We start from the raw sequence: 112,121 nt of genomic DNA, 5'->3' as shown, positions 1-112,121 counted from the left end.
GAAAAAGTCGGCACTGATGCGCTGATCAACTGCGCCAGTCAGGAATATTTCGGCGCAGCGGACCGCGCGGCGCTGAAACTGCGGGTGATCACGCCGGTCTTTATGGAAGTCAAAGACGACAAACCACGGATCGTCAGCTTTTTCGCCAAACGCGCGCGGGGTGCGATGGCGCGGTTCGTGGTTGAAAACCGCGTGACCGAGGCCGAGGGTCTGAAAGACTTTGGCAGCGGCGGCTATGCCTATGATCCTGACCTGTCTGAAGGCGATAAATGGGTGTTCCTGCGCGATTATCCCACCTGATGCTGCGCACCGTTGCCATCATCGGGCATGGCGCCATTGCACGTTACGTGCGCGCGCAACTGCCAGCGCTAAACATCACCGAGATCGCCGCAATCGTGCGCTCCGGCAAAGAGATCGGGGATGCCACGCCACCTTGTATCGCGGAACTGAATGATCTGCCATCGCGCCCTGATCTGGTGATCGACTGCGGCGGGCATCAGGCGCTTGCTGCACATGGTCCTGTCGCCCTGGGGCTGGGCATTGACGTGATGACCGTCTCGTTGGGCGCTTTGGCCGATCTGCAGATTGAACGATCCTTGCGCGATGCGGGCATCGCAGGCGGCGCGCGTCTGCATCTGTTGAGTGGCGCCATCGGCGGGCTGGATGCGCTGCGCAGCGCGGCGGTCGGCACGATTTCTCAGGTCAGCTACACCGGCCGCAAGCCGCCAAAAGGTTGGCGCGGATCACCCGCCGAAGCTGCGATTGATCTGGATGCGATCACCGCGCCAACACCCCATTTCAACGGCACCGCCCGCGAGGCCGCACTTGCCTATCCCAAGAACGCCAATGTCGCCGCCGCTGTCGCCCTTGCGGGGATCGGATTTGATAAGACGCTGGTGGAATTGATCGCCGACCCCACCGTGACCGAGAATATCCACGAAATTGCGGTGCAGGGGGCCTTCGGCACGTTCCATTTCCAGATCGCGGGCATGGGGCTGCCCGACAACCCGCGCAGTTCCGCGTTGGCGGCGATGAGCATCGTTGCCGCCCTTGCTGAAATGCAAAAGCCGATTGGTTTCTGAGCGCCCGTTAGATCCGTTCGATCGCCAGTGCAATCCCCTGACCGCCGCCGATACACATCGTGATCAGCGCACGTTTGCCGCCGATGCGTTCGAGTTCATACATCGCCTTGACGGTTATAATTGCACCTGTCGCCCCGACGGGATGGCCCAGCGCAATCGCGCCGCCATTGGGGTTCACGCGGGCCGGATCAAAGCCAAGCTCCTTGGATACCGCCAAAGCCTGCGACGCGAAGGCCTCGTTCGATTCAATCACATCGAAATCGTCGACCGTCAGCTTGGTTTTCGCCAAGAGGTTCTTCACCGCAGGCACGGGTCCGATGCCCATGACGTCCGGCCGTACACCGGCATGCGCATAACCCAGAATACGGAATTTCGGCGTCAGCCCCGCCTTTTCCGCAGCCTCGGCTGTCGCGAGCACAATCGCCGCCGCCCCGTCGTTCAGGCCCGAGGCATTGCCAGCCGTGACCGATCCGTCTTTCTGGAACACAGGGCGCAGTCCGGACAGCGCCTCCAATGTCGTGGCCTTGGGGTGTTCGTCCGTCATGAAATCCACGATCTCACGGCGCTGTTTGACGGGAACGGGGGCAATCTGGCTGTCAAAGTATCCTGCCGCAATTGCGGCGGCGGCACGTTCCTGACTGAGCAGGGCAAAGGCATCCTGCTCTGCGCGGGTGACATGATGTTCGCCCGCGACATTCTCTGCCGTGACACCCATGTGACCTGTGCCAAAGGGACAGTTCAGCGCGCCCAGCATCATATCCCGCGTGCGGATATCGCCCATCTTGGCGCCCCAGCGCTGATCCGAGATGATAAAGGGTGATCGGCTCATGTTCTCGGACCCGCCAGCAAGGCCAAAATCGGCATCCCCCAGCATCAGCGACTGCATGACCGACACAATGGCCTGCACGCCCGATCCGCAGAGGCGGTTCACGTTCATCGCCGGTGTTGTCTCGGGGATCCCTGCATTCATGGCAGCGACACGGCTGAGATACATGTCCTTCGGTTCGGTATTGATCACATGTCCGAACGCCACATGCCCCACCTGGCCTGCGTCCACACCGGAACGCTCGAGTGCGGCTTTGGCTGCAATCGTGCCCAGTTCAATCGGCGGCGTTCCTGCGAGAGACCCACCAAAGGCCCCGATTGCCGTCCGCGCCCCACCCAATATTACGATCTCAGTCATGTCAGCCCCTTTCGCTTTCAATCGGAATGATCGTATCTTGGCAGAGAAAAAGAAACAGCAGAACGTCGCGGCAAATCTGGTGCATCATTCCGAAAGCCCCGCTTCTGTGTGGGCGTACAGATTTCGCGCAGGCATCATGAGGGAGGTAAAATGATCGTCGCACTTGATCACATCCAGTTGGCGCTGCCTGCAGGCGCTGAAAATGCCATGCGTGCTTTTTATTGCGACCTGCTTGGTATGACAGAGGTCGCGAAACCCGCCGCCTTGCAAGGGCGTGGCGGGTTCTGGGCGCGGACAGGCGCTTTGGAGTGTCACTTTGGCGTTGATCCTGATTTCCACCCCGCCACAAAGGCACACCCTGCCTTTGTTGTTGACGATATCGCAGCCTTGGCCGGTCGGATGGAAACTGCGGGCCTTGCCGTGAAGTGGGACACGGCACTGCCGGATGTCACACGGTTTTTCGTGTCTGACCCTGTGGGCAATCGCGTCGAACTGATCGCACAGGCGCCGCAGCAGACCTAATTGACGCAATAAGCGTTTCCTTCTGCGGCAGGTGCGTTACCTCTAGCCCAGAGGCGCGAAAAACATGTTACTGACCGTTCAAGATATTCATAAAACCTACCACACCGCTGATGGTCCTTTTGACGTGCTGCGCGGTATCGACCTGACGCTGGCATCAGGCGAGACACTGGCGCTGACAGGCGAATCCGGGAGCGGCAAAAGCACGTTGCTGCACCTGATCGGCGGTCTTGATACACCCGACAGCGGCAAAATCCTGCATGAAGGGCGTGATATGGCCGCCCTCGATGATGCCGGTCGCGCCGCCCTGAGGCGGGGCACCGTCGGCGTGGTCTTCCAGCAGTTCAACCTGATCCCCAGCCTGCGTGTGTCCGATAACATCGCCTTTCAGGCACGTCTGGCTGGCCGTCATGACCCTGATTGGGACGCTGCATTGGCCGCACGTATGGGGCTGACACCCCACCTTGCCAAATACCCCGAACAGCTTTCGGGTGGCCAGCAGCAGCGCGTGGCAATTGCCCGCACATTGGCCCCGAAACCCCGTGTCGTGCTGGCCGATGAACCCACCGGCAACCTCGATGAGGCCACTGCCAGCACCGTTCTTGACCTGATGCTCGAACTTGTCGCCGAGACAGGCGCAGGCCTTTTGATGGTCACCCATTCCGAAGGCCTTGCCGCGCGCATGTCGCGGCGCCTGCATCTGCGGGCGGGCCGCGTGGCATGACCACAACGACCCTTCACGCGCTTCTGTCACATTGGTGGCGCAATCCGTTGCAGCTTTTTACGTTGCTGGCGGGGCTGGCGCTGGCCACAGCACTCTGGTCCGGCGTGCAAGCTGTCAACGCCGAGGCGCGTGCCAGCTATGACGCCGCCGCTGCGACTTTGGGTGAGGGGCAATACGACAGGCTTGTGCGCCGAGACGGGCAATCGATGACCCAGGAGACCTATGTCGCCCTGCGACGTGCAGGTTGGCTGGTCAGCCCCGTGGTGCAGGGGCGGCTTGATGGCGTGCGGATCATCGGGGTTGAGCCACTGACAGCGCCGGGCGGGGTGGGGCCGGTATCGTTGCAGGAAGGAACAGACCTTACGTCTTTCCTCACAGGCGAGGGCCAGCTTTTCGCCAATGCCGAAGTCGCGGAACAACTTGCAGGCCTCAACATCGTCGTCACACCGGATGCCGCCCCCAACACTGCTGTCACAGATATCGGCGTGGCACAGCGCCTGCTGTCCAAACCAGACCAGATTGACAGTCTGATCGTCCTGCGCGGTCAACCTATCGGGCGTCCCCCACTTGATGCCATTGCCCCCGACCTGACTCTGCAACCCGCCCAAGGCGGGAGCGATATCGCACGGCTGACCGATAGCTTTCACCTGAACCTGACGGCCTTTGGTCTGCTCTCTTTTGCTGTCGGCATCTTTATCGTCAACGGCGCGATTGGCCTCGCCTTCGAACAACGCCGCCCTGTGGTGCGCACCCTGCGTGCCTTGGGGCTGCCGCTGCGCCGCCTGATCCTGCTTTTAGGCGCGGAACTCATGCTCTTTGCCCTGATTGCAGGCGTCATCGGCGTGGCGCTTGGCTATGTGATCGCAGCCCTGCTGCTGCCCGATGTTGCGGCCACTTTGCGCGGGCTTTACGGGGCAGATGTTTCCGGCACGCTGCAACTGCGCCCGTCATGGTGGCTTTCCGGTATGGCGATTGCACTGGGCGGCACGGCGCTGGCTGCAGGTGGTGCGCTTTATCAGATGGCGCAAATGCCCTTGCTTGCAGCGGCCCAGCCGCGCGCGTTGGCGATGGCCGCAGGGCGGCGCGCGGTCTTGCAGGGCATCGCGGCCGCGGTTTTGCTGATGCTCTCTGGCGTGTTGATGTTCACCGCAAGCGGCATGATCGGCGGCTTTCTCTTGCTGGGTGCGCTTTTGATCGGGGCGGCGCTGGCCTTGCCTATCATTCTTGACCGGCTCCTTGCCTTCGCGAGCAACCTCGCAAAATCCGTCACCGCGCAGTGGTTCTGGGCTGATACACGCCAGCAATTGCCGGGCCTGTCGCTTGCGCTGATGGCGCTGCTGCTCGCGATGGCTGCCAATGTCGGTGTTTCGACCATGGTGTCGAGCTTCCGCCTGACCTTCACTGATTTCCTCGACCAGCGATTGGCGTCCGAACTTTACGTCCGCACCGAAAGCGAAGCGCAAACCGCGGCCCTGATCGCTTTCGCCACGCCCCGCACCGACATCATCCTGCCGATCCAAAGCGCCGACACCGAAGTGGCCGGTCAACCGACCGAGGTTTACGGTGCGCGCGACCATGCCACCTACCGTGACAATTGGGTGTTCCTGCAGCAAGCGAGCGATCCTTGGGACAGCACCTTCTCAGGGCAAACCGTGTTAATAAACGAACAACTCTCGCGCCGTGCGAACCTGATGGTGGGTGATGAAATCATGCTGCAAGACACCGCGTTTGCCATTGCAGGTGTCTACGGCGACTACGGCAACCCGATCGGGCAGGCGGTGATTGGCGAAGAGGTTTTCGCGACCCTCTACCCCAATATCAGACCGCAGAACTTTGGCCTGCGCATGGACCCTGAAACAGTGCCGGATTTTGTTGATGCGCTGGAAGCCGCAACAGGCATTGCCGCGACCCAAACGGTCAACCAGGCGGGCATCAAGGCAATCTCGCTGGCGATTTTCGAACGCACCTTTACCGTCACAACCGCCCTGAACATCCTCACCCTCGCGGTTGCCGGTTTCGCCATTCTGATGAGCCTGCTGACCCTTGCCAGCATGCGCGTCCCGCAACTGGCCCCGGCGTGGGCCATGGGCATGACACGTCGGCAGCTCGGGCGGCTTGAACTTGTCCATGCGGTCATGCTCGCCCTGCTCACGGCTGTCGTTGCCTTGCCACTGGGCCTTGCGCTTGCGTGGGCTTTGCTCGCGGTGGTGAATGTGGCGGCCTTCGGGTGGAAGCTGCCGATGTATCTGTTCCCGCTGGACTATGCCCGCATGGGGGTTTTCGCGTTGCTGGCGGCAGGGCTTGCCGCTCTCTGGCCTGCCCGCAGGCTGGCGCGGACACCCCCTGCGGATTTGCTCAAGGTATTTTCCAATGAACGTTAAAGCGCTTTTCCTTGCTTTCTGCCTGCCCATGCCGGCGCTGGCACAAGGCTTTGCAGGTCTGGGCACAGAGGCCGAAGGCTTCTCTGTTCCGCAACCTGACCCGCAATTCAACTTCCCGGCCGATCACGGCGCACATAGCGATTACCGAATCGAATGGTGGTATCTGACCGCCAATCTTGAAGCGGCGGACGGCACGCCTTACGGGCTGCAATGGACCCTGTTCCGCTCTGCCCTCGCGCCCGAGGCGGGCGATGGCTGGACCGCACCGCAATTGTGGATGGGACACGCGGCGGTCACGACACCCGATAATCACTATGTGGCCGAACGGCTAGCCCGCGGCGGGATCGGGCAGGCGGGGGTGACGGCGGACCCTTTTGCAGCATGGATCGACGACTGGGCACTGACTGGCGACTGGACCACCCTGCGCATGACTGCAAGCGCAGCCGATTTTGCCTATGACATGGCGCTGACGGCCCAAGGCCCGCTGATTTTTCACGGCGAAGACGGCTATTCGGTGAAATCCGCCGTAGGGCAGGCGTCCTACTATTACTCGCAGCCCTTCTTTGCCATCGAAGGCACCCTGCAACTGCCCGAGGGCGACGTTGCTGTGACAGGGAACGCGTGGCTTGACCGTGAATGGTCATCACAGCCCTTGGCGGAAAACCAGACGGGCTGGGACTGGTTCTCGCTGTCATTTGACGATGGCGACAAAATGATGGGGTTCCGCCTGCAGCAGACCGATGGCCAGGATTTTACCTCTGCCACTTGGATCACGCCTGACGGGCAGACAACGCCCTACACCGACGGCGCATTGGTCGCGACACCCCTCGCGACGAATGACATGGGCGTGCCCGTGCGCTGGCGTGTGGAATTGCCTGCCCAAGGTGTTGATGTGACCGTTGCCGCGATCAATGAGAATGCGTGGATGGCAACAAGCGTGCCTTATTGGGAAGGCCCTGTCACAGTCACGGGCAGCCATGAGGGTATCGGATACTTGGAGATGACGGGCTATGAGTGACTGGTTCGAAACCACAGACGGCATCTGGGACAAACTCTGGGGCACGTTGGGGCGCGGTGTTGCTGATGCCAAGCATCCTGCACGCCGCCCGACCTTTGCAACTGTGTCGCCCGAGGGGTGGCCGGAGGCGCGCACAGTGGTGCTGCGGTCTGCTGATCGCACGGCGGGGGCCGTCACTGTCCATACGGATCTCTATTCCGACAAGATCAAGAGCCTGCGGGCCTTGCCCCGTGCAGCACTGCATATCTGGGATGCCAAACAGAACCTGCAAATCAGGCTACAGACCGAAGTGACGATCCTCTCGGGCGCGCAGACCCGAGCACTTTGGGACAAAATCCCCGACCATGCCCAGCAATCCTACGGTGTCACACCGCCCCCCGGTCAGCCGATCATGACAGCGCTCGACTATGTCAAATCGCCCGATCCGGAGACCTTCGCCGTACTGCAATGCCATGTCACGACCATCGACGCTGTCCACCTCGGGACTGACCATCGCCGTGCCGGTTTCTCACGTGATCGTCATTGGCAGGGACAGTGGCTTTCCCCCTGACAGCGACCCCGCTACAACAAGGTATGAACAGTATTCCCCTGACCCGCGACCTCGTGCTGATTGGCGGCGGTCATACCCATGCGCTTGTGCTGCGCAAATGGGGCATGAATCCTTTGCCGGGTGTGCGGGTAACGGTTATTAATCCCGGACCAACTGCGCCCTATTCCGGAATGCTGCCGGGGTTCGTTGCAGGGCATTACACCCGAGATGAGCTTGATATTGATCTGGTGAAACTGGCCCGCTTTGCTGGTGCGCGGATCATCGACGGCTACGCCAATGGCATCGACAAGGATGCGCAAACCGTTGCGGTTTCAGGCCGTCCGCCCATCGCCTATGATGTGGTCTCGGTCGATATCGGTATTACCTCTGCCATGCCCGATCTGCCGGGCTTTACGGCGCATGCGATCCCCGCCAAGCCGCTGGGCACCTTCGCATCACGCTGGGACAGCTTCCGTGCCTCTGCCAATGCCCCGCATATCGCAATCATCGGAGGCGGCGTTGCAGGTGCCGAACTGGCCATGGCCATGTCGCATGCCCTGCGCGATAAATCCCCGACGGTCCGCTTGCTTGACCGCAGCCGCGTCCTGACCGCGCTGGGCTATAAGGCGCGCCAGAAAATGATTGCGGCGCTGACCGCTAACAATATCGAAATCACCGAAGATGCCGAGGTGACCGAGATCTTTGCAGAAGGTCTCGTGCTGCGTGATGGCCGCACGATCCGCAGTGATTTCACGACAGGGGCAGCAGGGGCAAAGCCGCACGACTGGATCGTGCAAACGGGCCTTGATCTGCATGAGGGTTTCATCACGGTGGATGCCAATCTGCAATCCAGCGATCCAGCAATTTTCGCGGTCGGGGACTGCGCGCATCTGCGTGACAACCCCCGCCCCAAAGCAGGCGTCTATGCGGTGCGTCAGGCGCCGATCCTGTTTGCGAACCTGCGCGCCGCCCTGTCCGGTGACACCCTGCGCCCCTACAGGCCGCAACGCGATTACCTCAAACTGATCTCGCTGGGTGCAAAATCGGCGCTGGCCGAAAAGTTCGGCACTGCGCGCGAAGGCCCGCTGTTGTGGAAGCTCAAGGACCATATCGACCGCAAGTTCATGGACCAGTTTGAAACACTGGCACCGATGGCGGCCCCTGATCTGCCGCGCAAGACGGCGCTGGGTGTGAAAGAGGCGCTGGGTGACAAGCCCATGTGCGGCGGTTGCGGGGCCAAGGTGGCGCGCGCGGCGCTGCAGAATGCCCTGACAGATCATTTTGGTGATGATGCCGCCGAAGTGCAGGCCGGACAGGTGATGAGCACCGATCACCTGCGTGCGCTGACCCATGATCCGGTGGTGATGACCCGCATCGCGGCGGTCCACGCGCTGGGCGATATCTGGGCGATGGGGGCAAAACCGCAGGCCGCCACCGCCAGCCTGATCCTGCCGCGCATGTCGGCCACCTTGCAGGAACGGACGATGTCAGAGATCATGTCGACCGCGACTGAGGTCTTCGCCAAAGCCGGCGCCAAGATTATCGGGGGGCATTCGTCACTCGGTGATGAACTGACCATCGGGTTCACGATTACCGGTCTGACGAAAGCACCGGTTACGCTGGCAGGAGCACAGGTGGGTGACAAACTGATCCTGACCAAACCCATTGGCAGCGGCACGGTGATGGCCGCTGACATGCAGGGCAAGGCGAAAGGTGCCGACGTGATGGCCTGTCTTGATCTCATGACACAGGATCAGGCCGCAGCCTCGGTGATCTTGGGCAAAGCCCACGCGATGACTGATATCACCGGCTTTGGCCTTGCGGGGCACTTGCGCGGTATATGTGATGCTTCGGGCGTAGGTGTGCTGCTTGACCTTGATGCGATTCCGTTCATGCAAGGCGCCTTGGCGCTGTCAGCATCAGGTGTGCGATCATCGCTGTTCGCGGATAATCGCATCGGTGCTGGCCCGATTGAGGGGCCTGTCATCGAATTGCTGTTTGATCCACAGACCGCAGGTGGATTGCTCGCCGCGGTCGCGCCCGCGTCGGCCGATGCGGCGCTCAAGAAGCTCCAGAAAGCGGGCTATACCGCCAGCATCATCGGCGAAATCACCGCAGATCAGGTCTTCAGAACGCGGTAACCGCGGCTGCAATGGCATCTGCGGCACGTTCCTGTCCGGCGTCATCCAGCGTTTCCGCTGTCACTTCGGCCAGAACCTCGCGTTCATCAATGCGGCGCGACTTGGCATATGACGGATCATAGTGATCGACCATCAGCGCATGTGACAGATCGACCAAAGCCCCCGCTTGTGACAGCGCAATCCAGCGGTCAACCGTCGCATGACCACGCAAACGGCGCAGCGGCAAAAGTTTCTCGGCCACCACATCAGGATCTTCAATCACCTCACGGTAGGCCTTTGCCAGATAACCCGCACGCGCGCCCATCGGGGCTTTGATCACAATCCGTGGTCCTGCCAGCATCGCGGACCAAACAGAAGCAGGCAGCACGATCCGCCCGATCTTGCTGCTTTCGGCCTCGATCACCACGGGGCGGGCAGGGTCCAGCGCGTTCAGTGCCGTGGCCAGCCGTGTCTCGAACGCCTTTTGTGGTGGCTGCCCCCCGGGCATGCCCCCCAAAAGCGAACCCCGATGCCCTGCCAACCCCTCCAGATCAATGACCTGCACGCCACGTGCGGCCAAGCGCGGCAAAATCTCGGTTTTGGCGGTGCCGGTATAGCCATCCAGCAGGATAAACCGATGCGCCAAAGGAACGTCATAAAGACCCGCCTTTACCAAGCGCCGGAACGCCGTGTAGCCACCTTTGACGGTTTGCGACCGCCAGCCGATCTCGGACAGAAGGGACGAGAACACCCCTGACCTCTGCCCGCCGCGCCAGCAATAGACCAGAGGGCGCCAAGACCCGTCTTTGTCCATCAGCGGCCCGTCGATGTGATCTGCGACATTGCGGATCACCATGCCCGCCCCGATCTTGCGGCCATCAAATGCACTGATCTGCTTGTAAATTGTACCAACCTGCGCACGCTGTTCATTTGACAGGGCAGGCAGATTGATTGCGCCCGGAATATGGTCTTCGGCAAACTCGGCGGGTGAACGCACGTCGATCACGGTGTCAAACCCGTGGTTCAGGATCGCGTCAAGGCTGGTAAACTCAATGGGCATGACGATGGTCTACGGCAGTTGGGGCGGCGGCAAAAGGGCGAATAGGCAGAGTGGCGCCGGGCCAATGCGCATGTTCGGTCAGGGTGTGAGCGCAACACGGCCGTGGCCGGTCAAGATCCAGCAGTCACGCCCCTCAAACACGGCGGGAAACAGCGGGCGATGATAGCCCGCACCACCATCCAGATCGACACGGTTGCCAAAATGTTGCGGATAGTCGAGCGCGGTGTGCCCATGCACGACCAGCTTGCCAAAGTCCTCGGTGCTTTCCAGAAACGGTGATCTGATCCACAAAAGGTCCTCGGGGTCTTGTGCAGCAATGGGCAAACCGGGGCGGATACCTGCATGGACGAAAAGCAGCTCCTCGGTCTCGTACCAAAGCGGCAGGCCGTCCAGAAAATCCAGATGCGCCGTGGGCACCGCGTGCTGCGCCAGCTTTTGCAATCCGGCGATATCCGTTTTGCCGTCCGGGCCCTCGCAGGACTTGAGAAACTCAAGCCCGCTTTTGCGATCAATTGTGAACCGCATCTCGGCCTGTATACCATATGACGCAAGCGTCGTGGTGCCACCCAGACGGGTGTTCAGCCAGCTGATACCGGAAGCAACGCGCGGATCATGCTGAAGCCCTTGCCGGACAAACCGTGTAAAGAAACGGTCATGGTTGCCTTTGAGAAAGACCCAGTTGCGCCCGGCATCGCGGCCGGCAATCAGGGTCTCGATCACGGCCCGACTATCCGGGCCGCGATCTGTATAATCCCCCAAGAACACGATCTGTGCATCGTCACCGCCATCCGCTGCAATCAGCGCGAGCGCATGATCAAGCATCGCCTTCTGGCCGTGAATATCACCAATCGCATAGATGGGGTTCATAGTATGGCCAATCAGACGTTGAACGTGAGCGGTTTGACCTGCCGGAACTTGCCTGTGGCCTTGAGGGCCTCAAGCGCTGTCTGTGGTACGGCCTCGTCCACGTAGAGCAAAGCGATCGCTTCGCCCTTCGCCTGGTGGCGGCCCAATGTAAAGTTGGCGATGTTGACGCCTTGTTCGCCCAAGGTCGTCCCCAATGTGCCGATAATGCCGGGGACATCTTCGTTGGTGGTGTAAAGCATGTGTTCCCCAACCTCGGCGTCAACGTTGATACCCTTGATCTGGATAAAGCGTGGCTTGCCGTCACTGAAGACTGTCCCAGCAACCGAACGCTCACGCTTATCAGTGACAACGGTCACTTTGACATAGCCTTCGAATGCGCCGGACTGGTCCTGTTTGGTGGTCGACACCTTGATCCCGCGCTCTTTCGCGATCACAGGTGCGCTGACCATATTGGTGTCAGGGTTGGCCTTGTTCATGATGCCCGCAATGGTCGCCGCTGTCAGCGCTTTGAGGTTCATCTCAGATGCTTCACCGTCAAACAGGATGTTGATTGCCTTGATCGGTTCATCCGTCATCTGGCCGATGAAGTTGCCCAGATGCTCGGTCAGCTTGATCCACGGACCCATGATCTTGGCTTCTTCGGCGGTCACCGACGGCATGTTCAGCGCGTTCTGCACAGCGCCCGTCAACAGGTAATCGGACATCTGCTCGGCCACTTGCAGCGCCACGTTTTCCTGCGCTTCAGTGGTCGCGGCACCAAGGTGCGGTGTGACGACAACGTTGGGCAGATTGAACAGTGGGCTGTCGGTCGCCGGTTCCACCGCGAAGACGTCAAAGGCGGCACCAGCGACGTGACCGGCTTTCAACGCCTCGGCCAGCGCCTCTTCGTCCACCAGACCACCGCGGGCACAGTTGACGATCCGCACACCTTTTTTCAGCTTGGCGATGTTCTCTTTCGACAGGATATTCTTGGTCTGGTCGGTCAGCGGCACGTGCATCGTGATGAAATCGGAACGTCCCAGCAGATCATCAAGTTCGACCTTCTCGACACCGATTTCTGTAGCGCGTTCTTCGGACAGGAAGGGATCATAGGCGATAACCTTCATGCGCAGGCCCAGCGCGCGGTCGATCACGATAGAACCGATGTTGCCCGCGCCGATCACACCCAGCGTTTTGCTGGTCAGCTCGACACCCATAAAGCGCGACTTTTCCCATTTGCCTGCGTGGGTTGATGTATTGGCTTCCGGGATCTGGCGCGCAACGGCCATCATCATGGAAATCGCATGCTCGGCCGTGGTGATCGAGTTGCCGAAGGGTGTGTTCATCACGATGATACCCTTCTTGGAAGCCGCCGGAATATCGACGTTATCCACACCGATACCCGCGCGGCCAATCACCTTGAGGTTGGTCGCGGCGGCGATGATCTTTTCGGTCGCCTTGGTGGCCGAACGGATCGCCAGACCATCATATTGGCCGATGACCTCCAGCAGCTTGTCCTTGTCTTTGCCAAGGTCAGGCTGGAAATCCACGTCGATGCCGCGATCCTTGAAGATCTGGACGGCTGCATCAGAGAGTTTGTCAGAGATAAGTACTTTGGGGGCCATGGTGCCGCTCCTTGATATGTTTTGAAACGCAGTCCCGGACCTGATCCGGGACCTCTTGCGATATGGGGGAGGCCCCGGATCACATCCGGGGCGCGTCAGTTATTGATTGGCGATTTCGGTCTCGAAGGCCCATTCCAGCCACGGCAGCATCGCCTCGATGTCCGAGGTTTCGACCGTCGCACCGCACCAGATCCGCAGACCGGCAGGGGCATCGCGGTAGGCACCGATATCAAGCGCGATGTTTTCCGCCTCAAGCCGTTTGGCCACGGCTTTGGCGAATGCCGCGCCATCCTTGATCCGGTCATCAGTGAACTTCAGACAGACGGATGTGTTTGACCGTGTCGCAGGATCAACCGCGAGGTTCGCGATCCACGGCTTGTCCGCGCAGAAATTCCAGATTGCCCGCGCGTTCGCATTGGCGCGGTGCATCAGCGCATCCAGACCACCGATCGAGCGGCCCCATTTCAGCGCAACCAGATAATCCTCAACCGCCAGCATGGAGGGCGTGTTGATGGTCTCGCCACGGAAAATGCCTTCGATCAGTTTGCCGCCCTTGGTCATGCGGAAAATCTTGGGCAGGGGCCATGCGGGGGTGTAGTTTTCCAAACGTTCAACGGCGCGGGGGCTCAGGATCAGCATCCCGTGGGCCGCTTCGCCACCCATCACCTTCTGCCAGGAGAATGTCGTTACATCGAGCTTGTTCCAAGGCAGATCCTGGGCAAAGGCGGCCGAGGTCGCATCACAAAGCGTCAGACCCGCACGATCTGCAGGGATCACATCGCCAGAGGTGACACGCACACCAGAGGTCGTACCGTTCCATGTAAAGCAAACGTCATTGTCATAGTTCAGCGCCGCCATGTCGACGATCTCGCCGTATTCGGCGGTATGAACAGTTGCTTCGATTTTCAGCTGCTTGACCACATCGGTCACCCAGCCTGCACCAAAGCTTTCCCATGCCACCATTTCGGCAGGGCGTTCGCCCAAGAGCGACCACATCGCCATCTCATAGGCGCCGGTGTCAGAGGCGGGCACAATGCCGATGCGGTAATCCGCAGGCACGCCCAGAATTTCGCGCGTCAGGTCAATCGCCTCGGCAAGCTTGGCTTTGCCGACGCCAGCACGGTGTGAACGGCCCAAAGGCGCGTCACGCAATGCATCTAGTTTCCAGACGGGGGGTTTGGCACAGGGGCCGGAAGAAAAACGCGGATTAGCCGGCCGCGTTGCCGGTTTGGTCATAACCATTGCTGGTATCCTCACAGATATGCGCCCTTCGTTGGGGAAGGGTGTCCCACCGCCGCAGATAGATTGGGTCACGCGCTGCGGCAAGAGCGAAATGAACCGAATTCGGCGGATGAGACGATTTTTGCGACACTGCTGTCGCCCATCGGAAACCTGCGCGGCCTTCCGCCGCACCAGTTGCATGGCCGCAAGCGGCACATATCTACCTTGCAGCAATGTAGAAAGGATCGCCCTATGAAATGTCCCATTGACGGCGCAACGCTCGTTATCTCTGACCGCAGCGGTGTCGAGATTGATTACTGCCCCGAATGCCGTGGTGTTTGGCTTGATCGCGGCGAGCTGGACAAAATCATTGAACGCTCCGCTGTTGCCGCGACACCACCGCCCGCACCGCGTGATGAGCGTGGCGGCCATGACGATTACCGCCCCAGAAAAAAGCGCGAAAGCTTCCTCAGCGAACTTTTCGACTTTTAGGGGTGCACCCTGCCTGCTGTGGCGCTAGACCTTGGGCAATATTGCCATGAGGTCCGCCATGCAGGTTGTCACACTGATTACAACACCCACAGAACGCAATCTGGATGCGGCGCTGGTAGATAGCCTGCGCAACGCATGGGGCGGCGGGGATGTGCATTGGCTGGCCATAGACGAGGCCGCTGAGTTTGCGATCCCGACCGTGCCGGACAACCAGTGGGAGGTCTGGGCCGACCTGCAAGCCGCCTGCGTCGATCTGGTGATCCAGCCCCATGAGGGGCGGCGCAAAAAGATGCTGCTGGCCGATATGGACAGCACGATGATCCGGCAGGAATGTATCGACGAACTCGCCGCCGAGGCGGGGGTCGGCGCGCGTGTGGCAGATATCACCGCCCGCGCCATGAATGGCGAACTTGATTTCGAAGAGGCACTGATCGAGCGGGTCGGCCTGCTTAAGGACCTGCCTGTCGAGATCATCGAGCAGGTTCTGGATGAGCGTATCACGCATATGCCCGGTGGTTATGAACTGGTGCAGACCATGAAAGCGCACGGGGCCTATGCGGCACTGGTCTCGGGTGGTTTCACGGCTTTCACGGCGCGTGTTGCGGCAACACTCGGGTTTGACGAGAATCGCGCCAATACCTTGTTGTCCGAGAACGGCAAGCTGACAGGCGATGTCGGGCGGCCGATTCTGGGCAAAGCGGCCAAGGTGACCGCCTTGCAGGAAATCACCTCGCGCCTTGGGCTGACGGCCGCAGATGTGCTGGCGGTTGGCGACGGGGCCAATGACCTTGGGATGCTGAAACTGGCGGGCACCGGTGTCGCCTTGCATGCCAAACCGGCCGTGCAGGCCGAATGCAATATCCGCATCAATCACGGTGATCTGACAGCGCTGCTCTTCCTGCAGGGCTATGCCCGCGACGCGTTTGTCACCTAGGGTTCTGATCCCGAGCAACACGCGGGAGCAATTGCGTAATATCAATTCCGATCCGGAACACATGGCTAGAAAGGTCGCAAGGCAAAAAGGAGCAAAGCCATGAAACAGATTTTTGCGATGACCCTTGCTGGTGTGACCTTTCTGACGGTGCCCGCCTGCGAGAACCTGACAACAGAGCAACGGACGATTGTCGGCATGACCGGCGGCGCCGCTGCTGGGTTGATCACTGCTGATATGTTTGATGCCAACCGCGACTGGCGGTTGATTGCCGCGCTGGCGGGTGCTGCTGCGGGGACAATCGTTGCGCAAAACGACGCGACACAGCAATGCGCCTATGCGCGCGGTGATGGCACTTACATTGTCGCGCCTTGCCCATAGCGCAATGAGCCGCAGACAGCTGACAAGCACCCCTTGCATTCGCCTGTCGCTCTGCGCCACATAGCGAAATGGATAGTACAAAAAAGCCCGCCACAATCGCAGCGCATGCCGCCGGAGCCATTGATCTTCAATCTGGCGGTGTTGTGCCTGCGCTGCAGCCGTCCACAACCTACCTGCGTGGCGCTGACTATGCGCTGGTCCGTCCCGACAATATCTATTCGCGGGCGGATTCGGACAATCTACGTCAGGCTGAAGAGGTCTTGCGCAGACTGGAAGGGGCGGAAGAGACGCTCCTGTTCCCGTCAGGTATGGCCGCAATTGCGGCGGTGTTCCGTACACTGCCCAATGGCGGGACGGCGATTGTCCAATCAGGGATCTATTGGGGCACGACGGCGTGGATCAGGGATTTTTGCACGCGGCGCGATATCACCCTGATCGAAGTGGAGGCCGAGGCGCTGGTGAGCACCTGTCATTCGCAAGCTGCCGATCTGGTTTTTGTTGAAACCCCCTCGAACCCTTGGCTGGAAACCGTGGATATTCGTGCGGTCGCTGACGCCAGCGATGCGACACTGGTCGTCGATGCCACAGCCGCCACGCCCATCCTGACACGCGCGCTCGATTTCGGGGCTGATATCGTCATGCATTCCGCCACCAAGGGCATCAACGGCCATTCCGACGTTCTGGCAGGTGTCCTTTCGACCCGCGCCAAAGACGCGCCGATCTGGGGCATGATCCGTGCCGATCGCAAAATGGCGGGTGCGATCCTTGGGCCGTTCGAGGCGTGGCTACTGACGCGGGCCATGCGCACGCTGCCTTTGCGGGTTGAGCGTATGTCGCAAAATGCCCAGATGCTGGCGGAACACCTGCTGGCCCATACCGCCGTTGAAGGCGTTTTCTACCCCGGTCTGCCCTCGCACACAGGCCACGACATTGCCTGCCAACAGATGACGGGCGGCTTTGGCAGCCTCATGTCGGTGCTTGTCAAAGGGGGGCGGGAGGACGCTTTGCGCGTTGTCGGGAAACTGGAACTCTTCTTGCGCGCGACATCTCTGGGGGGCGTCGAGAGTCTGGTGGAACACCGGCACACGATTGAACCGCACACCGGTATTCCTGAGAACCTGATCCGCGTATCCGTCGGGATCGAGGATATCGGCGACCTCATCGCCGATTGGGATCAGGCGCTGGCTTAGTCTTCGGTCGGGCCGCCAGCCTCTTTCCAGTCGCCGATACCGCCGACGTTGATCACGTTTTTGTACCCCATGTCCTTCAGCGTCTTGCCAGCCAATGCGGCCTGTCCGCCTGCGCCACAGACAAGACAAAGCTCGGCGTCTTTGTCAAAAATCGGGTTGTGGAACTGCATCTCCGGATCAGCTGCAAACTCAATGAACCCGCGTGGCACGCGGTGCGCACCAGCAATCGTGCCTGATTTTGCGATATCAGCGCTATCGCGCACGTCGATGAAGGTGGCTTTGCCCTCGGCATGTTTTGCAATCGCCTGTTCGGCGGTGATGCGCACAACATGCGCGTTGGCTTCTTCTAGAAAATGCTTGGCGGATTTCATGTTTCGTCTCCTGTTGTTCACAACAAAAGGTAAGGCGCGCGTTGAAAATTGCCACCGCCAAAAAAAACGCCCGGGCACGAAGCCCGGGCAAGTCCAACAGGGAGGTGGAGATATAACCCGATCTCCGGCGGGAACTTGGGACCCGGTGATAATGGGAGGGAAAGGACCGAAATCACCGGGTCGGAGTACTACGCAACCAATCTATAGCCCCCGGATTCGGTCACAAGAAGGCGCGCATTTGACGGATCTGGTTCTATTTTTTGGCGAAGACGGTAAATATGTGTCTCTAATGTGTGCGTGGTCACGCCCGCATTATAGCCCCAAACCTCATGCAAAAGCACGTCACGGGCGACAACACCGTCTGTCGCACGGTACAGGTATTTCAGGATATTTGTCTCTTTTTCAGTCAGGCGAACCTTCTTGTCATCCTCTGTCACAAGCAGCTTTTGGGCGGGTTTGAACGTATATGGCCCAAGCTGGAAAACAGCATCTTCGGACTGTTCATGGGTGCGCAGCTGGCTGCGGATACGAGCCAGAAGTACGGGGAATTTGAATGGCTTACTGACATAATCATTCGCGCCCGCATCAAGGCCCAGAATGGTGTCGGCATCGCTGTCCTGCGCGGTCAGCATGATGATCGGGCATTTGACGCCCTGCTTGCGCATCAGGCGGCAAAGTTCGCGCCCGTCGGTATCCGGTAGACCCACATCGAGGATCATCAAGTCATAAAGGCCCTCTTTGGCCTTGATCATCGCGTTGGCACCATCGTCTGCCTCAAAGACGTCAAAATCTTCGGTCATCAACAGTTGTTCGCCCAGCGCTTCGCGCAGGTCATCGTCATCATCGACCAATAGAATCTTTTTGAGCTGTCCCATGACATCCTCCTTGGTTACGCCATTAGATTTGTGTTCTTGATACGTCCGGGACAACCAATCCCTTCACCCTTTCACACGGACGTGTGATTTTTCGTGCAAATGTTTCACTTTCCGGCGCAAACGGCTATTTGTTGAAACAAATCACAGGCGGACGCAGATGGCATTTGGCCCCGACATTACTGAACGACTGGCGCGGGCCCGCGCTGACCTGCGCATGGGCGTGCCCGTTGTGCTCGAAGGCAGCGCGCTGGTGCTGGCTGCCGAAACTCTGGATGCGGCCCGTCTGGCCGATCTGCGCGCCTTGGGTGGACCGGCGGTACTGGCCGTAACAGGGCGACGGGCCGAGACCCTCAAGGCGCACGCCTATGACGGCGATATCGCGCGGATCCTTCTGCCACCCGACGCGACAATCAACTGGGTTCGTGCTATTGCAGACCCCGCTGACGATCTGCGCGCGCCCATGAAAGGCCCGCTGAAAACCCTGCGCGACGGTCCGGCCGAGTTGCACCGCGCCGCCATTGCGCTGGTCAAAGCTGCGCGCCTCCTCCCCGCCGCTGTCGTCTTGCCATTGGAAAATGCAGCGGCTTTTGCCAGCCAGAACAATCTGACGCTGATCCCTGGTGATGCGGCCCTCGACACAGGTCTCAGCCCCCTGCATCCGATCATCTCGGCTAGGCTTCCGCTTGAGGTCTCCGAGGCAGGACGCCTGCACATCTTCCGCCCCGATGACGGGGCCGAAGAACATTACGCCGTCGAAATCGGCACACCTGACCGCAGCAAACCTGTGCTCTCGCGCCTGCATTCGGCCTGTTTCACCGGTGATCTGCTTGGGTCACTGAAATGCGACTGCGGCCCGCAACTGCGCGGTGCGCTGGCGCAGATGGGCGCGGAGGGGGCAGGGGTGCTGCTTTACCTGAACCAAGAGGGGCGCGGCATCGGCCTTGCCAACAAAATGCGCGCCTATTCCTTGCAGGACCAGGGGTTTGATACGGTCGAGGCAAACCACCGTCTGGGCTTTGAGGACGATGAACGTGATTTTCGGATCGGCGCGGAAATTCTCAAACGGATGGGGTTCAAGGCTGTGCGCCTGCTGACCAACAACCCCGCCAAGGTTGCGCGGATGGAACATTGCGGTATCGAAGTCACGGAACGGGTGCCGCTCAAGGTGGGCGGGAACGCGCATAACCACGCCTATCTTGCCACAAAAGCTGCCAAATCCGGGCATTTGTTGTAACGTTCCGATGTCGTTCAGACAGGCCAAAGCCCGCGTTTGCCACTTTGTCATTCAGTTAATCGATAAGGTGCTCCAGCGGATCAATTTTTCAGCCGGGCAGCCCGTCAATCCTTTCGATGGAGGCAAGATCATCGTCCCAGTCTGCGCGATCGGCAAAGGATATATGCGCGTTGGGTCGTATGCCGGTCGGGCTATCAAGTGACCCTGCCGGCACGACAAGCACGCCATCATTCGCCTGAGAAAATGGCAGGGCAGAGCCACAATTCGTGCAAAAACATTTCCTGTGTTGCGTTCCGCCAAGTCTAAATTCCTTAACGTTTTCCTCGCCTGACAACCACGTTATCTTTGCCGTGGACGAAAACAGGTTGGCTGCATGGGCTGACCCCGTATCCTTGCGGCAACGCCCGCAATGACACAGAAAAAAGCTTTCGAATTCTCCTGATATGCGGAATTTCACAGCACCACACAGGCACTGTCCGGTCGTCAGATTATCCATTTACAGTCTCTTGAGATATGACAGCCAAGCCGTCAGTCGCATGTCGCCTGTTCGGTTCCTAGCTTTGCGCAAGGCCAGCGTCAAACAGGGTTCCGCAGGCAAAGAGGTTTTCGTCTGCTGACACGTCTTCGTTCCTTCGCTATCTCTCGGGCATGAAACAAACCGACCTAGTCCTGACCCCCACGCACCTGCGGTTTCTGAACCGCCGATTTCCCTGCACCATCGGGCGCGGCGGGCTGACGGCCCGCAAGAAAGAGGGCGATGGCGCGACGCCGCGTGGCACGCATCGCCTTGTGGGGATGCTCTACCGCCCTGACCGCATGGCGCGGCCTGCGGATTGGGCGCTGCCGATTGGCCCCTCTGATCTGTGGTCGGATGATCCCAAACATGAGGACTATAACCTCATGGTCCGCGCGCCTTATCAGCACAGCCATGAACGCCTGCGCCGTGCTGATCCGATGTATGATCTGGTGATCCTGACCGACTGGAACTGGCCCTATGCGGTCAAGGGGCGCGGTTCGGCGATTTTCCTGCACGCCTGGCGCGGTCCCGGGCGGCCCACGGCAGGGTGCGTGGCGTTCCGCCCTGAGCATCTACGCTGGATCGCCGCCCGTATCCGTCACGAAACACGGCTTGTTATCGCATAACCGCTGGCATTGCTTCTATTCTTGGGCCAAACCAAAAAGGCACGCCCCATGAAACACCAAGGCCCGTTTATGACCCCTGAAGAGATTGCAGACCTGCCCTATCGTCCTTGCGTCGGCATCATGCTGGCCAATCCGCGCGGACATGTTTTTGTTGCCCAGCGCAAAGACCGTGATACCGACGCATGGCAAATGCCCCAAGGTGGCGTGGACAAAGGCGAAAACTGTCGTGACGCGGCCCTGCGCGAGCTGGAGGAAGAAACCAGCATCGCGCCAAAACTCGTCACGATCGAGGCCGAGAGTGCGGGCCTGATCCGCTATGACCTGCCCCTTGATCTGGTGCCACACATCTGGAAGGGCCGCTATCGCGGGCAAGAGCAGAAATGGTACCTGATGCGGTTTCACGGAACGGATCACCAGATCAATCTGGACACCGCAACCCCCGAATTCACCGCGTGGCAATGGATGGCCCCTGATCAACTGGTGGAAAGCATCGTGCCTTTCAAACGCGCGGTCTACGAGCAGGTCCTTGCGGAATTCGGCCCGAAACTCTGAAGCTGCCAAAGGTTTTCTCAAGGATCTGAAAGTACAATTCGTCAAAGCCTGAAGCCAAACAGAGGATCACCCAGATGAAACCCCTATTTCTTGCCGCGGCCCTTGCCTCTTTGGGCGCTCAGGCTCACGCGCTCAGTTGTATGCGCCCCGATCCTGTGATGACGTTCCAGCAGCTCGCGGATGCACCCGAAACCTATTTCGTGCTTTACGGGCAATTGTCATTCAACGAAGCACATTTGCCGCCTGCGGTGATGGAAAAACAGATGCATACGCCAGAGCCGATCCCCGCACGTTTCATTGGGCACGGCCTGTCGCCTGACGGCTTTACGATCGATTATGTCACGGATCTGATGCTCCAAATCGGCTGTGCCGGTCCATGGTGCGGGACGGCCCAAAGCGGCGTTGATGCCGTCTATTTCGTCGAAGCAACTGATCCGCCGCTGACCATTGAGGCCGGCCCCTGCGGCGGGCGCATCTTTGAAGAGCCGTCACAGGCCGTTCTAGATGCGCTAACCAGATGCATGCAGGGCGGTGAGTGTTCAGCGCAGCCTTTGCAATAGGGCGAAGGATGGATGCCCGTCAGCGGGCAGGCCAGCGGCGCGTTGATAGGCGCGGATCGCAGCACGGCTATTCGGGCCGATCTGCCCGTCAACACCGCCTGTTGAGAATCCCGCATCCGTGAGCCGCTGCTGCAACTCACGCCGTTCGGCACGACGCAAGCGGCGCTCATCGGCTGGAAAGGCCGCCTGAAACGGCCCCGCGCCACGGATCCGATCCGAGAGATGACCGACACCGATGATATAGGCCTCGGCATTGTTGTAGCGGCTGATCACATCATAGTTGCGGAACAGCATGAAGGCAGGACCACCCGCGCCGGTTGGCGTGCTCAGGGTCGCATCGCCGTAGTTCGGCACCGCCCGCCCATCGACACCCACGACACCACCGCGCGCCCAATCAGCAGGGCTGCGCGTCACGGCCCGCCCCGTTTGTTCATAGTCAAACCCCTGCGGCAGGCGTACCTCGACCCCCCAAGGCTGGCCTTTGCGCCAGTTAAAGCGCCGGAAATAGGCCGCTGTCGAGGCAAGCGCATCGGTCGGATCATCCGCCCAGATGTCGCGCCGCCCGTCGCCAGTGAAATCCACGGCATAAGCCTCGTAAGACGTGGGAATAAACTGCGTATGTCCCATCGCACCGGCCCAGGACCCTGTCATATTGGCTGGTGCCACATCACCGTTCTGCAAAATCTTCAAAGCCGCGATAAGCTGGCTTTCAAAGAATGCTCCGCGCCGCCCGTCATAGGCCAGTGTCGCAAGGGTCGAGATCAAGGGCGTGTCGCCGCGCCGCGACCCATAGTTGCTTTCCATACCCCAAACGGCAGTGACGACCGAGGGCTCCACATCAAACCGTGCCTCGATCTGGGCCAGCACATTGGCATAGCGCCGCACCATTTCGCGCCCTGTCGTGACGCGGGTCTCGGACACAGCTGAGGCCATATAATCAGCCAGAGGGCGCACGAATTCGGCCTGATTCCGGTCGCGTTCGATACTGTCGGGCAGATAGCTCACATTGGCAAAGGCCGCGTCAAAGGTGCGATCAGAAATCCCTGCATTGCGCGCGCGACTGCGAAAGCCCGCGATCCAGTTCGGAAAACCTGCGGCGTTTGCGCTGGCCATCTGTGGCAAAACCAAAGCGGACAAACCTGTTGCGATAAAGTGCCTGCGGTGCATTTTTGCTCTCCTCGTTTTTCAACAGTGATAAAGCAAATACCGGCGGACCCAAATCAACTCTTGTTCACGGCGCGGCTTTTTGCCGGTAAGGTTTTGATGAGCGGGCCATGAAGGGGATAGAGCTATGAAATACCCATTCTCCGACGACAAGGTGGCGCGCGTCTTTGCGGCATTTCCTACGATCGAACGGGATATGGCCCTATCGTTACGCGATCTGATCTTTGAGGTCGCTGACGCCACGCCAGAGGTGGGGCAGGTGGAAGAGTGCCTGAAGTGGGGGCAACCGTCCTATCTGACGCCTGAGACAAAATCGGGCTCAACCCTCCGGGTCGGGTTGGCAAAAGGCGGTGGTGTGGCCATCTTCGCGCATTGCGGCACGGATATCATCAGCACCTATGCCGCGACGTTCGGGGGTTTGGAGCAGATCGAAGGCAATCGCGCTGTGGTGTTTCGGTCCGCCGATGATATCGCACCCGCGCGCCTGCGGCTTTTGGTGTACCACGGCCTGACCTATCATCTGCGCAAGGCTACTTCCGCGTCCGCTTGACCTTGCGCGCTGTTTTGGCCGCTTTCTTGCGGGCCGATCCCATCTTGCGCCGCGGCGGTTTGCCCCGCCCCTTGGACGGGCCCCGCGGCACGTTGCGGTCATCGAGCGTCAGCAATTCGACAATCAGCCCGCCGGTCACAGGGGCCGCTTCTGCCAGCTTGACCGTCACACGCTGGCCCAGTCCGATCACCATGCCGGTATCCGCGCCCATCAGCGTCTGGGTGTCTGCGTCATAATGGAAATACTCGCGTCCCAAGGTCCGGATCGGGATCATGGCGTCTGCACCGGTTTCATCCAGCTTCACAAAGACACCGAATTTGGCAATTCCGCTGATCCGTCCGCCCAGTTCCGCGCCGATACGGTCCGACAGAAACGCCGCCAGATACCGGTCTGTCGTATCACGTTCCGCCGTCATGGAGCGGCGCTCGGTATCGCTAATGATCTGGGCGGTCTCTGAAAGATGCTCGATATCCCAGGGGCTTAACCCGTCTTCGCCCCAGCCGTGGGCCTTGATCAGCGCACGGTGCACAATCAGATCCGAATAGCGGCGAATTGGCGATGTAAAATGCGCATAGGACCGCAGCGCAAGGCCGAAGTGCCCGAAGTTATCGGGCGAATAATAGGCCTGCGTCATCGACCGCAGCGTCGCCATATTGATCAGCTCGTCATTTTCGGTGCCCTCAGCGCCTGCCAAAAGCTTGTTCAAGTGCGAGGTCTTCAACACCTGCCCCTTGGCCAGCACAAGGCCCGAGGCCGTCGCGACCTCGCGCAGGGCATCAAGCTTTTCGGGGCTTGGTTCTTCGTGGACCCGGAAGAGCAGTGGCGATTTCTTGGCGATCAGCGTCTCGGCAGCGGCGACATTGGCCAGCACCATGAATTCCTCGATCAGCCGGTGCGCATCAAGACGCTCTTTGAACTGCACTGAACTGACTTTGCCCGCATCATCCAGAATGATCTGGCGTTCGGGCAGGTCGAGATCCAGCGGCTGCCGTTGCGCGCGTGCCTTCATCAGGGCTGCAAAGGCGCCATAAAGCGGCTTGATGATCGGCTCGAGGATCGGGGCGACCTTGTCGTTCGGCTGCCCATCAACGCCGGCCTGCACCTCTTCGTAGTTCAGCGAAGCCCGCGAGTTCATCAGGCCGCGATGAAAGTCGTGGTCAATCTTGTTGCCCGCCGAATCAATCCGCATCGCCACAGCCAGACAGGCCCGCTCCACCCCTTCATGCAGCGAGCAGAGATCCCCCGAGAGCCGGTCGGGCAGCATCGGCACCACACGGTCGGGGAAATAGGTGGAATTGCCCCGCTTGCGCGCTTCACGATCCAGTTCTGAACCGGGGGTGACGTAATGGGCAACATCCGCAATCGCGACCCAGATGATGAAACCCCCCTCGTTTTTCGGGTCAGGGTCTGCCTCGACATAGCAGGCGTCATCGCGGTCACGCGCGTCCCACGGATCAATGGTGATGAGTGGCAGATCGCGCAGATCCTTGCGCCCGTCCAACCCCGCAGGTGTTGCCGCATCAGCCTCGGCCACGGCCTCATCGGGGAAATGATCCGGAATGCCGTGCTGGTGGATCGCAATCAAAGACACGGCACGGGGCGCGGTCGGATCACCCAGCCGTGCTATGATGCGCGCCTTGGGCAGGCCCAGGCGGCCTTTGGGTCCAGCTTGCTCGGCTTCGACCAATTCGCCGTCCTTGGCGCCACCCGTTGCACCAGCGGCGACGGTCCACTGTTTGTCTGCCCCCTTATCAATAGGCAGCACACGCCCGCCTTCCGAGGCCTGACGAAACACCCCCAAGATGCGCAAAGGGTTGGTGCCAATCCGGCGGATCATGCGGGCGGTGTGGCTGTGGTCTTCGGTTTTATCGACGGTCAGGCGGCCAAGAATACGGTCACCCGGCCCAAGGGCCGGATCACTCGAACGCAGCATCATCAAAATGCGCGGCTCGGCCCCTTCGCCTTTCCACTCCAAGGGCCGCGCGAAAAGATCGCCGTCGGCATCCGCCTCGATCACTTCAAGCACAGCGACAGGGGCCAGTTCTTCGGCATCGCGGTATGAGCTGCGCCGTTTGGTCAGCTTGCCCTCATCCTCCAGCTCGCGCAGCACGCGCTTCAGGTCAATGCGGGCCGCACCCTTGATACCAAAGGCCTTCGCGATATCGCGTTTGGCGGCTCTGGTGGGGTGCTCGGAGATCCATGCAAGGATTTCGGATTTGGAAGGAATGCGTGTCATGATCACCGCCTAGCATGACAAAAGGAAAACAGCCAATTCCTTCGCAGGAATTGGTCAAATCTCTTACAAGAGATTTGGGTCAGCGCCAGTCACGCCGAAGGTTTACGCAAAATAGTCAGTCAGGATACGGGTATAAATCGCCTTGAGCTGCCCAATCTGCGCCACCTCGACCCGTTCATCCACCTGATGCATCGTTTTCCCCACCAGTCCGAACTCCACAACTGGGCAGTGATCCTTCACAAACCGTGCATCCGATGTGCCGCCCGAGGTGGAGAGTTCCGGCTTACGCCCTGTTTCAGCCTCGACCGCGCCCGCAATCAAGTCAGACAGTTCACCGGGTGGCGTCACAAAGCTTTCCCCCGAAACCTTCACCCGCATGGCTATCTTCACGCCAAAGTCAGCGGCGACCTGATCGGCCTCTTCCTGCATCCAGGCCGTCAGCGCAGCACTCGTATGTGTGTCATTAAAGCGGATGTTGACCGTGGCCTTGCTCTGGGCGGGGATGACATTGGTCGCGGGGTTGCCGGTGTCGATCGTCAATACTTGCAGTGAAGACGGATCAAAATGCGCGGTCCCCTCATCCAGCACGCGGCTGGAAAGCACATCCATCAGGCGCGCCATCGCGGGCATCGGGTTCTTGGCGCGGTGCGGATAGGCCGCATGACCCTGCACGCCCGTGACCGTGAAGAAAGCGGCCATAGACCCGCGCCGCCCGATTTTCATCGCCTCGCCCATCACATCGGGGCAGGTGGGTTCGCCCACCAGACAGACCGACATCGTCTCGTTGTTGGCCGCCATCCAGTCCAGCAATGCGGTCGTGCCATCAAGGGCATCACCCTCTTCATCGCCGGTGATGGCCAGCACGATCGCCCCGTCCGGTGGCGTGTCAGCGACGAAATCAAGCGCTGCAGCAGCAAAGGCGGCCACGCCCGATTTCATATCCGTCGCACCGCGCCCATAGAGAAAACCGTCTTTGATCTCGGCGCCAAAGGGCGGCATTGTCCATGCCGCCTCATCCCCCAAAGGCACAACATCGGTGTGGCCGTTAAAGCCGAAGGTGCGGTTTGCCCCCTGCCGTCCCCAACGCGCATAAAGATTGCAGACCCCGCCACGGTCCACCCGCGTGCAGGTAAACCCACCTTGCGTCAGCACCTTTTCCAGCAACACCAGCGCGCCGCCTTCCTCAGGCGTGACCGATGGGCAGCGGACAAGATCGGCAGTCAGGGCAACGGGATCGACGGGCATAATGGGGGACTCCTCTTTGTCGTATGGCTAGCGGGAAGCGCTGCGGGATGCAAATTGCAATTGGTTGGTGAAGGATCACTTGGAACCTGCCCCCAGCCTTGTTAAAAACGGTCATGGAGGAGCTTCAGCTACATTTGGCCAAGGCCCGTAAGACGGGCTTTCGCGTGACAGCTTACGTGACTGCGCGCATCCTGCAGCGCGACCTGCACGACGAGGTTGCGCGTATGGAAACCCAACCGCGCGGCAAGAGTTACAGGGAAATGGCGGTGCTTCTTGGCGTGCTTTTTGCCTTGGCGGTTTTTGCCGCCAGCTTTGGCTGGATCGGCCTCGCGCTCTATTTCGCGGCGGCCCTGCTTCTCTTTTACTGACCCTGCGACAAGATGACATGACCACCCCAAACGCTTGAACTTGCGATGATTTTCGCGGGTATGCGTATGTATACTATTGAAAACAATAGATTTTTCAGATCCGCGCATCAATTGGCATCGTAGTTAAAGCAATACCAAACGACACACCAATTCATGGAGATGAACAATGGGTTCACTAATGGCTATGCTCGCTTTCGGTAAGTTAGGTTTTGTCGCTGTACTGGCATTTCTTGCCTCACGGTCCGCGATGCGGATGAAGGACGACCCGTCGCACAAGCGCTCGACACTTTGCGCAAACAGCGAACACTGGGCGGCAACACGCAAATGATTACGGCGCGGGGCTCTGCTTTGGCAGCCCCGCAAGACCTATCGGGCGTTGCGAACCACATAGGTATGGATCGTGAAGACAACCGCCTGCGTGCGCGGCAGCCGCAAGATGCATTGCCGCTCTGACCGCGTAAAGGGCATCACATCGTCGGTCTCGCGTTTGTAGGGCTGATGCAGATCCGGGTCGACATAACGCAATTTGTTGAAACGCCAGAGCGGACGTCCCACCTGTACACCGTCGAACAGGCGTTGCACGCGGGCCGCGATATTGTCGTCATACTCAGGCACAGGCACGTGAATGCCCGTCAGCGGACGGTTGATTTTTTCGGCCAACCGCCAGTTTGCAGGAAAGCACAGAACAGCGCTTGTCATGACATGCTCGTCACCCTGTTTTTCCAGGATGCAGATATCTTCCTGCACCAGATGCCCGAGCGTCTGCAGCGGGGCACGACGGTCCAGTGATACATGCCGACCATCGGGGCAAATCACCTGATCATCCCTCACCCGAAACCCTAGATCAGGCAGGATATCCAACGCCTCGGACAGAACCTCTTTCCCGGTTTCGCTGGTCCGGTCGTTCTCGTAAAGAACAGCCTCCGGTCGTGTCGCAAGAAGCTGGGCGCGATAGGCCATTTGCGCACTATAGGATGCATCGACGCGCAGCCAGTCGTTCGCCGCACAGGGCATCGTTCCCGGCAACCGCGGGTCGCCTTCGTGGGCATCGGGCAAGGTCTGTTGCAAAATCGTTTTCATGTTAGCCTAAGATAGATCGGAGCATGCGTCCCATCTATCTAGTCCGCGTCGGCCAAAACCACAAAGCGGTTCCGGAGGCAGGGTGTCTGCTTGACAGTTTTTGATCTCAAACAGGCCCTTATTTGATGATTTACATAGCAGTTGCCCCCGTCCCGCTTTGGCTCTTTCTTTTGTTGGGGCTTGTGGCTTGGCATACATTGGCGTTTTTGCACCGCTCAAACCTTCCGATGGCGGCGCCACTTTTTCTGCTTGGTCTTGGGCAAGCGGGCGTCGCTGGCGCAGGCCTCTACTTCACTGCGGAACGCAGCATTTCGGCAGAAGCGTGTCTGACCGGTATTATCGGCTTTCAGGCCGGGATGATCATCGGGCTGGCGATGCTGGGCACGTTCTTTGCGCTTCTGATCGGCGTGCGTGAACGGCTTTTGGCTGTTCTGGCTGCAAATAAAGGCTTCTTCGCCGCCCAGATGTTGCTGCAAGTCGTTGTTATTCTGATCCTGCGGCGCTCTGCGCTGCTGTGTACTGTCTAGACCTTGTCGAAGAACGGGGTCATTTGGGCGACAATCACGCTATTCTCTTCCAGCGCGCGGGCCATTAAGGCCCTTTCATCATCAGAAATATCATGGCCTTCGGCCAACCGTTCGTCCAACGTTCCATAGCCCGAGACATCCAGCGGGGCGAGGTCGGCCTGCTTGAGGATCGCCACTGTTTCGCGCACGGCTTCTGCTTCATCCACGCCGCTGGCATAGCACATCAGTGCCGCGCCGGTGGCGCCATCAGGAAGACCGTCACCCGCATTGCGGCCGACCTCGACGAGCAATGTATAGACCTGCTGGCGGCTTTCTTTCTTGCTCATTTGTCGTCTTTCTCTTCATAGCGCGACCGGACTGCCCATACGGTCGAGAAGATGACCACGATCTGCAACGGCATGTAGATCACGACGAACAGCACGACCATACGCCAGACAAGCGACAACTCCATCACCAGTGTTGCAGAGACGACGGGCAGAAAGATCAGCGAAAGCACCAGACCAATGGCTGCTGTATCGGCGAGCACGGGTAACCACGCCTGCCGGAACGACGGACGAATGCCCGCCGCCACGCGCTTGCGCGCCAGATACCGGCTGATAATCATCTAGTCGCGCAGCAGTTCATTGATGCCGGTCTTGGAACGTGTCCGCTCATCTACCCGCTTGACGATCACGGCGCAGTAAAGGCTGACGTTGTTCTTGGACGGCATCGAGCCTGCGACAACGACCGAGTAGGGGGGCACTTCGCCATACATGACCTCACCGGATTCGCGGTCCACAATCTTGGTGGACTGGCCGATGAACACACCCATGCCAAGAACCGATCCTTCGCGCACGATGCAGCCCTCAACGACTTCAGAGCGTGCCCCGATGAAGCAGTTATCCTCGATGATCGTCGGACCGGCCTGCATGGGTTCCAACACGCCGCCAATGCCCACGCCACCGGACAGGTGTACGTTCTTGCCGATCTGCGCACATGAGCCGACAGTTGCCCAGGTATCGACCATTGTCCCTTCGTCGACATAGGCGCCGAGGTTTACGAAGGATGGCATCAGCACAACACCGGGCGCGATAAAGGCGGACTTGCGCACGACACAATTCGGGACTGCACGGAAACCGGCAGTCTTCCAGTCGTCGGCACCCCAGCCTTTGAATTTGCTGTCGACCTTATCCCACCAGCCGCCGCCTTGGGGGCCACCGGACTGTGGCTCCATATCCTTGATGCGGAAGCCCAGCAGCACGGCTTTCTTGGCCCATTGGTTGACATGCCAGCTGCCATCATCCTGACGCTCGGCGACACGCAGTTTGCCGCTGTCCAGCGCATTCAGCGTCTCCTCGATTGCCTCACGGGTTTCACCGGTTGTGGCAGAGGTGATCGTATCGCGGGCATCCCACGCGGCTTCGATTGCAGTCTCAAGGGCAGCATTGGACATGGGTTTCTCCGTAAATTGATTTCACAGGCTTCTAGCGGGGGTTGCGGGATCAATCAACGCTCAAGGCGACCTTGCAAACCGGGCTCAGTCAGGCAAGTTTGTGCAAAACGCAGGCAGGACAAAGCAAATGATGAAAGACCACCGGCAGCACCCGTTCCGCGACAGCCAGCAGGACCGCGACGCCGCAAGCCATATTCCCGACACGCCGCAAACCCGTGCGCCGTCATATGCGCTGGCCTTTGCGGACGACGATTTTATGCTGCGTGAGGAATTACGCCCTGTCCGCCTGCAGCTTGAACTGCTCAAACCTGAATTACTGATGACCGAGGCCAAGGTCGATTCGACCATTGTTTTGTTTGGTGGTGCGCGCATTCCCGAACCGGCCAAGAAAGGCACGGCGCGTACGCAAACCCTCGCGGATTTGTCGAAATACTACGAAGAGGCACGCCGGTTTGCGCAGATGATGACAGAAAAATCGCTGAAATCAGGCGGTACCGAAAATGTGATCGTCACAGGCGGCGGTCCGGGTGTGATGGAGGCAGGCAATCGCGGCGCGCAAGACGCGGGCGGGCGGTCGATCGGCCTGAACATTGTGCTGCCCCATGAACAAGCGCCAAATGCCTATGTGACGCCTGAACTCTGTTTCAACTTCCACTATTTCGGGATTCGCAAAATGCATTTCCTGATGCGCGCGTCAGCAGTTTGCGTGTTTCCAGGGGGATTTGGCACGCTGGACGAAATGTTCGAGGCGCTCACATTGATCCAGACAGGGCGCATGGCGCAGGTGCCGTTTTTGCTCTTTGGGCAAAGCTTTTGGGAAAAGATTATCAACTGGGATGCCCTCGCCGAGGCGGGCACGATTTCGGCGGATGATTTGAAACTGTTCCGTTTTGTGGAGACGGCTGAAGATGCCGTGGCCGCTTTGGAGAATTGGGAAGGCAACGGCCAAAAGCGCGGTGTGATTCCCGGCCGTTAACGCATTTTTGCGTGCAGATACCTGTGGCGATGTCCCGGAAACGGGGCATCGAAACGCCGGATCAGGCGGCCATAACTATACCCCAGATCAGACCCTTTGCAGACCCGCGCACCTGCGGCATCATGCAGAGCCAATCCGCCGCCCGCTTCACACAGCTGATAGCCCTTGCGCGACAGACGCGCCTGTAAATCATCCCAACCTTTCGCATAAGCCAGATCATCCGCGAGAAGCGCCCGCAAGGGCGCGACGAGCTGCTCATCCGCTCTGCGAGCCGTCTTCGCGCGGGTCCGGCGGTACAAATCACGCTTGATGGCATCGCGCACGATGTGGCCGACCGAGAGATCCTCGGCTTCCCCGATCCGGCGCAGAGCCGCGACCATCGTCGGGCCCAGATATATGGTGACAGTCTCCATGCCATCACCATGCCGTCACATGGTGAAGAGATGGTTAAAGTCCGGTCTCTTGCGCGATCTGCGCCTTGGACTTGCGCGCGCGTTCGGTCGCAGACTTCAACTGGCCACAGGCGGCCATGATATCCTCGCCCCGCGGTGTGCGGATGGGTGAGGCATAGCCTGCCTTATAGATAATATCCGCAAACTTGCGGATCCGGTTGTTCGACGACCGCTTGTAGGGCGCGCCGGGCCATTCATTGAACGGGATCAGGTTGATCTTGGCAGGGATGCCCTTGATCAGCTTGATCAGGCGTTGCGCATCTTCGTCACTGTCATTCACGCCATCAAGCATCACATATTCAAAGGTGATGCGCTCGGAGTTCGAAACCTTGGGATAGTCCCGCAATGCATCGAGCAAATCGGCAATCGGCCAGCGCTTGTTGATCGGGACAAGACGGTCCCGCACCTCGTCGGTTGTCGCATGGAATGAAATCGCAAGCTGGCATCCGATTTCCTGCGCGGTGCGCGCAATTTCGGGCACCACACCGGATGTCGAGAGCGTAATCCGGCGCCGCGACAGTGAAATCCCCTCGGGGTCCATCGCGATCTTCATCGCGTCGCGCACATTTTCAAAGTTATAAAGCGGCTCGCCCATCCCCATCAGCACGATGTTCGACAGAAGTCGCGTTTCATCCTTTGGCGCGCCCTGTTCCGGCCATTCGCCCAGATCATCACGAGCGACCATGATTTGCCCGACAATCTCGGCTGCGGTCAGGTTGCGCACGAGTTTCTGTGTGCCCGTGTGACAGAACGAACAGGTCAGTGTGCAGCCAACCTGACTGGAAATACACAAAGTCCCGCGGTCGGTTTCAGGGATATAAACCACCTCAACCTCATGTCCGCCTGCGATCCGCACCAGATATTTGCGGGTGCCGTCATCCGACACCTGCCGCGTCACGACCTCGGGCAATTCAATCACAAAGGTATCGGCCAACATCGCGCGGTAGTCTTTCGCCAGATTGGTCATCTGCGCAAAATCACGCACACCCCAATAGTAAACCCACTGCCAGATCTGGCCGACCCGCATCTTGGCCTGCTTTTCCGGCGTGCCGGCCGCAATCAGTGCGTCCCGCATCTGGTCACGCGACAAACCGATCAGGTTGCGCGGTCCGTCTGGCAGCTTGCGCGGAATTGTCAGCACGTCCTGCGTAATGGGGGCCTTGGCGTCCATGGGTTCACTCTCAATCAGGGATTTAGGGGCATATAAGAGAAAAAGGCGGCCTCCACAAGGAAACCGCCTTTGCGCAAAATAATGTGAAACGCCTAGCCCGCGCAGCGGCTCGCGGCTTCTTCCACCGCAGCAGTAAAGCCCAAAAGGCTAAATGTATCTTGCGTTTGTGTGCCGCGACCCGACCGCGCCGTGATCACCGCATTCGCCCCGCGCTTCATCGCCTCGACGAAACGTGCGTCATCGGCAGGGGTTGCCGGCCATGCGGTTTCGCCCTGGGTGAACATCTGGAATGTCGTGTCACCGATCTGCACGCTCGCGGTTGATTCGTCGGCAAACGGATAGCCACCGGTAAACATGACCTGCCCGTTCACATTCTCGGATGGGCGGTAGAAGACAATCAACCGGATGTCGCCGCGGCGCACGTCGACGGCATTACCATCACGTGTATTCAGCGTTTCCTTGGGGGCCGAGACGGCCCAGCATTCGTTCGGATCGCTTTCCACAAATACGCTCCAGTCGGTATTCGCTGAAACGCGGTTATCGCTTTCTTCCTGTGCGACGGCGGCACCCGCCGTCATCAAAGCCAGTGCTACGCCAATTGCGCGTGAAATATTCAAAATCATTCTGCAGCCTCCACGCTGTCCTTGCCTCTGAATGCCCCACCCGTGCCTGCGGCGCATCTGACGGCACCTTTTCGACTGGCGAGACCTTGTTCAACTCGATACCACTACGCCTAGCAAAAAATTGCCTGCGGGGGAAAGCCCCGATACAGGTGCGCTCTGCGCGATAAAAACGAAATATACAATTCAAAAGGGCAAGAAAATGGCAAATCCTGTTGATCTGGTCGAAGTCTGGCGGGGAGATCTGCTTGAATGCGTCCATCAGGGTCACGCAGTTGTGTGTGATGATACCGGCCAGATTGTCGAAAGCTGGGGTGATCCAACGGCGATAATCTATCCGCGTTCGTCCTGCAAAATGATTCAGGCCCTGCCTTTGGTGGAAAGCGGGGCTGCGGCAAATCTGACGGGGCAGCAATTGGCGATTGCCTCGGCATCGCATAACGCGGCCGCGATCCATACGGATCTGGTTGGCAAATGGCTCAAGGATTTGGACCTGACGGATGATGACTTTCGTTGCGGTCCGGCTTTGCCAATGGACGAGGTGGCCCGCAATGAATTGATCTGCTCGGGCACAGCGCCTTGCCAAATCCACAACGAATGTTCCGGCAAACACGCAGGGTTCCTTACGCTGACAAAATACCTCAAAGCCGGTCCGGATTACGAACTGATTGACCACCCCGTGCAACAAGCCGTCAAAGCCGCCTTCGAGGATGTGACGGGCGAAACCAGCCCGATGTACGGGATTGACGGGTGTTCCGCACCGAACCACGCCTGCACCGTCCATGGTCTTGCCCGCGCAATGGCGTTTTTTGCCAGCGCGCAGGACCGGTCGGATGTGCGCAGCACCGCTGCGGCGCGGCTGACACAGGCAATGGCGACGTTCCCTGAATTTGTTGCGGGTGAAACACGCACCTGTACAGATCTGATGCGGGCGATGGACCATAAGGTCGCGATCAAGACCGGTGCCGAGGGTGTGTTCATTGCGATCATCCCGGAAAAGAGACTGGGCGTAGCCGTCAAGATCATGGATGGTTCGCAGCGCGGGCGGGACTGCGCGATCGCGGCGCTCCTTGTGCGCCTTGGCGTGCTTGACCCCAACCATCCCGCAGCCGTTGCGCGCCGCACACCGGCCATTCTCAATCGTAGGGGGCTGACGACGGGCTTTATCCGCCCGGCCCCTTTGCTCGCGTAAGCCCGACGCGCTCACCAGAAACACCGAACGGAAAGCCTGCCTTATGCCCTTTACCCTTGCCACCTGGAACATCAACTCTGTGCGTCTGCGCGAAGACATTGTCGCCCGCCTGATGCGCGATGAGGCACCTGATGTGCTTTGCCTGCAGGAATGCAAAAGCCCTGTGGACAAGATCCCTTTGGAACAGTTTCAGGCGCTCGGATACACCCATTTGGTCGCGCGCGGCCAAAAGGGTTATAACGGCGTGGCGATCTTTTCCAAGATCCCCATGGTCGAGGCAGGGGCCGAGGATTACGCCGGTCTTGGTCATGCGCGCCATATCGCGGCCAAGCTGGAAAACGGCGTGACGATCCATAACCATTATGTGCCCGCAGGCGGTGATGTGGCGGACCGCACGGTGAACGAAAAATTCGGCCAGAAGCTCGATTACCTGACAGACATGCGGGATACCTATCATGCGCAGAAACCGGTAAAATCCATTCTTGTCGGTGACCTGAACATCGCGCCGCGCGAAGATGATGTGTGGGATCACAAGAAATTGCTCAAGGTCGTGAGCCACACACCGATCGAAGTGGAACATTTCGCCGATGTGATGGACGCGGGCGCGTGGTCGGACGTGACACGCAACGATATCCCCGAAGGCCTGCTCTATAGTTGGTGGTCCTATCGCGCCAAAGACTGGGACGAGGCCGACAAAGGCCGCAGGCTCGATCACATCTGGGCCACGCCGGACATCAAGAACGCCGCCCACAGCAGCCGCGTGTTGCGTGATGCACGCGGCTGGGAAAAGCCCAGCGACCACGCGCCTGTTTTTGCCACTTTTGATCTGTAAGAGGCTGCCATGACCCTTCCGACTTCGATGAAAGCCCTTGTGCAGTTGCATGATGGCTATGCAGGAACACAGACGGGGCCCAATATCAGCGACCTGTCCCCTTTTCTGGTCTATCAGGACGTGCCCCTGCCGCAGCCCGCTGACGGGCAGGCCCTGATCAAGGTGCATCTGGCGGCGGTGAACCCCTCTGACATCCATTTTATCAAAGGCGAATACGGCCAACCCCGTGTCAAAGGAAGCCCTGCCGGATTTGAAGCTGTGGGTGAGGTTGTGGCTGGCAACACGCCTCTGATTGGCAAGCGCGTCAGCTTCTTTGCCGGTGGCTCCGGCACGTGGGCGCAGTATGCGCTGGCTGATGTCACCAGCCTTGTGCCTTGCCGCCCCGATCTGGCCGAAGTTGATGCCGCCTGTCAGCTGGTTAACCCGCTGACCGCGATTGCGATGTTTGATCTAGTCAAGGAAAGCCGCGCGGAGAGTTTTGTGCTGAACGCTGCCGGATCGCAGCTTGGCAAATACCTGATCGCGCTGGCGAGGGATAATGGCGTTGCGCCAATCGCAGTCGTCCGCCGCGCTGAGCAGGCGGCTGAACTACGCGACCTTGGCGCACATTCCGTAATTGTGTCTACCCAGCCGGACGCGCTTGATCAGGCCAAAACGGCCTTCCGCGCGCTGCCGCCCGCGATCTTGCTTGATGCGGTGGGCGACCAGTTCACGGCTGATCTGTTCTTTGCGATGCCCAAACACAGCACATGGGTGAACTATGGCAAACTGTCGGGCGAGGCCCCGTGCCTGACCGAACTGGGCCAGCTGATCTTTATGAACAAGAAAATCGAGGGCTTCTGGCTGACCCGCTGGATCAAGCAGGTGGGGGCGGACCGTGTGCGTGCGGGCTTTGTGGAAATCCAGGAGCGCTTTGTCAGTGGCGTATGGAAAACGGATGTAGCTGGTATCGTGCCGTTGTCGGAGGCCATGCTGCGCCTGCCTCAGGTGCTGGCAATGCCCGATGGCAAGGCGTTTATTGATCCGCGCGGCTGATCTTGCTTGCATCTGCGCTGTAAATCCGCGACACGCGCGCTTTCGGTTCAGAAATGTTGAAAAACCGCCGAACCGTTGCTAGTTTTAGGTCATGCCCTGCGTCGGGGCCATGACGACGTGCTTTAAGGAGGACAATGATCTGTCTCTTTCTACAGCGGCTGATACATCAGCCAAATCCGGAGTCGCAGCAATGACGACCCCACAAAATGTGACCAGCGAAACGCTCTTGGCGGCTGTTCTCAAATCCCTGGATGATGATAAAGGCGAAGACATCGTGCAGATCAATCTGCGCGGCAAGTCCGAGATCGGCGACTATATGGTCATCGCATCGGGCCGTTCGACGCGCCAAGTGACTGCGATGGCTGAAAAGCTTGCGGATCGTCTGAAGCAGGAATTCGGGATCATCTCTAAGACCGAAGGCAAAGACACCGGCGATTGGGTGCTCATCGACACAGGTGATATCATCGTGCATATCTTCCGTCCGGAAGTGCGCGAATTCTATCAGCTTGAAAAGATGTGGCAGCCGGGGACGGCCACCGCCGTCTGATGCGGGTCCAGATTTGCGCTGTGGGCCGTTTGCGCAAAGGGCCCGAGCGCGACCTTTATGATGACTACCTCACCCGGTTCGACCGGACGGGGCGGGCGCTCGCCCTTGGGCCTGCGCAACTGATCGAAGTCGAAGACAAAAAGGGCGGCGGCATGGCCGGCGAGGCCGCCCTGCTGGACCGTGCGGTGCCCGATGGTGCCTTGATCTGTACTCTGGATGAACGGGGCAAGCTCATGGGCTCGCCGGACTTTGCAGCCCTACTCGCTACCTGGCGCGACCAGGGGCGGCAAGACGTCAGTTTCGTGATTGGTGGCGCGGACGGGATTGATCCCGCTTTGCGTGACCGCGCCGATACGTCTTTGAGTTTTGGCAAAATGGTCTGGCCGCATATGTTGGTGCGTGTGATGTTGGCCGAACAGCTTTACCGTGCTGCCTCCATTCTGGCGGGCGGTCCTTATCATCGGGCTTAGGAGCCTCCGGCGGGAGTATTTCGGGCAAGATGATGCGGTGCGGTGGTTCCCCTGATTGCATTGCTGCGATAGACAGCAATCAACCAATATAGGAGCGTTGCTATGCCCACCCCCAAACCCGTTGTTCTGTGCATTCTTGATGGCTGGGGCCTGCGTGACGCGGTTGAAGGCAACGCGCCCAAGCAGGCGCATACCCCAAATTTTGACGCGATCATGCGAGGGCCCCATGCCCAGCTTCTGACCCATGGCCGTGATGCGGGCCTACCCGGCGGGCAGATGGGCAATTCCGAAGTGGGCCATACCAATATCGGCGCGGGCCGCGTGGTTGCGATGGATCTGGGCCAGATTGAGCTGTCGATCGAGGATCGATCGTTTTTCACGGCGGATGCGTTGGTGGCGTTCATTGAGAAGCTCAAAGCCAGCGGAGGTGCCGCGCATCTGATGGGGGTCGTGTCCGACGGCGGCGTTCATGGGCATCTGGATCATATCATTGCTGCCGCCAAGGCGATCACCGATGCCGGTGTGCCGGTCATCATCCACGCGATCACAGACGGGCGTGATGTGGCGCCATCTTCGGCCAAAGCGTTTATGGCGACGCTGACTGAAAACCTGCCTGACAACGCGAAGATTGCCACGGTCATTGGCCGCTATTTCGCGATGGACCGAGATAATCGCTGGGAGCGGGTCGAGACCGCCTATGACGCGATGATCAAAGGTGAGGGTGGGGCGGCCGCGACGCCACTGGCGGCGATCGAGGCGGCCTATGCGGCGGGCAAGACAGATGAATTCATCCCCGCCACCGTGATTGGCGACTACGCGGGGATCGGAAAGGATGACGGGCTTTTCTGTCTCAACTTCCGTTCTGACCGCGCGCGTGAAATTCTGGCAGCGATTGCCGATCCCGACTTTGACGGATTTGAGCGTAAGCAGCCGCCTTTGGCAGCATTGCTGGGGATGGTCACCTATTCGGACCGTCATGACGCGTGGTTCGATACGGTTTTTCCCAAACGCGATATCCAGAATACCCTTGGTGCATGGGTTGCCAAACACGGGCTGCGCCAGTTCCGTCTGGCCGAGACCGAGAAGTACCCGCATGTGACCTTTTTCCTCAACGGCGGGATCGAGGTGCCGGAGAAGGGTGAGGACCGCTATATGGCGCCCTCGCCAAAGGTCGCGACCTACGATTTGCAGCCGGAGATGTCGGCCGCCGAGGTGACGGAGCATTTCGTCAAGGCCATCGAGGACGGCTATGACCTGATTGTCACCAATTATGCCAACCCCGATATGGTGGGGCATACCGGTGATCTGGGTGCAGCGATCAAGGCTTGTGAGGCGGTTGATGAGGGTCTGGGACAGGTCCTGACCGCGCTTAAGGCCGCAGGCGGTGCCATGATCGTCACCGCAGACCACGGGAATTGCGAGACGATGATTGATCCCGAAACAGGCGGGCCACATACCGCGCATACGCTGAACCCTGTGCCGGTGGCCTTGGTCGGTGGGCCAGAGGGTGCGTCACTGCGTGACGGCAGGCTGGCCGATCTTGCGCCCACGGTGCTTGATCTGATGGGGTTGGAATTGCCCCCCGAAATGACAGGGCGGAGCTTGATCGTAACATGATCCGCCTGATTGCTGCACTACTCTGTTTCGCCTCGGGGGCCGTTGCGCAACAAAACGCGGTCGAGGCTGCCGCCCAATTGCAGGCAGCCCAAGCGCAATTGCAGGCTGCCGACAGTGCACGCGACCGGATCGCTGCGCTAACCGAAACCGTACAGGCCTATGAGGCGGGGTTGGCAGCCATGCGGCAGGAACAACGCGACATTGCCCTGAAAGAAGCTATCCTGACCGAAGAACTCGATCTGCGCCGCGCCGAATTTGCCCAGCTTCTGGGGGTGCTGTCCGCCATCAGCAACACGCCGCAACCTGTCTTGCGCGCACATCCGGACGGGCCGCTGAACACCGTGCGCGCTGGCATGCTCGTGGCCGATGTGACACCGGGGTTGCGCGCCGAGGTCGTGCGGCTCAATACACTTCTGGCGCAGACCCAAGAGGCACGGCAGGCCCAGGATGCCGCCGCGCAGACCTTGACCGAAGGATTGCAGGGCGCACAGGCCGCCCGTGCGGCGCTCGGACAGGCGGTGTCAGAACGCACCGATCTGCCTAGCCGTTTCGAGGACGATCCGGTGCAAACCGCGCTCTTGGTGGCCAGCACCCAGACCTTGGGGGAATTCGCCGCAGGACTGGCCGAAGCGCGTCCGGATGGCACCGAGATACTGACCGCCCAAGGAAACCTGCCTTTGCCGGTTGCCGGCATCATCCTGCCCGACGACGGCACGGGACGGCCCGGTTTGCGTATCGGTACCGAACCACGTGCCTTGGTGACCGCCCCCGCACCGTCCACGATTTTGTTCCAGGGCCCGCTTCTGGACTATGGAACGGTGGTGATTCTGGAACCAGCCGCCGAGATCATGTTCGTCATGGCAGGATTTGCCGAAGTCTTCGGCGTGGCGGGTCAGGTGCTTCCGGCGGGTGCGCCGATCGGGCTTTTGGCGGCAAATGACAGGAAATTGACTGAAAATATTGGGATTGCGACTGGGCAGCCGGGCTCTGCCCTTTATCTTGAGGTAAGAGAGGGGCAAACTCCGGTTAACCCCGCCGCATGGTTTGCGGTCGAGTAGGTAAGGAATGAAGATGAAAAAGCTGATGTTAGCTGCCGCTGGTGGCGCTGTCTTGGGACTGGTTGTGACAACGCAGGTTGCGGGGCCACTTGTGGCGCAAGAAGCGGATCAGAACTCCAGCGTTTATGAACAGCTTGATCTCTTTGGCGACATTTTCGAGCGGATACGCGCGAACTACGTGGAAGAAGTTGACGACCGTGAACTGATCGAGGCGGCGATCAACGGGATGCTGACATCGCTTGATCCGCACTCCAGCTATCTGTCCCCCGAAGCGGCGCAACGGATGCGCGTGAACACCTCGGGCGAATTCGGCGGTCTGGGGATTGAAGTCACCCAGGAAGAGGGTTGGGTGAAAGTGGTTTCCCCGATGGATGGCACCCCGGCCGAGGCCGCAGGGATCGAAGCGGGTGATTTCATCACTGCCGTTGACGGGGAAAGCGTGCTGGGCCTGACCTTGGACGAAGCGGTGCAAATGATGCGCGGCCCTGTTGGTGCCGAGATTATCGTCACCATCGTGCGCGAAGGCGAGGCCGAGCCTTTTGACGTCTCGATTATCCGTGACACGATCAAACTGACCGCCGTACGCAGCCGCACTGAGGGCAATGCCGTTGTCTTGCGGGTCACGACGTTCAACGAACAGACCTTCCCGAACCTGGCGGAAGGGATCGAAGAGCAGGTGGCCGAGGCTGGCGGCATCGACAATATTGACGGCTTTGTCGTCGATCTGCGCAACAACCCCGGTGGTCTGCTCAGCCAGGCGGTCTATGTCTCTGACGCTTTCCTTGATGCCGGTGAAATCGTCTCCACACGCGGGCGTCAGGCGTCTGACGGGGACCGGTTCAATGCCACACCCGGTGATCTGGCCGAAGGCAAACCGATTGTTGTCCTGATCAATGGCGGGTCTGCCTCTGCGTCGGAAATCGTGGCAGGTGCACTGCAAGACCACCGCCGCGCCATCATCGTTGGCACCAATTCCTTTGGCAAAGGGTCTGTCCAGACGGTTGTTCCCCTCAGCCAGGACGGGGCGATGCGCCTGACAACTGCGCGTTATTACACACCGTCGGGCCGTTCCATCCAGTCGCTCGGAATTTCTCCGGACATCATTGTGGAACAGCCTCGTCCACGCCCCGTGGATGAAGAAGAGGCAGAAGCAGGTACACCACGGACCGAAGCAGGTTTGCGCGGTTCTTTGGAGAATGACAGCCTGACAGAGGACGAAATCCGCCAGATCGAAGAAGATCGCGCGCGCGCCGAGGCTGCGGCAGCTCTGCGCGAGGATGATTATCAACTGGCTTATGCTATTGATATCCTGAAGGGTTTGAACGCACTGGGCCCACTATCGGGTAGCGAGTGAGTAAATCGCTCTCCTGATCACGCTGACGTGAGTGACAAAGGGAAATAGCGTCCTATTTCCTTTTGCATCACCTGACCAAGCGTCACCAATAGGAGAGACACGATGACTAAGCTGACACGCCGCAACCTGCTTGCCGCCGGCACGGCCTTGCCTTTCGCAGGCCTTGCCGCCGGAGCTGCCCGCGCCGAAGCCCCGATGATGGGTGCAAGTTTCGCCACACACCGCCGCTTTATGATCGGCAATTTCGAGGTGACAACAATCCTTGGCGGCACCACGCCCCGCGAAGCGCCTCAGGGCATCTTCGGCATGAACGTGTCGGAAGAAGAATTCGCCGCCGTCAGCCGCGACAACTTCCTGTCGACCGAGGCATCACAGTTCTTTTTCACACCCACACTGGTGAACACAGGCAGCGAAGTCGTGCTTTTCGATACCGGCCTGAACGCCGCCGCCACCGTCGCAGCCCTTGAGGGCGCAGGCTACACCGCCGACCAGGTCGATGTTGTCGTCCTGACCCACATGCACGGCGACCACATCGGTGGCCTGATGAACGATGGCGCACCAACCTTCGCCAACGCACGTTACGTGACAGGCCAGATGGAGTTCGACCACTGGGCTGGCGCCGAAAACGAAGGCTTCGAGGCGAACGTCCGCCCGCTGGCCGAAAACATGACCTTCCTTGGTGATGGCGGCGATGTCGTCAGCGGTATCACAGGCATGGCCGCGTTCGGTCACACGCCAGGCCATATGGTGTACCGCCTTGATAGCGCAGGCGCTGGCCTCGTGATTTTCGCCGACCTTGCCAACCACCCGGTCTGGTCGCTGGCGCGCCCTGATTGGGAAGTGCGCTTTGATGCCGACAAAGAGGCCGCCGCCGCATCACGCCGCAATGTGCTTGGCATGATCAACGCCGACCGCATTCCCGCCATCGGCTATCACATGCCGTTCCCGGCTGTCGGTTATGTCGACACAGGCTCCAACGGTGCCGAGTTCCGCTGGGTGCCCGAAGCGGGCCAGTTGATGGGCTAATTGCTTTGTGAAAGTCTGGCCACCTTGGTGGTCAGGCTTTCACTCTCTCGGATGCGGGATCATAAAACGGCTTCAATTGCGCCTCCGCCTGCACCCGTACCCCCATCACGTCAATCTCGTAGGTGCTGGCCAGTACATCGGCCACGCTCTCGCCCACGCATGGCACATATCCCATCCCAAGTGCGGCCCCCACATGGTGGCCATAGCCGCCAGAGCTCAGATGCCCCACAACCTTGCCATCCCGCAAAATAGGTTCGTTGTGATACAAGAGCGGCTCGGGATCGCTTAGTCTGAACTGGATTAGTCGCCGCTCCAACCCTGCGTCACGTTTGCGCATCACGGCGTCGCGGCCGATGAAGTCAGCTTTGTCGGTTTTCACGGCAAAACCTAACCCGGCCTCAAGCACGTGATCCTCAGCCGTAATATCGTGACCGAAATGGCGAAATCCTTTTTCCATGCGCGCCGCATCCATCATATGCATCCCGCAAAGTTTCAGCCCCATGTCCTGTCCCGCCGCTTGTAGTGTCTCGAACACATGGCCGGCCATGTCGGTCGAGACATAGATCTCCCAACCCAGCTCGCCCACATAGGTGACGCGATGGGCGCGGGCCAGACCCATGCCGATCTCGATCTCTTGCGCGGTTCCAAAGGGGTTCACGCCATTGCCAAAGTCATTTGGTGACACCGCCTCAAGCAGTTTCCGGCTGTTCGGCCCCATGACGGCCAGCACGCCTTCGCCTGCTGTGACATCGGTGATGACCACGTTGAAATCACCCATATGGCGCTGCATCCACGTCTGATCCGCCAGACGCGTCGCGGCGGGGGTGACCACCAGATAGGCGGTTTCGGACAGACGGGTTACCGTTACATCGGCCTCGATCCCTGCACGGGAATTCAGAAACTGCGTATAAACAATCTTGCCCACCGGCACGTCATATTGACCGCCGCCGATATGGTTCAGGAACGCCGTTGCATCGCGCCCCTCAACACGGATTTTTCCGAATGAGGACATGTCGTACATCCCCACGTTGGTCCGGATCGCATCCAGCTCAGCGGCGACATTGCCGAAGAAATTCTGCCGCTTCCAAGAGTATTCGTAGGCCGGGGCCTGCCCCGGCGCGGCGAACCAGTTCGCCCGCTCCCAGCCTGCAAGCTCACCCATGACAGCACCCTGATCCAGCAGATGCTGGTGGAACGGTGTCCGCCGCACACCGCGCGCGGTGGCCTTCTGGCGGAACGGGAAATGATCGGCATAAAGCAACCCCAGCGTTTCCTTGGAACGTTCAAACAGATAGGTCTTGTTGCTCTGAAACGGCTGCATCCGGCCAATATCCACGTCGCCCAGATCGAAGGGCTTTTCGCCTGCATCCATCCACTGCGCCAGCGCCATACCGGCACCACCTGCCGATTGGATACCGATCGAATTAAAGCCCGCAGCAACCCAGACGTTGTCCATCTCGGGCGCCAGCCCCAGATGATAGGCGTCGTCCGGAGTGAAACTCTCCGGCCCATTGAAAAACGTATGTATCCCCGCCTCTGCCAGCATTGGCATCCGTACAACCGCGGCCTCCAGAATCGGCTCGAAATGATCAAAGTCCTCGGGCAGTTGGTCAAACTCGAAATCTGCAGGGATACCATCCATCGCCCAAGGCTTCGCATTCGGCTCGAACGCGCCCAACAGGATTTTGCCTGCGTCTTCCTTATAGTAGGCACATTCATCGGGGACGCGCAGCACGGGCATCTGGGTCAGGCCCGCAATCGCCTCGGTCACGATATAGAAATGCTCGCAGGCATGCAGCGGCACGTTCACGCCCGCCATGCGGCCAACCTCATGGCCCCACATGCCCGCGCAGTTGACGATCATATCGCAGGTCATCGTGCCAGTCTCGTCGCCTGCCTCCCACTCAACGGATTGCACGCGGCGGCCGGCCTTATTGATCTTGGTCACCTTGGTACGTTCGGCCACCACAGCGCCCTTCATCCGCGCGCCCTTGGCCAGCGCCAGCGCGATATTGGCAGGGTCGCCTTGGCCATCTTTGGGCAGATAGACACCCCCCGTCACACCGTCAATATTCAGATGCGCATAGCGGTCCTTGATCTCACTGGGCGAGATTTCCTCGATCTCGACCCCGAACGCCCGTGCCATCCCCGCAGAGCGGGACAGCTCTTCGCGCCGCTCTTCTGTCAGCGCCACGGTGATCGACCCCACGCGCTTGAAGCCGGTCGCGACACCGGTTTCATCTTCCAGATTGCCATAAAGCTCCTGGCTGTATTTCGCGAGCTTGGTCATATTCGCTGTCGCGCGCAGCTGCGCGATCAATCCCGCGGCATGCCATGTGGTGCCAGAGGTCAGCTGTTTGCGTTCCAGCAACACCACATCCTTCCACCCCAATTGGGTCAGATGATAGGCGACAGAACAGCCAATGACGCCCCCCCCGATAATGACCACACGGGCATGATTTGGAAGGTTTGTCATGGCATTTTATCCTATTTGCCGCTCAAACGGCTGTTATGGTGTGGTAATTTGATGTCCGGCGGCTTTGATCTTTTCTGCCAGCTTCGCGATATGCGCAGGCCCGACCTCGCAGCAGCCCCCGACAATCGTGGCGCCCTGATCAATCCAGCCCATCACGAAACCTGCGTATTCCTCAGGCCCAAGGTCCTTGCGCGCGGTCAGCGCATCCACTGTGGGTTTATCACCCAGGAACCCTTCGCTGATCTTGGTAAACCCGTTGGCATAGCCGCCCAAGGGTTTGCCGGACGTGGCCAGAATACCCATCGTGGTGCTAATCGCCTCGGGCGACGAACAATTCGCCAGAATTGCACTGGCATCTCCCGCCACGGCAAAGACATCTGCCACAGGCTCACCCGAGCGCAGCTTTGTGCCATCGTTTTCATCCACTGTCAGGGCAAGCCAGACAGGTTTGCCGGTCGCAACCGTGGCTTCAAGGATCGCACGGGCGTGGGCAACAGAGGCAACGGTTTCACAAATAAGAATGTCGACATGCGGTGCCAGCATATTGGCAACCTCGGTGTAAATCGCGACTGCCTCTTCATGCGCAGGCATCAGATCAGGACGATAAGACGCGCGCAACGGTCCGATAGACCCTGCCAGAACACCCATACCTTGGGCCTCGTCAAGTGCGGCCTTTTGCAGGTTGGCAAAGTGATCTTCCATGCCGGTCCCTTCGAGCCTGTCGCGCAGAACGGCATAGGTGTTGGTGGTATGGACCGTCGCGCCTGCGGCGCGGTAATCGGCATGCACCTGCGCCACCAGTCCGGGGTGATCAATCATCACCTGCGTGGACCAAAGCGGTGTGGGCCGGTCTCCGGCACGATGGACAAGCTCCTGTCCCATGCCGCCGTCAAGAAGGATGATATCTGTCACGAAATGTGTCTCCGAATGTTATAGGTCCGATGGGCAAGATCACGCCCTGATCCGGCTGTTTTCCGGATCCCAAAGAGGCAGATCCTCTTGAATCGTCGCTATATAACGTTCGCCATAGATATCAACGTGAACCTTAGCCCCCGGCACAGCGGCATCCGCGCGCAGCATGCCAAGCGCGATGGATTTATCCACGCGGTAACCCCAACCGCCAGAGGTGGTTTCACCCGCTACCTCATCGCCCACCCAGATTGTGGACATGTAGGGCGCATCCGCAGGGCCGGGCTCATCCAGCGTCAGCGTGACGAAACGCTTTTTCACACCCGCCTGCTTTTCCGCCAGAAGGGCCGCCTTGCCGGTGAAATCCTGCGGCTTGTCGAATTTGATAAACCGCTCCAACCCGCCTTCAAGCAGCGAATAATCTGTGCTCAGATCACCTTTCCACGCGCGATAACCCTTTTCCAGCCGCAGCGCGTTCAGCGCGAACATGCCAAAGGGTACCGCACCAGCGCCCAGCACCGCGTCATAAAGTGCGGGCATGTCGGCAATGGCCGCATGGATTTCCCAACCCAGTTCGCCCGCAAAACTGACCCGCGCCAGCGCACAATCAACACCAGCAACTTTTGCCGCCTGATGGCTCAACCACCCTGCCGACAAATCCGCCTCAGTCCCGATGCTCTCAAACAAGTCTCGCGCCTTAGGTCCTGTCACGATTAGCGTGGAATATTCGGTCGTGTGATCCGTCAGAGACAGCCCCGCATCCAGCGCATCCTTCAGCACATCAAAATCATGCCATTGCGCCGTGGCCGCCGTAATCAGCGTGAACTGGTCCTCGCCATGCCGCATGACCGACATCTCGGTCAGGATCCGCCCGCGATCATCAGCGAAATAGGCAAGGTTCATGCGCCCGACCTTCGGCAATCCCCCCGCAATCCGACCGCGCAGCCATTCGGCGGCCCCGTCACCTGAGAGATTAAACCGCGAAAAACCCGGCAGGTCCAGAACGCCGACACCGTCGCGGACCGCTTCGCATTCTTCTTTGACGCGCGGCTGCCAAGGGCCTGCGCGCTCCCATGTTTCGGTTGCCTCAAGCGAGGTGTCATCACCCTCCTTGGCGAACCAGTTGGCGCGCTCCCAGCCGTTATAGGCACCCATCTGGCCACCTAGCGCGATGACCTTGTCGTGGACCGGTGACAGTTTCTTGTCGCGCCCCGCAGGCCACATCTTGTGGGGGAAATGCATGCCGTATTCGTGGCCGTAAATCTCCATCGCCTTCTGGTGGCAGTAATCCTGATCCGTGTAATCGGTATAGCGGCGCGGATCGCAGGCCCACATATCCCATTCGGTCTGACCGTCCACGATCCATTCGGCAGCGACCTTGCCCGCGCCCCCGCCTTGGGTGATGCCGAAGGTAAAGACGCAAGCCTCGAACGCATTCTTGACGCCGGGCATCGGCCCCAGCAGCGGCAGCCCGTCGGGCGCATAGGGGATCGGCCCGTTGATCACGCGGCCCACGCCTGCGGTGCCAAGGATCGGCACGCGGGCCATTGCATCCTCAATATACCACTCCAGCCGCTCCAGATCGTCGGGGTAAAGCTGGAAGCTGAAGTCCTCGGGCTGCGGATCATCGGGTGTCACCCAATGGGCCTTGCAGTTGCGCTCATAGGGGCCAAGGTTCAGCCCGTTCTTGTCCTGCCGCAGATAGTAGGAACTATCCACATCGCGCAGCAAAGGCACCTTATGGCCCATTTTCTCGGTCCAAGCCTTCAGTTCGGGAATTTCCTCGGTCAGGAAGAACTGGTGCGACATCGTCACCATTGGCACGGTGCGGCCGCCATAGGGTTTGAACCACTCGCCGACGCGTTGGGCATAATATCCGGCGGCATTAACCACCTTTTCACAGTCGATATCACCCTTTTCGGTATGCACGGTCCATGTGCCATTGGGGTGCTGGGTCACACCTGTGGCACTGCAAAACCGCTCGATTTTTGCTCCCATCTGGCGGGCACCCTTGGCCAAGGCCTGCGTCAATTGCGCGGGATCAATATCGCCGTCGTCCGGATCATAAAGCGCGCCTTCCAGATCATGGGTTTCCAGAAACGGATACATCTCTTTCGCGTCATCCGGCGTCATCAGCCGCAGGTTCAGTCCCTGATAGTTGCCCATGCCCATCGCGCGGGCAAACTCCTGCATGCGTTCCTTGGAATGCGCCAACCGGATGGATCCGGTGACGTGGTAATTCATCGGATAATCCACCTCTTCGGCGAGCCCTTTATAAAGGCCCAGCGAATAGCGCTGCATATTCATCACGGCCCAGGATGTGCTGAAAGACGGACAGTTTCCTGCGGCATGCCAGGTAGAGCCAGCGGTCAGCTCGTTCTTTTCCAGCAGTACACAATCGGTCCAGCCCTTCTTGGCCAGATGATAGAGGGTCGAGACCCCCACAACACCACCACCAATAATCACAACACGCGCAGTTGTCGGGAAATCAGCCATATCGTTTACCTTCTCTGGTCGGGGGCATGTGGGCCATGGTCCGTGAAAGAGTCATCATCGCCGGCATCGGCGGAAAACATATGTCCAGCAGGCGCCAACCACGCAGGCCGGTCAATGCAAACTGCGGCACTCTTGTAATGATTTGCGCCAGCCGGCGGGATAGGCTGCAGGGCATAAAAGCGAAGGCACGACTATCGAAGCGTTGATGCAGCGCCATCGCGAACCCTCAGTAAACCGGCGGCGAGATCACCCAGACGATCTCGCAGGGGGTGTCATGTTTGTTCCACCACTGGAACTGCTGTCCGCGCAAACGGAAGCTATCGCCGGCCTCAAGCTGGAAGTGCTGGCCATCAAGCGCAATCTCAAACTTGCCTTTGATGATATAGCAGACCTCTTGGGTCGGTCGGCTCAGGGGTTCGGGCAAGAATGAGTGGGGGGCGAATGCGGAATGGATGACTTCAAAATCATCGGTCAGATCGGGTGACAAAAGCGCCTCGGTCAAGCCTTCGGTCCGGCTGCCGATCGGGCGGCGCGCATGCGACCGCACAATATGCCCTTCTTCTTCCGGGGGGATGGCAACCTTGAAAAAGCTTGATATCGACACATCGAGAGCTTTTGCGATGCGGGCCAAATCGGTGCGGTCCGGATAGGACAAATCGCGCTCGACCTGGCTGAGCCAGCCAACGGAACGGCCCAAAGTTGCAGCTAGATCAGCCAGCGTAATCCGCCGTGACTTGCGCAATGACCTTATGTCCGCTCCAAGCGATGAAACGGTGACATTTTCATCCCGCATGATCGCACCGTGAAAAAATGACATAATTATTCATATACCGTGGTCCTTAGCATTTGCATAATAGTTTTTGTGCTGAATGCTGCGGATACTGCCAGCGGCGCGCTATTTTGCAAAGGCGAGATTGAGGACAGCCTGCATGCCCGCGATATCCGCCTGATCAAAGGCATCGGGTTGATCGCTATCAATATCAAAAACACCCAGCAACGCACCGTTGCGGGCATGGACCGGCAGCACCAGCTCCGAGCGTGTACTGCTGGCGCAGGCAATGTGGCCGGGAAATGCATCAACATCCGGCACAAGCTGTACTTCACCCGTGCGCGCGGCGGCTCCGCAAACACCCCGCGAAAATGGGATCACCAGACAGCCGTGCCCGCCCTGATACGGCCCGATCTTGAGCATCTCGGGGCCGGTCACCCGATAAAAACCGGTCCAGTCGAAACGGTCATCGCTGTGATGCACCTCGCAGGCAACTGTCGCCATCAAGGAAATCACGTCATCCTCGCCTTCGGTCAGCGCGGCAATCGTTTTGGTCAGGTCATCATAATTCACGCGCATCGCAGTATCTTTCATGTCTTGCTAAACCCGCTCAATTGCAATCGCCGTGCCTTCGCCGCCACCGATACAGATGGCCGCAACGCCCCGTTTGAGCCCACGTGTTTCCAATGCATTCAGCAAGGTCACGATAATGCGCGTACCGGATGCCCCAATCGGATGGCCCAAGGCGCAGGCACCGCCATTCACATTCACAATGTCGCGCGGGATGTGCATCTCATGCATGAACGCCATCGGCACAACGGCAAAAGCCTCGTTGACCTCCCACAGGTCCACATCATCAACGTCCCAGCCGATCCTGGCCAAGAGCTTTTGCGCGGCAGGCACGGGCGCCGTCGTAAACCACCCCGGTGCTTGCGCATGGCTGGCATGGCCCACGATCCGCGCACGCGCGCCACTTTTGTCAGCCGACAGAACCAAGGCCGCCGCGCCATCGGAAATGCTCGATGCATTGGCGGCCGTCACCGTCCCGTCAGGGCGGAATGCAGGTTTCAGCGACGGGATCTTTTCGGGCCGTGCCTTGCCCGGTTGTTCATCTCGGGTGAAGACATCTTCACCATTGCGGCTATGCACGGTGACGGGGGCGATTTCATTGTCAAACGCGCCAGACCTTTCGGCATCCAGCGCGTTGGACAGGGACGCGATCGCATAGTGGTCCTGCGCGTCACGGGTGAACTGGTACTTCTCGGCGCAATCCTCGGCAAATGTGCCCATTAGACGGCCCTTGTCATAGGCATCCTCGAGCCCGTCGAGGAACATGCTGTCCTGCACACTCTGGTGCCCGATCCGCGCCCCGCTGCGCAGTTTCGACATCAGATATGGTGCATTGGTCATGCTTTCCATGCCGCCTGCAACCATCGTGTCGGCGCCGCCAAGGGCGATCTGGTCAAACGCCATCATCGCCGTTTTCATGCCGGAACCGCACATCTTGTTGACGGTCGTGGCCGGTACGCTGTCATCCAGCCCCGCCAGAAACCCCGCTTGCCGCGCAGGGGCCTGTCCCAGACCTGCGGGCAAGACGCAGCCCATCAAGACCTCATCAACATGTGGTTTGCCAGCGCCCGCAAGTGCGGCCTTGATCGCGGCGCCCCCCAAAGTGGGTGCATCCACATCGGAAAAAATTCCCTGAAACCCGCCCATCGGTGTGCGGGCGGCACCTTTGATGAAAACATCACGCATGATCTTACTCCCTCCAACGCAATAGACGCTACGCCTGTGTCGCCGAAAGGAAAAGCCTGAACATTTGCGTTGCGCGTCGCAGCGATCGGGCTAGGTTCACCGGCAATATCAGGAAGGACCTCCCCATGCGCAATTTTCACCACCCCGGCCGCTCGGCGGTTTATGCAACCAATGGCATGTGTGCCACGTCGCACCCGCTGGCCGCGAAAGTCGCTGTGCAAATGATGGAATCAGGTGGCAATGCCATGGACGCCGCGATTGCGGGGGCAGTGCTGCTGGGCCTGTGCGAACCGCAGATGACAGGCATCGGCGGGGATTGCTTTGTGCTGATGACACCGCCGGGCGAAGACCGCGTTGTGGCGCTGAACGGATCGGGCCGTGCGCCTGCGGGAATAGACGCCGACAAACTGCGTGCCAAAGGTGACGTGATCGCACCCTATTCCGCCGATGCGGTCAGCATACCGGGCGCGGTTGATGCCTTTTGCCGCCTGTCCAAGGACTGGGGTAAACTCGGCCTCAAGGCCGTTCTCGCACCGTCTATCCACTATGCCGAGGCCGGTATTCCGGTGGCAGAACGCGTCGCCTCCGACTGGGCGCAATCGGTGGATAACCTCTCGGGTCACGCCCGCGACCTTTATCTGCTGAACGGTGAAGCCCCCAAGGCAGGGCAGCTGTTCCGCGCACCAGAACAGGTGGAGGTGCTGCGCCGCATTGCCATGGACGGGCGCGCAGGCTTCTACGAGGGAGAGGTCGCCGAAGACATGGTCGCCTCGCTCAATGCGCTGGGCGGCACGCATACGCTGGATGATTTCGCGAATACGACCTGTGACTACACCGACCCGATCATGGGTGGCTATGGCGGGCTCGATCTTTACGAGCATCCGCCAAACGGGCAGGGGGCCACGGCAATCCTGCTGCTGAATATCCTGAAGCATTTCGACATCGCAGGCATGGACCCGTGGGGCGCCGAGCGCGTCCATATTGAGGCCGAAGCAACCAAACTCGCCTACGACACGCGCAACCGGTTCCTGTCCGATCCCGAATACATGACGCGGCTCGACTATATGACGTCACCCGACACAGCGGCGAAACTCGCAGCCCTGATTGACCCGAAGAAAGCCATGCCCGCAGGGCTGCCAGGGGCCGAGGCGGTACACAAGGACACCATCTATATCACCGTCGTGGATAAAGACCGCATGTGTGTGTCGCTGATCTATTCGGTCTTCCACTCTTTCGGGTCCGGCATCGCGTCGGATAAATTTGGTGTGCTGTTCCAGAACCGCGGGGCAGGGTTTACCCTAGAGCAAGGTCACCCCAACGAGGTCGGCGGCGGCAAACGCCCGATGCACACGATCATCCCTGCCATGCTGAAGAAAGACGGCAAGGTCCACATGCCCTTCGGTGTCATGGGTGGGCAGTACCAGTCCACCGGACACGCGCGTTTCGTCACCAACGTCACCGATTTCGGCCTGTCGCCACAGGCTGCGATGGACGCGCCGCGCAGTTTTGCGGAAGGCGCGGAATTGCGGGTCGAGGATGGCTACAGCGACGCTGTCAAAGCGGAACTTGCCGCAATGGGCCACAACGTGGTGCGCCCCGACACAGCCATCGGCGGATCACAGGCAATTCTGCTTCATGAGGATGGTGTGCTTGAGGGCGGCAGCGACCCGCGCAAAGACGGGTGCGCGCTCGGGTATTGATGAGGGCTATCAGCGCCGCCCTACACTTGGTGTAATGGATGTAGGGTGGCGTGCCTTCAGGGTCCGCGTGCACGGCCGTTCTTTTCCGGATAGGGAATGACACTGCCGCGAGACCAAAATTAATTGATCAAAATCAATGCCTTGATCGCCTCCAGATGACCTGCCTTGAGTTCACCAACAGGAAAATGTTCATCCAGATCGTCAAATTTCGCAAACATCTCCCGCGAAAGCGAAAGCGTGACAATCGGCCCTATAAACAGGTGTGACATCAGCTTCTTGTCTATCGGCTTGAAGACACCCGCCTTTGTCCCTTGGGCAAGGATCTGGGCCACCAAGGCCTCATGCGGCAGGATATATTCTTCACGAAAAGACCGCGCCACCTGCGGAAACGCGCGCGATACTTCGGCAATGAGAGGCGACATGCGCCCGACTGCCGAATTAATCACCGTGTCGTATAACGTGTCGAACGCCTGTGACAGCTTTTCCTCCGGACTGGCCTGGTCGTCCGCGACAATTGTTTCAAGAGAGCTCAGCGCGTGTTGATAACCATCGGTCACGCAGGCAATGAACAGATCTTCCTTGTTAGCGAAATGATAATAAAGACTCGCTTTGGTCATGCCCGACGCTTTCGCGATCGCGCTCATCGACGTTCCCGCGAAGCCGTTTTGCAAAAACAGGTCGGTCGCCAAATCTATAATGCGGCCCTTTGCGTCGCGATCTTTGTTTTTTTCCATTTCTAGTTGACCTGGTCTGAGTTATGCCTATCTACCGAACGGTAGGTAGATAATAGGAGCGTTCGGCGATGAAACAAGGTTGGATGAAAGCATGGGCAATTGCCATAGCGTGCTTTGTCGCCGTTTGCCAAACCGCACAGGCACAAAGTCAAGACACACCGGTATTTGTTCAGACAGAGGTGGTCGGCGCGGCATCGCAAAGCGTAACACGCCAGTTCTTCGGACAGGTCGCGGCGCTGGAGACCGTTGATCTCTCATTCGAAGTCGGCGGCTACATAGAAACCCTCGAAGCCCCAGAGGGTGCTTCCATCGAAGAGGGTACGGTGTTGGCCCGTCTCGACATTGCCCCGTTCGCGCGTGCCGTCGAACGAAGCCGGCTGGCACTTGCGCAAGCGGAACGCGACCTGATCCGCGCACAGCAACTGGCCACGCGAAACGTCACGTCCGAGGTGCAGGCCGAAAACCTGCAAACGGCGCGTGACCTTGCAGATGTTGCTTTGCGCGAAGCCGAGGCCGCTCTTGCCGATGCGGCCATCATCGCCCCATTCAAAGGGATCGTCGCAGACCGGCTGGGCACTGAATTCACCACCATCCAGCAGGGTCAGCCTATCCTGCGCCTGCACAATATGTCCGAGACGCGTGTCGAGTTTGAACTGCCGGAAAGGCTTCTGGCGCAGATCGGGGACCCCAGCGTTGTGACCTTTGAAGGTCATCTTGCCGGGTTGAGTGATCCGATCCCCTTAGCATTTCGCGAATACCGGGCCGAAACGGCGCAGATCGGCCAAAGCTATACGCTTTCTCTCGCTGCCGAACTGGCAGCGGATCAGTTGCTGCTACCGGGGCGGACGATCCGGGTGCACGCCAGCATTAACCGCCCGACAAACGGCATCATTGTTCCGCAAACTGCAATTACAACACGGGCGGACGGGCAGACTGTCGTCGTCGCGCTTGACGGAAATGGCCCCATATTCACCGCAAGGCATGTCCCGGTGTCTGTGGCCTCGACAAATGGGGCAGAGTTCATCGTCACCGGCCTTCCCGCAGATACCGAGATCGTCACCATCGGGGCGCATCTGGTTCCGGACGGAGCCGCAGTGAAACGGTTCGTCGGCCTCACCGTGGAAGGGCTCTAAGCTATGCAGATTGCGCGTCTATCTATCGAACGGCCACTCTATACCTGGATCTTGATCCTCTTTTGCTTGGTCGGCGGGGCCGCAGGATACTTTGGCGTCGGCAAGCTGGAAGATCCAGTTTTTACCCTGAAATCTGCCATTATCACCACCCCCTACCCGGGTGCGACAGCGGCCGAGGTGGCGATGGAAGTATCCGAGGTGCTGGAGTCCGAAATCCAGCAGATGAACGAGGTTGACTTCGTCACCTCCAGCAACACACCGGGACTGTCGGTGGTTGAGGTGACGATCCGTGATACCTTCGGCGGCGATGAACTGGCCCAGGTCTGGGACGATCTGCGCGACCGTGTGGCCGATGCGCAGAGCAAACTGCCTGCCGGAGCAGTGCCATCGAGCGTCAACGACAGTTTTGGCGACGTTTATGGCCTGCTCTACGCTGTCACAGCGCCGGGTTATGACGATGCAACCATTTGGGATATCGCCACCTTCCTGCGGCGGGAACTGCTCACGGTTGACGGCGTGGCCAATGCCGAACTCCGCGGTCTGCCGGAAGAGGCGATCTTTATCGAGCCATCAGGCGAAATCCTGACAGCTCTGGGTGTTTCACCTGATGTGATTGTCGGCGCTGTTTCCGCCGCTGATGAGGTGGTACCAACCGGCACCGCGTCAAACGGGCGGCAGGATTTGCGTGTCGACGCACCCGCACCCGATGATAGCGTCTCCGAGATCAGCGCGCTGACCTTCGGGGTGCAGGGCGAAATCCTGAACCTGACCGATGTCGCCGAGGTCTATCGTGCCCGCATTGATGCGCCACGCCAGATGATCCGCCACAACGGTGCCGAAGCATTTACAATTGGTGTTTCGGGGCTCAACTCCGAGAACATCGTCGCAGTCGGTCAGCGGGTGGAAGACCGGATCGACGAGATTGCGACACTCTTGCCTGTGGGTGTCACGCTCGCACCGATTTATGAACAGCACCGCGTTGTCGACACCGCAAACTCGGATTTTCTGGCCAACCTTGCCATGTCTGTAGCCGTTGTCATCGGTGTGCTGGCGCTCTTCATGGGATGGCGCGCGGCGGTTGTCGTGGGGGGCTCGCTGCTGTTGACCGTCAGCTTTACATTCTTCTTCATGTATCTCTTCGACATCAAGGTCGAGCGGATCAGTCTGGGCGCGCTCATCATCGCCATGGGCATGCTTGTGGACAATGCCATTGTTGTGGCTGAAGGAATGCAAATCCAGATGAAACGGGGCCGCAAGGCGGTTGCGGCGGCAACAGAGGTCGCCGCACGGACGCAAGTCCCGCTGCTGGGTGCAACCATCATCGGTATCATGGCGTTCGCCGGTATCGGACTTAGCCCTGACAGCTCAGGCGAGTTCCTGTTTTCGCTCTTTGCGGTCATCGGGATTTCGCTACTGCTGTCATGGTTGCTGGCGGTTACAGTCACACCGCTTCTGGGCAGCTACTTCTTTGTTACCGACACCAATCCGGAGGCCAAAGACCCTTACGACACGGTCTTTTTCCGTAGTTACGGCAAGGTTGTGCGCGGCGCGCTTCGTGCCCGCTGGTTGGTGATCATGGCATTGATCGGGGCGATGGTGGCAGGCCTAGGCGCAATGGGCATGGTCAAACAACAGTTCTTTCCGCCCGCCACGACGCCGATTTTCTATCTCAACTACAAAGCCGCACAAGGCACCGCGATTGAAACCGCACGCGACGACCTTGCACAGGTCGAGGCGTGGTTGCTGGAACAGCCGCAGGTCGAAGCTGTTACCACGACGGTTGGCGCCAGCATGACCCGTTTCCTGCTGACATATCCCACTGCGGACCCATCACCCTCATACGGTCAATTGGTCATCCGCATGACCAGTTCTGACGTCTTTCCCGAACTTGCAGCAGGTCTGACAGACTTCACGGCCCGCACGATCCCTTGGGCAGAAACGCGGGTGCAGCAGATCATCTATGGTCCCCCCGTAAGCGCAGATGTCGAATTGCGCCTGTCAGGTCCGGATCCGATGGTCCTGCGTGGACTGGCAGATGAAGCCCAGGATATTCTGAAAGAGCAGACCGACCTTCTGGTCACTGAACGTATCGACTGGCGTGAACGCGAACTGACAACGCAACCCATCTTTGCGACGGACCGCGCGCAGGCGCTGGGGATCACGCGTCAATCCGTGTCTCAGGTTATCGCACTTGCCACTGATGGACTGCAGGTTGGCACCTTCCGCGAAGCCGACCGCCAGTTGCCTATCTTGATCCGCACGCCACGCCATGAACAACTGGGCGGCGAATACCTTCTTGATCAACCGATCTATGCGCCCAGCATCAACGGCTACACAACGCTGGATCAGGTGCTTGACGGCTTCAATGTGATTGCCCGCGATACCGTGATCGCGCGTCGTGACCGCACGCCCACCATCAGTGTGCAGGCCTTTACCATTCCGGGTGTGCTGGCTCCTGAAGCATTTGCACAGGTGCGTAACGCGATCGAGGACATGCCGCTGCCGCCCGGTTACCGGATGGAGTGGGGGGGAGAGTTCGAAAGTTCCAGCACGGCGCAGGAAAGCCTCGGCAGGCAGATGCCGCTGGCTTTTGGCACGATGCTGTTGATCACAATCCTGCTCTTCGGCAAGTTGCGCCAGACCGCCGTCATCTGGACAGTCGTGCCTATGGGCGTGACCGGTGTTGGTTTTGGCCTTTTGTTTACGAACCTGCCCTTCAGCTTTACAGCGCTCTTGGGTCTTCTGAGCCTATCGGGCATGCTGATCAAGAACGCCATCGTGCTCGTGGAAGAGATCGACAACCAGAAATCTGAGGAAGGGCTTGCGCAATCGGAAGCGATTGTGACCGCCTCTGTCAGTCGTCTGCGTCCGGTTGTCCTTGCGGCGGCCACAACAATCCTTGGCATGGTGCCACTGCTGACAGATGCCTTCTTTGCCTCAATGGCGGTGGCAATCATGGCAGGCCTCGGCTTTGCGTCTGTTCTCACGCTGATCGGCGTGCCTGCGCTTTATCATACCTATATGCGTAAAGAGCGGCGCGCCGAAAAAGCCGCGACCAATTCCGCAAAGACGCCTGGCCTTCTGATGCGCTTGCTCTCCCCTGTGTCCAAAACAGGGCCGAAACAGATCGCAGCCGAATAATGCAAGAACAAAGGACAAGGATGGCAGAGTTTTTGGCGCGCGAGCTGCTTTTCTGCGGGAAGCCTCTGATGCCAACCGCGATGGGTCTGCCATCATCTTGCGAATTGCGGTTGGCCAGAAAAACTCATCAGTTGGTCTGGCCAGGTGTCCGATTTCTGCGCCTGAGGCCTACGGCACGACGCTGAATTGGACAAGGCGGGGCGTTCAGCCTGCCCGGAGCGACCGTAAAAAGAGCCCGATCCCGCCGACCAGCAGCACCAGTATCACGATCAGATCAAACGCGCTCATCTGGGCTAGTTGCAGCGTCATATTCGCGATCACACCGAAGATCAGCGCCACAAGTGCCGCGCCTGCGATCCCCCATCCCAGCCAGTTCTTGGCGTTGTAAAAGATCATCCCGACCCCGAACATGAACGGGATCAGGATCATGCCTGATGTGATCGGCACGCCGCCGATCCCGAAAACGCGGCTGCCCAGTCCGAAGTTCGGCCGCACCACAATGCCATTCAGCAACAGATAGCCACCGCCCACCATCATGATCAGCCCGATCAGAAAGCTGCCGGTCCCGCCATCAGATCCACCTGCGCCACGTGCCATCTAAGTCTCCAGTTTGTCACTCTTTGACAGAGTTTAGGGCTGTCCTGCGGCTTTTGCCAGATGCATCCGTGTATGCACAGGGTGTGTACAGGCTGTGTACGTAATCTGTACGCTAAGTCCGGGACTTGAGCTCACCCATCAGTTCGGTCAGCAGCTTGATGTAAAATTCACCCTTGATCTTGCCGTTTTCATCGAATTCCTTGCCGGAATTCGCGACGAGCACCTCTGGTCCCTGCAAGATGTCGGGCCGGAACGGCATCATCATCAGGCGAAGCGCAAACTGCGTACGCTCGCCGCCCGCGCGGCCTGCAGCGGCTGACATGATGGCAAGAGGTTTGTTGTTCCAAGGATTGCCCTCGGTCCGGCTGACCCAATCCAGCGCGTTCTTCAAGGCGCCCGAGGGTGCCTTGTTGTACTCGGGCGTGGAGATGATGACCGCATCCGCCGCAGCGATCTGATCGGAAAGGGTTTGGACCTTCGCAGGGATACCGTCTGCCGCTTCTACGTCGCCGTTGAAGAGGGGAAAATCGATGTCGGCGAGGGTGAATGTATCGGCGCCAAAAATCTCCGCTGCGTTCTGGACCAAAAGCGTGTTGGTCGATGCCTTGCGGAGCGAGCCTGAAATGCCAAGAAGAGTTGTCATTTGTAATCCTTTCAACGGTTTCAGGACAGATAGAGCGCAGGTTGGAAAGCGCAACAGTAGCCCTTGCACAGCCTATGTGCATGGCACATGCTGCCCGCAAAACCTGGGAGAACATCATGGTCCGGCATGGCGGAAAAATATTGAGCGATCAACTGGTTAAGCTCGGCGTAGAGCGAGTATTCTCGGTGCCGGGCGAAAGCTTTCTTGCGGCCCTCGATGGCCTGTACGACAGCGGCATTCCCAACATCGTCTGCCGTCAGGAAGGTGGTGCGGCAATGATGGCTGAGGCCTACGGCAAAATGACCGGTAAGCCCGGTGTCTGTTTTGTCACCCGTGGACCGGGGGCGACCAATGCCTCTGCAGGCATCCATATCGCGATGCAGGACAGCACGCCGATGGTTATGTTTGTCGGCCAGATCGACAATAGGCAGACGGATCGCGAGACTTTTCAAGAGGTTGATTATAAGTCATTTTTTGGCGGTCTGGCGAAATGGGTCGCACAGGTGAACGACACCGACCGCCTGCCGGAATATATCGGCCGCGCGTTCCGTGTGGCCATGTCCGGCCGCCCCGGTCCTGTGGTGCTGGCACTGCCGGAGAACATGCTCAGCGCCAGCGCCGATGTGCCCGATCTGCATATCCCCGAGGTGATCGCAAATCCGCTGCCAGACAGCGCAGCCCAGACGATCCTGCACGCTTTGGCACAGGCCGAACGCCCGCTGGTCGTCGTGGGCGGACCGCACTGGTCTGCACAGGCCCAAGCCGATCTGCAGGCCTTTGCCGAGCGCCAGAATATCCCGGTCGCAGCAGGCTTCCGGCGTCAGGATTATATGGATAACCACCATGCCAATTATGCCGGTGATCTGAACGTTGGGATCAATCCGAAACTTGCACATCGGGTGCGCGATGCGGATACGCTGATCCTGCTTGGAACGCGGTTCGGCGATATCGAAACGCAAGGCTATACGCTGGTTGACCCCGCCAATCCGGCCAAGCGGATTGTGCATGTACATGCCGACGCGGATGAACTGGGGCGGGTTTACACCCCTGACATCGCAATCAACGCCACCGCGCCTGCGGTGCTGCGCCAGTTGGCAAATGCCGAACATGCGGGCGATTGGTCCGGCTGGAGCAGCGCTGCGCGGGCTGATTATGACCACTGGCTGACCCCGCAGGAAAGCCCCGGCGCACTGAAGCAAGAGGCGGTGATCAAATGGTTGTCCGAACATCTGCCTGACGATGCGATCATCACAAACGGGGCAGGGAACTATGCTGCATGGCTGCACCGTTATTTCGTTTACAAGCAATACGGCACACAGCTTGCCCCGACTTCCGGGTCGATGGGATACGGGTTTCCGGCAGCGATTTCCGCGTCGTTGGCACATCCGGATCACACTGTCGTTTGCCTTGCGGGTGACGGTTGTTTCCAGATGACTTGTAACGAGATGTCGACCGCCGTTCAGCATGGCGCAAAGCCGATTGTCGTGGTGATGAACAACGGCCGCTATGGCACGATCCGCATGCATCAGGAAAAGACCTATCCGGGGCGGGTGTCGGGGACTGCACTTGCCAACCCTGATTTTGCCGCACTCGCGCGCGCCTATGGCGGGCACGGTGAGAAGGTCACGCGGTCCGAGGATTTTGCCGAAGCCTTTGCGCGCGCCCAAGCCGCAGCCACCGTGGCTATCATCGAGTGTCAGGTCGATGAGGAGGCGCTGACAACCGCCGCGACGCTCAGTGCTGTCAGAGCTGCGGCGCAGAAGGCCTAGACATCCTGCCAGATGGTTTCTGCGTTGGTTTGCCACGCGTTGCGATGCAGCAGCGGTGTGTCATCGTCAGTGGCGGCTTTGCCGAGGCAGAGATAGGCGGTCAGATCCCAGTTGTCGGGCGCATGCAGGTGATGCGCCACAGCCTGCGGATCTAGGATTGAAACCCAGCCGACGCCAAGGTTCTCGGCGCGGGCGGCAAGCCAAAGGGTGTGGATGGCGGCTACCGTAGAATAGGCGAGCATCTCTGGCATGGTCTGGCGCCCCAGACCGTGCCCTGCTTTGGGGTCTCTTTCCGTAAAAACGGCGAGATGGACCGGCGCTTCGCGGAGCCCTGCCAGTTTCAGCCGGTTATAGGCGGCGCGCTGATCGTCTTTGTAGGCTGCGGCGGCCTGTGCATTCGCGGCCTCGAAATTGTGGATCACGGCCGCGCGCAGATCGGGGGATTTCACGTGGAGTACCCGCCAAGGCCGCGCATTTCCGACCGAAGGTGCAAAATCCATCGCCTTGCGCAGCCGGTCCAGCACTTCCTGCGGGACCGGATCGGGTAGAAAGTGCCGGACATCACGCCGCCAGAGCAGGATATCCTGCAAGGCGTCCCGATGAGCCTGCGTCAGCTCCATCTAGGCTTGTACCCATTTGCCCGCTTGAGACGGCAAAAAGGCCTCGACTGCCGCTGTGGCGATCACGGCGGTGTCACCTGTTTCGGGGTTGGGTATATTCAGCCCGCCTTTGACTACGCTGACATGCGCGCGGCCACGCGGCAGGCCGGATGTCAGGGCCTCCGGGTCGATTTTGTCAGGCTCTTGCACAGCAACGGTGACCTGCACCCGCATTTCGCCGTGGGGCAGGTTGATGCTGTCGAATATCGGCAGAGTGGAATGCCGGATCGCGTCTTCGATTGCGCGGGCGGCGGCCTTTTGATAGTCCATCCCGTGCAGGTCATTGCCCATGCCCATTTCGATGATGATCCGTTGCTCCATCAGGTCCGCTCCATTTCGAATGAGACATTGATGGCGACATTGGCAATGACCGTCGGCTTGCCGTCGGGGCGGGGGATATCAAGGCCACCGTGGTGGACGGTGATCGTGGGCTGGCCGTAAGGGAAGATGTCCAGCAGACTTGTGGTGTCAACTTGCTCGGGTTGTTGCACGCCGATTTCCACGTCGATCAGCATCGCTTCTTTGGGAAAACCGAAGAGCTCGGCCATATTGATCGAGTTGTGCCACAGCGCGTCCTGCAATCCACGGCGCGCGGCTTGGGTATAGTCTTGGCGGCGCAGGCTGGTGCCCATGCCGAATTCAGTCAGGACGCGGTGTTTGGGCATTTATGACCTCTTGGATTATCTTGATTGTCTGGAGGGGCGATCGCGGTGACATCAGTCAGATGCTGCCATATGAAAACGGCGCGTTTTGCAATCCCATCTCAAGCCGGTTCGCTTTGCAACAATCTTGAAGCTATCGTTAAGCCCCAATGCGTTTGCCCAACGGCCCATCGAGCGGACGGGCAGAAAGTGGATATCGCCAAACCCATCGACTAAAACACATTCATAGCCGTTGTCACGATAGCCAAAGACGAGGTTATGGGGTTTGAGGTCTCCGGCACGGATCCCAAAGCTATGCATCTGACTGACGAAGCCATTGAACAGATCAAGCTCCACTTGCGTAAACGTGTCTTTGTTGATCATCATGCGCATCGTTTCCGCCACGCTGCCATCGGGACCCGAGACACGTTCGGTCACACAGGCCAGACCACGTGTGGTCGAGACAACGCCGTAAAGATGCGTGATCGGCAGGCGCACGTCATGGGCAGGGTTGAACAGGCGGATGCGCAGATATTCGTCATATTCCTTGCGGATTAGACGCAGGCGCGCGCTCGGGAAAAGCTTGGTGGAGATATCGCGGAATGTGAAACGCGTAGGCGCATTCTCGATGTTGCGCATGACTTTAAGCAGCTTTGCCGGATCGTCGGGGTGTTGGTAGACATCCCTTTCAGCACCGCTGGCGATGTAATGGCTGTCGTCGATTGCGATTACTTTATCGATCTTGAAACACTCCGTCCTGAGCTGGTTAGCTCAAAATTCCACTCCGATCTGCGCTTTGATCCCTGAGCGGAAAGGGTGTTTGACCAGTTCCATTTCAGTCACAAGATCAGCCAGTTCAATCAGGTCTTCGTGGGCGTTGCGGCCCGTCAGGACCACATGGGTCATTTCCGGTTTATGGTCGCGCAGGAAGGCGACAACCTCGGCGGCGCTCACGTAATCATAGCGGATCGCGATGTTGATTTCATCGAGCAGGACCATGTGATTTGTCTCGTCCAGGATCAGTTCTTTGGCTTTGGCCCAGGCGGCTTGGGCCATTTCGGTGTCGCGGGATTTGTCCTGCGTTTCCCAGGTGAAGCCTTCGCCCATGGTGTGGAACGCGCAGGTGTCGCTGAATTTGGCAAGGATCAGGTCGCGTTCACCGGTGGACATACCGCCTTTGATGAACTGGACGACCGCGCATTTCATGTCATGGGCGATGCAGCGGAAGATCATGCCGAACGCGGCAGAGGATTTGCCTTTGCCTTTGCCGGTATGGACGATAACCAGCCCTTTCTTATCGGTCTTTGTCGCCATGATCTTGTCGCGCGCGGCCTTCTTCTTGGCCATTTTCATCGCGTGGCGGTCTGTATCATCCGTCATGGTATTCACTTTCGATCTGTGGGTTTCACCCACCCTACAATAATCCTGCGATGCGCGCACGGGCGGAGTTGGATTTGGGTTGCCAGAGGTTGCGGTCAATTGCCTCTTGCAGGCGCTGCGCGATTTCCTTCAGCGCTGGTGCATTGGCATCGGCGATGAAATCCCGCGTGGCCTCGTCCTTGATAAAGGCCTCTTCGACCAGATCGAAATGGTGGTTGCGCACGGCCCCTGTCGTCGCGGCAAAGGCAAAAAGGTAGTCGACTGTTGCGGCGATTTCGAACGCGCCCTTGTAGCCGTGCCGTTTCACGCCGTCGATCCATTTGGGGTTTACCACGCGGCTGCGCACGACGCGGCCGATTTCGTCCTCCAGTGTGCGGATGACGGGCCGCTCAGGGCGCGAGTGGTCGTTGTGGTAGATCGGCCGCTCCTGCCCTTGCAGCGTGCTGATGGCGGCGGCGGCCCCGCCTTCGAACTGGTAATAATCGTCACTGTCGAGGATATCGTGTTCGCGGTTGTCCTGATTCTGCACGACTGCTTCGGCTTGTGTCAGCCGCGCCTCAAAGGCTTTTCGGTCCTTGCGGCCCTCAGCGCCTTGCCCGTAGGCGTAGCTGCCCCATTCCAGATAGGCCTCGGCGAAATCCGATTTATCCGCCCAGATGCGTTCGTCGATCAGTGCCTGCAGGCCCGCGCCATAGGCACCGGGTTTTGAGCCGAAGACGCGTGTTTGGTCTTCACCCGCTTTTGCGCGCGCGGCGGCAGGGTTCAGATCAACGGGTTCATCCATGTCTTGCACCGCACGTGCGGCGCTATCGACGAGCGCGATCAGTTGCGGGAAGGCATCGCGGAAGAAACCGGAGATACGCAAGGTCACGTCCACGCGGGGGCGGCCCAAGACGGATTGGGGCAGCACCTCGAACCCCGTGACACGACGGTTGGCACTGTCCCATGTGGGTTTGACACCCATGAGTGCCAGCGCTTGGGCGATATCGTCGCCACCTGTCCGCATATTGGCGGTGCCCCATGCGGTGACCAGCAGGCTGCGGGGCCAGTCGCCGTGGTCTTGCAGGTGTTTTTCGATCAGCAGGTTTGCTGACTTCCAGCCCAAGGCCCAAGCGGTTGGCGTTGGCACGGCGCGGCTGTCGACCGAGTAGAAGTTCCGCCCCGTCGGCAGCACATCCATGCGGCCGCGTGTCGGTGCGCCGGATGGACCGGGGGCGACGAAATGGCCATCCAGTGCGCGCAGAAGGGCCGCGCCTTCGGCAGCGCCGCAGGCCTGCACCGTGGGCAGGATATGGTTGTGGATTTCGCCCAGCACCGCCGCGCTCATCGGCCCTGGCGGGCGCTCTTCGCGGGAGACGAGGCGTTGGGAGAGGTTCTCGAGTTTTTCGACCGTATCGCCGTTTGTGCGCCATGTGGTGCTATCGGACAGCGTGACTGGTTTTTGCGGTGGTGCATCTGCCATATCGCAATCGAGCGGGTCGATGCCGAGTGCGAGATCTGCGGCCAGTGCGCGCAATAGGGACGCGTCTTTGCCTTTACCATCGCCACGCGGGACGCGGGCCAGGGCAATCGCGAGATCGCGTTCTTGTTGGCCTGTCGGGGATTGCCCGAAAATATGCAGCCCGTCGCGGATTTGTGCCTCTTTGAGTTCGCAGAGATAGGCGTCAAGTTTCCCCAGATCGCCGTCCTGGTCGCCGGTGAAGCCCGCGTCCTTGGCCAGGCCGGTCACATCAGAGAGTGAAAGGATTTCACGGCGAAGGTGGTCTATGCGGCGGGGATCGACGCCTGCCGCTTCATAGTACTCGTCAACCAGTGCTTCGAGATCGCGCAAGGGCCCATAGCTTTCCGCGCGCGTCAGCGGTGGGGTCAGGTGGTCAATGATAACGGCGGACGTGCGCCGTTTGGCTTGAGTGCCTTCGCCGGGGTCGTTCACAATAAAGGGATAGATATGTGGCGTCGGGCCAAAGACTGCCTCAGGCCAGCAGGTCTCGGAGAGGGCTACGGCTTTGCCCGGCAGCCATTCGAGGTTGCCGTGTTTGCCCATATGCACGATGGCATCCGCACCCCAGTGGTGGCGCAGCCAGAAATAGAAGGCCAGATAGTTGTGCGGCGGGACAAGATCAGGGGAGTGGTAGGTGTCGGTGGGGTCGATGTTATAGCCCCGCGCCGGTTGCAGGCCGACGACGGCGTTGCCGAAACGGTGGATGCTGAGGGCAAACCCTGTTTTCGCGGGCTCTGTCGGAGCCTCCGGCGGGAGTATTTTAGGCAAGATGATAAAGGGGTCATCTTCGGGTTTGCCCCAGCGCGCTGTGATCTGTTCTTTGATGTCCCATGGCAGGGCCTCAAAGTAAGTCAGGTAGGTGTCGAGAGGGAGGATTTCGCCCCCTTCCTTGTCCGCGCGGTCGGTTAGCCAATTGGTAGGGCCTGCCATGATTTGCGCCATGAGTGCTGCACTGTCGGTGGGCGGCGTGACGGTGTGGCCCTTGTCTTTCATCAAGTTCAGCACGTGAACTGTGGCCGCAGGCGTGTCGAGGCCAACGCCATTGGCGAGCCGGCCGTCTTTGTTGGGATAGTTGGCGAGGACCAGTGCAGTCTTCTTGGTTGCGGCAGGTGTCCGGCGCAGGCTGGCCCAGTTTTTGGCCAGTTGCGTGACAAAATCAATCCGGTCGCCGCGGGCCTGATAAGTGGCGATGGGACATTCGGTGGCGTCATCAAAGAAGGCCTCGCCTTTGAAGCTGACAGCGCGTGACAGGATGCGCCCGTCGACCTCGGGCAAGGCCACATTCATGGCGATGTCGCGGGCGGTCAGGCCGTGGAGGCCTTCGGCCCATGACGCCTCGGCGGCACCGGAGAGGATGACCTGAAAGATGGGGGCGTTATTGCTGAGGAGCGGGTTTTCGGGGCTGTCGTCACCATCATGCGGGCTGCCCACGGCGAAGGCGGTGCAGTTGAGGATCACGTCTGGCGGGGCTGCGTCGAAAATCCGGTTCAGCGTGGCGGTGCTGACGGGGTCTTTGAGGCTTGCTACGAAAATGGGCAGCGGGTTCAGCCCTGCGCGTGCCAGGCTGCGCGTCAGACGGTTGATCGGATTGAGACCGCCGCCTTGGACCAATGCGCGGTAGAAGATGATCGGCACGATAGGTCCGCCTGTTGTCCAGCCGGATTGTGCTGCAGCCAGATCAGCGATCCCGGCGCCCGGCCAATAGACGCCTGCGCGCAGAAGCGGCCGCGGCGGATTGGGTTTTTCGCCGCCATCCAGCATTGCTTTGGCATAGGCGAGAAGGTTGGTGGTGTTTTCGGGGCCGCCTTCGACGAGGTATGACCACAGCGTGTCATAGTCTTCCGGGCTGATGGTCGAGAGTTCGCGCAATTCAGGGTCGGGTTTGTCGTCACCAGGAAGGGCCGCAAAGGGGATACCCGCTTCGCGCAGACGGGCAGCGTATTGGGTGAGGCCGTAATTCCAATAGCCTGCGCCACCCAGAATACGCGCGATCACCAGTCCTGATTTTGTGGCGCAATCATCCAGATGCAAATCGACCGACATCGGGTGCGTCAGATGCATCATGTTCGCCAGTCGCAAGCCGGGAGGATTTGCCATCTCGGCGCGGGCCTCGGCCAGTGCGGCGAGTTCTGTGTCGGCTGCGGAGATGATCACCACATCGGCAGGGGTTTGTCCCAGATCGACCGGTTCGCTGCCGTCGCTGATTGCACCGGGTGTTGCTGCTAGCAGGTGCATTCGTTTTGCCCCCGTGCTAAAGCGCGCGCAAACGTGAAAGAGAGATCATGGATTACAAAGCCGCAGGAGCGCCGAAAATGGGCAAGAAAGCCCCCAAGCACGAAGAGCATAATGCACATGGATCGGGCAAAAAGCCCTTTGGTGCACGCGAAGATAAGGCCGCTTTGCTGGCGCGCATGAAAAAGGCGGCGGCAGAGAAGAAGAAAGGCTGAGGTCACAGCGCTTTCTCCATGAAGATCGAGCTTTTGGCGCTGGCGTAATCGCCGAAGACACTGCATTCAACAAAACCATGCCGCGCGTAGAGCCTGTGCGCGGCCTTTAGAACGTTGCCTGTTTCGAGTTTGAGCATGCGCAGGCCTTCGTCGCGGGCGGTATCCTCGATCTGGCGGAGCAATGCGGCGGCGATGCCTTTGCCCCGCGCGGATTCGGACACGAACATGGATTTGACCTCGCCGTAGTCCGCTTTCACCATCAGAGCGCCTGTGCCCAGAATATCATCGCCCATCCGTGCGGTGTAGAAGTGGATGTTGGGGGCTACCAGATCGTCTATATCGAGGTAAAAGTTGTCCTCGGGCGGGAACAGGCTTTGCATCAAGGTGTGGCTTTGCTTGAGCAAAGCGGTGGCCTGTGGATGGTGGGGGTCTGTTCGCGCGACGATGATCATGCTTGCAGGGCGGCGGTGATCGTGGCTCGGTCGAGGCCAGCTTCGCCGATCACGACGAGCCGCGTTTCGCGCAAGGCGGTACCAAAGGGTTGGTCGAAATAGGTGTCCACACGGGGGCCCACGGCCTGCAAGGTCAGGCGCATGGGTTTGCCTGCGACAGCGACAAAGCCCTTCAGGCGCAGAATGTTGTTGGCGCGGATCACATCGGCAACTTGTGCTGCAAAGGCGCTTGGATCGGCGATTTCGCCGCGGCTGACGATGAAGCTTTCGAATTCATCGTGGCCGTGCTCATGCGCGTGATCGTGATCGTGATCGTGATCGTCTTCTTCGTCGTCATGGTGGTGATGGTGATGGATTTCATGGCGCGCAGCCAGATCGCCCTCGGCCCCGATCCCTTGCCCCAAGAGCACATCAACGGGCAAAGCGCCCATCGAGGCTTTGATGACCTGTACGCCGTCACGCGCCTCTGATTTCAGCTGCGCGGTCAGCGCATCGGCCTCGGCTGGGTCCAGCAGGTCGATCTTGTTCACTACGATCATATCGGCGCAGGCGACCTGATCTTCAAAGAGTTCCGACAGGGGTGTTTCGTGATCAAGGTTTTCGTCCAGCGCGCGCTGGGCATCCACGGCGGCGACGTTATGGGCAAACTGGCCGTCGTGGACGGCGCGGCCATCCACAACGGTCACAACGCCATCCACGGTGACTTTCGTCGAAATGCCGGGCCAGTTGAACGCGCGCACAAGCGGCTGTGGCAGGGCAAGGCCGGAGGTTTCGATCACGATGTGATCTGGTTTGTTTTCCCGCGCGAGCAAAGCTTCCATGGTGGGAATGAAATCATCGGCCACGGTGCAGCAGATACAACCATTGGACAGCTCAACGATATCATCCTCGGAACAGATCTCTTCGCCACAGCCCTTGAGGATATCACCATCGACGCCAAGATCGCCAAACTCGTTGATGATCAGCGCGATCCGCTTGCCCTGTGCGTTTTGCAGCATGTGGCGGATCAGGGTCGTTTTGCCGGCTCCGAGGAAACCTGTGACAACTGTGGCTGGTATCTTGGCGGGCATATCGGGGTCCATTCCATAACGCGTGTGACGGACCCCTTTCTTGCGTTACCTCGCACGAGTTGCAAGAGGGCTATTCGATCACAAATGTCTCTTCGACGAACAAAGGTTCACCATCCACGACCCAGACCTTGTGATCATTGCCGCCCAGATACATGTGAACGGTCACTTCGCCCTTGGGCAGGTTCACCAAATGGCGCATCGGTGCGTATAGGCGCCCCACGTTTTCCCCGTTGATAAAGAGGTGCCCGTGGCCTGTTCCTGGCTCAACCGCCTTGTTGACATCTTCGGGTGTCATCTCAAAACCGTCGAGGGTGACAAAGAGGTTATGTCCAGAGGCAGGATCGGGCTGCAGATCAAGTGCGATAGTCGGCGCTGGCAGATCGGCGGGCCAGATATTCTTGCGATCGTCGCTGAGCGTATCATATGGCGCGGAACCCATTTGGTGCCCGCTGTGCGCACTACTCGCGATCAAGTCACTGCCATTGAGCACTGTGCCTACAAACGTGCCCGCCGCCAGACCGACGACAAGAAAAGTGATATTGCGCATTGGTTCCCTCTAGGTCACGATCTTCCGGTTTATCTGGATTTTCTTACGTGAAGGTAAGGCAATTGGATGCATTGGCAAGGACAGCATCTCATCGACCACCCGGTCGCGCGGTATCCTACGCAGGCATGGAAACGCGCAAAAACCTGTAAAAAGCCGCAATATGTTGTGGATAACATGGCGGAACATGGCACATGCGGGGTTGGGGGCGTTGACTCGTGCAGTCTCGCAAGGCGATGCTTTCGCAGGTTGAGGAATCATACGGGCAAAAATCGTTGCGCTTTAGCAAACTCAGACTGAATGGCTTTAAAAGCTTTGTGGACCCCACGGATCTGATCATCGCGGATGGTTTGACCGGTGTTGTGGGTCCCAACGGCTGTGGCAAGTCGAATTTGCTTGAGGCGCTGCGCTGGGTCATGGGCGAAAACCGCCCAACTGCGATGCGCGGTGGCGGGATGGAGGATGTGATCTTTGCCGGTGCCGCCACGCGGCCTGCGCGCAATTTCGCGGAAGTGTCCTTGGTCATTGATAATGGTGAGCGTCTGGCACCGGCTGCGTTTAACGATAATGACAACCTTGAGATCATCCGCCGGATCACCCGTGACGCGGGATCGGCCTATAAGGTGGGCGCCAAGGACGTGCGGGCGCGCGACGTGCAGATGCTGTTCGCCGACGCTTCGACCGGGGCTCATTCGCCGGCCTTGGTGCGGCAGGGGCAGATTTCGGAATTGATCAACGCCAAACCCAAGTCGCGCCGCCGTATTCTGGAAGAGGCGGCGGGGATTTCGGGCCTGTATCAGCGTCGCCATGAGGCAGAGTTAAAGCTGAAGGGTGCGGAATCAAACCTGACCCGTGTGGATGACGTCATCGACCAGCTGGCGGCTCAGTTGGGCCAGTTGGCGCGACAGGCCAAGCAGGCTGCGCGGTACCGCGAGATTGGTGACAAGCTGCGACGTGCCGAGGGGATGTTGCTGTTCCGGCGCTGGAAAGAAGCCGATGAGGCGCTCTTGGCCGCCGCCGATCAGTTGCGCGAACGCACGACAGCCGCAGCGCAAGCTGAGAAAGCCGCGCGTGAGGCGGCAAAAAGCCGAGCGCGTGCCGAGGAGGCTTTGCCGCCACTGCGTGAGGAAGAGGCGATTGCGGCTGCTGTGTTGCAGCGCTTGCAGGTGCAGCGCGATACCCTCAAGGATCAGGAACAACGCGCATTGGACATGATCGAGACGCTGCGCGGGCGCATTGATCAGCTGACCCGCGATATGGAGCGCGAAAGCGGGCTGAACAAGGATGCGGGCGAAACGATCGCGCGGCTGGAATGGGAAGCGCGCGAAATTGAAAAGGCTGGCGAAGGGCACGAGGACCGCCTGAAAGATGCGCAAGATGCAGCGCGTGAAGCAGCGGGCGTTTTGCAACAACGCGAGGCTGATCTGTCGCAACTGACCGAAGATGTGGCGCGGCTTGCGGCACGGCACCAGTCGGCACAGCGCCTGTTGGATGATAACCGCACAACCTTGCGCAAGCACGAAGACGAGGCGGCGCGCGCAAAGGCGGCGATGAAAGAGGCAGAGGCGGCATTGGCGAAGGCCGAGGCCGATTTTGCTGCGGCTGGCGAAGCAGAGAAAGCCGCCGTCGCTGCGGCGGAAGCGGCTGATGTTGCGTTGAACGATGCCGAAAGTGCGCGGGCCGCGACACAGGCGCGCGAAAGTGATGCGCGCGCGTTACGCTCCGAGGCCGAGGGCGAGGCAAATGCGCTGCGTGCCGAAGTTGCTGCCTTGGCGAAACTGGTCGAGCGTGACACCGCCGAAGGCGGGCAGGTGCTGGACCTGCTACGCGTGCAGGGCGGTTATGAAAAGGCGCTGGGCGCTGCCTTGGCCGATGATCTGCGTGCGCCCGAGGTGGCCGCAGATGCGAAATCCGGCTGGGCTTTGTTGCCCGGTTATGCTTCAGCGCAAACGCTGCCGGAAGGTGTGAAGGCGCTGACAAATTTTGTTACGGTTCCCGAGGTCTTGGCGCGGCGGATGTCGCAGGTCGGTTTGGTGGATGCCGCTGACGGGCCGCGTTTGCAGGCGGACCTGAAACCTGGCCAGCGGCTTGTGTCGGTTGAAGGCGATTTGTGGCGGTGGGACGGGTTCCGCGCGGGTGCCGAAGATGCGCCTTCGGCGGCGGCATTGCGGTTGCAACAGCTGAACCGGTTGACCGAGTTAAAACGGGATCTGGAAGAGGTGTCTGCGACGGCCCATGGGGCGGCACAGGCACATGAGAGCCTGACCGCTTTGCTGAAGCAACAGACCGAAGCGGACCATGCCGCACGGCAAGCCCGTCGCAATGCGGACCAAGCTGTCGCTGATGCCAACCGTGCGGCCAGTCGTGCCGAGGCCGAGCGCAACCTGTCACAGGGCAAGCTGGAAAGTCTCGGGTTGGCGGTGAAGCGCAACGAGGAAGAAGCGCTCACAGCGCGGCGCGCGTTGGCGGAGGCCGAGAAAGCGGCGCAGGATCTGGGTGATCTGGATGCAGCGCGGGCTGCGGTGGAAGACATCAAGATGACGGTTGAGGCTGCGCGGATCACCATGATGTCGCGCCGCTCTTCCCATGACGAGGTGCGCCGCGAAGGTGAAATGCGCCTGAAGCGCAGCCAGGAGATCACAAAGGAAATTAGCGGCTGGAAACATCGTCTGGAAACCGCGAACAAACGCACGGCAGAACTGGCGCAGCGCAAAGAGGAATCCGAGGCGTCATTGGTTGAGGCCAGCGCCGCGCCCGAGGAAATTGCCGCTAAGCGTGCCGAACTGGCGGATGCGATTGATGAGGCGGAGACACGGCGCAAGGCTGCGGCGGATAAGCTGGCCGAAGCTGATAATGCGCTGCGCGATGCGGGCCATCATGAGCGTGATGCCGAGCGTTTGGCCTCTGAGGCCCGCGAGGCGCGCGCGCGATCCGAGGCGCGGTCTGATGCGGCCCGCGAAACCGTGGCCTATGCCGCCGAGCGGATCATGGAAGCGCAGGAGGTGACACCGCAGCAACTGCTTGAGACGCTGGAGACGGATGTGGAGCAGATGCCTGCATCCGAAGTTGTTGAAGGGCAGGTCAATGCGCTGAAACGGCAGCGGGATGCCTTGGGTGCGGTGAACCTGCGCGCCGAAGAAGATGCCAAAGAGGTGCAGGTCGAGCATGATGGTCTGGTCAGCGAAAAGGCTGATCTGGAGGCCGCCATTGCGGCGCTGCGCTCGGGGATTGCGAGCCTGAACCGTGAAGGTCGTGAGCGGTTGCTGACAGCCTTCGAGCAGGTGAACGAGAACTTCGGTTTGTTGTTTACCCATTTGTTTGGCGGTGGCGAGGCGAAACTGGTTTTGGTCGAATCCGATGACCCGCTTGAGGCCGGACTTGAGATCATGTGTCAGCCGCCGGGCAAGAAGCTAAGTACATTATCCCTGTTGTCCGGGGGTGAGCAGACGCTGACAGCGCTTGCGCTGATTTTTGCGGTGTTCCTTGCGAACCCTGCGCCGATCTGTGTGCTGGACGAGGTGGACGCGCCGCTGGATGACGCCAACGTCACGCGCTTCTGTGACCTCTTGGACGAGATGACACGCCGCACCGAGACCCGTTTCCTGATCATCACCCACCATGCGGTGACGATGAGCCGGATGGACCGGCTTTTCGGGGTGACCATGGGGGAACAGGGTGTGTCGCAGCTGGTATCGGTCGACCTGAAAAAAGCGGCGGCGATGGTGGCCTGAGCCGGAGCCTCCGGCGGGGATATTTCAGGGGCCAGTAATAACAAAAGTGGCTTTATAGCCGGTTCAAGAGGTCGATTGTGGGCCAAGCATCTGCGGGCAGGCCGAGGCGAATTTGTTCGGCTTGCACGGCGGCCCGTGTCATCGCGCCCAAGATGCCGTCAATGCCGCCCACGTCATGGCCGCGCTGGGTGAGCTTTTGCTGGAGTTGCTGCATTTGCTGACCGCTGAGCGCCGGTGTCGGGTTGCCCGCGTCATAAACGGCCGCACCGCCAAGCCGTGTTGCGAAATAAGCGGCGGTGGTGACGTAGACGAAGCTTTTGTTCCAGTCGAAATAGACCTCGAAATTCGGGTAGGCGAGAAAGGCAGGGCCGTTGCGTCCCATGGGAAGCAGCACCGAGGCCTGAAGGTTGGCAGGGCCAAGCGCGCCTTCGCGGGCCCGCACGCCGCGCGCGGCCCACTCGCGGACACTGGATTTGTGGTTCAGGCCGGTTTGCGCCCAGTCGAGGTTTTCGGGGACAACAATCTCTTGCAGCCAAGGTTCATTTGGCCGCCAGCCCAAGGATGACAGCACATTTGCGCCCGTCATCAGCGCATCTGCCGATGAGCCTTTGAGATCGACAATCCCGTCTCCGTCGCCGTCGATGCCTTGGCGGATGATTTCGCGCGGCAATTTCTGGAGTTGTCCGATTTCGCCTGCCCATGCCCCTGTGGTTGACGCCGGGTTCATGCCACCGCGGCGGTAGAGTTCAATTGCAGCGATCAGTTGGGGGCGAAAAAGCTCTGGTCTGCGGCAATCATGTGCGAGTGTCAGCAGCGCGTTGCGGGTGTTGAACGACCCCTGCACCTGCCCGTAGTCGGTCTCGAAAGCCCAGAAGGCCAAGAGCACGCCGCGCGGGATCCCGAAACGTGCTTCGATCGTGTCGAAGGTACTATCCAGCCTTTGCCCATATATGCGCCCGTTGTCGATCCGGTTCTGGCTGATCAATGCCCGCGAAAAGCTGATGAAGTCCCGCTGGAACACGCCTTGCGCACGGTCGGCGTTGATCACGGCTTGATCAATTTGCGCGCCTTGGAAAAACGCATCGACGGTTTGGGCCGGGATGCCTGTTGCCCGTGCTTCAGCTTTGACACCTTCGATAAAAGGACCCACCGGCCCGCCACAGGTTTGCGCGCTGGCGGTGCTTGCGAGAATGGATAAAGCGAAAATGGCGCTGCGCATTGAAATCTCCGTGGCAAGAATATGCCTGCAGCGTATCAGTGCAATTGTGCAGCGCAAGGCGGGCCCTGTGCGCAGGTGGGAATATTGCCGATCAGGACAACGCGAGGGCAGCAATGAATGCCAGTGCGAGGGTCAGTGCCCATGTACGCCAGAGTGTCTGAACCGCGCGATCAATATCATCAGGGCCTAGTGTACGTTCCCCTTCTGCATTTACAAAGGGATAGGGCTGCATGACACCATCATAGCTGCGTGGGCCACTGAGCGCGATATCAAGACCATGCGCCATTGCCGCTTCGGGCCAGCCTGCATTGGGCGAGCGGTGCAACGGGGCTTCGCGCAAGATTGCGCCTAAGTTGGGCCGTGATGTGACAGCCCAGATCATCAGGGCGGTCAGCCTTGCAGGGATCAGGTTAAGGAGGTCATCAAGCCTGGCCGCAGCCCAGCCGAAGTCTTCATGTCGGGGTGTGCGGTAGCCGATCATGCTGTCGGCCGTATTGGTGATTTTATAGATCAGCAGGCCGGGCAGGCCCGCGACGGCAAACCAGAAAATGGGCGCGATCACCCCGTCAGAGAGGTTTTCCGCGGCACTTTCAATCGCCGAGCGGGCGACGCTGGGGGCATCCATATCCTTCGTGTCGCGCCCGACGATCATCGCAACGCTGCGGCGGGCGTCGCCAAGGGACAGGCGCAGGGCGTCTGCGACGACTTGTACGTGATCAACAAGTGAGCGTTGGGCCAGCAAAATCGCGACGATGATCACATCGAGCAGAGATCCCGGCAAACTCTCGATAATCCATCCCAGCATCGCGGCCATGGCGCAAAGCGCGAGCAGTGTGAGGATCCCGGACCGTTTTTTGTGGTCGCCTGTGTTGAAGCGCGCATCGCACCACCCGATCACGCGCCCCATCAAGACTGCGGGGTGCGGTATACGTGACCAGAGCCAGCGCGGCTCTCCCAAAAGCGCATCGAGGATCATGCCAAGGATAAGGGTCAAAGTGCGGCTTCCAGTTGTACCCAGCGGTCTGGTGCGGGTAATCCCAGGCGCAACCAGTCAGGGGCATAAGGGAATGTTCGCGACCAGACGTGGCCTCTGGCAAGTCTGGTTTGAAGGGCTGTTGCATCATCCACTTGGTAGAGCCGGAAGAGCGAGGTGCCGCCGACCAACGCCGCCCCCGTTTGTGTCATCAGCCTGTCTATCCGTGTTGTGTCATCTGCCAGTCTGATGCGGGTTTCATCCGCCCATGCCGGATCGGAGAGCGCTTCGGCCCCGATGGCGAGGGCGGGGCCGGATACCTGCCATGGTCCCAGCAGGTCGCGCAGTTTGGCAATGATGACGGGATCGCCGATGGCGAAGCCAAGGCGTAGCCCTGCAAGCCCCCAGAACTTGCCGAAGCTCTTGAGTACAACCGTGCCGGGGCGTGCTGCCAGATGGATCAGCGACTGATCGGGTATGATATCGCAGAAACTTTCGTCAATGATCGTATAGGCGGCATCCAGATCGCTGACCTGCCAGATCTGTCCGTCGGGATTGTTGGGGTGCACCGCGACCAAAGCGTGGCTTGGGTCTTGACCCAAGTGCCACCCTGCTGCGGCAAAGGCTGCGCCATGTTCATTATACGTGGGGCCGGGGATGCAGACCTCGCCTGTCGGAATGACACGGGGCAGCGCTGCAATAATGGCAGATGCACCCGCCGCACCCAGGATTGCCGCCCCTTCGGGGACGTTCCAAAAGCGCCGCGCGAGTGCGTAGAGCCGCGCAAAGGCAGCCTCGTCCGGCAGTGCTGTCCATGCGTCATGGGGGAGGGCGGGCATAGGATATGGCACCGGATTGATCCCCGTTGAAAGATCCAGCCAGCCGGCACGGTCGCCGCCGTGGGCCGCAATCGCGGCATCAATGCCGCCGCCATGATCGCGCTTCTCCATCATTCTTTTGGCAATGGCGGGTGACGGGTGACGAAATGGCCCTTCACCGCCTGCGGCCACGTCCGGTAGGGCACTTGCCCCGTTTCCGATTCCGCGTGGGCTGCGGCGTAGGCGACAATGCCTTCTGCCGCCTCGCGCGATGGAGTAAATGTGCCTAAGGTATAGTTCAACTTGCCTTCACCCTGAATTGCGACATTGCAAGCGTTCTTGCAGCCCATCAAGCATGAAACACGCCGCGTTTTGACCCTTTCTATACCGCTCGCTGCAGTCTCGATCAATTCGGCCAGCACTTCTCCGTCGGTTTGGGCCATGTCGCCCGCGTCCCAGCCCTCTTGTTTGCAGGTGTCGCAGATCGTGATCCAGGTTGTCATGCTTTTTGGCCCAATATTTTTGCGGTTCTTCAAGCGGATTTTCGCCTCGCTTTCAAGCGAATGCGCGTAAGCCTGCCTTTTAGGATAGGTGTCGTCATAGCGTTAACACTTCGTTAACACATTGGGCACAGTGCTGTCCTACCAGGGTTAAAAAACCATCAACTTAATTCCTAAAACTGTCTCGAACGGGGAGTAATTATGCGCGCACTGATTGTCCAACGAAATGAAAATATCGGAGGCGTTTGGCAGCGGCATCTTGAGCGGCTTGAGGTCGATGTCACCCTTGTTCAGAGCGCGGCAAGGGCGTTGAACCTGATCTCCCGGGAAATCTTCGACGTGATCGTACTGGATCTGATGCCTGCCGAGGGCAGCGCATTGGCGGTCGCCGATCTGGTCCGTTTTCGGCAACCGCGCGCAAATATCGTTTTTGTGACCGACACCACCTTCTTTTCAGATGGGTCAATCTTCAACTACGCCGCCAACGCGCGCGCCTTCGTCAAAACCGCAACGCCGCCGCAGGACCTTGCGGCGATCGTCCACCACTATGGCACTACTGCCCTCGATCATGCGGCGCGTCGTAATCCAGTGTAGGATTGATTGGCAGAATACGGTGCGGGTTAATCGTGTCGTGACTATAGTGATAATGCCGCACGATATGTGCCATGTTCACGGTCTCGGCGACACCCGGTATCTGGTACAGCTCGCGCATGAACCCTGACAGGTTCGAATAATCCGCGATCCGCTTGCGATTGCATTTAAAATGCAAATGATAGACCGGATCAAACCGCACCAGCGTAGTCCAGAGGCGCCAGTCCGCTTCTGTCAGGCGATCACCCATCAGGTAGCGGTTTTCGCCAAGACGGTCCTCGAGCCAGTCGAGCGTGTCAAAAAGCGGATAGACAGCCTTGTCATAGGCGGCTTGCGTTGTCGCAAAGCCTGATTTGTAGACACCATTGTTCAGGGTGTCATAGATCCGGTCATTGACCGGAGCGATGGCATCACGCAGTTCTTCCGGCCAGTAGTCATCGGTATTGCCCGTGATGTGGTCAAAGGCGGAATTCAGCATCCGGATAATCTCGGAGCTTTCGTTCGAGACAATCGTCTCGCGTTCTTTATCCCACAGAATGGGGACGGTGACGCGGCCGTTCATATCGGGCAGCGCCTTCAGATAGATGTCGCGTGCGAAGGGCACGCCATAAAGCGTGTCTCCTGTGGCGCCGTCCTCGTCGGTTTCAAAGGTCCAGCCATCAGACAGCATGTCAGGATGCACAGCAGAAATGCTGATATGGTCGGTCAGGTCCTTCAACTGCCGAAAGACCAGCGTGCGATGCGCCCAGGGGCAGGCGTATGACACATAGAGGTGATAGCGCCCGCTTTGTGCTGCAAAGCCGCCCTCGCCGGAAGGGCCCGCTGATCCGTCTGCTGTGATCCAGTTGCGAAACTGAGCTTCTTTGCGCTCGAATGCGCCACCGGATTTCTTGGTATCGTACCAGACGTCATGCCAAACGCCATCTACAAGCTGACCCATCTTATCATCCTTTCGTTGTTGAGCCTCGACCTAGCCCGCCTGCGCCATAAAACAAAGGTCCGTCAGGGCGCATGCTTGGTGCATGAGTGCACAGGAGGGTGTTGTGGCCTGCCGCCACAAGGCATGATTGCGTCGCTTAAGCGTTTGCTCCTGCGTGACGCACTGTCTATACCGATGCCGACGAAGCCGCGCTGCGGCCAGAGAGGTTGGGGATGGAACGGTTGACCCAAAACGGGAGCCGGACATCACATCGTCAAGACCCGCCTGTCGGGGCCTCTTGTGATGACAGAAACGGAGGATGCCCATGCGGGGACTGCTGATACTTTTCTTTCTTTTTGCCGGAACATCGGCTTTTGCGCATCCGGGTCACTGGGCCGAGGTCGCGGGTCATGGTCATTGGGTTGCAGGTGCGGCTATTGCGCTGGCAGGTCTGGTGGCCCTTTGGGGTGAGTTGAAAAAGAAGAAAGAAGACGCAGAGCCAGAGGACGAAGAACTGGAAGAGCTGGAAGAGGAAAGCGCATGAAAACCGGCGTCATGATCTGCGGCCACGGATCGCGCAGTCAATCCGCCGTTGACGAGTTCGCGACCCTGGCGGACAAACTGCCCGCATATCTGCCGGATGACTGGATGACCGAGTATGGCTATCTGGAATTTGCCAACCCTGTGATCCGTGACGGTCTGGACAAGCTGCGCGAGGCCGGGTGCGCGCGCATCTTGGCCGTGCCGGGCATGCTCTTTGCCGCGATGCATGCCAAGAACGATATTCCCACGGTTCTGAATACCTATGCAGCCAAACACGGGATCGCGGTGCAATACGGGCGCGAATTGGGCGTTGACCCCAAGATGATCGCGGCCGCCGCTGGGCGTATTCAGGACGCCGTTGATCAAGCCAACGCGGAACATGGCGCGCTCCCCCTGACCGAAACCTGTCTTGTTGTGATCGGGCGCGGTGCATCAGATCCTGATGCCAACGGAAATGTGGCCAAGATCGCGCGGATGCTGCAAGAGGGCATGGGCTTTGGCTGGTGCGAAGTAGGCTATTCCGGCGTGACTTTCCCACTGGTAGAACCCTGCCTGCAACATGTGGCGCGCCTGCCTTACAAGCGCGTCATTGTGTTTCCGTATTTCCTCTTCTCGGGCATCCTGATCGACCGGATTTACGGCTTCACAGATCAGGTGGCGGCCGAACACCCCGGCATCCAGTTTGTCAAAGCGGGATACCTGGGTGATCACCCCAAGGTGCTGGAGACTCTTGCTGAACGGATCATGGAACAGGTCAGTGCGACGCCGCCGCCCAACTGCGGCATCTGCGGCTATCGCAGCCAGGTGCTGGCGCTCGAAGAGGGCAAAAGCCACAAAATCAGCGCCGAGGACCGCGCGCACCCTGCCTTTGGCGCTGTGCCGCCGTCCACCTGTGTGATGTGCAAATACCGCACCGCTGTTCTGGGCTTCGAGGGCGAGGTCGGGGCCGTGCAAGAAAGTCACCACCATCATGTCGAAGGCCAAGGTGCCAGCGCGCCCGGATCGAACGTGGCCGATTGCAGCCTGTGTGACACCTTCTGCACCGGCATGTGCCGGCTTGTGGCTGCGGATCATCACCATGATCACCACCACCATCATCACGACCACGACCATGGTCACCACCACCATGATCACGATCATGATCACCACCATGCGCCTTATCCTCATGCGAAGCATCCGCATGGTCCCGAAAGCGCGCGCAAATCCAAAGCCAAGACCTAAGGTTCACGGCAAGCGAAAGACAGCAATTTGCGCCCCTACGAAAAAGACCCTTCCGCGATCTACGCGCAAAGCTTTGCAACGGTCCGCGATGAGGCGCGGCTTGAGAGGTTCGCGCCTGCGATGCAGCCGCTGATCACGCGGTTGATCCATGCCTGCGGTATGATCGAGGTCGCGGATCGGCTGGCCTTTTCGCAAGGTGCTGCGGATGCCGGGCGCGCAGCGCTTGCCGCCGGTGCGCCGGTGCTCTGCGATTGCGAAATGGTGGGTGCGGGGGTCATCCGCCGCTACCTGCCCGCACACAATGAGGTGATCGTCACGCTGAACGATCCCGCGGTGCCGGGTTTGGCGCAGCATATCGGGAATACACGCTCTGCTGCTGCGGTGGAGCTGTGGCGCGACCGCATCGCGGGTGCAGTGGTCGCTATCGGTAACGCGCCGACGGCGCTTTTCCATTTGCTTGAGCTGCTTGATGCTGGCTGGCCGAAACCTGCGGTCATCCTTGGTTTTCCGGTGGGTTTCGTCGGTGCAGCCGAAAGCAAAGCAGAGCTGGCCGCAAATCCGCGCGGTTGTGACTATGTCGCCCTGCGCGGACGCCGCGGTGGGTCCGCAATGGCTTCGGCGGCAGTGAATGCTTTGGCAGCGGGGCTACCGGAAGATGCGTAATCACGCGCTCGTCAGCCCCTGCGGGCCCTCCGCGCGAAGCCGCCGACAGGGGGCGCCAAGCGATGGCTGATCCTTGGCTGCATATCGTGGGGATTGGAGAAGACGGGATGGAGGGGCTTGTCCCTGCAACCCGCGCCGTGGTCGAGGCCGCCGAGGTGATCATTGGCGGTGACCGGCACCATACACTGACGGAAACGGTTACGGCCGAGCGTCTGGCATGGCCGCATCCCTTTGACGCGCTGATATCGACGATTGAAAACCTGCGCGGCAGGCGTGTCGTGATCCTTGCGACCGGTGATCCGCTCTGGTTTTCGGTGGGCGCGCGGATCGGACGTGCGATAAATCCGGCCGAGATCGTATACCACCCGCAGCTTTCTGCCTTTCAGTTGGCGGCGGCGCGCATGGGCTGGTCCCTGCCGGATGTTGAAACGCTCACGGTGCATGGTCGTCCGGTCGAGCAGATGATCGCCTTTATCCAGCCTGATGCGCAATTGCTGGTGCTGACGACAGGGGCCGAAACCCCCGCCCAGATCGCCCGTTTCCTAACCGAGCGCGGCTTTGGCAAATCCCGCATGACTGTGCTTGCCGCGATGGGTGGTAAGGATGAAGCGCGCTTTGACGGGCTGGCCGAAAGCTGGGATCATACGGTGCCTGCTTTCAATACGCTTGCTGTTGAATGCGTTGCTGCCCCTGATGCGGCCTTGCTGCCGCGTGTGCCGGGGCTGGCGGATGATCTGTTCCTGTCTGACGGGACAATGACCAAGCAAGAGGTGCGCGCCGCGACTGTCGCCAAGCTGATGCCGATGCGCGGGGCGCTCTTATGGGACATCGGCACAGGCTGTGGATCGGTGGCAATCGAATGGATGCGCGCGGCACGCTATGCCCGTGCGATCGGGATTGAACCGCGTGCGGATCGGCGCGCCATGGCTGCCGCCAATGCGCTGGCGCTGGGCGTGCCGAAATTGGTTTTGGTGGAAGGGTCCGTGCCCGCGGCGCTGATTGGGCTGGACGCACCGGACGCTATTTTTATAGGCGGCGGTCTGAGCCGCGAGACTTTTAATGCGGCTTGGGCGGCTTTGCGTCCTTTGGGTCGGTTGGTTGCCAATGCCGTGACGCTGGAAAGCGAGGCAGAGCTGATTGCGCTGCACAAAGATCATGGCGGTGATCTGGTGAAACTGCAGGTCCACCGCGCAGAGCCTGTGGGCCGTCTGACGGGCTGGCGTCCGTCGATGCCGGTCACCCAGTGGAGCCTTGTGAAGCGATGACAGGGATTTTGTATGGTGTGGGGGTCGGGCCGGGTGCGCCTGATTTGATGACATTGCGCGCCGCGCGGCTGATTGAGGGTGCACACGTCGTGGCCTATCCCACACTTGCAGGGGCTGCGAGTTTCGCACGGGCGATTGCTGCGGATTTGATCGCGCCTGATGCGCAAGAGATCGTCATGGATGTGCCCATGTCGGTGGAACGTGCCCCAGCACAGGCCGCCTATGACAAGGGAGCGGCAGAGATTGCGGCGGCCCTTGATGCGGGGCGTGATGTTGTGTGCCTGTGTGAAGGCGATCCGTTCTTTTACGGGTCTTTCATGTATCTCTTTGCCCGACTTGCAGAAAGGTACCGCGTTGAGATTGTGCCTGGCGTGACCTCGGTTACTGCCTGTGCCGCGCGTGCGCGAATGCCACTGGCGGCGAGGAACGAGCGTTTGACAGTGCTGCCCGGACCTTTGCCAGAGGACGAACTGCGCGCGCGGATCGAAGGTGCGGAAAGCGTTGTGATCATGAAGGTCGGGCGGCATCTGGCCAAGATCAAGGGTGTGATTGATGCCCTCGGCCTGACCGAAGGTGCGGTTTATGTGGAGCGTGCAACGCTGCCGGAAGAGGTGGTTTTGCCGCTGGCGGATGCGCCGGAAAAGGCACCGTATTTTTCAATGATTTTGCTGACAAAAGGGGCCGATCCGTGGCTGTGAAACCCGTTGTATTGGCGCTTTCGCGCTCTGGTGAGGCGACAGCCCATAAGGTCGCCGCCGTGCTTGGTGCCCAAGTCCATGGGCGCGAGGGCCGCGTTGATCAAGCGGATGCGTTTTTTGCCAATGCGCTGGATCATGCGCGTGATTTGTTCGCGGCTGGTGTGCCGATTGTGGGGGTTTGCGCCTCGGGTATTCTGATCCGTGCGGTGGCACCGCTTCTGGCTGACAAGACGATAGAACCGCCGGTGATTTCCGTGTCCGATGATGGCGCGGTTGTTGTGCCGCTTTTGGGCGGGCATCGGGGGGCCAACAAGCTCTCGGCGACAATTTCGCAGGCCTTGAACGCCGTCTCTGCCGTGACAACGGCGGGGGATGTGGCCCTCGGGATTGCCTTGGATGAACCGCCCGCAGGTTGGCGATTGGTCAACCGCATCGATGCCAAAGCAGCGATGGCCGGCTTGCTGGCGGGTGGCGGCGCGCAGGTGAACGGTGATGCGCCTTGGCTGGCCGGTCTGCCACAGGGTGAAGGTCTGCGCCTGTCTTGCACGATGGCGCGGCAGACTGATCTGGGGGCTGACCATTTGCAGTTTGCCCCTCAGCGTGTGGCCTTGGGCGTGGGGTGTGCCCGCAATTGCCCGCCTGCGGAACTGGCGGCATTGGTCAAGGATGTGCTGCAAGAGGCGGGGATCGCGCCCGAGGCGGTGCATTCGGTCAATACGATCACGCTGAAAGGTGATGAGCCTGCGATCATCGCTTTGGCGGGTGATCTTGGCGTGCCGATGCGGTTGTTTGAGGCCGAAGCGCTGGAGGCGGAAACGCCGCGTTTGGCGAACCCGTCCGACGTTGTATTTGCCGAAGTCGGCACGCACGGCGTGGCCGAAGCCGCCGCACTGGCGCAAGCCGGCGCGGAGGGCGAATTTCTGGTGACCAAGCGCAAGACGGCCAATGCGACCTGTGCGCTTGTTGTGACGCCGGAGCCTGTGGTGGAACTGGCGGGCCGTGCGCGGGGTCGCTTGTCCGTCGTCGGCATCGGACCCGGTCAGGCAGCATGGCGCACGCCCGAGGTGTCGCGACTGGTGTCCAACGCCGAAGAGCTTGTGGGCTACGGGCTGTATATTGATTTGCTGGGGCCCTTGGCCGTGGGCAAGGCGCGGTCGGATTTTCCGTTGGGTGGGGAAGAGGACCGCTGCCGCTATGCGCTGGAACAGGCAGGGCAGGGCAAGAACGTGGCGCTGGTCTGCTCTGGCGATGCGGGTATTTATGCGATGGCGGCCCTTGTGTTCGAGCTGTTGGATCGCGGTCCCGACCAGATGGGTGTGTCGGATGCGGCGCGCCGTGTCGAGGTTGTTTGCTCGCCCGGTGTGAGTGCGTTGCAGGGGGCGGCGGCCCGAGCTGGTGCGCCCTTGGGCCATGATTTCTGTGCGATATCATTGTCGGATTTGCTGACACCGCGCGAGGATATCGTGAAGCGGTTAAAGGCCGCGGCGATGGGCGATTTTGTGATCGCGTTCTACAATCCGGTGTCGATGCGCCGACGGACGCTTTTGGCGGAGGCACGCGAGATCTTGTTGCAGCACCGTCCGCCTGAAACGCCGGTGATGCTGGCCTCTTCACTGGGGCGGCCCGAGGAGTACATACGCTATCGCCGATTAGATGAGCTGGAAGTGGATGAGGTGGACATGCTGACCGTTGTGTTGGTCGGGTCATCGCATTCGCGTTTGGCGGCACTGGGGGAAGGGCCGCGGATGTATACGCCGCGCGGATATGCGCGCAAGATTGACGGGGATCTGGCGGGATGACGCTTTTTGGCTGGAGCCAAATGCGCCCCACCCGCCGTCCCGTGGCCTCCGGCGGAAGTTTGATTGGACATGGAAAGATGAGGGTCTTGCAATGACCGTATATTTTATTGGCGCAGGTCCGGGTGATCCGGAGTTGCTAACGCTGAAAGCGGCACGGATCATCGGGGAATGCCCTGTGTGTCTTTATGCAGGGTCTTTGGTGCCTGCTGAGGTTGTTGCCTGTGCGCCTGCCGATGCCTTAGTGATGGATACCGCGCCGATGACGTTGGATGACACCCACGGCGTGATCCTGGAAGCGCATGCCAAGGGCCAGAATGTCGCGCGTGTGCATTCGGGTGATCCGTCGCTTTATGGTGCGATTGCTGAGCAGATCCGTCGCCTGAAGGCGGACGGTATCGACTATCAGATTATCCCTGGCGTGCCTGCTTATGCTGCGGCCGCCGCTGCTCTGGGCACGGAATTGACCGTGCCGGAAGTGGCGCAATCCATTATCCTGACCCGCATGTCGATGAAATCGACAGGCATGCCCGCGGGTGAAACGCTTGAGAATTTTGCGCGGACCGGTGCGACGCTCGCGATCCATCTTGGCATTCGCGCCTTGCGCGAAATCGAGCGGCAATTGGTACCGTTTTACGGCAAGGATTGTCCGGTTGCGGTGATTTACCGTGTGGGTTGGCCTGATCAGATGATTATTCGCGGCACGCTGACAGATGTGCGCGAAAAGGTGCGCGCAGCCAAGATCACACGTACCGCGCTGATTCTTGTGGGGCCCGCCTTGTCCGATTCGCACGGGTTTCCAGACTCTGCGCTCTATGATGCGGCCAAGCCACATGTGTTGCGGCCGCGTGTGAAGGCCTGAAATTAAGGCCTTTCTGCACTGCGGCGGATTTTGTCATTTGAATTTTAACTTTCTGGGGTCATCTTCTGAGATGTCTGGAGGGACTTGTTATGTTTACGTTTTTGCCTGACGCGGTTCGTCAGGGTCTGGAAGAGGCGCGCAAAGCTGCATTGAAGCGCAAGGATCGTTTGTCCGTGCAGGATGGCGATGACAGCTATCGGATCCGTAGGTTCTGGGATGGTGGCTTTGCGCTAGATCTTGAAGGGTCCGAGCGGTTGCGTGGTCATGTCGATATTTATGACGGACCTAAGCACCTTTATACCTGTCTGGTCGTGTCTTCTGTCGATGAAGAGAACGAGAGGGTGTTTGAGTTCAAATGGGCCACACCCGTTGCCTCGGGCCCGGCCGCCGATTTTGTGCGCCCGGATTTTGTTCCGGCCGGTTTGATCGGGCGTTAACGCTACTGCAAGTCTGCGAAAGCGGCCTGCATCCGACGCACGGCCTCTTCGACATTGGCCGTTTGGGTGGCAAGGTTGAAACGCATGAAGCTTTCACCGCCGGTGCCGAAAGTCGGCCCTTGGGAAACGGCGATTTTTGCCGTGTCCCTGATACGCGCTGATACCTCTTCATGGCTCATGCCGGTGTCTTCGAAACTGACCCACCCCAAATAGGTGGATTGCAACGGCATCGACCAGACCCCGGGGATTGCATTGATACCTGCGTCGAAAATCTCGCGGTTTTTTTGCAAATGGTCGATCTGCGCGTCTGCCCATGCCGCACCTTCCTCAGAATATGCGGCGGTGATCATGGCCACGCCAAGTGCGGATGGGTTGTAGTCGAGCATCGCAAGGCGCTTTTGCATGGCACTACGCAATGTTGGATCAGGAATGATCATATTGCCTGTCCGCTGACCCGCAATGTTGAACGTTTTCGATGCCGCAGTCAGATAGACGGTATTGTCTGTGTCGTCCGGCGCTGCGACAGCCGTGGGCACAAAGCAATGTCCAGCGTAGACAAGATCATGATGGATCTCGTCACTGACAAGCAGCAGCCCGTTTTTGCGTGCAAAGGCAGAGACCGCGCGTAGTTCATCTGCTGTCCAAACGCGTCCCGAGGGGTTTTGTGGTGAACACCAGATCAGCATTTTTTCGCGCCCGGTTAGCCGCGCTTGGGCATCGTCCAGGTCCAGCATATAGGTATCGCCCTGACGGACCAGCGGGCATTCGGTAACGACCCTGCCGGCCTTATTCACCTTATGTGCGAATTCGTGATACACGGGGCTGAAGATGACGGCGGCGTCACCCGGTTCTGTCCAGACGTCAAGGCAGAGCGCAATCGCGTTGCCCAGCCCTTGGGTCGTTAGAATCCAGTCTTTGTCGATGGACCAGCGATGACGGGTTTGCATCCACCACTGGATCGCACTGAAGTAGGCATCATTTGCGAATGTATAGCCAAAGACGCCATGTTCAGCGGTCGCCTTCACCGCCTCTATCACACAAGGCGCTGTGGCATAGTCCGAATCTGCCGTCCACATTGCCAGCCCGTCCTTTGGAGAAACGCCATAAAGCCTTTCCATCAGGTCCCACTTGGTACTGTTGGTTCCGCGACGGTCGACGGGCGTGTTGAATGACATGGGCTGCTCCTGAATATTCAACGGCAAATTGCGGTGTTGCGAAACGGGGTGCAAGCCGAAATTCGTGCTGTGCTTGCGATGGGCGGCGCGACGCATTAGATCACCGCCATGGCACTGAAAAAAATTCTTATCCATCCCGATCCGCGCCTGAAAAAGGTCGCTACACCTGTGACTTCGGTGAACGACGAATTGCGTCGTCTCGCCGATGACATGCTGGAAACAATGTATGACGCGCCCGGTATCGGGCTTGCCGCGCCGCAGGTTGCGGTCATGGACCGGATGTTGGTCATGGATTGCGCCAAAGAGGATGATGCCACGCCAGAGCCGATGGTGTTGATCAACCCGGAAGTGGTTTGGACGTCGGACGCGCGGAATGTCTATGAGGAGGGCTGTCTGTCGATCCCTGAGCAATACGCAGAGGTCGAGCGCCCTGCCGAGGTTGAAGTGTCGTGGATGGATCTTGATGGCAAGACAAGACGCGAGCGGTTTGACGGGCTCTGGGCGACCTGCGTGCAGCATGAGATCGACCATCTGGATGGTAAATTATTCATTGATTATCTGCGTCCGCTGAAACGGCAGATGATCACGCGCAAGATGCAGAAACTGAAACGCGAAATGGCGCGGGGCTGACGCGTGGCGGTGCTTGAGCTGCGATTTGAGGGTGATCCCGTTTTGTTGGAAACGGCAGCACCCGTGCAACAGTTCGACGAAGAGCTGGCCGGACTGGTCCGCGATATGTTCGAGACGATGTATGCCGCTCCCGGTCGCGGATTGGCCGCGCCGCAGGTGGGTGTCAGCACACGGGTCTTTGTTGTCGATACAGATTGGAAAGATGCAGACCCGTCGCCAATGATTTTCATTAATCCGGAAATCGCAAATCAGTCCGAAGATAAGGCCGTCGGGACCGAGGCTTGCCTTTCGATCCCCGGTAAAAGTTTTGATGTCAGTCGTCCGCTTTGGGTGGAATTACGTTGGCAGGATCTAGATGGCGTGGCGCATCACGGACGGTTTGAGGGTGTGCAGGCGATTTGTATTTGTCATGAGCTTGACCATCTGAACGGCTTATTGGTTACAGAAACGGGCGTGCTGCAATGACACATCGTCCTTTTGTCATTTGGCCGCATCCGGCACTGCGTACCTCCGCGACACCTGTGGCGGACATCACCGACGAGGTGCGCGCGATCTGGGATGAAATGATCATTGCCATGGACAATATGCCGGGTGTGGGCTTGGCGGCGCCCCAGTTGGGCATTGATATGGCTTTGGCTGTCGTAGATGCCTCTGAAGGACGGGGTCAGGCGATCTGTATGGCCAATCCTTCTGTCTTGCACAGTAGTATCGAACCGCGCGTGCATGAAGAAGGGTCACCCAACCTGCCTGGTGTTTGGGCCAAAGTGACGCGACCTCGCGCCGTGACGGTGCGGTTTATGAACAAAGATGGTGCATGGGAAGAACAGGACTTTGTCGGTCTTTGGGCAACGTCTGTACAGCATCAGATTGACCACTTGGCGGGTAAGATGTTCTTTGACCACCTGACCCGGGTGAAACGGAATATGCTGATAAAGAAAGCAGCGAAATTGCAGCGGCGCTGATGTCGGGATGCGCGCCGCGCGGAAGTTTGACTGGACATGGAAAGACGGTGGTCATGCGTATAATTTTTATGGGTACACCCGATTTCTCGGTGCCGGTTCTGGATGCACTTGTTAATGCGGGTCACGAGATTGCGGCTGTCTACTGCCAGCCGCCGCGTCCAGCGGGGCGGGGCAAAAAGGATCGTCCCTCACCTGTGCAATTGCGCGCCGAGGCTTTGGGGCTGGAGGTGCGCCACCCTGTGTCATTGAAGGGTGCAGCCGAGCAGGCTGATTTTGCTGCACTGGATGCGGATATTGCTGTGGTCGTGGCCTATGGTTTGATCTTGCCTCAGGTGATTTTGGACGCGCCCAAAGCAGGGTGCCTGAACATCCACGCCTCGCTTTTGCCGCGCTGGCGGGGGGCTGCGCCTATTCATCGTGCGATTATGGCAGGTGATGCCAAGACGGGCGTTTGCATTATGCAAATGGAAGCAGGTCTTGATACTGGCCCCGTCTTGCTGTGCGATGAAACTGCGATTGGTGTCGAGGAAACCACCGGTGCGCTGCATGACAGGCTGTCGCAAATGGGTGCGGCGCTGATTGTTCAGGCGCTTGCACAGCTGGATCAGTTGACCCCGCAGGCCCAGCCAGAAGCGGGCGTGACCTATGCTGCGAAGATCGACAAGACAGAGGCACGGGTAGACTGGACGCAACCCGCAGCGCAAATTGACCGGCTGATCCGCGGATTATCCCCCTTTCCGGGCGCGTGGTGCGAAGTGGAAGGTGAACGCATTAAACTGCTCGGTGCGCGGCTTGCTGACGGTGAGGGTGTACCCGGGCAGGTGCTTGGCGGATTTCGGATTGCCTGCGGGAGCGGGGCGATCGAAGTGACCGAGGCCCAGAGAGCAGGCAAGAAAGCAATGGCTGCAGATGAGATATTGAAGGGTTTGGCGCTAGGGGATTTTGTCAGCTAGTGCGCTATTTCCTCAAGAACGGGGTAAGAACCGGACCGCGACCGTGTCAAATATCACGTTTTTACAAAGATGTGCGATTTATCGCCTGAGGTCGGTTTTGTCATCATGCCGGAGAGTGCTATCAGGGGATTCGGAAATTTCTGGGTAAAGTAATGACATCAGTGACGAAAATCACCCGCCGCTCATTCACGGCGATGGCAATGGCAAGCACGGCAGCAGCCTGTGCGCCGCGCGTTCCGGAAATGGAGATCGAGCCCGTGGCGCCGGTGTCATTTGTCGAGGGCTACGGCCCAATCGAGGATTCGGGTTATATCCTTCCCGGTATTCCGTCTGAATACCTACAAGGGGTGAATCGCCGGATGACCGGCTGGTACAACGGTGAGGCCGAACCCAACACGCTGGATGTCGATCCTTACGCCAAGTTCCTTTATCATGTCCGCGATGATGGCACAGCAACGCGCTATCCGGTCGGTGTGGGCCGCGCGGGGCGATCAATTCGCGGCTCGGCGACGATGCAATTCATGCGCAAGTGGCCGAGTTGGACGCCCACCCAGAACATGTTGCGGACAGAACCGGAAGTTTACGGTGATTTCGCTGCGGGTATTCCAGGCGGGCTGCGCAGCCCGCTGGGTGCGCGCGCGCTGTACCTTTTTCGCGGGTCGCGTGATACGCATTACCGTATTCATGGCACGAATGATCTGGAATCGATCGGGAATTCCGGCTCCGCCGGATGTATCCGGATGTTCAATCAGGATGTGATCCATCTTTATGACCAGATCGAGGCCCCGATGAAGGTTCTTATCCGCTCGCCCGAAGAGTCGCAGCGTGTTGACCCGGAGAATTTCGGCCGTGGCATTGAGCTGCCACCAAAGATCATTTCGGCTGAAGAACTGTTGGGTGAAGAGGCTGTTGCCAACGATCGCCCGCCAGTTTTTGACGACGCATAAGCCCTTTTCTTTATTGTCATTGACGTCCAAACTCGCTTTCGAGCCGGTGCGCTTGCGCGCGGCGTGATATTGAACGCAGGGGCCACAATACTTACGTCTCTGTTATAAAAGAATAAATGAGGGACGTTTTATGGCCAATTTCGAGACTCAGATTAAGGAATCTCAGGCACAGGTTGCCGAGGCACAAAGCAAAATTTCCGAACTGACCAGCCGGATCGAAATTGCGCGCAACAAGATGGCGGAAGGCACCGACATTTCGGTTGATATCGAAAATGCCAGTCTTGAAGACGTGCATGCCCATACCGAGCTGATGAATGCCAATATTGCCGAGCTGATCATGGGGCTTGATGACGTCACCACGGCCTTCTCCAAGGACTTTGACGAAATGCGCTCCAAGACCGGCATGGAGAGCTTTGTCGGCATCTTCAGCAAGGCGAAAGCCGATAGCATGCGTCAGGAGCGTATGCGCACGGCCTCGATTGATGACAAACTGCAGGATCTGATCAGCAAGTCCGATGTGATCATGAAGCTGCTGGAAGGGCAGTTGGCGGTGCTGAATGAGCAAAAGGTCAGTGTTGAGAAGAACCTGAGCGGGACGCTGGAAGAGCGCGAAGCTACGGTTGGTGAACTGGAAGCATTGCGTGCGGATATCCTCGCGATGGATCCCCAGATCATCACGCTGGAGAACAAAATCTCGGTCGAACAGGATGCTGCGGCGCGCACGAAACTCGAAACCGAGTTGGCGGCGTTGAACGGCAAATACAATGAAATGGTGCAGAACGAACAGGTGCAGTTGGCCAAAAGCCAGACGCTTGAGCGCTATATCGAGAAGGGCAAAACCTGGATCGACAGCCTGCAGAACCAGGCGGCCACACAGATGGTGCTGATCAACAAGCTCCAGACAGACACCAAACAGCGTGTTGTGCTTTATGATGCCTTGTCGAAGTCGTTGAAGACCGCGCAGCAGCAGGATGTGGCCCACAAGATCAACGAAATCGGTGTGAAAACGGACCAAGAGGCGCAGTCGGCAATGGCGGCGATTGGCTCTGCCACGAACGCCCGGATGGCCGATATGCTGGAAGCCCACGAAGACCACATGGTCTTTGCCCGCGAGGTGCTGGAGGCCAAGGCGAAAGCGGACGAGCGTTTCGTGCGCCGGTTCCAGGAGATCGTGAAGAAGCACGACAGCAATCAGTATGGGGCGTAGGGTGGGTGAAACCCACGCGTCCTGATATGACCGCCCCTGACCTCCAAGCCGATCACATGAAACTGGAAGATACCCGCGTTACGCGCCGGTATTTCGACAAGTTTGCCAAGATCACCAGCCATCTGACCAAGGTCGCCGCGACCATGGAAACCGAAGGGCGCTTTGATCGCAAAGAGATCGAGGTCATGGCGCGCTATCTGATCGGGCTCAACTGGACCTTCACGGCGCTGGCGCACAAGTACCATTTTGCGGGCCGCTTTGCGCATTCCGGCAAGCTGACCTTTGACCGGCATGAAAGCGGGTTTCCTGTGTATCAGGAACTGCTGGAGATGGCGAATGATGCGTTGCAAGCGGAACGTCACCTGACATCGCAGCCGGGCGTGGGTGATCTGAAAGACCAGATGGTGCGAGTGATCCTGAGCGAGCAGGAGATCCCCACGAAGCTGCAATATGCGTTGTCGCAGCGCCTCTACTACGAAGAACTGTCGCGCGGCGATCAGTTCTGGGCGCGCAATGATCCGCAATGCTTGTGGCGGGGAAACGAAGCGGACAGGCGGCGGTTTCTGGTGCATTGGGCGGTCTATGACAGTCAGGTGAACCTGCCCACGATCTACCTGATGGAATTGGAGGATACGGGACGGACCGGTCTGCCGAAGGATGAACAGCGCTGGCCCGAAGCGCAGGCGCATCTGATGGCGCAGTCCTTGGCGCATCTCAAGCTGCTGACGATTGCCAAAGGGTTTGACGAGGATTTTGACGACCTGCACCCGACCCGTTTGCGCCGGTTTCACATCGGGCCGATGTACAGTAATGCGTTTACGCGCCAATCGGGCCCGTTGCGCGACGTCTTGCTCGACGCCAACGCGCCCGCCGGTGAGGATTGGGCCTTGGTCTGGACCGAGGAAGAACTGCTGTCGGACCGCGTCGAGAATGTGAAATCGGGGTGGTTCGGCTCTGTTGAAAGGCAGATTTTTGCCTTGGATCCCTTTGAAGGTGGTGGCGCGGAAACAGGGGCAAGCCGGATGGAGCGGTCTTTGATCATGCCGGAACGTCCCTATCAGGCTTTGGCAGAGCGCAACCCCGCAGGGTTTCGCGATGTGCGCAAGTTCGTTGTCAGCGATACGGGACGGGTGTTGAGTTACAGATAGGGTGGGGCAAGACCCACCTTACGACGCGGCGCGGGAAGTGCCGAAAACGACAAAGAGGAAACGATGAGCCAATCAAGTGATCAAATGGAGCTGCGTGAAGACGATATCCGCAAGCACTATATCCCCGCTGCGGAAATGCTCATGCATCTCGATCATGCACCGCGACTGGCCAAGGCGCGCCTGTCGCTAGAGGCACCAGAAAAGTCACCCGATGTGGCGGCAACCCGCCGTCGGTTCCGCTCTACAACGCCGGGATTGCTGTCGCGCACTTCGGCGCCTTCGGGTGGTGTGCGCCTGTTGGACCGGATCGCCGAGAGTGATGACGATGACCCATTAACCTCGCCTGCACAGGCGGCGGTGGCACACGCGCTGCGCCGTGCGTTGTCGATTGCATTAACTGTAGCGGATGCCTTTTCGGATCAGACCGCACTGACCGAATTGAAGCGCATCAATCTTGAGGGCCGTTTGCCGCAGGAAAGGTCTGTTGAATTTACCGAGTACCTGACAGCGGAATCTCTGGTTGCGCTTTACACATTTGCCAATGCCTCATCGTTTCTCTTGGCCACACAAGGGAGTGAGCAAAGTGTCGATGTGGGGTCCGTGGAAGAAATTCTGACGGATAACGCGCCATTGGCGTTGCATGGAGCGATTTGGGAGCTGGATCAGAAGCTGGGCCAGTTTGCCAAGGATGAGGCGACGCTGATTGCCACCGTGCTTGCCTATGCCGAGCAGTTGATGGAAAGGGTTGCGCTGCGTGCTTCGACCGCGGGGCGTCTGGCGTCGTTCAATGCCGCCTCTTGGCGTGTGGAAGCGGATGATTTTGTGGTGCAGGGATTTACCCCTGCGCGCAAGGCCAAGGGCTCTACCCTGACCATGACCTTCAAGAAGCCGAATGAGGTCGTGGGCAATCACATCGCCAAATATCAGGCGATGAAGCTGTCCAAGATGCTGATGGCCTATGATTTTGACCGCAGACTGAACCCCTTCGCTGAGCTGGGCGGGTTCATCTTTACCTTTATGGGCGACGGCAAGCCCGGCACGGGCAAAACAACGCTGATCCAGATGATGGCGGGGTTGATGCATGAGTACTGTCAGAACGCAGGCTATCCGTTTCGCTATCAGAACCTGAGCACGGATAATATCGACAGCTATCAGGGTAAATCCGGTCAGAACGCCAAGGCGTTTATCAATAATGTGCTTGATCCCGGGGTGATCGGTTTCGGAACAATTGATGATATCGACCAACTGGCAGGCAAGCGGGGCGACCGGCAATCCTCGGCGGGGCAGTTGGAGATTACGGCCGTTTTGATGGAGAGCTTTGCGGGTGCCAATACAGTCGTGCGGGGCAACTGCACCTTCGGGATGTTCTCGAACTATCCCGAAAACGTGGATGACGCATTGCGTCAGCGTGCCGGTGCGCGGTTTCTGGTCGATGGGCCGCAAACGCGCGAAGACTATATCGATATCCTTTATCTGCTGATGGGCAAGAACCACGATATCCCCGTTGGCGCGCATGAGGTGTTCAGCGCGCAAGAGATCAAAAAGGCCGTTGCAGCCAGTTTTGACAGCCATTCCCGCCCGCATGAGGAAGGACTCCAACGGGTGTTCGAGCGGGTGCATGCGCAGGTTGGTGATCTGGATACGATTGCGAAGCTGGGGACCTATCTCAAAGGGATCCAGGAGGCGGATGAGCGGTTCACGGGTCGCGCGATCAAGAACATCACGGACGCGGTGAAAGTCCGCGCCATGGATTTCGAATTACCCGATGAATGGATGGAAGAGCCTGACCTGTTCCTGTTCAAGGATTATGACACCAAAAAGGGTATGATTTCAGAGCTACGCCAGCCGATCACGGTGGACATGGTGATACAAGAGATCAACCGCTACGCTGACAGCGAATTCCGCTATGCGGATAAATCAGACGAGGTTGCGATTGACGCGATGGTACGCGATTTCGGGCGGCAGGAGATTGCCAAGAAGCGGTATCTGGAGGGGAAGGGATCATGACGCATGACGCAGCCCCGGACTTGATCCGGGGCTTCAGCCTGAAAGACAGCAAGAAGTCCCGGATCACGTCCGGGATTGCGGTCAGGACATATGGCTGAGCTCCTGTCAGAAGGGCTTTTCCTGCCGGTGCTTGTTCTGGCAGGTGCGGCATTTGTGGTGCCGCGTTTGCTCGCACACGTGTTGCCCGAAGGCGTTGTGCCGTTGATGATGAATGCCTTGCTTTCGACGCTGGTTCTGTTTGCGTTGTCTGCGGCGTTCTTTGCGCTGCTCTATTTTTGGCAAGGGGTACCGTTGGCACAGCTTGCAGATGCGGGCCTCTTGGCGAGCATCGGGTTTTTTGGTCGCCTTGGCCTGATGGCCGCAATCATCTGGGCGCCGATCATGATTTTGTCGGTCGCAGGCCTGCCCCGCAAATGGGTCAAGGAGACGTGGTAGCATGGAGCTATTGATCGAAAAGGGATTGATGTTCGGCAACCTGATCCGCGTGGACTCACCGGTGCTGGTCGAACGCTACAATCGTGCGCTGAAACACCTCACAGGCCGTCAAACAGCACAAAACGTGTTCCATATTGATATTTCTGGCTACTCGCCAGAGATCGGCGATGAATTTGGTGACGACCTTTACCTTAACCACAAAGGTGTCAATCGCCAGTTCATTCTGCTGACAACCGAACAGGCGACAGCACCGCTTCTGAATGCGAAATTCTCGACCTCGCGTGGTATCCTGCGGCAGTTCATCGAAGAAAACCGCGCCGAGCTTTTTGCGCTGACGGCACGTGATGCGGTGGCCGGGGAGCTGGTGAATTCGGTTTATATGGCCGACACACCTGCCAAGCTTTTTGACATTCGCAAAATCACAATCGAGGCCGACACCACCAGCGGCACCGTCGCAGCCGCGGCCAAGCTGGGCGCGATGATTGACCGTTTCAAGACCGCACCTGATGGCTGGTATGATGACGTGCTGATTGCCGACATGATCGGCATGGCAAAGAAAACCGGCGATGTGGTGCGCAACCCAGTGTCGTTGCGCAGGATGTCGTTCGGACAGGAGAATTTCTGGACCGCGCATTTTGGCGGGATTTATATCTTTCGCGGTGTGGAGCATCCGGCGGCAATCGTGGCCGGCGCAAAAGATGCGGTGGGCGATCTGCCGATCCCCTATACTTTCGATCTTCGGGATCGCTCCGCCATTGCCAGGTTTCTGTCGCTTAATGATCTGGTCGAGCCGATCATCAAGGCACGCGGCATTGATGCGGCTGCCATCCTGCATCAGAAAATGGATTTCATCGTGGCCTCCGTGGCGGCCCAAATGCAAGAAGACCTGACAGGGGTCACGCGCCATGACCTGCGCCGTTTGGGACGACACTATGCCGCGCAACTGCCGCAGGAATGGCAGGGGCTTGCGGCACTCTTGCGCTGGGCCGAAGAGGACGGGCCGTGGCCCACGATTACATCGGACCATCCAGCCTATTTCTACACGCTGCGTGCCAAGTCGCATGTTGATGCGGATCTTGTGAACAGGCTCTTGGCCGAGCTGACGCCACTGGATATCCGTCAGTTGTTTATTTGCCATAAAGAAGCGTTCTATGCCGCCTATGCCCAATGGCTCGAGGAAAAGCAGGCCTATGTCGTTGATTTTCTTGACCATGAATACCAAGTCGATAAGGCGGGCGCACGCGCAGCACTGTACGGCCATGTCGATCCGGCGCCTGCGTTGCCGCGCGTTTCGCGGTCTGATTTGGTGGCGCGGGTCGGTCCATGGGGCGCGATTAGACGAGGAAGAGGGTAATGGGATTTATTAAACTGGTCGTCTTCGGTTTCATCGGGCTGACCGTGATTTATTTCTCGGTCTCGCTCTACTCACGCTCGGTTCGTAAAGAGCGGCTTGAGGATGAATTCGATGCCGAAAATCCTGACGGGGATCGTGAGGCCCGCGATGCTTTTGTCACCGAGGGGCTTAAGGCCTATGATGCGTCCATCCGGCCCAAGCTGATCGGGCTGGTCTATGTGGTTCCAACGCTCGCAATCGGGGCGATCGTTTACATGATAAACGCCAATTGAAGGACGTGTTATGCGCAAGATAAAGATCACATTCCGGGTAATCGTCTTTTTGATGATCGGTGGCCTGTTGCATTACGCGCTGCCGCAGCACGATGTTGTGCGTGTTGTGAATACCTATCAGGAACGGCAGGACCTGAACGACTGGACCCGTATTTTCTGGGCAAGGCCCGATGACCAGTCCGCAACACTGATCAACCGTGATGTGCAGTTTATCCAGACTGTCAAAATGCGGACATGGCTGCTGGGGTTTGTCCCGCGCGATACAACCGAGGTGATGGTTTATCGCAACGAGGATACCGGTTGGGGCTGGCCGTTCTATTTCAAATTTGACACAGCCAACCTGCAGACCGAGGCAGATGACCTCAGTTCGACGGCGCAAGACCCGCAATGGGCCGTGATGACCCACTACGGCTGGCGCAACGAGTATTTCTCGGCCTTTCCCAATGCCGTGGCAATCCGGCCCATCGACAACCCGAACGTGACGATCATTCCGTGGTTCAACATCTTCTTCTTTATCGCATTGATGGCCGCCCTCTTGTTCATCCGCGCCATGTGGCGACAGTTCCGCGAACGTTCGGTTGATCCGTTGCTCGATGCAGCGGAACACCAGTTCGATGAGGTGCAGGCCGAGGTTGCTCAGCGTCGCGGACGTTTCACCAAATGGCTGGATAGCTGGCGCGACAAGAACAAAAACCGCCCTGTGAAGTAGACGTTGTAGGGGGCTTTGCCCCCGCCGCGTACCGCGTCTCCCCCAGGATATTTTCGGGCCTATAATGGCCGAAGGTCTTTATTCCCCGTAGGGGATCCAGATGTTCTTCACCTCTGTGCTGGCGGCAAGATAGTCGCGGGCCGATGGCGTTAGCGCCTTGCCGTAGTTCACCCATGTGCGTTTGAGGTTGCCTGCGCTGCCCTGCTCGATCACAGCGCTCAGGTCGCTGCTTGAGAATGACCAGACCGCGTCAATGTCCAGATGTTTGGCCAGTGTCGGGGCAAGCTCGGCGTGGCTTCCGGTGAGGATATTGACCACGCCGGCAGGAACATCAGAGGTTTCGAGCACCTGATAGAAGTCAGTTGCTGCCAGCGGGAAAGGTTCGCTTGCTGCGAGGATCACGCGGTTGCCCATCGCGATCGCAGGCGCCATCGCGCTGATCAACCCGCCAAGCGGTGCTGCGTCGTCGCAGAGGACCCCGATGTTGCCAACCGGTTCTTTCATCGCCAGAGCGACGCCGCGGATCGGCACGCCATGCACTTGGCCGTCATACTTGTCGGCCCATGCGGCATAGATAAAGAGGGTGCGGATCGCACCTTCGACTTCTTCCGCGCCGCCACGCCCACCTGTCATCTGGTTGATCCGCGTGGCGAACTCCTCTGCGCGGGCCGAGAGGTTTTCGGCGACATAATAGAGGATCTGCGCGCGCAGGTGCCCTGTCGTCCTGGACCAGCCTTTGGCGGCGTTGCAGGCCTCAACCGCGTTGCGGATGTCTTTGCGATTGGCCAGCGATGCGTGGCCGAGCAATTTGCCACGGGGGCTGTAAACGGGGGTGGAATAGCCGCCATCGGGCCGCGCCTGTTTGCCGCCGATATAAAGCTTGGCCGTGCGATCCAGCGGATCGGCAGGGTGGCCGTCTTCGGTTGTGAAGGCTTTGATCTTCTTCAGCGCTTTGGCCGTGCCTGTCGGTTTGGTATACCCTGCCAACCCTTCCCATCCGCCTTCGCGCCCGAAACCGCTTTCGCGCACACCACCGAAACCGGCAGCGGCGTCCATCATATTGGTGCCGTTGACCCAGACGATGCCTGCGGCCAGTTTGGGCGCGATATCAAGGGCAAGGTTGATGTTTTCAGACCAGATTGATGCGGCCAGACCGTAGCGCGTGTTATTGGCGATCTCGACTGCTTCGGACGGGGTGCGGAAGGTTGTCGCGGCCAAAACAGGGCCAAAGATTTCTTCCTGCATCAGCGTTGAAGCTGGCGACAGGCCGGTGATCAGCGTTGGCGGATAAAAGCAGCCTTCGGGTGCTTTGACCTGATAGGTTTCACCTTCGGTATTGGCGCTGACCATTTTAGTGATTTGCGCCAGTTGGACAGGGTCAACGATGGCGCCCACATCGATGCATTTGTCCAGTGGATCGCCGATGCGCAGCCCGTCCATGCGGGCCTTCAGTTTTGTGTAGAAGCGCTCTGCGATGCCCTCTTGCACCAACAGGCGCGAACCAGCGCAGCAGACTTGTCCCTGATTGAACCAGATTGCATCGACGAGGCCTTCAACGGCGCTGTCAATGTCGGCATCCTCGAATACGATGTAAGGGGATTTGCCGCCCAGTTCGAGGCTGAGTGCCTTGCCTGATCCAGCGGTTGCCTCGCGGATTTTGCGGCCGACTTCGGTTGATCCGGTGAAAGCGATCTTATCGACCTCGGCGGCGACCAGCGCCGCCCCGGTTTCGCCGTCACCGGTGACGATGTTCACGACACCCGGCGGCACACCTGCTTGCGTGCAAATGTCGGCGAAAACCATTGCGGTGAGCGGGGTATATTCGGCGGGTTTCAGCACGACCGTGTTGCCCATCGCCAATGCGGGTGCGATTTTCCAAGCGAGCATCAGCAGCGGGAAATTCCACGGGATGATCTGCCCGCTCACCCCTATGGCCTCGCGGTCGGGGAGTTCGGATTTCATCAGCTGGGCAAAGCCCGCATGATGATAGAAATGCCGGATTGCCAAGGGCACGTCGATGTCGCGGCTTTCGCGGATCGGTTTGCCATTGTCGAGCGTTTCCATCACTGCGAGCAGGCGGGCATGTTTTTGCATCAGACGCGCGATGGCATAAAGGACACGGGCGCGTTTGTGGCCGGATTTGGACCAAGCGGGCTGTGCCTTGCGCGCGGCGGTGACGGCAAGGGCGATTTCTTCGGAAGTGCCCTTGGTGACTCCTGCCAGTCGTTCGCCGGTGGCCGGATTGTTAGTGGCAAAGTCGTCGCGCATGGCGCCCCATTTGCCGTTGATGTAATGGCCCGCGATGCCGTCATGATCGGCCAGCCACGCCAGCGCCTCGGCACTGCTTTCGGGGGCGGGGCCGTAATCCATGGTGTCGAATATTTCTTTAATGGTCATGGCTTATCCAATCGCGTGCCGCCACTGGGCGGAATAGGCGCCTGTGACGTGATGTTCGAGTTGCCGTTCGATGTCGCCCAGAAGGCTAGAGGCGCCAAAGCGGAAAAGATCAGGTTGCAGCCAGCGGTCACCCAGTTCGTCCTTGATCATGCTCAGATAAACCAAGGCATCCTTGGCCTTGCTGATGCCGCCGGCGGGTTTATAGCCGACTTTAATGCCGGTACGATCCTGATAATCGCGGATCGCGCGGATCATGGTAAGTGTAACAGGGAGAGTGGCATTCACCGGCTCTTTGCCGGTCGATGTCTTGATGAAATCGGCGCCCGCCATCATGCATACAAGGCTGGCACGGGCGACGTTGCGCAGGGTGCCAAGTTCGCCTGTGGCCAAAATCGCTTTGACATGCGCGTCGCCACAGGCAGCGCGCATTTCCTTCATTTCATCATAAAGCGCTTGCCAGTTGCCTGTCAGCACATGGCGGCGGCTGATCACGATGTCGATTTCCTGCGCGCCCGCGGCAACGCTTTCGCCGATCTCGGCAATGCGCAAATGGAAGGGCGAGAGGCCGGCTGGAAAGCCGGTCGAGACCGCCGCGACTGGAATATTCGTGCCTTGGAGCGCATCGACTGCCGTTGCAACCATATCGTGATAGACGCAGACCGCACCTGTGGTCAGGCCTTCCATCCCCAGCGCCTCAAGGATGGGTTGCGCAACAGGCTGGCGCGCTTTGGCGCAAAGACGCCGCACGCGGCCTTCGCTGTCATCGCCGGACAGTGTGGTCAGGTCCATCAGGCTGATCGCCTTGCAGAGCCATGCCGCTTGATAATCCTTCTTGACGCTGCGCCGTCCGGGCAGGGTTTGTGCCCGCCGTTCGATGGCCGAAGTATTGGCCTGCACTGCCATGACCCAATCCAGATCAAGCGGCATGCCGTCGTTGCGGGGTTCATGGACTTGCGGCAGTTGCGATGTCGCAAGCGTGGGGGAGTGGGTGGTTTGCAAGGTGGCCTCCTGCGGTGCCTCGTGAAGGTGGCACTTTGGCGCTGTATTGGCAAGGTTTGACCGCTTGGTCAAATATTATGTTGTCTGACCTGACGTCGCGCGGCTCAGGCCGGTTGTACGACCTGTTTTTGGTATTTTTGCCGATACTGCAAAGGGGTCAGCCCGTGGGCTGCGCGAAACAGTTTGTGGAAATGCGACATGTTGGGGATGCCGCAATCCGCAGCGATTTCGCTGATCGCTTCGCTGTCCGTGGTCAGGGCGCGGGCGGCATGTTCCATCCGGATGTGATTGATGTAGTCGGACGGTGTCTGCCCCAGATATTTGCGCATCATCCGGCTGACATGCGGGTGCGCTTTGCCCGTAATCGCGACCAATCCTGCGGATCCGTCGCGAAAGACCTCTGGTGATTTGGCGGCGTTGCAAGCGGTTAACAGCCATTCGGGGATCTGCGTGTCAAAGACGTTTGCGGTCAGGTCGGCACAGAGCGGCAGCAAGAACGCTTCGGCGGCAAGCGTGTCGCAAGGGCTATTTTCCAACTGTACGGCGGCATGGTTGAGTGCCGCCAGTTGCCGGATATCACGGTGCGTTTGCACAGGGCCTTGGGGGGCCCAGAACAAATGTCCATCGACGCTGGGGTGCCGCGCAACCAGCGCCTTGATGATATCGGGATGGATGCTGAGCGACACCACAAGCGCATGTTCGCCGCGTCCTTGCAGGGCGTGGGGCTGTCCCGGTTGAATAAAGACAAGCTCACCTTCGCCAAGCGTTTCGGCGCCACCGGCGAGATGATGGCGGACCATGCCGTTTTGTACCCAGAAAAGTTCATAAAAGTCGTGATCATGCAGTGTTCTGGGGCGTGTCGGCGCCAGCGTTGCCCGCGTCAGCCGGATTTGCGTGCCGGTGGCCAGGATGTCAGCATGAAAGAGCGTGTGTTTCATGAAATCAAATTAGCACAGTCATTGCTGCGGTGCAGCATGAAAAGACGTGTGATTTTGGCCGAAATAATCAAGGGATTCTGGGACCTTCATGCAATCTCTGTTTCGTGGTCCGCCATGGGCTGCATGAGTCAGGCCGAATCGTACGTGATTGGCGTGACAAACCGTCAGCGCCACGCTATGGCGTCCCCAACCCAATCAAACGAGGTGCCCCATGAGCTTTGACCGCACAATCAAGATCGCCCCGTCCATTCTCTCGGCTGATTTCGCCAATTTTGGCGCGGAGTGTGAGGCAATTGAAGCGCAGGGTGCCGATTGGGTGCATGTGGATGTCATGGACGGGCACTTTGTGCCCAACATCACCTTTGGTCCGGCCACCTGTGCCGCGATCCGTCCGCATATCAAAGGTGTCATGGATGTGCATTTGATGATTGCGCCGGTTGATCCCTATATTGAAGGATTTGCCAATGCCGGTGCCGATGTGATCACCGCACATGTCGAGGCTGGGCCGCATATTCACCGGACCTTGCAAGCCATTCGTGGTGCGGGTGCAAAGGCGGGTGTGGCGCTGAACCCCGGCACGCCTGCGTCCTCGGTTGAAATGCTGCTGGATATGGTCGATCTGGTCTGTGTGATGACCGTGAACCCCGGGTTCGGCGGGCAGAAGTTCATTCACAGTCAAGTTGAAAAGGTGCGCGAATTGCGCGCCATGATCGGTGACCGCCCGATCCATATCGAGATTGACGGCGGCGTTGATCCGACAACAGCACCTTTGGTCGCTGCTGCGGGTGCTGATGTTCTGGTCGCGGGCTCGGCGGTATTCCGCGGCGGGTCGGTCAGCAATCCGGCACCTTATGGCGAAAACATCTGCGCCATTCGTGCTGCTGCTGCGGTCTAGGACGCTCTGCACAAAACCTGCACAATTGCACAGCCTGCTTTGCACGGCGCACCCGTAGGACCTTTCTGACAAGAGCAGAAAGGAAAGACTATGGTTGTGCGCGGTGTGCCGTATCGGATTGCGAAAGATGCGTGGTGGCTGGATGACGAGGACCCGCCACGCGGGGTCCGTGCAGGGCCGGTTCTGATTGCAGCATTGCTGTTGGGCGATGTGCTGGTCTGGGATCTAAGGCCCGGGTTTGGCCTGGGCCTTTGGATGCTCTTAATAGGGGGCGCGGTTGCTTTGACAGTGGCGCGCAGGCTGACAAAGCGGCGTGCGTTCGCGGCGTTGGGAGTCCTGATTGTTGCGGTCGCCCCTTTGGTGGAAGTGGTCCAGTTCGGGACAGTGATGGTCGGTTTGCTGGGGCTGAGTACCTTCGCGGTGATGATCGTCGCTGAAGACTTGCATGGCGCCTCCCTTTGGCGCGCCGTTGCACGGCTGCCCGGCGTTGGGGCGGTTCAGTCCATCCGGGACGCTTTTGCCATACGCGTGCCGGCCTCCGCGCGGGGTGGTTTTCGCGGTGCGCTTTTCGACTGGGCCTTGCCTGTCTTGGCCGGGGCCTTGTTTCTTTTTCTCTTTGTTGCGGCGAACCCGCTTTTGGACCAATGGCTGTTGACCTTTGCAAGCACTGAATTTGATGTCCTGCCGGAGTTCGCGCGTGTTGTTTTCTGGCTGTTGATTGCATTTGCCATCTGGCCCTTGCTGCGGCTGACCCAAATCATGCCGCACTTGACCCGTGCTCACCCGAGCCAGATGCGCGCCCTGCGGTCCGCGTTTCTGAGTGAACGCTCGGTCAGTCGCGCATTGGTCGTCTTCAATGTGATCTTCCTGATCCAGACGTCGCTGGATGTGGGGTATCTTTGGGGTGGTGTCGCTTTGCCAGAAGGTATGACCTACGCGCAATATGCCCATCGCGGGGCATATCCTTTAATGGCGACGGCATTGCTTGCCGGTGTTTTCGCGCTCTTGGCGCAACCCTATCTGGGCAGCGGGGCGCTGGTGCGGCGGTTGTTGTATCTCTGGATCGGGCAGAATGTCGTGTTGGTGATCTCTTCGATCCTGCGGCTGGATCTTTATGTTGATGTTTATGGTCTGACGCGCCTGCGGTTTGCCGCCTTTGTCTGGATGGTTGTTGTGGCGCTGGGGCTTGTCTTGATCATCATGCAGACCGTCGGGCGACGCACCGTTGGTTGGTTCCTGCAAAGGGCCTTTGGTTTGGGCCTGCTGGCGATTTACCTGTGCAATCTGGTGAACATTGATGGCCTGATCGCGCGCCATAACCTTTCCGATGACCGTGGGCCTGATTTCTATCTTTGCGGGTTGAGCGAAGGGGCTGTTCCGGCAATCCTCAAGCATGATCTGGAAACTGGCACAGAGCTTTGCTTTAGCTATCGCCCCTTTCTGTCCCAGCGTGAGGATTGGCGTGAATGGGGCTACCGCAACGCACGCTTGCACCGTAGTTTGGCGACCATGGAGATTGAACAATGATCTTGGTTGCCGATGATGACGCCCAAATCCGCGCTGTTGTGCGGATCGGATTGACGCAGGCGGGCTTTGGTGTCGCCGAAGCGCCAGATGGACGTGCGGCGCTGGAAAAAGCCGAGAGCCTGCGCCCTGATCTGATTGTTCTTGATATCGGGATGCCTGAAATGGACGGCTTGGAAGTGTGCCGCACGTTGCGCAAGACGTCTCAGGTGCCGATCCTCTTTCTGACCGCCCATGTGGATGAGATCGACCGCGTTGTCGGGCTTGAACTAGGGGCCGATGACTATGTCGCAAAGCCGTTTTCACCGCGTGAGCTGGTGGCGCGGGTGCGTGCGATCCTCAAGCGCACACAGGGCGCGGTCGTCGCGCAAACTGTCCTGCGGCGTGGTATCCTGAGCGTCGATCCCGCGCGGCATTTGTGCCATGTGGGCGATGACACGGTTCTGCTGACTGCGCGGGAAATGGACCTGCTGGAACGTCTGATTGCACGCCCTGATCACGTGATGTCGCGGCCGCAGTTGGTGGACGCGATCTACGGCACCAACGTGAATGTCAGCGACCGGACAATGGATAGCCATTTGCGGAACCTGCGCGGCAAATTGGGGCAGGCCGGTTGCCCTGATGCGATCGAGACCGTGCATGGCGTGGGGATCAGGATGGGTGCATGCCGCGGCGCGTAATCCGCAAGTGGCGGCCTCCGCTGGCCTTGGTGCTGGGCGGGACGCTGGCGGCGGTATTTTTTCTGCCGCTGATCGGGATCGGCTATTTTCGCGTTGCGGGTGGTGTTCTGGGGTGGGGTGAGACCTCATGGATGATCGGTTTGATGGCCTTTGTTGCAACGGTGATCCTTGGGGTGCTGCTCTGGCGGTTGGTTTTGCAACCCGTGCGCGCCCTGACGGCCTATGCCCGCAATGAGGGTGCCAGTGATGCTCCCACGCACTTCGGCACGCCGGAGTTTTCGCAATTGGGCGAGGCTGTGCTTGAAATGACCGCGGTACTGCGGGGGCGGGAAACCGTGCTGCGCAGTTATGCGGATCATGTGACCCATGAACTCAAGTCGCCGCTCACCGTTATTCAAGGCGCTGCCGAACTGTTGGAAGACCCTGATCTGGAGGCCGCGGATCGTGTGCAACTGCTGCGCGGTATTCGCGAAAATACCGCACGCATGGAGGCGCTTCTGGACGGGCAGCGAGCGCTTGCACGGGCGCAGGATGTGATTGCGCCCGGGGAATGTCTTTTGAGCGATGTGGTCGGGGATATCGGACCGGCAGTTGTGTTGACCGACGGGTTGGTGCCCCTTCCACGGGATGTCATGGATGTTGTCGCCAGGCATCTGGTCGGGAATGCTTTGGCGCATGGGGCCAAAACGATCAGCTTTGACTATCAAGTTACGCATATAGTGGTGCAGGACGATGGTGCGGGGATCAGTGCCGGTAATCGCGACCGCATTTTTGATCCGTTCTTCACCACACGGCGGGATGCAGGCGGCACGGGCATGGGCCTGCCGATTGTGCGACAGATGCTTGAGACGCAGGGGGCCAGCATCCGGCTGCTTGATGCGCCGGGTGCCGTGTTTCGGATCAGCTTTGATGGGTAGGGAAGGCCCAGGCGTGCGCTAGAAATCGACGATTGTTGCGACACCTTTTTCAACCGCCAGATCGACGATCGAGGCTGCAACGGCCAAATCCTGCAGGCCTACGCCAGTGCCATCGAAAAGGGTGATTTCGTCTGCACGCGTGCGGCCCGGGTGGGTGCCGTTGATGACTGCACCAAGCTCATGCACATCGCTTTGCGCGATCAGACCGCTCGCAATCGCATGTTGCGCCTCGCCGATGGAGATGGATTGCGCAACCTCGTCGGTAAAGACGGTGGCGCGCGCCAGAAGGCTGGCTTCGACCTCTTGTTTGCCTTTGGTGTCGGTGCCCATGCAGGCGATATGTGTGCCGGGGGCGATGTGATCGGCCATGATGGTGGGCGCGAAAGTCGACGTGATCGAGATCAGGACATCGGCCTCGACCAGACCCTCAAGCGGGACGGCCTCGAAGGGTACACCGGCTTCACTGGCGACCTTTTCGATATTGGGCAGCATTTCGGGGTGATAGTTCCAGCCGATGACTTTTTCAAAGTTGCGCTGTTCCAAGGCGGCGCGCAGTTGGAAAGTGGCCTGATGGCCAGCGCCAACCATGCCCATGACCTTGGCGTCCTTACGCGCCAGATGTTTGATCGAGACCGAAGATGCCGCAGCGGTGCGCAGGGCTGTCAGAAGGTTCCCGCCGACCATCGCCTTGACCTTGCCGGTATCAGGATCAAACAGAAAGACCGTCGACTGGTGATTGATCTCGCCGTGCTTTTCAAGGTTGTTCGGCCAATAGCCGCCCGCCTTAAGGCCAAGCGCCATGCCTGCTTTATCGAAACCGCCTTTAAAGCCGTAAAGCGCATCTTCATAGCCGATCGCTTCGCGGATCACAGGAAAGTTGTAGGCGCTGCCTTTGGACATCGAGGCAAAGACTTTTTCGACAGCCTCAAACGCATCGGCACGGGTCAGCAGGCCTGCGATTTCTTTTTCGGGAACGATAATCATGGTCGTGGTCTTTCATTGACGGCCGCTCATCCAGCCCTTGCGGGGCTGTCTTCGCGATGAGCGACCGATAGGGAGGGAAGAGCGCGTTAGTAGGCTTTGCCGCGTGCGGACACAGGCCACAGCGTTTCAACCTTGCCGTTGCGTACACCCACATACCAGTCATGCACGTTGCAGGTCGGGTCACAGTGGCCCGGCACCAGCTTGAGCTTGTCGTTGACCTTCAACACACCGTCCGGGTCGGCAACCACGCCGTGTTCGTCCGAGCATTTGACGTATTGCACGTCCGTGCGGCCAAAGATCGTCGGCAGACCACTGTCGACAGACTGTGCCTTCAGGCCCGCGTCCACGATGGCCTTGTCGGCCTTCGCGTGGCTCATCACGGAGGTCAGGATAAACAGCGCGTTTTCCCATTCGCCTTGGTCAATGCGCTTGCCGTCCTTGTCGAGGATGCGGCCATAGTCCGCGTCCATGAAAGCGTAGGATCCGCACTGCAATTCGTTGAACACACCAGAGGCGCTTTCGAAGTAGTAAGAACCTGTGCCGCCGCCGCCGACGATGTCGGACTCAATGCCTTCGGCCTTCAGCATTTCCAACGTTTCGCGCACCTGATCAATCGCGATCTGGGTTTTGCCCTGACGCTCCTCGTAGGAATCAAGGTGCTGCATTGCGCCCTGATAGGCCTGAATGCCTGCGTACTTGAGGCCCGGTGCCGCGTCGATCGCCTTGGCCAGATCAACAACAGGCTGGCCGTATTGCACGCCACAGCGGCCTGCGCCTACGTCGATTTCAACGAGGCATTCGATCTGTGTGCCATGCTTCATCGCTGCGGCTGACAGATCTGCCACGTTGTCGATGTCGTCCACACAGCAAATCGTACGCGCGCCAAGTTTCGGCATCCGTGCAAGACGGTCAATCTTTTCAGGCTGGCGAACCTGGTTGGACACCAGGACATCCTTGATGCCGCCACGGGCGAACACTTCCGCCTCTGACACCTTCTGACAGCAGACACCAACCGACCCGCCAAGGCGTTCCTGCAGCAGCGCCACATCGACAGATTTGTGCATCTTGCCATGTACGCGGTGGCGCATACCGTGCGATTTCGCAAAATCACCCATCTTTTTGATGTTCCGCTCCAGCGCGTCCAGATCAAGCACGAGGCAGGGAGTCTGGATGTCCGCTTCATCCATGCCAGGCAGGGCAGGGACGTCGTAGCCGACTTCGAGGTTCTTGAGGTTGCTCATATCGTTCATGGGTCTTCTCCCTTTAACCTTGCATCCAAGGCAGTTTATCGAGGTCGACGTTGCCGCCGGTGATGATCACACCGACACGCTTGCCGTCGAATTTGTCTTTGTTCTTCAGGATTGTGGCCAGTGGCACAGCGCAGCTTGCCTCCATCACGATCCGCAGATGTTTCCAAGTGATCTTCATCGCGTCGATGATCTCTTCCTCTGACGCGGTGTAAATATCGGTCACGTAGTTGGACACGAAATGCCATGTCCGTTCTTTCAGCGGTACCAAGAGCCCGTCAGCGATGGTTTTTGGCGCATCATCCGCGATGATATGGCCCGCTTTGAAGCTGCGGTAGGCATCATCGGCCTGTTCCGGTTCGGCGGCGATGATCTGCACCTCGGGCGCGAGGGTCGACAGTGTCAGGCAAGTGCCGGAGATCATACCGCCACCACCGATGGGGGCGACCATCATCTCAAGCCCGTCCACCTGCTCCATGAATTCCTTGGAGCACGTGCCCTGTCCTGCAATCACCCGTGGATCGTTGTAAGGGTGGACAAAATCGCCGCCCGTTTCGGCCTGCACACGCGCGAATGTTTCCTCGCGTGATGTGGTCGAGGGCTCACATTCCGTGATCACCCCGCCATAACGGCGCACCGTGTCTTTTTTGGCCTGCGGTGCTGTGCGCGGCATGACCACGTTGCACGGAATGCCCCGGCGCATCGCGGCATAGCTGAGGCAGGATGCATGGTTGCCCGAAGAGTGGGTGGCCACGCCATGCTTGGCCTGCTCATCCGTCAGTCCAAAGACTGCATTTGCGGCACCACGCACCTTGAACGCCCCCGGTTCCTGGAAGTTCTCGCATTTGAAAAACAGTTGCGCGCCGGTCAATTCATTGAGGTAGTCCGAAGTGCGGATGGGTGTACGGTTGATATGCGGCTTGATGCGTTCATGCGCATCAAGCATGTCCTGATAGGTCGGAATATACATGTCTGTCTGATCTTTCATTATGCTGCATCCCGCAATTTCAGGCCTGTTGACCCGCGATAGTATTCCTGTGCTGCCGCCACGCCAGAGCCGAGTTTGATATCAAGACCAAGGTCGACCATGCACATCTCGGCGGTGGCAATGCCGGACAGCGCCATGACATCTGTCATGCTGCCAAGGTGGCCGATCCGGAAGACTTTGCCAGCCACTTCGCCAAGGCCAACACCGAATGCGACGCCATATTTTTCGGCGGCATGGGTGACGATATCGGTCGCGTTAAACCCTTCAGGTGTTTTGATCGCACTGACCGTGTCGGAATAGAGATCAGGGGAAGCCGCGCAAAGTTCCAGCCCCCAGGCATCCACGGCGGCTCGTACACCAGATGCGATCCGGTTGTGCCGCGCAAAGACGTTCTCGAGACCTTCTTTCAGCAACATCTCGGTCGCAAGAAGCAGCCCGTTCATCAGACCGACCGCGGGCGTGTAGGGATAGGCATTGGCCGCATAGCCCTTGGTCATATCAGCGATGTCAAAGAAGGTGCGCGGCAGTTGCGCCGTCTTGCTGGCCGCCAGCGCTTTTTGGCTGAAGCCAACAATCGCGAGGCCCGCAGGCAACATAAAGCCTTTCTGCGAACCCGTCACCGCAACATCAACGCCCCACTCATCAAAGCGGAAATCCATTGAACCGATAGAGCTGACCCCATCCACAAAGAGCATTGCAGGGTGGTCCGCGGCATCCAGCGCTTTGCGGACGGCAGCGATGTCTGATTTCACGCCGGTTGCGGTCTCGTTGTGTGTCGCAAGCACTACTTTGATCTTATGCGCGGTGTCCGCTTTCAGGATTTCTGCGTAACGGTCCGCAGGAATACCTTGGCCCCATGGGGTCTCAACGATCTGCATATCCAGCCCGTGCCGCTGGCACATATCAATCCAGCGGTGGCTGAACATCCCGTTGCGCGCCGCCAGAACCGTATCGCCGGGAGACAGGGTATTTGTGAGTGCTGTCTCCCATCCGCCGGTACCGGTAGACGGAAAGATGAAGACTTCAGCCGTGTCGGACTTCAGTATTTCCTGAACGCCCGCACGCGCTGGGTGCAGGATTTGCCCGAAAAGCGGTGACCGGTGGTCAATCGTCGGCATGTCGCAGGCCTTGCGAATAGCCTCGGGCATATTCGTCGGGCCGGGAATAAATACGGGGTTCTGAAAGCTCATCGTCCAATCCTCCATTGGGTTGATCGTGTTTTGCCAGAACAGACCCTGTCTGCATATTTTTTTGAAATTGTTTTTCAGAAAGTGACTGCATGAGAAAAATGTTTGTTGTCAGTGCTTTGTATTTTTCATAATGTGAAATGTAATTTCAGATATGAGAAAAATCATGGAAGAAGAGGTAAAGCGTGGCCGTGGCCGCCCCAAGGCATGGGACGACAAGGGGGCGCAGAATACGATTAAATCGCTTGATCGCGCGTTAGAGGTACTGGTCCAGTTGGGTGAAATGCAAGGCAGCACCCTGTCCGAAATTGCGGGCGCCCTTGGGCAATCCCCCGCAACCGTTTACCGTGTTCTGACCACATTTCAGGGTCGCGGCTTTGCCGACTTCGATCCGCAAAGCCAGGTCTGGAGCATTGGCCCCGCTGCATTCCTGACCGGATCAATGTTCCTGCGCCGCACGTCGCTGGTCGAACGCGCACGGCCCATCATGCGTGATCTGATGGAGGCGACGGGCGAGACTGCGAACCTTGGAATCGAACGGGATGGTCAGGTGCTCTTTTTGGGGCAGGTTGAGACGCACGCAACAATCCGCGCTTTCTTTCCGCCCGGGACCGCATCAGCGATGCATTCATCGGGCATCGGCAAAGCGTTGCTGTCACGCATGGACGACAAACGCCAACGTGCAGTGCTGGCCGCCGGCAAGCTTGAACAGTTTACACCGCATACGCTGACCGATCCCGAAGCCATGATCGCCGATCTGCATGCGACCAAGGCGCGCGGCTATGCTTTTGACGGCGAAGAACGCAACATCGGCATGCGGTGCATCGCGGCCCCCGTCTATAATGTCTTTGGCGAGGCGGTGGCGGGAATTTCAGTCTCGGGTCCGACGTCACGGATCACCGATGACCGGATCGCGGCCTTGGCCGAAGATGTCATGGAAGCCGCAGCGCGCCTGACCCGCGCGATTGGCGGAAACAACCGGCCGGCAAGCTAGCGTTTGCTGGGCCGGATGGCGCTGTCGCGATAATTCGGATCGTCGCTGAACGGGTGGTCGTGATCTGGCATGGTAGGTTCAGGTGCAGCATGGGGTTGTGACTGTGTCAGCTTTGCCCAGAGCTTGCGTGCAAGAAACTGGGCAATAACCACAAGCACCATAAACGCGCCGAAAGCGGTCAGGATCGACCCTGCGCTGACGTCGATGCAGGCATCACCTGCGCCAAAGGCGATGGCATAAAGGATACTGACTGTTTCAGTGCAGGTGGTGAGCATACGATCCCCGTTGGCTGAATACAGCCAGACTAATCCGCGTGGATAAAAACAGCAAACATTGCCGCTCTGCACGTTTTCTCGTAAGTGACTGCAATTCTGCATGACTTTTCCAGGGCGGCTTCTTACGGTTTGCGGTGAAGCACCAAAACGGAGCCAACCATGCATTTTGGCCTGACCGATGAACAACAAATGATCGTGGATACCGTACGGTCTTTTGTGGAACGCGAAATCTATCCCCATGAAGATGCGGTCGAAC

At 59.1% G+C, this 112,121-nt stretch carries 112 protein-coding genes (2 of these 112 only partly in view); 62 read left to right on the top strand and 50 right to left on the bottom strand.

The features are described 5' to 3' along the window. Together yaaA and SJY29_RS13430 are read left to right on the top strand one after the other, a co-directional pair. Window positions 1-300, top strand: partial view of a peroxide stress protein YaaA gene (gene yaaA, locus SJY29_RS13435; protein ID WP_400083765.1) — the end only. The gene continues 471 nt to the left of window position 1, outside the view; 300 of the gene's 771 nt are visible here — the last part of the coding sequence; its start codon lies off the left edge, out of view; the stop codon is at window positions 298-300. Further along, window positions 300-1,082: an aspartate dehydrogenase gene (locus SJY29_RS13430; RefSeq protein ID WP_400083764.1), complete on the top strand. Its 783-nt coding sequence runs from the start codon at window positions 300-302 to the stop codon at window positions 1,080-1,082. The genes yaaA and SJY29_RS13430 overlap by 1 nt, the downstream gene beginning before the upstream one ends. A gap of 7 nt (window positions 1,083-1,089) precedes the next feature. Here the strand turns inward: SJY29_RS13430 and SJY29_RS13425 are convergent, their stop codons facing one another. Then, window positions 1,090-2,265 (bottom strand): acetyl-CoA C-acyltransferase family protein, encoded by a 1,176-nt coding sequence (locus tag SJY29_RS13425; protein WP_400083762.1) that lies wholly within the window; start codon window positions 2,263-2,265, stop codon window positions 1,090-1,092. 150 nt (window positions 2,266-2,415) lie between these two features. Here SJY29_RS13425 and SJY29_RS13420 point away from each other — a divergent pair, with 150 nt between their 5' ends. From SJY29_RS13420 to selD, 6 genes are all read left to right on the top strand, one after another. Continuing rightward, a complete protein-coding gene (locus tag SJY29_RS13420) occupies window positions 2,416-2,787 on the top strand; it encodes a VOC family protein (protein WP_400083760.1) in 372 nt (123 codons plus the stop codon). A 64-nt stretch (window positions 2,788-2,851) separates the two neighbouring features. Next, the gene (locus SJY29_RS13415) at window positions 2,852-3,508 is read left to right on the top strand and encodes an ABC transporter ATP-binding protein (RefSeq protein ID WP_400083758.1); all 657 of its coding nucleotides are present in this window, start codon (window positions 2,852-2,854) and stop codon (window positions 3,506-3,508) included. Beyond that, complete coding sequence (locus SJY29_RS13410; protein ID WP_400083756.1) at window positions 3,505-5,889, top strand: FtsX-like permease family protein; 2,385 nt, start codon at window positions 3,505-3,507, stop codon at window positions 5,887-5,889. Before SJY29_RS13415 ends, SJY29_RS13410 begins: the two co-directional genes overlap by 4 nt. Then, a complete protein-coding gene (locus SJY29_RS13405) occupies window positions 5,879-6,907 on the top strand; it encodes a lipocalin-like domain-containing protein (RefSeq protein ID WP_400083754.1) in 1,029 nt (342 codons plus the stop codon). Before SJY29_RS13410 ends, SJY29_RS13405 begins: the two co-directional genes overlap by 11 nt. Next, window positions 6,900-7,457, top strand: coding sequence for a pyridoxamine 5'-phosphate oxidase family protein (locus tag SJY29_RS13400; RefSeq protein WP_400083752.1), 558 nt, complete (start codon window positions 6,900-6,902; stop codon window positions 7,455-7,457). The genes SJY29_RS13405 and SJY29_RS13400 overlap by 8 nt, the downstream gene beginning before the upstream one ends. Window positions 7,458-7,480: 23 nt before the next feature. Beyond that, entirely contained in the window at window positions 7,481-9,577 is a 2,097-nt protein-coding gene (gene selD, locus SJY29_RS13395; RefSeq protein ID WP_400083750.1) for a selenide, water dikinase SelD, read from the top strand. Here selD and mnmH read toward each other — a convergent pair. From mnmH to SJY29_RS13375, 4 genes are all read right to left on the bottom strand, one after another. Continuing rightward, window positions 9,564-10,616 (bottom strand): tRNA 2-selenouridine(34) synthase MnmH, encoded by a 1,053-nt coding sequence (gene mnmH, locus SJY29_RS13390; protein WP_400083748.1) that lies wholly within the window; start codon window positions 10,614-10,616, stop codon window positions 9,564-9,566. The genes selD and mnmH overlap by 14 nt on opposite strands. A 78-nt stretch (window positions 10,617-10,694) precedes the next feature. Beyond that, entirely contained in the window at window positions 10,695-11,483 is a 789-nt protein-coding gene (locus tag SJY29_RS13385; RefSeq protein ID WP_400083746.1) for a metallophosphoesterase, read from the bottom strand. 11 nt (window positions 11,484-11,494) lie between these two features. Further along, window positions 11,495-13,087: a phosphoglycerate dehydrogenase gene (serA, locus tag SJY29_RS13380; RefSeq protein ID WP_400083744.1), complete on the bottom strand. Its 1,593-nt coding sequence runs from the start codon at window positions 13,085-13,087 to the stop codon at window positions 11,495-11,497. A 99-nt stretch (window positions 13,088-13,186) separates the two neighbouring features. Next, on the bottom strand, window positions 13,187-14,329 hold the full coding sequence (locus tag SJY29_RS13375; RefSeq protein WP_400083743.1) for a phosphoserine transaminase: 1,143 nt from the start codon (window positions 14,327-14,329) through the stop codon (window positions 13,187-13,189). A gap of 231 nt (window positions 14,330-14,560) precedes the next feature. Between SJY29_RS13375 and SJY29_RS13370 the strand changes: the two genes are divergently transcribed. From SJY29_RS13370 to SJY29_RS13355, 4 genes are all read left to right on the top strand, one after another. After that, complete coding sequence (locus SJY29_RS13370; protein ID WP_400083741.1) at window positions 14,561-14,800, top strand: zf-TFIIB domain-containing protein; 240 nt, start codon at window positions 14,561-14,563, stop codon at window positions 14,798-14,800. A gap of 58 nt (window positions 14,801-14,858) precedes the next feature. Beyond that, window positions 14,859-15,734: a phosphoserine phosphatase SerB gene (gene serB, locus SJY29_RS13365; RefSeq protein WP_400083739.1), complete on the top strand. Its 876-nt coding sequence runs from the start codon at window positions 14,859-14,861 to the stop codon at window positions 15,732-15,734. A gap of 99 nt (window positions 15,735-15,833) precedes the next feature. Further along, window positions 15,834-16,112: a glycine zipper 2TM domain-containing protein gene (locus SJY29_RS13360; protein WP_400083737.1), complete on the top strand. Its 279-nt coding sequence runs from the start codon at window positions 15,834-15,836 to the stop codon at window positions 16,110-16,112. A 68-nt stretch (window positions 16,113-16,180) separates the two neighbouring features. After that, a complete protein-coding gene (locus SJY29_RS13355) occupies window positions 16,181-17,302 on the top strand; it encodes a trans-sulfuration enzyme family protein (RefSeq protein ID WP_400083736.1) in 1,122 nt (373 codons plus the stop codon). On the opposite strand, the gene SJY29_RS13350 is transcribed toward SJY29_RS13355, so the two are convergent. Next, a complete protein-coding gene (locus SJY29_RS13350) occupies window positions 17,299-17,673 on the bottom strand; it encodes a rhodanese-like domain-containing protein (RefSeq protein WP_400083734.1) in 375 nt (124 codons plus the stop codon). The two genes, SJY29_RS13355 and SJY29_RS13350, sit on opposite strands and share 4 nt — an antisense overlap. 188 nt (window positions 17,674-17,861) lie before the next feature. Next, window positions 17,862-18,548, bottom strand: a complete 687-nt coding sequence (locus SJY29_RS13345; protein WP_055295822.1) for a response regulator transcription factor — start codon at window positions 18,546-18,548, stop codon at window positions 17,862-17,864. A 157-nt stretch (window positions 18,549-18,705) separates the two neighbouring features. Between SJY29_RS13345 and ribA the strand changes: the two genes are divergently transcribed. Further along, window positions 18,706-19,782: a GTP cyclohydrolase II gene (gene ribA / locus SJY29_RS13340; protein WP_400083732.1), complete on the top strand. Its 1,077-nt coding sequence runs from the start codon at window positions 18,706-18,708 to the stop codon at window positions 19,780-19,782. Window positions 19,783-19,870: 88 nt separating this feature from the next. Here ribA and SJY29_RS13335 read toward each other — a convergent pair whose 3' ends face one another. Further along, window positions 19,871-20,278 carry a GFA family protein gene (locus SJY29_RS13335; protein WP_400083731.1) on the bottom strand — a complete coding sequence of 136 codons (408 nt, stop codon included), beginning with the start codon at window positions 20,276-20,278 and terminating at the stop codon, window positions 19,871-19,873. Between the two features lie 152 nt (window positions 20,279-20,430). Here SJY29_RS13335 and SJY29_RS13330 point away from each other — a divergent pair, with 152 nt between their 5' ends. The 3 genes from SJY29_RS13330 (at window position 20,431) to SJY29_RS13320 (ending at window position 22,037) form a co-directional block, all read left to right on the top strand. Next, entirely contained in the window at window positions 20,431-20,925 is a 495-nt protein-coding gene (locus SJY29_RS13330; protein WP_400083729.1) for a L,D-transpeptidase, read from the top strand. Window positions 20,926-20,973: 48 nt separating this feature from the next. Next, complete coding sequence (locus tag SJY29_RS13325) at window positions 20,974-21,477, top strand: RNA pyrophosphohydrolase (protein ID WP_400083727.1); 504 nt, start codon at window positions 20,974-20,976, stop codon at window positions 21,475-21,477. A 74-nt stretch (window positions 21,478-21,551) separates the two neighbouring features. Beyond that, window positions 21,552-22,037 carry a hypothetical protein gene (locus SJY29_RS13320; RefSeq protein ID WP_400083725.1) on the top strand — a complete coding sequence of 162 codons (486 nt, stop codon included), beginning with the start codon at window positions 21,552-21,554 and terminating at the stop codon, window positions 22,035-22,037. Here the strand turns inward: SJY29_RS13320 and SJY29_RS13315 are convergent. Then, window positions 22,017-23,204: a lytic murein transglycosylase gene (locus SJY29_RS13315; RefSeq protein WP_400083723.1), complete on the bottom strand. Its 1,188-nt coding sequence runs from the start codon at window positions 23,202-23,204 to the stop codon at window positions 22,017-22,019. The two genes, SJY29_RS13320 and SJY29_RS13315, sit on opposite strands and share 21 nt — an antisense overlap. A 124-nt stretch (window positions 23,205-23,328) precedes the next feature. Between SJY29_RS13315 and SJY29_RS13310 the strand changes: the two genes are divergently transcribed. Then, on the top strand, window positions 23,329-23,751 hold the full coding sequence (locus SJY29_RS13310; RefSeq protein ID WP_400083721.1) for a DUF1801 domain-containing protein: 423 nt from the start codon (window positions 23,329-23,331) through the stop codon (window positions 23,749-23,751). Here the strand turns inward: SJY29_RS13310 and rnr are convergent. After that, a complete protein-coding gene (gene rnr / locus SJY29_RS13305) occupies window positions 23,732-25,987 on the bottom strand; it encodes a ribonuclease R (protein WP_400083720.1) in 2,256 nt (751 codons plus the stop codon). The two genes, SJY29_RS13310 and rnr, sit on opposite strands and share 20 nt — an antisense overlap. Window positions 25,988-26,089: 102 nt before the next feature. Further along, window positions 26,090-27,232, bottom strand: a complete 1,143-nt coding sequence (dapE, locus tag SJY29_RS13300) for a succinyl-diaminopimelate desuccinylase (protein ID WP_400083718.1) — start codon at window positions 27,230-27,232, stop codon at window positions 26,090-26,092. 113 nt (window positions 27,233-27,345) lie between these two features. On the opposite strand from dapE, the gene SJY29_RS13295 reads away from it, so the two are divergent. Further along, a complete protein-coding gene (locus SJY29_RS13295) occupies window positions 27,346-27,600 on the top strand; it encodes a hypothetical protein (protein WP_400083716.1) in 255 nt (84 codons plus the stop codon). Between the two features lie 366 nt (window positions 27,601-27,966). Here SJY29_RS13295 and SJY29_RS13290 read toward each other — a convergent pair whose 3' ends face one another. Continuing rightward, window positions 27,967-28,680 (bottom strand): heme-dependent oxidative N-demethylase family protein, encoded by a 714-nt coding sequence (locus SJY29_RS13290; protein WP_400083715.1) that lies wholly within the window; start codon window positions 28,678-28,680, stop codon window positions 27,967-27,969. 125 nt (window positions 28,681-28,805) lie between these two features. Here SJY29_RS13290 and SJY29_RS13285 point away from each other — a divergent pair, with 125 nt between their 5' ends. Further along, window positions 28,806-29,207 carry a hypothetical protein gene (locus SJY29_RS13285; protein ID WP_400083713.1) on the top strand — a complete coding sequence of 134 codons (402 nt, stop codon included), beginning with the start codon at window positions 28,806-28,808 and terminating at the stop codon, window positions 29,205-29,207. On the opposite strand, the gene SJY29_RS13280 is transcribed toward SJY29_RS13285, so the two are convergent. Genes SJY29_RS13280 through dapD form a run of 3 tightly spaced genes read right to left on the bottom strand, consistent with a single transcriptional unit; the run spans window position 29,204 to window position 30,639 of the window. Then, complete coding sequence (locus tag SJY29_RS13280; protein ID WP_327543521.1) at window positions 29,204-29,533, bottom strand: hypothetical protein; 330 nt, start codon at window positions 29,531-29,533, stop codon at window positions 29,204-29,206. The two genes, SJY29_RS13285 and SJY29_RS13280, sit on opposite strands and share 4 nt — an antisense overlap. Beyond that, the gene (locus SJY29_RS13275) at window positions 29,530-29,811 is read right to left on the bottom strand and encodes a hypothetical protein (protein ID WP_110278083.1); all 282 of its coding nucleotides are present in this window, start codon (window positions 29,809-29,811) and stop codon (window positions 29,530-29,532) included. The genes SJY29_RS13280 and SJY29_RS13275 overlap by 4 nt, the downstream gene beginning before the upstream one ends. After that, window positions 29,812-30,639 carry a 2,3,4,5-tetrahydropyridine-2,6-dicarboxylate N-succinyltransferase gene (gene dapD, locus SJY29_RS13270; protein WP_400083711.1) on the bottom strand — a complete coding sequence of 276 codons (828 nt, stop codon included), beginning with the start codon at window positions 30,637-30,639 and terminating at the stop codon, window positions 29,812-29,814. Between the two features lie 130 nt (window positions 30,640-30,769). Here dapD and SJY29_RS13265 point away from each other — a divergent pair, with 130 nt between their 5' ends. Continuing rightward, entirely contained in the window at window positions 30,770-31,615 is an 846-nt protein-coding gene (locus SJY29_RS13265; protein ID WP_400088933.1) for a TIGR00730 family Rossman fold protein, read from the top strand. Here SJY29_RS13265 and SJY29_RS13260 read toward each other — a convergent pair. From SJY29_RS13260 to SJY29_RS13250, 3 genes are all read right to left on the bottom strand, one after another. Further along, window positions 31,612-32,028, bottom strand: coding sequence for a hypothetical protein (locus SJY29_RS13260; protein ID WP_400083709.1), 417 nt, complete (start codon window positions 32,026-32,028; stop codon window positions 31,612-31,614). The two genes, SJY29_RS13265 and SJY29_RS13260, sit on opposite strands and share 4 nt — an antisense overlap. Window positions 32,029-32,062: 34 nt before the next feature. Further along, a complete protein-coding gene (rlmN, locus tag SJY29_RS13255) occupies window positions 32,063-33,238 on the bottom strand; it encodes a 23S rRNA (adenine(2503)-C(2))-methyltransferase RlmN (protein ID WP_110278087.1) in 1,176 nt (391 codons plus the stop codon). 92 nt (window positions 33,239-33,330) lie between these two features. Next, a complete protein-coding gene (locus SJY29_RS13250; protein ID WP_400083706.1) occupies window positions 33,331-33,861 on the bottom strand; it encodes an invasion associated locus B family protein in 531 nt (176 codons plus the stop codon). A 199-nt stretch (window positions 33,862-34,060) separates the two neighbouring features. Here SJY29_RS13250 and SJY29_RS13245 point away from each other — a divergent pair, with 199 nt between their 5' ends. The 9 genes from SJY29_RS13245 (at window position 34,061) to SJY29_RS13205 (ending at window position 42,989) form a co-directional block, all read left to right on the top strand. Continuing rightward, the gene (locus SJY29_RS13245; protein WP_400083704.1) at window positions 34,061-35,050 is read left to right on the top strand and encodes an asparaginase; all 990 of its coding nucleotides are present in this window, start codon (window positions 34,061-34,063) and stop codon (window positions 35,048-35,050) included. Between the two features lie 43 nt (window positions 35,051-35,093). Beyond that, entirely contained in the window at window positions 35,094-35,882 is a 789-nt protein-coding gene (gene xth / locus SJY29_RS13240) for an exodeoxyribonuclease III (RefSeq protein WP_400083703.1), read from the top strand. A 9-nt stretch (window positions 35,883-35,891) separates the two neighbouring features. Beyond that, window positions 35,892-36,917: a zinc-binding dehydrogenase gene (locus tag SJY29_RS13235; RefSeq protein ID WP_400083701.1), complete on the top strand. Its 1,026-nt coding sequence runs from the start codon at window positions 35,892-35,894 to the stop codon at window positions 36,915-36,917. A gap of 190 nt (window positions 36,918-37,107) precedes the next feature. Further along, entirely contained in the window at window positions 37,108-37,464 is a 357-nt protein-coding gene (gene rsfS, locus SJY29_RS13230; RefSeq protein WP_110278092.1) for a ribosome silencing factor, read from the top strand. Further along, window positions 37,464-37,934: a 23S rRNA (pseudouridine(1915)-N(3))-methyltransferase RlmH gene (rlmH, locus tag SJY29_RS13225; RefSeq protein WP_400083699.1), complete on the top strand. Its 471-nt coding sequence runs from the start codon at window positions 37,464-37,466 to the stop codon at window positions 37,932-37,934. Before rsfS ends, rlmH begins: the two co-directional genes overlap by 1 nt. 102 nt (window positions 37,935-38,036) lie before the next feature. Further along, on the top strand, window positions 38,037-39,551 hold the full coding sequence (gene gpmI / locus SJY29_RS13220) for a 2,3-bisphosphoglycerate-independent phosphoglycerate mutase (RefSeq protein ID WP_400083697.1): 1,515 nt from the start codon (window positions 38,037-38,039) through the stop codon (window positions 39,549-39,551). Then, complete coding sequence (locus SJY29_RS13215) at window positions 39,548-40,609, top strand: murein hydrolase activator EnvC family protein (RefSeq protein WP_400083695.1); 1,062 nt, start codon at window positions 39,548-39,550, stop codon at window positions 40,607-40,609. The genes gpmI and SJY29_RS13215 overlap by 4 nt, the downstream gene beginning before the upstream one ends. A gap of 13 nt (window positions 40,610-40,622) precedes the next feature. Continuing rightward, window positions 40,623-41,963, top strand: a complete 1,341-nt coding sequence (locus tag SJY29_RS13210) for a S41 family peptidase (RefSeq protein WP_400083693.1) — start codon at window positions 40,623-40,625, stop codon at window positions 41,961-41,963. A 102-nt stretch (window positions 41,964-42,065) separates the two neighbouring features. After that, window positions 42,066-42,989, top strand: a complete 924-nt coding sequence (locus tag SJY29_RS13205) for an MBL fold metallo-hydrolase (RefSeq protein ID WP_400083691.1) — start codon at window positions 42,066-42,068, stop codon at window positions 42,987-42,989. 31 nt (window positions 42,990-43,020) lie between these two features. On the opposite strand, the gene SJY29_RS13200 is transcribed toward SJY29_RS13205, so the two are convergent. The 6 genes from SJY29_RS13200 to SJY29_RS13175 all read right to left on the bottom strand — a co-directional run bounded on the left by SJY29_RS13200 (window position 43,021) and on the right by SJY29_RS13175 (window position 51,394). Further along, the gene (locus SJY29_RS13200; RefSeq protein ID WP_400083689.1) at window positions 43,021-45,465 is read right to left on the bottom strand and encodes an FAD-dependent oxidoreductase; all 2,445 of its coding nucleotides are present in this window, start codon (window positions 45,463-45,465) and stop codon (window positions 43,021-43,023) included. A gap of 33 nt (window positions 45,466-45,498) precedes the next feature. After that, window positions 45,499-46,377, bottom strand: coding sequence for a homocysteine S-methyltransferase family protein (locus SJY29_RS13195; protein WP_400083687.1), 879 nt, complete (start codon window positions 46,375-46,377; stop codon window positions 45,499-45,501). Between the two features lie 39 nt (window positions 46,378-46,416). Then, complete coding sequence (locus SJY29_RS13190; protein ID WP_400083685.1) at window positions 46,417-48,870, bottom strand: FAD-dependent oxidoreductase; 2,454 nt, start codon at window positions 48,868-48,870, stop codon at window positions 46,417-46,419. Window positions 48,871-49,096: 226 nt separating this feature from the next. Then, window positions 49,097-49,687, bottom strand: coding sequence for a helix-turn-helix domain-containing protein (locus tag SJY29_RS13185; RefSeq protein ID WP_400083684.1), 591 nt, complete (start codon window positions 49,685-49,687; stop codon window positions 49,097-49,099). A 78-nt stretch (window positions 49,688-49,765) separates the two neighbouring features. Next, a complete protein-coding gene (locus SJY29_RS13180; protein ID WP_400088931.1) occupies window positions 49,766-50,218 on the bottom strand; it encodes a GAF domain-containing protein in 453 nt (150 codons plus the stop codon). Between the two features lie 21 nt (window positions 50,219-50,239). After that, window positions 50,240-51,394, bottom strand: coding sequence for an acetyl-CoA C-acyltransferase (locus SJY29_RS13175; protein ID WP_400083682.1), 1,155 nt, complete (start codon window positions 51,392-51,394; stop codon window positions 50,240-50,242). Window positions 51,395-51,519: 125 nt separating this feature from the next. On the opposite strand from SJY29_RS13175, the gene SJY29_RS13170 reads away from it, so the two are divergent. Next, entirely contained in the window at window positions 51,520-53,094 is a 1,575-nt protein-coding gene (locus SJY29_RS13170) for a gamma-glutamyltransferase family protein (RefSeq protein ID WP_400083680.1), read from the top strand. A gap of 119 nt (window positions 53,095-53,213) precedes the next feature. Here the strand turns inward: SJY29_RS13170 and SJY29_RS13165 are convergent, their stop codons facing one another. After that, on the bottom strand, window positions 53,214-53,783 hold the full coding sequence (locus SJY29_RS13165) for a TetR/AcrR family transcriptional regulator (protein WP_400083678.1): 570 nt from the start codon (window positions 53,781-53,783) through the stop codon (window positions 53,214-53,216). A gap of 113 nt (window positions 53,784-53,896) precedes the next feature. Here SJY29_RS13165 and SJY29_RS13160 point away from each other — a divergent pair, with 113 nt between their 5' ends. Beyond that, on the top strand, window positions 53,897-54,961 hold the full coding sequence (locus tag SJY29_RS13160; RefSeq protein WP_400083677.1) for an efflux RND transporter periplasmic adaptor subunit: 1,065 nt from the start codon (window positions 53,897-53,899) through the stop codon (window positions 54,959-54,961). A 3-nt stretch (window positions 54,962-54,964) separates the two neighbouring features. Next, entirely contained in the window at window positions 54,965-58,102 is a 3,138-nt protein-coding gene (locus SJY29_RS13155; RefSeq protein ID WP_400083675.1) for an efflux RND transporter permease subunit, read from the top strand. 204 nt (window positions 58,103-58,306) lie between these two features. Here SJY29_RS13155 and SJY29_RS13150 read toward each other — a convergent pair whose 3' ends face one another. After that, window positions 58,307-58,699, bottom strand: coding sequence for a hypothetical protein (locus SJY29_RS13150; protein ID WP_400083673.1), 393 nt, complete (start codon window positions 58,697-58,699; stop codon window positions 58,307-58,309). A gap of 112 nt (window positions 58,700-58,811) precedes the next feature. Next, complete coding sequence (locus SJY29_RS13145; RefSeq protein WP_400083671.1) at window positions 58,812-59,342, bottom strand: NADPH-dependent FMN reductase; 531 nt, start codon at window positions 59,340-59,342, stop codon at window positions 58,812-58,814. A 116-nt stretch (window positions 59,343-59,458) separates the two neighbouring features. Between SJY29_RS13145 and SJY29_RS13140 the strand changes: the two genes are divergently transcribed. Next, window positions 59,459-61,111, top strand: a complete 1,653-nt coding sequence (locus SJY29_RS13140) for a thiamine pyrophosphate-binding protein (RefSeq protein WP_400088929.1) — start codon at window positions 59,459-59,461, stop codon at window positions 61,109-61,111. Here the strand turns inward: SJY29_RS13140 and bluB are convergent. From bluB to cobN, 6 genes are read right to left on the bottom strand one after another with little or no spacing between them, the layout of a single operon-like run. Further along, window positions 61,108-61,731 carry a 5,6-dimethylbenzimidazole synthase gene (gene bluB / locus SJY29_RS13135; RefSeq protein ID WP_400083669.1) on the bottom strand — a complete coding sequence of 208 codons (624 nt, stop codon included), beginning with the start codon at window positions 61,729-61,731 and terminating at the stop codon, window positions 61,108-61,110. The two genes, SJY29_RS13140 and bluB, sit on opposite strands and share 4 nt — an antisense overlap. Continuing rightward, window positions 61,732-62,091: a Lin0512 family protein gene (locus SJY29_RS13130; protein WP_327545346.1), complete on the bottom strand. Its 360-nt coding sequence runs from the start codon at window positions 62,089-62,091 to the stop codon at window positions 61,732-61,734. After that, window positions 62,091-62,435: a Lin0512 family protein gene (locus SJY29_RS13125; protein ID WP_400083666.1), complete on the bottom strand. Its 345-nt coding sequence runs from the start codon at window positions 62,433-62,435 to the stop codon at window positions 62,091-62,093. Before SJY29_RS13125 ends, SJY29_RS13130 begins: the two co-directional genes overlap by 1 nt. Window positions 62,436-62,486: 51 nt before the next feature. Then, window positions 62,487-63,134, bottom strand: coding sequence for a YrbL family protein (locus SJY29_RS13120; RefSeq protein WP_400088927.1), 648 nt, complete (start codon window positions 63,132-63,134; stop codon window positions 62,487-62,489). A 48-nt stretch (window positions 63,135-63,182) separates the two neighbouring features. Further along, window positions 63,183-63,791, bottom strand: a complete 609-nt coding sequence (gene cobO / locus SJY29_RS13115; protein ID WP_400083664.1) for a cob(I)yrinic acid a,c-diamide adenosyltransferase — start codon at window positions 63,789-63,791, stop codon at window positions 63,183-63,185. Window positions 63,792-63,825: 34 nt separating this feature from the next. After that, on the bottom strand, window positions 63,826-67,527 hold the full coding sequence (gene cobN / locus SJY29_RS13110; protein ID WP_400083662.1) for a cobaltochelatase subunit CobN: 3,702 nt from the start codon (window positions 67,525-67,527) through the stop codon (window positions 63,826-63,828). Window positions 67,528-67,574: 47 nt separating this feature from the next. On the opposite strand from cobN, the gene SJY29_RS13105 reads away from it, so the two are divergent. Beyond that, on the top strand, window positions 67,575-67,739 hold the full coding sequence (locus tag SJY29_RS13105) for a hypothetical protein (protein ID WP_055295866.1): 165 nt from the start codon (window positions 67,575-67,577) through the stop codon (window positions 67,737-67,739). A 2-nt stretch (window positions 67,740-67,741) separates the two neighbouring features. On the opposite strand, the gene SJY29_RS13100 is transcribed toward SJY29_RS13105, so the two are convergent. The 3 genes from SJY29_RS13100 to SJY29_RS13090 all read right to left on the bottom strand — a co-directional run bounded on the left by SJY29_RS13100 (window position 67,742) and on the right by SJY29_RS13090 (window position 69,808). Further along, complete coding sequence (locus SJY29_RS13100; protein ID WP_400083660.1) at window positions 67,742-68,191, bottom strand: GNAT family N-acetyltransferase; 450 nt, start codon at window positions 68,189-68,191, stop codon at window positions 67,742-67,744. Continuing rightward, a complete protein-coding gene (gene cobW, locus SJY29_RS13095; protein WP_400083658.1) occupies window positions 68,188-69,261 on the bottom strand; it encodes a cobalamin biosynthesis protein CobW in 1,074 nt (357 codons plus the stop codon). The genes SJY29_RS13100 and cobW overlap by 4 nt, the downstream gene beginning before the upstream one ends. Before the next feature lie 70 nt (window positions 69,262-69,331). Further along, window positions 69,332-69,808, bottom strand: a complete 477-nt coding sequence (locus tag SJY29_RS13090) for a hypothetical protein (RefSeq protein ID WP_400083656.1) — start codon at window positions 69,806-69,808, stop codon at window positions 69,332-69,334. A 272-nt stretch (window positions 69,809-70,080) separates the two neighbouring features. On the opposite strand from SJY29_RS13090, the gene smc reads away from it, so the two are divergent. Beyond that, complete coding sequence (gene smc / locus SJY29_RS13085; protein ID WP_400088925.1) at window positions 70,081-73,536, top strand: chromosome segregation protein SMC; 3,456 nt, start codon at window positions 70,081-70,083, stop codon at window positions 73,534-73,536. Window positions 73,537-73,588: 52 nt separating this feature from the next. Here smc and SJY29_RS13080 read toward each other — a convergent pair whose 3' ends face one another. From SJY29_RS13080 to SJY29_RS13065, 4 genes are all read right to left on the bottom strand, one after another. Continuing rightward, on the bottom strand, window positions 73,589-74,755 hold the full coding sequence (locus SJY29_RS13080; RefSeq protein WP_400083654.1) for a lytic murein transglycosylase: 1,167 nt from the start codon (window positions 74,753-74,755) through the stop codon (window positions 73,589-73,591). Window positions 74,756-74,846: 91 nt separating this feature from the next. Continuing rightward, the gene (gene cbiB, locus SJY29_RS13075; RefSeq protein ID WP_400083652.1) at window positions 74,847-75,749 is read right to left on the bottom strand and encodes an adenosylcobinamide-phosphate synthase CbiB; all 903 of its coding nucleotides are present in this window, start codon (window positions 75,747-75,749) and stop codon (window positions 74,847-74,849) included. Next, window positions 75,746-76,681, bottom strand: coding sequence for a threonine-phosphate decarboxylase (locus SJY29_RS13070; protein ID WP_400083650.1), 936 nt, complete (start codon window positions 76,679-76,681; stop codon window positions 75,746-75,748). The genes cbiB and SJY29_RS13070 overlap by 4 nt, the downstream gene beginning before the upstream one ends. Next, on the bottom strand, window positions 76,678-77,049 hold the full coding sequence (locus SJY29_RS13065) for a DUF1636 family protein (protein ID WP_400083649.1): 372 nt from the start codon (window positions 77,047-77,049) through the stop codon (window positions 76,678-76,680). Before SJY29_RS13065 ends, SJY29_RS13070 begins: the two co-directional genes overlap by 4 nt. 198 nt (window positions 77,050-77,247) lie before the next feature. Between SJY29_RS13065 and SJY29_RS13060 the strand changes: the two genes are divergently transcribed. Beyond that, window positions 77,248-77,640 carry a hypothetical protein gene (locus tag SJY29_RS13060; RefSeq protein WP_400083648.1) on the top strand — a complete coding sequence of 131 codons (393 nt, stop codon included), beginning with the start codon at window positions 77,248-77,250 and terminating at the stop codon, window positions 77,638-77,640. Here the strand turns inward: SJY29_RS13060 and SJY29_RS13055 are convergent. After that, window positions 77,600-78,577: a glutathione S-transferase family protein gene (locus SJY29_RS13055; RefSeq protein WP_400083647.1), complete on the bottom strand. Its 978-nt coding sequence runs from the start codon at window positions 78,575-78,577 to the stop codon at window positions 77,600-77,602. The two genes, SJY29_RS13060 and SJY29_RS13055, sit on opposite strands and share 41 nt — an antisense overlap. A 304-nt stretch (window positions 78,578-78,881) precedes the next feature. On the opposite strand from SJY29_RS13055, the gene SJY29_RS13050 reads away from it, so the two are divergent. From SJY29_RS13050 to SJY29_RS13015, 8 genes are all read left to right on the top strand, one after another. Next, a complete protein-coding gene (locus tag SJY29_RS13050; RefSeq protein ID WP_110278121.1) occupies window positions 78,882-79,100 on the top strand; it encodes a DUF6732 family protein in 219 nt (72 codons plus the stop codon). Continuing rightward, entirely contained in the window at window positions 79,097-80,320 is a 1,224-nt protein-coding gene (locus SJY29_RS13045; protein WP_400083645.1) for a sirohydrochlorin chelatase, read from the top strand. The genes SJY29_RS13050 and SJY29_RS13045 overlap by 4 nt, the downstream gene beginning before the upstream one ends. Window positions 80,321-80,347: 27 nt before the next feature. Then, window positions 80,348-80,983 carry a precorrin-8X methylmutase gene (locus SJY29_RS13040; protein ID WP_400083644.1) on the top strand — a complete coding sequence of 212 codons (636 nt, stop codon included), beginning with the start codon at window positions 80,348-80,350 and terminating at the stop codon, window positions 80,981-80,983. A 62-nt stretch (window positions 80,984-81,045) separates the two neighbouring features. Next, complete coding sequence (cbiE, locus tag SJY29_RS13035) at window positions 81,046-82,248, top strand: precorrin-6y C5,15-methyltransferase (decarboxylating) subunit CbiE (protein WP_400083642.1); 1,203 nt, start codon at window positions 81,046-81,048, stop codon at window positions 82,246-82,248. Beyond that, on the top strand, window positions 82,245-82,946 hold the full coding sequence (gene cobI, locus SJY29_RS13030) for a precorrin-2 C(20)-methyltransferase (protein ID WP_400083640.1): 702 nt from the start codon (window positions 82,245-82,247) through the stop codon (window positions 82,944-82,946). The genes cbiE and cobI overlap by 4 nt, the downstream gene beginning before the upstream one ends. After that, window positions 82,937-84,745 (top strand): precorrin-3B C(17)-methyltransferase, encoded by a 1,809-nt coding sequence (gene cobJ / locus SJY29_RS13025; protein WP_400083638.1) that lies wholly within the window; start codon window positions 82,937-82,939, stop codon window positions 84,743-84,745. Before cobI ends, cobJ begins: the two co-directional genes overlap by 10 nt. 91 nt (window positions 84,746-84,836) lie before the next feature. Then, window positions 84,837-85,604, top strand: coding sequence for a precorrin-4 C(11)-methyltransferase (gene cobM / locus SJY29_RS13020; protein ID WP_400083637.1), 768 nt, complete (start codon window positions 84,837-84,839; stop codon window positions 85,602-85,604). An 89-nt stretch (window positions 85,605-85,693) separates the two neighbouring features. Further along, the gene (locus SJY29_RS13015; protein ID WP_055295877.1) at window positions 85,694-86,041 is read left to right on the top strand and encodes a hypothetical protein; all 348 of its coding nucleotides are present in this window, start codon (window positions 85,694-85,696) and stop codon (window positions 86,039-86,041) included. 2 nt (window positions 86,042-86,043) lie between these two features. Here SJY29_RS13015 and SJY29_RS13010 read toward each other — a convergent pair whose 3' ends face one another. Then, a complete protein-coding gene (locus tag SJY29_RS13010; RefSeq protein ID WP_400083635.1) occupies window positions 86,044-87,216 on the bottom strand; it encodes a MalY/PatB family protein in 1,173 nt (390 codons plus the stop codon). 108 nt (window positions 87,217-87,324) lie between these two features. On the opposite strand from SJY29_RS13010, the gene def (SJY29_RS13005) reads away from it, so the two are divergent. From def (SJY29_RS13005) to SJY29_RS12950, 12 genes are all read left to right on the top strand, one after another. After that, the gene (def, locus tag SJY29_RS13005; RefSeq protein ID WP_400083634.1) at window positions 87,325-87,846 is read left to right on the top strand and encodes a peptide deformylase; all 522 of its coding nucleotides are present in this window, start codon (window positions 87,325-87,327) and stop codon (window positions 87,844-87,846) included. Between the two features lie 9 nt (window positions 87,847-87,855). Continuing rightward, entirely contained in the window at window positions 87,856-88,311 is a 456-nt protein-coding gene (gene def / locus SJY29_RS13000) for a peptide deformylase (RefSeq protein WP_400083632.1), read from the top strand. After that, window positions 88,308-88,808: a peptide deformylase gene (gene def, locus SJY29_RS12995; RefSeq protein WP_400083630.1), complete on the top strand. Its 501-nt coding sequence runs from the start codon at window positions 88,308-88,310 to the stop codon at window positions 88,806-88,808. The genes def (SJY29_RS13000) and def (SJY29_RS12995) overlap by 4 nt, the downstream gene beginning before the upstream one ends. Window positions 88,809-88,861: 53 nt before the next feature. Then, window positions 88,862-89,761, top strand: coding sequence for a methionyl-tRNA formyltransferase (gene fmt, locus SJY29_RS12990; RefSeq protein WP_400083628.1), 900 nt, complete (start codon window positions 88,862-88,864; stop codon window positions 89,759-89,761). A 152-nt stretch (window positions 89,762-89,913) separates the two neighbouring features. Beyond that, the gene (locus SJY29_RS12985) at window positions 89,914-90,708 is read left to right on the top strand and encodes a L,D-transpeptidase (RefSeq protein ID WP_286163721.1); all 795 of its coding nucleotides are present in this window, start codon (window positions 89,914-89,916) and stop codon (window positions 90,706-90,708) included. A gap of 130 nt (window positions 90,709-90,838) precedes the next feature. Continuing rightward, entirely contained in the window at window positions 90,839-91,915 is a 1,077-nt protein-coding gene (locus tag SJY29_RS12980) for a hypothetical protein (protein ID WP_110278132.1), read from the top strand. Between the two features lie 56 nt (window positions 91,916-91,971). Further along, complete coding sequence (locus SJY29_RS12975; RefSeq protein WP_400083626.1) at window positions 91,972-93,063, top strand: hypothetical protein; 1,092 nt, start codon at window positions 91,972-91,974, stop codon at window positions 93,061-93,063. A 63-nt stretch (window positions 93,064-93,126) separates the two neighbouring features. Next, the gene (locus SJY29_RS12970; RefSeq protein WP_400083624.1) at window positions 93,127-95,070 is read left to right on the top strand and encodes an ATP-binding protein; all 1,944 of its coding nucleotides are present in this window, start codon (window positions 93,127-93,129) and stop codon (window positions 95,068-95,070) included. Window positions 95,071-95,160: 90 nt separating this feature from the next. Further along, the gene (locus SJY29_RS12965) at window positions 95,161-95,505 is read left to right on the top strand and encodes a hypothetical protein (protein WP_400083622.1); all 345 of its coding nucleotides are present in this window, start codon (window positions 95,161-95,163) and stop codon (window positions 95,503-95,505) included. A 1-nt stretch (window position 95,506) separates the two neighbouring features. Then, window positions 95,507-96,859 (top strand): DUF6638 family protein, encoded by a 1,353-nt coding sequence (locus SJY29_RS12960; RefSeq protein WP_400083620.1) that lies wholly within the window; start codon window positions 95,507-95,509, stop codon window positions 96,857-96,859. Next, window positions 96,859-97,131 (top strand): hypothetical protein, encoded by a 273-nt coding sequence (locus SJY29_RS12955; protein WP_110278136.1) that lies wholly within the window; start codon window positions 96,859-96,861, stop codon window positions 97,129-97,131. The genes SJY29_RS12960 and SJY29_RS12955 overlap by 1 nt, the downstream gene beginning before the upstream one ends. Window positions 97,132-97,141: 10 nt before the next feature. After that, complete coding sequence (locus SJY29_RS12950) at window positions 97,142-97,840, top strand: DUF1523 family protein (protein WP_400083618.1); 699 nt, start codon at window positions 97,142-97,144, stop codon at window positions 97,838-97,840. A gap of 78 nt (window positions 97,841-97,918) precedes the next feature. Here the strand turns inward: SJY29_RS12950 and SJY29_RS12945 are convergent, their stop codons facing one another. From SJY29_RS12945 to SJY29_RS12935, 3 genes are all read right to left on the bottom strand, one after another. After that, window positions 97,919-100,237, bottom strand: coding sequence for an aldehyde dehydrogenase family protein (locus SJY29_RS12945; RefSeq protein ID WP_400083616.1), 2,319 nt, complete (start codon window positions 100,235-100,237; stop codon window positions 97,919-97,921). Between the two features lie 3 nt (window positions 100,238-100,240). Next, a complete protein-coding gene (deoC, locus tag SJY29_RS12940) occupies window positions 100,241-101,164 on the bottom strand; it encodes a deoxyribose-phosphate aldolase (RefSeq protein WP_321174714.1) in 924 nt (307 codons plus the stop codon). Window positions 101,165-101,340: 176 nt separating this feature from the next. Further along, complete coding sequence (locus tag SJY29_RS12935; protein ID WP_400083614.1) at window positions 101,341-102,174, bottom strand: helix-turn-helix domain-containing protein; 834 nt, start codon at window positions 102,172-102,174, stop codon at window positions 101,341-101,343. A gap of 211 nt (window positions 102,175-102,385) precedes the next feature. Here SJY29_RS12935 and rpe point away from each other — a divergent pair, with 211 nt between their 5' ends. From rpe to SJY29_RS12915, 4 genes are all read left to right on the top strand, one after another. Further along, window positions 102,386-103,069, top strand: coding sequence for a ribulose-phosphate 3-epimerase (rpe, locus tag SJY29_RS12930; RefSeq protein ID WP_400083612.1), 684 nt, complete (start codon window positions 102,386-102,388; stop codon window positions 103,067-103,069). A 90-nt stretch (window positions 103,070-103,159) separates the two neighbouring features. Then, a complete protein-coding gene (locus SJY29_RS12925; RefSeq protein ID WP_400083610.1) occupies window positions 103,160-104,596 on the top strand; it encodes a DUF4153 domain-containing protein in 1,437 nt (478 codons plus the stop codon). Continuing rightward, window positions 104,593-105,273, top strand: coding sequence for a response regulator transcription factor (locus SJY29_RS12920; RefSeq protein ID WP_400083608.1), 681 nt, complete (start codon window positions 104,593-104,595; stop codon window positions 105,271-105,273). The genes SJY29_RS12925 and SJY29_RS12920 overlap by 4 nt, the downstream gene beginning before the upstream one ends. Then, window positions 105,258-106,190 (top strand): sensor histidine kinase, encoded by a 933-nt coding sequence (locus SJY29_RS12915; RefSeq protein WP_400083607.1) that lies wholly within the window; start codon window positions 105,258-105,260, stop codon window positions 106,188-106,190. Before SJY29_RS12920 ends, SJY29_RS12915 begins: the two co-directional genes overlap by 16 nt. 18 nt (window positions 106,191-106,208) lie before the next feature. Here the strand turns inward: SJY29_RS12915 and bhcD are convergent, their stop codons facing one another. The 4 genes from bhcD to bhcA all read right to left on the bottom strand — a co-directional run bounded on the left by bhcD (window position 106,209) and on the right by bhcA (window position 110,599). Further along, the gene (bhcD, locus tag SJY29_RS12910) at window positions 106,209-107,174 is read right to left on the bottom strand and encodes an iminosuccinate reductase BhcD (RefSeq protein ID WP_400083605.1); all 966 of its coding nucleotides are present in this window, start codon (window positions 107,172-107,174) and stop codon (window positions 106,209-106,211) included. 86 nt (window positions 107,175-107,260) lie between these two features. Beyond that, window positions 107,261-108,424, bottom strand: a complete 1,164-nt coding sequence (gene bhcC, locus SJY29_RS12905; protein ID WP_400083603.1) for a 3-hydroxy-D-aspartate aldolase BhcC — start codon at window positions 108,422-108,424, stop codon at window positions 107,261-107,263. Window positions 108,425-108,437: 13 nt separating this feature from the next. Then, the gene (gene bhcB / locus SJY29_RS12900; protein ID WP_400083601.1) at window positions 108,438-109,409 is read right to left on the bottom strand and encodes a beta-hydroxyaspartate dehydratase BhcB; all 972 of its coding nucleotides are present in this window, start codon (window positions 109,407-109,409) and stop codon (window positions 108,438-108,440) included. Next, window positions 109,409-110,599 carry an L-aspartate--glyoxylate aminotransferase BhcA gene (gene bhcA, locus SJY29_RS12895; RefSeq protein ID WP_400083599.1) on the bottom strand — a complete coding sequence of 397 codons (1,191 nt, stop codon included), beginning with the start codon at window positions 110,597-110,599 and terminating at the stop codon, window positions 109,409-109,411. Before bhcA ends, bhcB begins: the two co-directional genes overlap by 1 nt. 163 nt (window positions 110,600-110,762) lie before the next feature. Here bhcA and bhcR point away from each other — a divergent pair, with 163 nt between their 5' ends. Next, a complete protein-coding gene (gene bhcR / locus SJY29_RS12890) occupies window positions 110,763-111,590 on the top strand; it encodes an HTH-type transcriptional regulator BhcR (RefSeq protein WP_400083597.1) in 828 nt (275 codons plus the stop codon). Here bhcR and SJY29_RS12885 read toward each other — a convergent pair. Then, entirely contained in the window at window positions 111,587-111,865 is a 279-nt protein-coding gene (locus tag SJY29_RS12885; protein ID WP_400083595.1) for a hypothetical protein, read from the bottom strand. The two genes, bhcR and SJY29_RS12885, sit on opposite strands and share 4 nt — an antisense overlap. Window positions 111,866-112,024: 159 nt before the next feature. On the opposite strand from SJY29_RS12885, the gene SJY29_RS12880 reads away from it, so the two are divergent. Continuing rightward, window positions 112,025-112,121: the 5' portion of an acyl-CoA dehydrogenase family protein gene (locus SJY29_RS12880; protein WP_400083593.1), read on the top strand. It continues 1,064 nt past the right edge of the window; the window shows 97 of its 1,161 coding nt (coding positions 1-97); the start codon lies at window positions 112,025-112,027; its stop codon lies beyond the right edge, outside the window.

The organism is Yoonia sp. R78084, assembly GCF_044595625.1.
Taxonomy (GTDB): domain Bacteria; phylum Pseudomonadota; class Alphaproteobacteria; order Rhodobacterales; family Rhodobacteraceae; genus Yoonia.
Note: the sequence above shows the minus strand (reverse complement) of the source record. Positions and strands in the feature narration are given on the sequence as shown.

Bases quoted from the DNA above. Each gene is read 5' to 3' on its own strand.
- SJY29_RS13430 (WP_400083764.1), top strand. From the start codon at position 300: ATGCTGCGCACCGTTGCCATCATCGGGCATGGCGCCATTGCACGTTAC.
- SJY29_RS13425 (WP_400083762.1), bottom strand. From the start codon at position 2,265: ATGACTGAGATCGTAATATTGGGTGGGGCGCGGACGGCAATCGGGGCC.
- SJY29_RS13420 (WP_400083760.1), top strand. From the start codon at position 2,416: ATGATCGTCGCACTTGATCACATCCAGTTGGCGCTGCCTGCAGGCGCT.
- SJY29_RS13415 (WP_400083758.1), top strand. From the start codon at position 2,852: ATGTTACTGACCGTTCAAGATATTCATAAAACCTACCACACCGCTGAT.
- SJY29_RS13410 (WP_400083756.1), top strand. From the start codon at position 3,505: ATGACCACAACGACCCTTCACGCGCTTCTGTCACATTGGTGGCGCAAT.
- SJY29_RS13405 (WP_400083754.1), top strand. From the start codon at position 5,879: ATGAACGTTAAAGCGCTTTTCCTTGCTTTCTGCCTGCCCATGCCGGCG.
- SJY29_RS13400 (WP_400083752.1), top strand. From the start codon at position 6,900: ATGAGTGACTGGTTCGAAACCACAGACGGCATCTGGGACAAACTCTGG.
- selD (WP_400083750.1), top strand. From the start codon at position 7,481: ATGAACAGTATTCCCCTGACCCGCGACCTCGTGCTGATTGGCGGCGGT.
- mnmH (WP_400083748.1), bottom strand. From the start codon at position 10,616: ATGCCCATTGAGTTTACCAGCCTTGACGCGATCCTGAACCACGGGTTT.
- SJY29_RS13385 (WP_400083746.1), bottom strand. From the start codon at position 11,483: ATGAACCCCATCTATGCGATTGGTGATATTCACGGCCAGAAGGCGATG.
- serA (WP_400083744.1), bottom strand. From the start codon at position 13,087: ATGGCCCCCAAAGTACTTATCTCTGACAAACTCTCTGATGCAGCCGTC.
- SJY29_RS13375 (WP_400083743.1), bottom strand. From the start codon at position 14,329: ATGGTTATGACCAAACCGGCAACGCGGCCGGCTAATCCGCGTTTTTCT.
- SJY29_RS13370 (WP_400083741.1), top strand. From the start codon at position 14,561: ATGAAATGTCCCATTGACGGCGCAACGCTCGTTATCTCTGACCGCAGC.
- serB (WP_400083739.1), top strand. From the start codon at position 14,859: ATGCAGGTTGTCACACTGATTACAACACCCACAGAACGCAATCTGGAT.
- SJY29_RS13360 (WP_400083737.1), top strand. From the start codon at position 15,834: ATGAAACAGATTTTTGCGATGACCCTTGCTGGTGTGACCTTTCTGACG.
- SJY29_RS13355 (WP_400083736.1), top strand. From the start codon at position 16,181: ATGGATAGTACAAAAAAGCCCGCCACAATCGCAGCGCATGCCGCCGGA.
- SJY29_RS13350 (WP_400083734.1), bottom strand. From the start codon at position 17,673: ATGAAATCCGCCAAGCATTTTCTAGAAGAAGCCAACGCGCATGTTGTG.
- SJY29_RS13345 (WP_055295822.1), bottom strand. From the start codon at position 18,548: ATGGGACAGCTCAAAAAGATTCTATTGGTCGATGATGACGATGACCTG.
- ribA (WP_400083732.1), top strand. From the start codon at position 18,706: ATGGCATTTGGCCCCGACATTACTGAACGACTGGCGCGGGCCCGCGCT.
- SJY29_RS13335 (WP_400083731.1), bottom strand. From the start codon at position 20,278: ATGGATAATCTGACGACCGGACAGTGCCTGTGTGGTGCTGTGAAATTC.
- SJY29_RS13330 (WP_400083729.1), top strand. From the start codon at position 20,431: ATGAAACAAACCGACCTAGTCCTGACCCCCACGCACCTGCGGTTTCTG.
- SJY29_RS13325 (WP_400083727.1), top strand. From the start codon at position 20,974: ATGAAACACCAAGGCCCGTTTATGACCCCTGAAGAGATTGCAGACCTG.
- SJY29_RS13320 (WP_400083725.1), top strand. From the start codon at position 21,552: ATGAAACCCCTATTTCTTGCCGCGGCCCTTGCCTCTTTGGGCGCTCAG.
- SJY29_RS13315 (WP_400083723.1), bottom strand. From the start codon at position 23,204: ATGCACCGCAGGCACTTTATCGCAACAGGTTTGTCCGCTTTGGTTTTG.
- SJY29_RS13310 (WP_400083721.1), top strand. From the start codon at position 23,329: ATGAAATACCCATTCTCCGACGACAAGGTGGCGCGCGTCTTTGCGGCA.
- rnr (WP_400083720.1), bottom strand. From the start codon at position 25,987: ATGACACGCATTCCTTCCAAATCCGAAATCCTTGCATGGATCTCCGAG.
- dapE (WP_400083718.1), bottom strand. From the start codon at position 27,232: ATGCCCGTCGATCCCGTTGCCCTGACTGCCGATCTTGTCCGCTGCCCA.
- SJY29_RS13295 (WP_400083716.1), top strand. From the start codon at position 27,346: ATGGAGGAGCTTCAGCTACATTTGGCCAAGGCCCGTAAGACGGGCTTT.
- SJY29_RS13290 (WP_400083715.1), bottom strand. From the start codon at position 28,680: ATGAAAACGATTTTGCAACAGACCTTGCCCGATGCCCACGAAGGCGAC.
- SJY29_RS13285 (WP_400083713.1), top strand. From the start codon at position 28,806: ATGATTTACATAGCAGTTGCCCCCGTCCCGCTTTGGCTCTTTCTTTTG.
- SJY29_RS13280 (WP_327543521.1), bottom strand. From the start codon at position 29,533: ATGAGCAAGAAAGAAAGCCGCCAGCAGGTCTATACATTGCTCGTCGAG.
- SJY29_RS13275 (WP_110278083.1), bottom strand. From the start codon at position 29,811: ATGATTATCAGCCGGTATCTGGCGCGCAAGCGCGTGGCGGCGGGCATT.
- dapD (WP_400083711.1), bottom strand. From the start codon at position 30,639: ATGTCCAATGCTGCCCTTGAGACTGCAATCGAAGCCGCGTGGGATGCC.
- SJY29_RS13265 (WP_400088933.1), top strand. From the start codon at position 30,770: ATGAAAGACCACCGGCAGCACCCGTTCCGCGACAGCCAGCAGGACCGC.
- SJY29_RS13260 (WP_400083709.1), bottom strand. From the start codon at position 32,028: ATGGAGACTGTCACCATATATCTGGGCCCGACGATGGTCGCGGCTCTG.
- rlmN (WP_110278087.1), bottom strand. From the start codon at position 33,238: ATGGACGCCAAGGCCCCCATTACGCAGGACGTGCTGACAATTCCGCGC.
- SJY29_RS13250 (WP_400083706.1), bottom strand. From the start codon at position 33,861: ATGATTTTGAATATTTCACGCGCAATTGGCGTAGCACTGGCTTTGATG.
- SJY29_RS13245 (WP_400083704.1), top strand. From the start codon at position 34,061: ATGGCAAATCCTGTTGATCTGGTCGAAGTCTGGCGGGGAGATCTGCTT.
- xth (WP_400083703.1), top strand. From the start codon at position 35,094: ATGCCCTTTACCCTTGCCACCTGGAACATCAACTCTGTGCGTCTGCGC.
- SJY29_RS13235 (WP_400083701.1), top strand. From the start codon at position 35,892: ATGACCCTTCCGACTTCGATGAAAGCCCTTGTGCAGTTGCATGATGGC.
- rsfS (WP_110278092.1), top strand. From the start codon at position 37,108: ATGACGACCCCACAAAATGTGACCAGCGAAACGCTCTTGGCGGCTGTT.
- rlmH (WP_400083699.1), top strand. From the start codon at position 37,464: ATGCGGGTCCAGATTTGCGCTGTGGGCCGTTTGCGCAAAGGGCCCGAG.
- gpmI (WP_400083697.1), top strand. From the start codon at position 38,037: ATGCCCACCCCCAAACCCGTTGTTCTGTGCATTCTTGATGGCTGGGGC.
- SJY29_RS13215 (WP_400083695.1), top strand. From the start codon at position 39,548: ATGATCCGCCTGATTGCTGCACTACTCTGTTTCGCCTCGGGGGCCGTT.
- SJY29_RS13210 (WP_400083693.1), top strand. From the start codon at position 40,623: ATGAAAAAGCTGATGTTAGCTGCCGCTGGTGGCGCTGTCTTGGGACTG.
- SJY29_RS13205 (WP_400083691.1), top strand. From the start codon at position 42,066: ATGACTAAGCTGACACGCCGCAACCTGCTTGCCGCCGGCACGGCCTTG.
- SJY29_RS13200 (WP_400083689.1), bottom strand. From the start codon at position 45,465: ATGACAAACCTTCCAAATCATGCCCGTGTGGTCATTATCGGGGGGGGC.
- SJY29_RS13190 (WP_400083685.1), bottom strand. From the start codon at position 48,870: ATGGCTGATTTCCCGACAACTGCGCGTGTTGTGATTATTGGTGGTGGT.
- SJY29_RS13185 (WP_400083684.1), bottom strand. From the start codon at position 49,687: ATGTCATTTTTTCACGGTGCGATCATGCGGGATGAAAATGTCACCGTT.
- SJY29_RS13180 (WP_400088931.1), bottom strand. From the start codon at position 50,218: ATGCGCGTGAATTATGATGACCTGACCAAAACGATTGCCGCGCTGACC.
- SJY29_RS13175 (WP_400083682.1), bottom strand. From the start codon at position 51,394: ATGCGTGATGTTTTCATCAAAGGTGCCGCCCGCACACCGATGGGCGGG.
- SJY29_RS13170 (WP_400083680.1), top strand. From the start codon at position 51,520: ATGCGCAATTTTCACCACCCCGGCCGCTCGGCGGTTTATGCAACCAAT.
- SJY29_RS13160 (WP_400083677.1), top strand. From the start codon at position 53,897: ATGAAACAAGGTTGGATGAAAGCATGGGCAATTGCCATAGCGTGCTTT.
- SJY29_RS13155 (WP_400083675.1), top strand. From the start codon at position 54,965: ATGCAGATTGCGCGTCTATCTATCGAACGGCCACTCTATACCTGGATC.
- SJY29_RS13150 (WP_400083673.1), bottom strand. From the start codon at position 58,699: ATGGCACGTGGCGCAGGTGGATCTGATGGCGGGACCGGCAGCTTTCTG.
- SJY29_RS13145 (WP_400083671.1), bottom strand. From the start codon at position 59,342: ATGACAACTCTTCTTGGCATTTCAGGCTCGCTCCGCAAGGCATCGACC.
- SJY29_RS13140 (WP_400088929.1), top strand. From the start codon at position 59,459: ATGGTCCGGCATGGCGGAAAAATATTGAGCGATCAACTGGTTAAGCTC.
- bluB (WP_400083669.1), bottom strand. From the start codon at position 61,731: ATGGAGCTGACGCAGGCTCATCGGGACGCCTTGCAGGATATCCTGCTC.
- SJY29_RS13130 (WP_327545346.1), bottom strand. From the start codon at position 62,091: ATGGAGCAACGGATCATCATCGAAATGGGCATGGGCAATGACCTGCAC.
- SJY29_RS13125 (WP_400083666.1), bottom strand. From the start codon at position 62,435: ATGCCCAAACACCGCGTCCTGACTGAATTCGGCATGGGCACCAGCCTG.
- cobO (WP_400083664.1), bottom strand. From the start codon at position 63,791: ATGACGGATGATACAGACCGCCACGCGATGAAAATGGCCAAGAAGAAG.
- cobN (WP_400083662.1), bottom strand. From the start codon at position 67,527: ATGCACCTGCTAGCAGCAACACCCGGTGCAATCAGCGACGGCAGCGAA.
- SJY29_RS13105 (WP_055295866.1), top strand. From the start codon at position 67,575: ATGGATTACAAAGCCGCAGGAGCGCCGAAAATGGGCAAGAAAGCCCCC.
- SJY29_RS13100 (WP_400083660.1), bottom strand. From the start codon at position 68,191: ATGATCATCGTCGCGCGAACAGACCCCCACCATCCACAGGCCACCGCT.
- cobW (WP_400083658.1), bottom strand. From the start codon at position 69,261: ATGCCCGCCAAGATACCAGCCACAGTTGTCACAGGTTTCCTCGGAGCC.
- SJY29_RS13090 (WP_400083656.1), bottom strand. From the start codon at position 69,808: ATGCGCAATATCACTTTTCTTGTCGTCGGTCTGGCGGCGGGCACGTTT.
- SJY29_RS13080 (WP_400083654.1), bottom strand. From the start codon at position 74,755: ATGCGCAGCGCCATTTTCGCTTTATCCATTCTCGCAAGCACCGCCAGC.
- SJY29_RS13070 (WP_400083650.1), bottom strand. From the start codon at position 76,681: ATGATGGAGAAGCGCGATCATGGCGGCGGCATTGATGCCGCGATTGCG.
- SJY29_RS13065 (WP_400083649.1), bottom strand. From the start codon at position 77,049: ATGACAACCTGGATCACGATCTGCGACACCTGCAAACAAGAGGGCTGG.
- SJY29_RS13060 (WP_400083648.1), top strand. From the start codon at position 77,248: ATGCGCGCACTGATTGTCCAACGAAATGAAAATATCGGAGGCGTTTGG.
- SJY29_RS13055 (WP_400083647.1), bottom strand. From the start codon at position 78,577: ATGGGTCAGCTTGTAGATGGCGTTTGGCATGACGTCTGGTACGATACC.
- SJY29_RS13050 (WP_110278121.1), top strand. From the start codon at position 78,882: ATGCGGGGACTGCTGATACTTTTCTTTCTTTTTGCCGGAACATCGGCT.
- SJY29_RS13045 (WP_400083645.1), top strand. From the start codon at position 79,097: ATGAAAACCGGCGTCATGATCTGCGGCCACGGATCGCGCAGTCAATCC.
- cbiE (WP_400083642.1), top strand. From the start codon at position 81,046: ATGGCTGATCCTTGGCTGCATATCGTGGGGATTGGAGAAGACGGGATG.
- cobI (WP_400083640.1), top strand. From the start codon at position 82,245: ATGACAGGGATTTTGTATGGTGTGGGGGTCGGGCCGGGTGCGCCTGAT.
- cobM (WP_400083637.1), top strand. From the start codon at position 84,837: ATGACCGTATATTTTATTGGCGCAGGTCCGGGTGATCCGGAGTTGCTA.
- SJY29_RS13015 (WP_055295877.1), top strand. From the start codon at position 85,694: ATGTTTACGTTTTTGCCTGACGCGGTTCGTCAGGGTCTGGAAGAGGCG.
- SJY29_RS13010 (WP_400083635.1), bottom strand. From the start codon at position 87,216: ATGTCATTCAACACGCCCGTCGACCGTCGCGGAACCAACAGTACCAAG.
- def (WP_400083634.1), top strand. From the start codon at position 87,325: ATGGCACTGAAAAAAATTCTTATCCATCCCGATCCGCGCCTGAAAAAG.
- def (WP_400083630.1), top strand. From the start codon at position 88,308: ATGACACATCGTCCTTTTGTCATTTGGCCGCATCCGGCACTGCGTACC.
- fmt (WP_400083628.1), top strand. From the start codon at position 88,862: ATGCGTATAATTTTTATGGGTACACCCGATTTCTCGGTGCCGGTTCTG.
- SJY29_RS12985 (WP_286163721.1), top strand. From the start codon at position 89,914: ATGACATCAGTGACGAAAATCACCCGCCGCTCATTCACGGCGATGGCA.
- SJY29_RS12980 (WP_110278132.1), top strand. From the start codon at position 90,839: ATGGCCAATTTCGAGACTCAGATTAAGGAATCTCAGGCACAGGTTGCC.
- SJY29_RS12975 (WP_400083626.1), top strand. From the start codon at position 91,972: ATGAAACTGGAAGATACCCGCGTTACGCGCCGGTATTTCGACAAGTTT.
- SJY29_RS12970 (WP_400083624.1), top strand. From the start codon at position 93,127: ATGAGCCAATCAAGTGATCAAATGGAGCTGCGTGAAGACGATATCCGC.
- SJY29_RS12965 (WP_400083622.1), top strand. From the start codon at position 95,161: ATGGCTGAGCTCCTGTCAGAAGGGCTTTTCCTGCCGGTGCTTGTTCTG.
- SJY29_RS12960 (WP_400083620.1), top strand. From the start codon at position 95,507: ATGGAGCTATTGATCGAAAAGGGATTGATGTTCGGCAACCTGATCCGC.
- SJY29_RS12955 (WP_110278136.1), top strand. From the start codon at position 96,859: ATGGGATTTATTAAACTGGTCGTCTTCGGTTTCATCGGGCTGACCGTG.
- SJY29_RS12950 (WP_400083618.1), top strand. From the start codon at position 97,142: ATGCGCAAGATAAAGATCACATTCCGGGTAATCGTCTTTTTGATGATC.
- SJY29_RS12945 (WP_400083616.1), bottom strand. From the start codon at position 100,237: ATGACCATTAAAGAAATATTCGACACCATGGATTACGGCCCCGCCCCC.
- deoC (WP_321174714.1), bottom strand. From the start codon at position 101,164: ATGCCGCTTGATCTGGATTGGGTCATGGCAGTGCAGGCCAATACTTCG.
- SJY29_RS12935 (WP_400083614.1), bottom strand. From the start codon at position 102,174: ATGAAACACACGCTCTTTCATGCTGACATCCTGGCCACCGGCACGCAA.
- rpe (WP_400083612.1), top strand. From the start codon at position 102,386: ATGAGCTTTGACCGCACAATCAAGATCGCCCCGTCCATTCTCTCGGCT.
- SJY29_RS12925 (WP_400083610.1), top strand. From the start codon at position 103,160: ATGGTTGTGCGCGGTGTGCCGTATCGGATTGCGAAAGATGCGTGGTGG.
- SJY29_RS12920 (WP_400083608.1), top strand. From the start codon at position 104,593: ATGATCTTGGTTGCCGATGATGACGCCCAAATCCGCGCTGTTGTGCGG.
- SJY29_RS12915 (WP_400083607.1), top strand. From the start codon at position 105,258: ATGCCGCGGCGCGTAATCCGCAAGTGGCGGCCTCCGCTGGCCTTGGTG.
- bhcD (WP_400083605.1), bottom strand. From the start codon at position 107,174: ATGATTATCGTTCCCGAAAAAGAAATCGCAGGCCTGCTGACCCGTGCC.
- bhcC (WP_400083603.1), bottom strand. From the start codon at position 108,424: ATGAACGATATGAGCAACCTCAAGAACCTCGAAGTCGGCTACGACGTC.
- bhcB (WP_400083601.1), bottom strand. From the start codon at position 109,409: ATGAAAGATCAGACAGACATGTATATTCCGACCTATCAGGACATGCTT.
- bhcA (WP_400083599.1), bottom strand. From the start codon at position 110,599: ATGAGCTTTCAGAACCCCGTATTTATTCCCGGCCCGACGAATATGCCC.
- bhcR (WP_400083597.1), top strand. From the start codon at position 110,763: ATGGAAGAAGAGGTAAAGCGTGGCCGTGGCCGCCCCAAGGCATGGGAC.
- SJY29_RS12885 (WP_400083595.1), bottom strand. From the start codon at position 111,865: ATGCTCACCACCTGCACTGAAACAGTCAGTATCCTTTATGCCATCGCC.